105 protein-coding genes (2 of these 105 cut by a window edge) are annotated in these 111,300 nt (G+C 67.3%); 45 read left to right on the top strand and 60 right to left on the bottom strand.

All coding sequences use genetic code 11. From position 1 onward, the window contains the following. The 4 genes from ytfR to ACIIOY_RS08390 form a co-directional block, all read right to left on the bottom strand. Positions 1-100 carry the start of a galactofuranose ABC transporter, ATP-binding protein YtfR gene (gene ytfR / locus ACIIOY_RS08405; protein WP_411034195.1) on the bottom strand. 1,421 nt of this gene lie to the left of the window's left edge, so only the first 100 of its 1,521 coding nucleotides appear in the window; the start codon lies at positions 98-100; its stop codon lies beyond the left edge, outside the window. A 111-nt stretch (positions 101-211) separates the two neighbouring features. Next, positions 212-1,174, bottom strand: a complete 963-nt coding sequence (gene ytfQ / locus ACIIOY_RS08400; protein WP_411034194.1) for a galactofuranose ABC transporter, galactofuranose-binding protein YtfQ — start codon at positions 1,172-1,174, stop codon at positions 212-214. Between the two features lie 114 nt (positions 1,175-1,288). Beyond that, positions 1,289-2,089, bottom strand: a complete 801-nt coding sequence (locus ACIIOY_RS08395) for a M55 family metallopeptidase (protein WP_411034193.1) — start codon at positions 2,087-2,089, stop codon at positions 1,289-1,291. 172 nt (positions 2,090-2,261) lie between these two features. Then, positions 2,262-2,831 (bottom strand): TetR/AcrR family transcriptional regulator, encoded by a 570-nt coding sequence (locus tag ACIIOY_RS08390; protein WP_411034192.1) that lies wholly within the window; start codon positions 2,829-2,831, stop codon positions 2,262-2,264. Positions 2,832-2,918: 87 nt separating this feature from the next. Here ACIIOY_RS08390 and ACIIOY_RS08385 point away from each other — a divergent pair, with 87 nt between their 5' ends. Beyond that, entirely contained in the window at positions 2,919-4,448 is a 1,530-nt protein-coding gene (locus tag ACIIOY_RS08385; RefSeq protein ID WP_411034191.1) for an MFS transporter, read from the top strand. On the opposite strand, the gene ACIIOY_RS08380 is transcribed toward ACIIOY_RS08385, so the two are convergent. The 7 genes from ACIIOY_RS08380 to ACIIOY_RS08350 all read right to left on the bottom strand — a co-directional run bounded on the left by ACIIOY_RS08380 (position 4,417) and on the right by ACIIOY_RS08350 (position 10,793). Then, complete coding sequence (locus ACIIOY_RS08380) at positions 4,417-4,746, bottom strand: cupin domain-containing protein (RefSeq protein ID WP_411034190.1); 330 nt, start codon at positions 4,744-4,746, stop codon at positions 4,417-4,419. The genes ACIIOY_RS08385 and ACIIOY_RS08380 overlap by 32 nt on opposite strands. An 8-nt stretch (positions 4,747-4,754) precedes the next feature. After that, complete coding sequence (kduD, locus tag ACIIOY_RS08375; protein ID WP_411034189.1) at positions 4,755-5,510, bottom strand: 2-dehydro-3-deoxy-D-gluconate 5-dehydrogenase KduD; 756 nt, start codon at positions 5,508-5,510, stop codon at positions 4,755-4,757. Beyond that, entirely contained in the window at positions 5,507-6,349 is an 843-nt protein-coding gene (gene kduI, locus ACIIOY_RS08370) for a 5-dehydro-4-deoxy-D-glucuronate isomerase (protein WP_411034188.1), read from the bottom strand. The genes kduD and kduI overlap by 4 nt, the downstream gene beginning before the upstream one ends. 31 nt (positions 6,350-6,380) lie before the next feature. Beyond that, entirely contained in the window at positions 6,381-7,118 is a 738-nt protein-coding gene (locus ACIIOY_RS08365) for an ATP-binding cassette domain-containing protein (protein WP_411034282.1), read from the bottom strand. Beyond that, positions 7,118-8,137, bottom strand: a complete 1,020-nt coding sequence (locus tag ACIIOY_RS08360; protein ID WP_411034187.1) for an ABC transporter permease — start codon at positions 8,135-8,137, stop codon at positions 7,118-7,120. The genes ACIIOY_RS08365 and ACIIOY_RS08360 overlap by 1 nt, the downstream gene beginning before the upstream one ends. 67 nt (positions 8,138-8,204) lie before the next feature. Beyond that, positions 8,205-9,155: a sugar ABC transporter substrate-binding protein gene (locus ACIIOY_RS08355; RefSeq protein ID WP_411034186.1), complete on the bottom strand. Its 951-nt coding sequence runs from the start codon at positions 9,153-9,155 to the stop codon at positions 8,205-8,207. A 123-nt stretch (positions 9,156-9,278) separates the two neighbouring features. Further along, positions 9,279-10,793: an aldehyde dehydrogenase family protein gene (locus ACIIOY_RS08350; RefSeq protein WP_411034185.1), complete on the bottom strand. Its 1,515-nt coding sequence runs from the start codon at positions 10,791-10,793 to the stop codon at positions 9,279-9,281. 124 nt (positions 10,794-10,917) lie between these two features. Between ACIIOY_RS08350 and ACIIOY_RS08345 the strand changes: the two genes are divergently transcribed. After that, positions 10,918-11,619, top strand: a complete 702-nt coding sequence (locus ACIIOY_RS08345) for a GntR family transcriptional regulator (RefSeq protein WP_411034184.1) — start codon at positions 10,918-10,920, stop codon at positions 11,617-11,619. Positions 11,620-11,638: 19 nt separating this feature from the next. Here ACIIOY_RS08345 and ACIIOY_RS08340 read toward each other — a convergent pair whose 3' ends face one another. Then, positions 11,639-12,718, bottom strand: a complete 1,080-nt coding sequence (locus ACIIOY_RS08340; protein WP_411034183.1) for a LacI family DNA-binding transcriptional regulator — start codon at positions 12,716-12,718, stop codon at positions 11,639-11,641. 177 nt (positions 12,719-12,895) lie between these two features. On the opposite strand from ACIIOY_RS08340, the gene ACIIOY_RS08335 reads away from it, so the two are divergent. From ACIIOY_RS08335 to ACIIOY_RS08300, 8 genes are all read left to right on the top strand, one after another. Next, positions 12,896-13,876, top strand: a complete 981-nt coding sequence (locus tag ACIIOY_RS08335) for an ABC transporter substrate-binding protein (RefSeq protein WP_411034182.1) — start codon at positions 12,896-12,898, stop codon at positions 13,874-13,876. A gap of 133 nt (positions 13,877-14,009) precedes the next feature. Next, positions 14,010-15,500, top strand: coding sequence for a sugar ABC transporter ATP-binding protein (locus tag ACIIOY_RS08330; RefSeq protein ID WP_411034181.1), 1,491 nt, complete (start codon positions 14,010-14,012; stop codon positions 15,498-15,500). Between the two features lies 1 nt (position 15,501). Beyond that, a complete protein-coding gene (locus ACIIOY_RS08325; protein ID WP_411034180.1) occupies positions 15,502-16,515 on the top strand; it encodes an ABC transporter permease in 1,014 nt (337 codons plus the stop codon). 11 nt (positions 16,516-16,526) lie between these two features. Beyond that, the gene (locus tag ACIIOY_RS08320) at positions 16,527-17,510 is read left to right on the top strand and encodes an ABC transporter permease (protein ID WP_411034179.1); all 984 of its coding nucleotides are present in this window, start codon (positions 16,527-16,529) and stop codon (positions 17,508-17,510) included. Positions 17,511-17,704: 194 nt separating this feature from the next. After that, positions 17,705-19,459 carry an alkaline phosphatase gene (locus ACIIOY_RS08315; RefSeq protein WP_411034178.1) on the top strand — a complete coding sequence of 585 codons (1,755 nt, stop codon included), beginning with the start codon at positions 17,705-17,707 and terminating at the stop codon, positions 19,457-19,459. Between the two features lie 65 nt (positions 19,460-19,524). After that, entirely contained in the window at positions 19,525-19,977 is a 453-nt protein-coding gene (locus ACIIOY_RS08310; RefSeq protein WP_411034177.1) for a hypothetical protein, read from the top strand. Between the two features lie 2 nt (positions 19,978-19,979). Further along, on the top strand, positions 19,980-20,666 hold the full coding sequence (locus ACIIOY_RS08305) for an ABC transporter ATP-binding protein (RefSeq protein WP_411034176.1): 687 nt from the start codon (positions 19,980-19,982) through the stop codon (positions 20,664-20,666). Next, entirely contained in the window at positions 20,663-21,940 is a 1,278-nt protein-coding gene (locus ACIIOY_RS08300; RefSeq protein ID WP_411034175.1) for an ABC transporter permease, read from the top strand. Before ACIIOY_RS08305 ends, ACIIOY_RS08300 begins: the two co-directional genes overlap by 4 nt. Positions 21,941-21,982: 42 nt before the next feature. Here ACIIOY_RS08300 and ACIIOY_RS08295 read toward each other — a convergent pair whose 3' ends face one another. The 3 genes from ACIIOY_RS08295 to ACIIOY_RS08285 are packed head-to-tail and all read right to left on the bottom strand — an operon-like array spanning position 21,983 to position 25,247. Then, positions 21,983-23,338 carry an aspartate aminotransferase family protein gene (locus tag ACIIOY_RS08295; protein WP_411034174.1) on the bottom strand — a complete coding sequence of 452 codons (1,356 nt, stop codon included), beginning with the start codon at positions 23,336-23,338 and terminating at the stop codon, positions 21,983-21,985. An 11-nt stretch (positions 23,339-23,349) separates the two neighbouring features. After that, positions 23,350-23,994 (bottom strand): HAD-IA family hydrolase, encoded by a 645-nt coding sequence (locus tag ACIIOY_RS08290; RefSeq protein WP_411034173.1) that lies wholly within the window; start codon positions 23,992-23,994, stop codon positions 23,350-23,352. Further along, positions 23,991-25,247 carry a Tm-1-like ATP-binding domain-containing protein gene (locus tag ACIIOY_RS08285; RefSeq protein WP_411034172.1) on the bottom strand — a complete coding sequence of 419 codons (1,257 nt, stop codon included), beginning with the start codon at positions 25,245-25,247 and terminating at the stop codon, positions 23,991-23,993. The genes ACIIOY_RS08290 and ACIIOY_RS08285 overlap by 4 nt, the downstream gene beginning before the upstream one ends. 261 nt (positions 25,248-25,508) lie before the next feature. Here ACIIOY_RS08285 and ACIIOY_RS08280 point away from each other — a divergent pair, with 261 nt between their 5' ends. The 7 genes from ACIIOY_RS08280 to hpaI all read left to right on the top strand — a co-directional run bounded on the left by ACIIOY_RS08280 (position 25,509) and on the right by hpaI (position 32,444). Then, positions 25,509-25,895 (top strand): 5-carboxymethyl-2-hydroxymuconate Delta-isomerase, encoded by a 387-nt coding sequence (locus ACIIOY_RS08280; protein WP_411034171.1) that lies wholly within the window; start codon positions 25,509-25,511, stop codon positions 25,893-25,895. 11 nt (positions 25,896-25,906) lie between these two features. Further along, complete coding sequence (hpaE, locus tag ACIIOY_RS08275) at positions 25,907-27,424, top strand: 5-carboxymethyl-2-hydroxymuconate semialdehyde dehydrogenase (protein WP_411034170.1); 1,518 nt, start codon at positions 25,907-25,909, stop codon at positions 27,422-27,424. 62 nt (positions 27,425-27,486) lie between these two features. Beyond that, positions 27,487-28,467, top strand: a complete 981-nt coding sequence (gene hpaD / locus ACIIOY_RS08270) for a 3,4-dihydroxyphenylacetate 2,3-dioxygenase (protein ID WP_411034169.1) — start codon at positions 27,487-27,489, stop codon at positions 28,465-28,467. A gap of 63 nt (positions 28,468-28,530) precedes the next feature. After that, entirely contained in the window at positions 28,531-29,937 is a 1,407-nt protein-coding gene (locus ACIIOY_RS08265) for a pyridoxal phosphate-dependent decarboxylase family protein (protein WP_411034168.1), read from the top strand. 10 nt (positions 29,938-29,947) lie between these two features. Next, positions 29,948-30,832: a fumarylacetoacetate hydrolase family protein gene (locus tag ACIIOY_RS08260; protein WP_411034167.1), complete on the top strand. Its 885-nt coding sequence runs from the start codon at positions 29,948-29,950 to the stop codon at positions 30,830-30,832. After that, positions 30,826-31,629, top strand: coding sequence for a 2-oxo-hept-4-ene-1,7-dioate hydratase (gene hpaH, locus ACIIOY_RS08255; protein WP_411034166.1), 804 nt, complete (start codon positions 30,826-30,828; stop codon positions 31,627-31,629). Before ACIIOY_RS08260 ends, hpaH begins: the two co-directional genes overlap by 7 nt. A gap of 8 nt (positions 31,630-31,637) precedes the next feature. Further along, positions 31,638-32,444: a 4-hydroxy-2-oxoheptanedioate aldolase gene (hpaI, locus tag ACIIOY_RS08250; protein WP_411034165.1), complete on the top strand. Its 807-nt coding sequence runs from the start codon at positions 31,638-31,640 to the stop codon at positions 32,442-32,444. Positions 32,445-32,527: 83 nt separating this feature from the next. Here hpaI and ACIIOY_RS08245 read toward each other — a convergent pair whose 3' ends face one another. Next, positions 32,528-34,006: an aldehyde dehydrogenase gene (locus ACIIOY_RS08245; RefSeq protein ID WP_411034164.1), complete on the bottom strand. Its 1,479-nt coding sequence runs from the start codon at positions 34,004-34,006 to the stop codon at positions 32,528-32,530. A gap of 39 nt (positions 34,007-34,045) precedes the next feature. Continuing rightward, a complete protein-coding gene (locus tag ACIIOY_RS08240) occupies positions 34,046-35,497 on the bottom strand; it encodes an APC family permease (RefSeq protein ID WP_411034163.1) in 1,452 nt (483 codons plus the stop codon). 233 nt (positions 35,498-35,730) lie between these two features. Here ACIIOY_RS08240 and ACIIOY_RS08235 point away from each other — a divergent pair, with 233 nt between their 5' ends. After that, positions 35,731-36,480 carry an IclR family transcriptional regulator gene (locus ACIIOY_RS08235; RefSeq protein ID WP_411034162.1) on the top strand — a complete coding sequence of 250 codons (750 nt, stop codon included), beginning with the start codon at positions 35,731-35,733 and terminating at the stop codon, positions 36,478-36,480. Between the two features lie 23 nt (positions 36,481-36,503). Here ACIIOY_RS08235 and ACIIOY_RS08230 read toward each other — a convergent pair whose 3' ends face one another. Next, on the bottom strand, positions 36,504-36,968 hold the full coding sequence (locus ACIIOY_RS08230) for an Lrp/AsnC family transcriptional regulator (protein ID WP_411034161.1): 465 nt from the start codon (positions 36,966-36,968) through the stop codon (positions 36,504-36,506). A gap of 125 nt (positions 36,969-37,093) precedes the next feature. On the opposite strand from ACIIOY_RS08230, the gene ACIIOY_RS08225 reads away from it, so the two are divergent. From ACIIOY_RS08225 to ACIIOY_RS08215, 3 genes are read left to right on the top strand one after another with little or no spacing between them, the layout of a single operon-like run. Next, positions 37,094-37,309 (top strand): alanine racemase, encoded by a 216-nt coding sequence (locus ACIIOY_RS08225; protein WP_411034160.1) that lies wholly within the window; start codon positions 37,094-37,096, stop codon positions 37,307-37,309. A gap of 53 nt (positions 37,310-37,362) precedes the next feature. Next, a complete protein-coding gene (locus ACIIOY_RS08220) occupies positions 37,363-38,613 on the top strand; it encodes a D-amino acid dehydrogenase (RefSeq protein WP_411034159.1) in 1,251 nt (416 codons plus the stop codon). 59 nt (positions 38,614-38,672) lie between these two features. After that, entirely contained in the window at positions 38,673-40,142 is a 1,470-nt protein-coding gene (locus ACIIOY_RS08215; RefSeq protein WP_411034158.1) for a DUF4214 domain-containing protein, read from the top strand. 29 nt (positions 40,143-40,171) lie between these two features. Here ACIIOY_RS08215 and ACIIOY_RS08210 read toward each other — a convergent pair whose 3' ends face one another. Genes ACIIOY_RS08210 through ACIIOY_RS08190 form a run of 5 tightly spaced genes read right to left on the bottom strand, consistent with a single transcriptional unit; the run spans position 40,172 to position 45,397 of the window. Continuing rightward, positions 40,172-40,921, bottom strand: coding sequence for an ABC transporter ATP-binding protein (locus ACIIOY_RS08210; protein WP_411034157.1), 750 nt, complete (start codon positions 40,919-40,921; stop codon positions 40,172-40,174). Continuing rightward, the gene (locus ACIIOY_RS08205) at positions 40,918-41,751 is read right to left on the bottom strand and encodes an ABC transporter ATP-binding protein (protein WP_411034156.1); all 834 of its coding nucleotides are present in this window, start codon (positions 41,749-41,751) and stop codon (positions 40,918-40,920) included. Before ACIIOY_RS08205 ends, ACIIOY_RS08210 begins: the two co-directional genes overlap by 4 nt. Further along, entirely contained in the window at positions 41,748-42,665 is a 918-nt protein-coding gene (gene nikC, locus ACIIOY_RS08200; protein WP_411034155.1) for a nickel transporter permease, read from the bottom strand. The genes ACIIOY_RS08205 and nikC overlap by 4 nt, the downstream gene beginning before the upstream one ends. Further along, on the bottom strand, positions 42,662-43,723 hold the full coding sequence (locus ACIIOY_RS08195) for an ABC transporter permease (RefSeq protein WP_411034154.1): 1,062 nt from the start codon (positions 43,721-43,723) through the stop codon (positions 42,662-42,664). Before ACIIOY_RS08195 ends, nikC begins: the two co-directional genes overlap by 4 nt. Before the next feature lie 24 nt (positions 43,724-43,747). Next, positions 43,748-45,397, bottom strand: coding sequence for an ABC transporter substrate-binding protein (locus ACIIOY_RS08190; protein WP_411034153.1), 1,650 nt, complete (start codon positions 45,395-45,397; stop codon positions 43,748-43,750). A 313-nt stretch (positions 45,398-45,710) separates the two neighbouring features. Between ACIIOY_RS08190 and ACIIOY_RS08185 the strand changes: the two genes are divergently transcribed. Further along, positions 45,711-46,538 carry a LysR family transcriptional regulator gene (locus ACIIOY_RS08185; protein ID WP_411034152.1) on the top strand — a complete coding sequence of 276 codons (828 nt, stop codon included), beginning with the start codon at positions 45,711-45,713 and terminating at the stop codon, positions 46,536-46,538. A gap of 28 nt (positions 46,539-46,566) precedes the next feature. Here ACIIOY_RS08185 and ACIIOY_RS08180 read toward each other — a convergent pair whose 3' ends face one another. The 6 genes from ACIIOY_RS08180 to napE are packed head-to-tail and all read right to left on the bottom strand — an operon-like array spanning position 46,567 to position 51,181. Further along, on the bottom strand, positions 46,567-47,274 hold the full coding sequence (locus tag ACIIOY_RS08180; protein WP_411034151.1) for a cytochrome c3 family protein: 708 nt from the start codon (positions 47,272-47,274) through the stop codon (positions 46,567-46,569). Then, on the bottom strand, positions 47,274-47,765 hold the full coding sequence (locus ACIIOY_RS08175; RefSeq protein ID WP_411034150.1) for a nitrate reductase cytochrome c-type subunit: 492 nt from the start codon (positions 47,763-47,765) through the stop codon (positions 47,274-47,276). The genes ACIIOY_RS08180 and ACIIOY_RS08175 overlap by 1 nt, the downstream gene beginning before the upstream one ends. Continuing rightward, the gene (gene napA / locus ACIIOY_RS08170) at positions 47,735-50,239 is read right to left on the bottom strand and encodes a periplasmic nitrate reductase subunit alpha (RefSeq protein ID WP_411034149.1); all 2,505 of its coding nucleotides are present in this window, start codon (positions 50,237-50,239) and stop codon (positions 47,735-47,737) included. The genes ACIIOY_RS08175 and napA overlap by 31 nt, the downstream gene beginning before the upstream one ends. Further along, the gene (locus ACIIOY_RS08165) at positions 50,214-50,495 is read right to left on the bottom strand and encodes a chaperone NapD (protein WP_411034148.1); all 282 of its coding nucleotides are present in this window, start codon (positions 50,493-50,495) and stop codon (positions 50,214-50,216) included. The genes napA and ACIIOY_RS08165 overlap by 26 nt, the downstream gene beginning before the upstream one ends. Then, positions 50,488-50,988 (bottom strand): ferredoxin-type protein NapF, encoded by a 501-nt coding sequence (napF, locus tag ACIIOY_RS08160; protein WP_411034147.1) that lies wholly within the window; start codon positions 50,986-50,988, stop codon positions 50,488-50,490. The genes ACIIOY_RS08165 and napF overlap by 8 nt, the downstream gene beginning before the upstream one ends. Before the next feature lie 10 nt (positions 50,989-50,998). Beyond that, positions 50,999-51,181 (bottom strand): periplasmic nitrate reductase, NapE protein, encoded by a 183-nt coding sequence (gene napE / locus ACIIOY_RS08155; RefSeq protein ID WP_411034281.1) that lies wholly within the window; start codon positions 51,179-51,181, stop codon positions 50,999-51,001. 382 nt (positions 51,182-51,563) lie between these two features. Here napE and ACIIOY_RS08150 point away from each other — a divergent pair, with 382 nt between their 5' ends. After that, positions 51,564-52,010, top strand: a complete 447-nt coding sequence (locus ACIIOY_RS08150; protein WP_411034146.1) for an Rrf2 family transcriptional regulator — start codon at positions 51,564-51,566, stop codon at positions 52,008-52,010. 90 nt (positions 52,011-52,100) lie between these two features. Then, on the top strand, positions 52,101-52,568 hold the full coding sequence (locus tag ACIIOY_RS08145; RefSeq protein WP_411034145.1) for a group III truncated hemoglobin: 468 nt from the start codon (positions 52,101-52,103) through the stop codon (positions 52,566-52,568). A gap of 18 nt (positions 52,569-52,586) precedes the next feature. Here ACIIOY_RS08145 and ACIIOY_RS08140 read toward each other — a convergent pair whose 3' ends face one another. The 7 genes from ACIIOY_RS08140 to ACIIOY_RS08110 form a co-directional block, all read right to left on the bottom strand. Next, on the bottom strand, positions 52,587-54,206 hold the full coding sequence (locus ACIIOY_RS08140; protein ID WP_411034144.1) for a dihydroxyacetone kinase subunit DhaK: 1,620 nt from the start codon (positions 54,204-54,206) through the stop codon (positions 52,587-52,589). Positions 54,207-54,216: 10 nt separating this feature from the next. After that, positions 54,217-55,212, bottom strand: a complete 996-nt coding sequence (locus tag ACIIOY_RS08135; protein ID WP_411034143.1) for an ABC transporter ATP-binding protein — start codon at positions 55,210-55,212, stop codon at positions 54,217-54,219. Next, a complete protein-coding gene (locus tag ACIIOY_RS08130) occupies positions 55,205-56,302 on the bottom strand; it encodes an ABC transporter ATP-binding protein (protein ID WP_411034142.1) in 1,098 nt (365 codons plus the stop codon). The genes ACIIOY_RS08135 and ACIIOY_RS08130 overlap by 8 nt, the downstream gene beginning before the upstream one ends. A gap of 4 nt (positions 56,303-56,306) precedes the next feature. Further along, positions 56,307-56,495, bottom strand: a complete 189-nt coding sequence (locus tag ACIIOY_RS08125; RefSeq protein WP_411034141.1) for a hypothetical protein — start codon at positions 56,493-56,495, stop codon at positions 56,307-56,309. Further along, positions 56,492-57,433, bottom strand: a complete 942-nt coding sequence (locus ACIIOY_RS08120; protein WP_411034140.1) for a carbohydrate ABC transporter permease — start codon at positions 57,431-57,433, stop codon at positions 56,492-56,494. Before ACIIOY_RS08120 ends, ACIIOY_RS08125 begins: the two co-directional genes overlap by 4 nt. After that, the gene (locus ACIIOY_RS08115; RefSeq protein ID WP_411034139.1) at positions 57,430-58,377 is read right to left on the bottom strand and encodes a carbohydrate ABC transporter permease; all 948 of its coding nucleotides are present in this window, start codon (positions 58,375-58,377) and stop codon (positions 57,430-57,432) included. The genes ACIIOY_RS08120 and ACIIOY_RS08115 overlap by 4 nt, the downstream gene beginning before the upstream one ends. A gap of 198 nt (positions 58,378-58,575) precedes the next feature. Continuing rightward, positions 58,576-59,910, bottom strand: coding sequence for an ABC transporter substrate-binding protein (locus ACIIOY_RS08110; protein ID WP_411034138.1), 1,335 nt, complete (start codon positions 59,908-59,910; stop codon positions 58,576-58,578). 261 nt (positions 59,911-60,171) lie between these two features. On the opposite strand from ACIIOY_RS08110, the gene ACIIOY_RS08105 reads away from it, so the two are divergent. Beyond that, positions 60,172-61,218: a LacI family DNA-binding transcriptional regulator gene (locus ACIIOY_RS08105; RefSeq protein WP_411034137.1), complete on the top strand. Its 1,047-nt coding sequence runs from the start codon at positions 60,172-60,174 to the stop codon at positions 61,216-61,218. Between the two features lie 13 nt (positions 61,219-61,231). On the opposite strand, the gene ACIIOY_RS08100 is transcribed toward ACIIOY_RS08105, so the two are convergent. From ACIIOY_RS08100 to ACIIOY_RS08090, 3 genes are all read right to left on the bottom strand, one after another. Continuing rightward, positions 61,232-62,134: a siderophore ABC transporter substrate-binding protein gene (locus ACIIOY_RS08100; RefSeq protein WP_411034136.1), complete on the bottom strand. Its 903-nt coding sequence runs from the start codon at positions 62,132-62,134 to the stop codon at positions 61,232-61,234. Positions 62,135-62,166: 32 nt separating this feature from the next. Next, the gene (locus ACIIOY_RS08095; protein WP_411034135.1) at positions 62,167-62,466 is read right to left on the bottom strand and encodes a DUF2218 domain-containing protein; all 300 of its coding nucleotides are present in this window, start codon (positions 62,464-62,466) and stop codon (positions 62,167-62,169) included. Positions 62,467-62,536: 70 nt separating this feature from the next. Continuing rightward, positions 62,537-64,495, bottom strand: coding sequence for a TonB-dependent receptor domain-containing protein (locus ACIIOY_RS08090; protein WP_411034134.1), 1,959 nt, complete (start codon positions 64,493-64,495; stop codon positions 62,537-62,539). Positions 64,496-64,889: 394 nt separating this feature from the next. Between ACIIOY_RS08090 and ACIIOY_RS08085 the strand changes: the two genes are divergently transcribed. Next, positions 64,890-65,747, top strand: coding sequence for a helix-turn-helix transcriptional regulator (locus ACIIOY_RS08085; RefSeq protein WP_502226614.1), 858 nt, complete (start codon positions 64,890-64,892; stop codon positions 65,745-65,747). A 44-nt stretch (positions 65,748-65,791) separates the two neighbouring features. Here ACIIOY_RS08085 and ACIIOY_RS08080 read toward each other — a convergent pair whose 3' ends face one another. The 3 genes from ACIIOY_RS08080 to ACIIOY_RS08070 are packed head-to-tail and all read right to left on the bottom strand — an operon-like array spanning position 65,792 to position 70,626. Continuing rightward, positions 65,792-67,333, bottom strand: a complete 1,542-nt coding sequence (locus ACIIOY_RS08080) for a SpoVR family protein (protein WP_411034133.1) — start codon at positions 67,331-67,333, stop codon at positions 65,792-65,794. Positions 67,334-67,341: 8 nt separating this feature from the next. Continuing rightward, complete coding sequence (locus ACIIOY_RS08075) at positions 67,342-68,652, bottom strand: YeaH/YhbH family protein (RefSeq protein WP_411034132.1); 1,311 nt, start codon at positions 68,650-68,652, stop codon at positions 67,342-67,344. Between the two features lie 24 nt (positions 68,653-68,676). Further along, positions 68,677-70,626, bottom strand: coding sequence for a PrkA family serine protein kinase (locus tag ACIIOY_RS08070; protein ID WP_411034131.1), 1,950 nt, complete (start codon positions 70,624-70,626; stop codon positions 68,677-68,679). Between the two features lie 481 nt (positions 70,627-71,107). Here ACIIOY_RS08070 and ACIIOY_RS08065 point away from each other — a divergent pair, with 481 nt between their 5' ends. From ACIIOY_RS08065 to queF, 5 genes are all read left to right on the top strand, one after another. Further along, positions 71,108-71,710, top strand: coding sequence for an HI_0983 family protein (locus ACIIOY_RS08065; RefSeq protein ID WP_411034130.1), 603 nt, complete (start codon positions 71,108-71,110; stop codon positions 71,708-71,710). 164 nt (positions 71,711-71,874) lie between these two features. Continuing rightward, positions 71,875-72,573: a 7-cyano-7-deazaguanine synthase QueC gene (gene queC, locus ACIIOY_RS08060; RefSeq protein WP_411034129.1), complete on the top strand. Its 699-nt coding sequence runs from the start codon at positions 71,875-71,877 to the stop codon at positions 72,571-72,573. Beyond that, positions 72,573-72,941, top strand: coding sequence for a 6-carboxytetrahydropterin synthase QueD (gene queD, locus ACIIOY_RS08055; protein ID WP_411034128.1), 369 nt, complete (start codon positions 72,573-72,575; stop codon positions 72,939-72,941). The genes queC and queD overlap by 1 nt, the downstream gene beginning before the upstream one ends. Beyond that, positions 72,938-73,675 carry a 7-carboxy-7-deazaguanine synthase QueE gene (gene queE / locus ACIIOY_RS08050; protein WP_411034127.1) on the top strand — a complete coding sequence of 246 codons (738 nt, stop codon included), beginning with the start codon at positions 72,938-72,940 and terminating at the stop codon, positions 73,673-73,675. The genes queD and queE overlap by 4 nt, the downstream gene beginning before the upstream one ends. Before the next feature lie 19 nt (positions 73,676-73,694). Beyond that, entirely contained in the window at positions 73,695-74,168 is a 474-nt protein-coding gene (gene queF / locus ACIIOY_RS08045) for a preQ(1) synthase (protein ID WP_411034126.1), read from the top strand. A 28-nt stretch (positions 74,169-74,196) separates the two neighbouring features. On the opposite strand, the gene ACIIOY_RS08040 is transcribed toward queF, so the two are convergent. Then, positions 74,197-75,240, bottom strand: coding sequence for a LacI family DNA-binding transcriptional regulator (locus tag ACIIOY_RS08040; RefSeq protein WP_411034125.1), 1,044 nt, complete (start codon positions 75,238-75,240; stop codon positions 74,197-74,199). Between the two features lie 173 nt (positions 75,241-75,413). Here ACIIOY_RS08040 and ACIIOY_RS08035 point away from each other — a divergent pair, with 173 nt between their 5' ends. The 7 genes from ACIIOY_RS08035 (at position 75,414) to ACIIOY_RS08005 (ending at position 82,347) form a co-directional block, all read left to right on the top strand. Then, positions 75,414-76,412, top strand: coding sequence for a Gfo/Idh/MocA family protein (locus ACIIOY_RS08035; protein WP_411034124.1), 999 nt, complete (start codon positions 75,414-75,416; stop codon positions 76,410-76,412). Between the two features lie 8 nt (positions 76,413-76,420). Continuing rightward, positions 76,421-77,323, top strand: coding sequence for a sugar phosphate isomerase/epimerase family protein (locus tag ACIIOY_RS08030; RefSeq protein ID WP_411034123.1), 903 nt, complete (start codon positions 76,421-76,423; stop codon positions 77,321-77,323). 62 nt (positions 77,324-77,385) lie between these two features. Further along, entirely contained in the window at positions 77,386-78,618 is a 1,233-nt protein-coding gene (locus tag ACIIOY_RS08025) for an ABC transporter substrate-binding protein (RefSeq protein WP_411034122.1), read from the top strand. 103 nt (positions 78,619-78,721) lie between these two features. Then, complete coding sequence (locus ACIIOY_RS08020) at positions 78,722-79,624, top strand: carbohydrate ABC transporter permease (RefSeq protein ID WP_411034121.1); 903 nt, start codon at positions 78,722-78,724, stop codon at positions 79,622-79,624. Beyond that, entirely contained in the window at positions 79,621-80,448 is an 828-nt protein-coding gene (locus ACIIOY_RS08015) for a carbohydrate ABC transporter permease (RefSeq protein ID WP_411034120.1), read from the top strand. Before ACIIOY_RS08020 ends, ACIIOY_RS08015 begins: the two co-directional genes overlap by 4 nt. Further along, positions 80,445-81,512 (top strand): ABC transporter ATP-binding protein, encoded by a 1,068-nt coding sequence (locus tag ACIIOY_RS08010; RefSeq protein ID WP_411034119.1) that lies wholly within the window; start codon positions 80,445-80,447, stop codon positions 81,510-81,512. The genes ACIIOY_RS08015 and ACIIOY_RS08010 overlap by 4 nt, the downstream gene beginning before the upstream one ends. A 136-nt stretch (positions 81,513-81,648) precedes the next feature. Then, a complete protein-coding gene (locus tag ACIIOY_RS08005) occupies positions 81,649-82,347 on the top strand; it encodes a methyltransferase family protein (RefSeq protein ID WP_411034118.1) in 699 nt (232 codons plus the stop codon). Between the two features lie 6 nt (positions 82,348-82,353). Here the strand turns inward: ACIIOY_RS08005 and ACIIOY_RS08000 are convergent, their stop codons facing one another. The 10 genes from ACIIOY_RS08000 to ACIIOY_RS07955 form a co-directional block, all read right to left on the bottom strand. Continuing rightward, positions 82,354-84,117 (bottom strand): ABC transporter ATP-binding protein, encoded by a 1,764-nt coding sequence (locus tag ACIIOY_RS08000; protein ID WP_411034117.1) that lies wholly within the window; start codon positions 84,115-84,117, stop codon positions 82,354-82,356. 385 nt (positions 84,118-84,502) lie between these two features. After that, positions 84,503-85,585 (bottom strand): ABC transporter ATP-binding protein, encoded by a 1,083-nt coding sequence (locus ACIIOY_RS07995; RefSeq protein ID WP_411034116.1) that lies wholly within the window; start codon positions 85,583-85,585, stop codon positions 84,503-84,505. Positions 85,586-85,596: 11 nt separating this feature from the next. Continuing rightward, positions 85,597-87,519 carry a glycoside hydrolase family 127 protein gene (locus ACIIOY_RS07990; protein WP_411034115.1) on the bottom strand — a complete coding sequence of 641 codons (1,923 nt, stop codon included), beginning with the start codon at positions 87,517-87,519 and terminating at the stop codon, positions 85,597-85,599. Between the two features lie 20 nt (positions 87,520-87,539). Continuing rightward, positions 87,540-88,403, bottom strand: coding sequence for a carbohydrate ABC transporter permease (locus ACIIOY_RS07985; RefSeq protein ID WP_411034114.1), 864 nt, complete (start codon positions 88,401-88,403; stop codon positions 87,540-87,542). Next, on the bottom strand, positions 88,400-89,314 hold the full coding sequence (locus tag ACIIOY_RS07980; RefSeq protein ID WP_411034279.1) for a carbohydrate ABC transporter permease: 915 nt from the start codon (positions 89,312-89,314) through the stop codon (positions 88,400-88,402). Before ACIIOY_RS07980 ends, ACIIOY_RS07985 begins: the two co-directional genes overlap by 4 nt. 98 nt (positions 89,315-89,412) lie before the next feature. After that, the gene (locus ACIIOY_RS07975; protein WP_411034113.1) at positions 89,413-90,648 is read right to left on the bottom strand and encodes an ABC transporter substrate-binding protein; all 1,236 of its coding nucleotides are present in this window, start codon (positions 90,646-90,648) and stop codon (positions 89,413-89,415) included. A gap of 56 nt (positions 90,649-90,704) precedes the next feature. Continuing rightward, positions 90,705-91,685 (bottom strand): LacI family DNA-binding transcriptional regulator, encoded by a 981-nt coding sequence (locus ACIIOY_RS07970; RefSeq protein ID WP_411034278.1) that lies wholly within the window; start codon positions 91,683-91,685, stop codon positions 90,705-90,707. A 142-nt stretch (positions 91,686-91,827) separates the two neighbouring features. After that, positions 91,828-92,859, bottom strand: a complete 1,032-nt coding sequence (locus ACIIOY_RS07965; RefSeq protein ID WP_411034112.1) for an ABC transporter ATP-binding protein — start codon at positions 92,857-92,859, stop codon at positions 91,828-91,830. Further along, positions 92,847-94,541, bottom strand: a complete 1,695-nt coding sequence (locus tag ACIIOY_RS07960) for an ABC transporter permease (protein ID WP_411034111.1) — start codon at positions 94,539-94,541, stop codon at positions 92,847-92,849. Before ACIIOY_RS07960 ends, ACIIOY_RS07965 begins: the two co-directional genes overlap by 13 nt. Before the next feature lie 17 nt (positions 94,542-94,558). Beyond that, positions 94,559-95,524, bottom strand: coding sequence for an ABC transporter substrate-binding protein (locus tag ACIIOY_RS07955; RefSeq protein ID WP_411034110.1), 966 nt, complete (start codon positions 95,522-95,524; stop codon positions 94,559-94,561). Positions 95,525-95,778: 254 nt separating this feature from the next. On the opposite strand from ACIIOY_RS07955, the gene ACIIOY_RS07950 reads away from it, so the two are divergent. From ACIIOY_RS07950 to ACIIOY_RS07940, 3 genes are all read left to right on the top strand, one after another. Beyond that, positions 95,779-96,303 (top strand): RNA polymerase sigma factor, encoded by a 525-nt coding sequence (locus ACIIOY_RS07950; protein WP_411034109.1) that lies wholly within the window; start codon positions 95,779-95,781, stop codon positions 96,301-96,303. Further along, on the top strand, positions 96,300-97,250 hold the full coding sequence (locus ACIIOY_RS07945) for a FecR family protein (protein WP_411034108.1): 951 nt from the start codon (positions 96,300-96,302) through the stop codon (positions 97,248-97,250). The genes ACIIOY_RS07950 and ACIIOY_RS07945 overlap by 4 nt, the downstream gene beginning before the upstream one ends. A gap of 92 nt (positions 97,251-97,342) precedes the next feature. Further along, positions 97,343-99,844, top strand: a complete 2,502-nt coding sequence (locus ACIIOY_RS07940) for a TonB-dependent receptor (protein WP_411034107.1) — start codon at positions 97,343-97,345, stop codon at positions 99,842-99,844. Between the two features lie 136 nt (positions 99,845-99,980). Here the strand turns inward: ACIIOY_RS07940 and hutC are convergent, their stop codons facing one another. Continuing rightward, positions 99,981-100,733 (bottom strand): histidine utilization transcriptional repressor HutC, encoded by a 753-nt coding sequence (hutC, locus tag ACIIOY_RS07935; protein WP_411034106.1) that lies wholly within the window; start codon positions 100,731-100,733, stop codon positions 99,981-99,983. Positions 100,734-100,981: 248 nt separating this feature from the next. On the opposite strand from hutC, the gene ACIIOY_RS07930 reads away from it, so the two are divergent. From ACIIOY_RS07930 to ACIIOY_RS07915, 4 genes are all read left to right on the top strand, one after another. Beyond that, positions 100,982-102,010: an ABC transporter substrate-binding protein gene (locus ACIIOY_RS07930; RefSeq protein WP_411034105.1), complete on the top strand. Its 1,029-nt coding sequence runs from the start codon at positions 100,982-100,984 to the stop codon at positions 102,008-102,010. A gap of 109 nt (positions 102,011-102,119) precedes the next feature. Further along, entirely contained in the window at positions 102,120-102,977 is an 858-nt protein-coding gene (locus tag ACIIOY_RS07925; RefSeq protein ID WP_411034104.1) for an ABC transporter permease, read from the top strand. After that, the gene (locus ACIIOY_RS07920; protein ID WP_411034103.1) at positions 102,970-103,797 is read left to right on the top strand and encodes an ATP-binding cassette domain-containing protein; all 828 of its coding nucleotides are present in this window, start codon (positions 102,970-102,972) and stop codon (positions 103,795-103,797) included. The genes ACIIOY_RS07925 and ACIIOY_RS07920 overlap by 8 nt, the downstream gene beginning before the upstream one ends. Further along, complete coding sequence (locus ACIIOY_RS07915) at positions 103,790-105,274, top strand: HAL/PAL/TAL family ammonia-lyase (RefSeq protein ID WP_411034102.1); 1,485 nt, start codon at positions 103,790-103,792, stop codon at positions 105,272-105,274. The genes ACIIOY_RS07920 and ACIIOY_RS07915 overlap by 8 nt, the downstream gene beginning before the upstream one ends. A gap of 15 nt (positions 105,275-105,289) precedes the next feature. On the opposite strand, the gene ACIIOY_RS07910 is transcribed toward ACIIOY_RS07915, so the two are convergent. The 6 genes from ACIIOY_RS07910 to ACIIOY_RS07885 form a co-directional block, all read right to left on the bottom strand. After that, entirely contained in the window at positions 105,290-106,219 is a 930-nt protein-coding gene (locus tag ACIIOY_RS07910; RefSeq protein ID WP_411034101.1) for an XdhC family protein, read from the bottom strand. 1 nt (position 106,220) lies between these two features. Then, a complete protein-coding gene (locus ACIIOY_RS07905) occupies positions 106,221-106,808 on the bottom strand; it encodes a UbiX family flavin prenyltransferase (RefSeq protein ID WP_411034100.1) in 588 nt (195 codons plus the stop codon). 3 nt (positions 106,809-106,811) lie between these two features. Beyond that, complete coding sequence (locus ACIIOY_RS07900) at positions 106,812-108,185, bottom strand: UbiD family decarboxylase (RefSeq protein WP_411034099.1); 1,374 nt, start codon at positions 108,183-108,185, stop codon at positions 106,812-106,814. A gap of 231 nt (positions 108,186-108,416) precedes the next feature. Then, complete coding sequence (locus ACIIOY_RS07895) at positions 108,417-109,361, bottom strand: amidohydrolase family protein (protein ID WP_411034098.1); 945 nt, start codon at positions 109,359-109,361, stop codon at positions 108,417-108,419. Positions 109,362-109,379: 18 nt separating this feature from the next. After that, positions 109,380-110,303 (bottom strand): amidohydrolase family protein, encoded by a 924-nt coding sequence (locus tag ACIIOY_RS07890; RefSeq protein WP_411034097.1) that lies wholly within the window; start codon positions 110,301-110,303, stop codon positions 109,380-109,382. Positions 110,304-110,702: 399 nt separating this feature from the next. Continuing rightward, positions 110,703-111,300 carry the 3' portion of a CobW family GTP-binding protein gene (locus ACIIOY_RS07885; RefSeq protein WP_411034096.1) on the bottom strand. 524 nt of this gene lie beyond the right edge of the window, so 598 of the gene's 1,122 nt are visible here — the last part of the coding sequence; the start codon falls outside the window, past its right edge — the gene reads right to left on this strand; the stop codon is at positions 110,703-110,705.

Below are 111,300 nucleotides of genomic sequence, written 5' to 3'. Positions count from 1 at the left end.
CGCGCCTGAGCGAGAAATCGACGCGGTTCAGCGCCTTGGCGCCCGGGAAGACCTTGTCGATCCCCGTCGCCGAGAGAATATAGGAACTGTCAGGCTGCATGGTCCCCGACCCGTATGACAATGGCCGCCCGCCGCCTCGCGAGGAGGACGGCAGGCGGGCTGAGCGGATGTTCCGCGCCGACCGGGGTCGAGCGCGGGACATCGGGAGAGATCAGTAGCCGAGGCCCTTCTTCTCCTCGTACACCTTCGCCGGATCGTCGGCCTGGGTGTAGAGCTTGGACTCCGTCTGGATCCACTTCGGCGGCGCCTTGCCGTCCTTGAGGAAGGCGTCGAGCGCGTCGAAGGCGGGGCCGGCCATGTTCGGCGTCAGCTCGACGGTGGCATTCGCCTCGCCCGCCGCCATGGCCTGGAAGATGTCCGGAACGGCGTCGATCGAGACGACGAGGATGTCCGTGCCGGGCTTCAGGCCCGCCTCCTTGATCGCCTGGATGGCGCCGACGGCCATGTCGTCGTTGTGGGCGTAGAGCGCGCAGATGTTCTTGCCGCCGTCTTCCGCCTTCAGGAAGCTTTCCATGACCTCCTTGCCCTTGGTGCGGGTGAAGTCGCCGGTCTGGCTGCGGATGATCTTCAGATTGTCCTTGCCGGCAAGCGCCTCCTCGAAGCCCTTCTTGCGGTCGATGGCCGGCGAGGAGCCGGTCGTGCCCTGCAGCTCGACGACGTTGCAGGGCTTGCCGGCGACCGTGTCGACCAGCCACTGGCCGGCCACCTTGCCCTCGTGCACGAGGTCGGAGGTGACGGCGGTCAGGTAGAGGTCCTCCGGCGCGTCGACCGTGCGGTCGAGCAGGATCACCGGGATTTCCGCGTCCTTGGCTTCCTGCAGCACCTCGTCCCAGCCCGTCGCGACGACCGGCGCCAGGAGAATGGCGTCGACGCCCTGCGCGATGAACGAGCGCAGCGCCTTGATCTGGTTCTCCTGCTTCTGCTGCGCGTCGGCGAACTTCAGGTCGATGCCGCGCTGCTCGGCCTGCTGCTTGGTCAGCGTGGTTTCCGCCGCGCGCCAGCCGGATTCGGACCCGATCTGCGAAAAACCGACGGTGAGGTCGGCGGCGGATGCGGCGCTGAACATCGAGGCAGCAAGGATCGTGGCACTCGCGAGTGCGGTTCTCAATTTCATGATGTCCTCCCAAAGAAAGCTGCTCCTCAGCAGCCCGGTTAAAACATCATATTGTATTACTATTGTAAACCCGAAATTTGCGCGCCCGCGCATTTCGCCGAAAGGCCGCGCCGGTCAGACCTTGAGGAAGAGCAGCGCCCGCAGGATCTCGGAGAAATCCTCGTGCTCGAAGGCGACGGCGCGCGGGCCGTGCGCCTTTGCGCCGGGATACCAGCCGGCGCGGTAGGCCTCGGTCGGCGTGCTGAACTCGATCACCACTTCGTAATGCCCGGCCCTTGCGGGCAGCGCCCCTGCGAAATCGCCGGAGAGCGCCGTCGCCACGCCTTCGCGGATCAGGCGGCGCGACCAGGCGGGGGAGATGGACGTCGAGGCGCGGCCCCTGCCGTCCAGCGTCTCCACCGCCGCAAGGCCGGGCACCATCGCCCGCGCCTCCGCGCAGATGCCGGCATCGCCGGCAAGGAAGACGGACGGCACGCCGTAGCCGGCCGCACAGAGCGCGTTGAAGGTGAACTCGGAGGCGACCTCTCCGTTGAGCAGCAGCCGCGAGATGCGCAGGTTCGAGGTATGGGCGAGCGGATTGTCCTCCGTGCCCGCCTTGGAATGGTAGCCGGTGTAGATCGCGGCGGCGAAGGTCTCGTCGATCCCGAACATCATCTCGTCGGGATGGCCGGACCAGCCGCGCACGATCCGCGCATAGTCGGGCAGCCGGTCGAGGATCAGGTTGCGCCCGCTGTCATGGGCGTCCTTGATCACCACCTCCGTCGCGCCGGCGGCGCGCGCGCCCTCGCAGGCGGCGACCACCTCCGCGGTCATCAGGGCGCGGAACTCGGCCCAGTCGGGGTGGGTGCGCTCGGCCTCGTTCCAGTGGGCGATGCCGGCGGTGCCTTCTATATCTGCGGAAATGAAGACTTTCATGGGCGCGGGTTCTCCTTCGGCCAGTCGGCAAGAGAGGGATGGATACGGGCCGGTCCCATTGCCGTGCCGCCCGCATGTCCCTCCAAACATCGGTCGTTCCTAGACCGGAACGCCGGCCGCTTCCAGAGAGGATCCGGCATCCTCGCGCATCGGGCCGGCCTGCCGCCGCCGATCATCCGCCCGCCGATCCGCCGCCTTTCCCCTCCCCGGCGAGAGCCAGCATATCGGCGAAGAGGATCGTCCACTGGGCCTCGGTGAGGTCGATCAGGCCGAAGGCCTTCAGCAGGAACGCCCCCTCGCCGGCAAGGAAGGCCAGCGCCGCCTTCCTGTCGTCCTCGTCGTCCATGTCCAGCCCCGCCAGGCGGTGGGTGTACCACGTGCGGGTGGCCGCCACCTGGTCCGGGCTTTGCAGCAGCGCCGTCATCATCACCGCGGAGCGGGAATATTCCGCCTCGTCGCTGTCGCGGGTCGCCGACAGATGCCCCCGGATGATGGATCGGGGGGAGCGGTCGCTGCCGGAATGGGCGAACACTTCCGTCTCGAACGCATTGCCCCAGCGCTCGATCATCGCGCGGATCAGGTTTTCCTTCGTCCCGAAGCAATATTGCACCCCGCCCTTCGTGATCCCGGCGGCGCGCGCGACGGCCTCGAAGGAGAGGCCGGCCGCGCCGCTTTCGGCCACGATGCTTTCGGCGGCGTCCAGAACCCGGTCGCGATCTATGCTGCGCGGTCGTCCCGCCATGTCGCCCCTTCCATTTCAATACGATTGTATTTATATTGCCGCGCAAACGCAGGCAAGCCTGCGGCCTTCATGCCAAGGATCCTGACAATGTCTCTCGGTAAACGCTGGCTCGTCCTGGCGGTCGTCTCAAGTGCGCTCTTCCTGATCGTCATCGACATGACGGTGCTCTACACGGCCCTGCCCGTGCTCACGCACGCGCTGTCGGCGAGTGCAGCGGAAAAGCTCTGGATCGTCAACGCCTATCCTCTCGTCGTCGCGGGCCTGCTGCCGGGGCTCGGCTCCCTGGGGGACCGGTACGGCCACAAGCGGATGTTCGTGGCGGGCCTCCTCGTGTTCGGCATGGCCTCGGCCGCAGCGGCCTTCGCGCCGTCCGCCGCGACGCTGATCGCCGCCCGCGTGGCGCTCGCCGTCGGCGCGGCCATGATGATGCCGGCCACGCTGTCGATCATCCGGCTGACCTTCACGGACGAGCGGGAGCGCGCCCTTGCGATCGGCATATGGGCGGCCGTGGCATCGGGCGGGGCCGCCCTGGGGCCGGTGATCGGCGGGCTGCTCCTCGAATATTTCTGGTGGGGCTCCGTCTTCCTGATCAACGTTCCGGTGGTGGCCGCCGCCGTGATCTGCAGCGGGATCCTGCTGCCCCGACGCGCCGGCGACAAGAGCCGCCCCTGGGATCTTGCCGGCTCGATCCAGGCGATGGTCGGCCTTATCGGCCTGACCTATGCCGTCAAGGAGGCGGGCCGGCGCGAGCCCTCCTGGGAAACGGCATGCCTTGCCCTCGCGGTCGGCCTTGCGGCCATGGTCCTCTTCGTTCGCCGCCAGCGGCGCAGCGCCGCACCGCTTGTCGACTTCTCCCTGTTTGCCGATCCGCGCTTTTCCGCAGGCGTGGCGACGGCCCTCGTCGCCTCGGCGGCGCTGATCGGCGTGGAGCTGGTCTTCAGCCAGCGCCTGCAACTCGTCCTCGGCCATTCCCCGCTGGAGGCCGGCCTTCTCATCCTGCCGATCCCCGCTGCCGCCTTCGTCGCCGGTCCCCTGACCGGCCTGGCGCTGCCGCGCCTTGGCGCCGGGCGCGTGCTGTGGTCCTCGCTCCTGCTGACGGGCGCGGCGCTGGCCGTGTTTCTGGCCGTCCACGAAGGCCCGGCGGGGCCGTGGATCGCGGCGCTGGCGATGATGGGCTTCGGCGTCGGCGCCGCCATGACGGCCGCCTCGACGGTGATCATGCTCTCCGCTCCCGAGGAACGCGCCGGCATGGCCGCATCGGTGGAGGAAGTGTCCTACGAATTGGGCGGCGCGCTCGGCATCGCCCTGCTTGGAAGCCTGATGTCCGCCCTCTATTCCAGGGCGATGGTCCTGCCGCCGGGAACCGAGTTCGCCGCAAGGGCGCGCGACAGCCTCGACGAGGCCCTGATGCTCGCCGACCGCCTCGCCCCCGGCCAGGCGGAAGAGGTCGCCGCGCTGGCCCGGGCCGCGTTCGACCAGGCGTTCGCCGGTGTCGTCGGGGCCGCGGCCCTGCTCCTGGTCGGCGCCGCTCTCGTCGTGCGCTGGAAGACGGGCGGGCCGGGCCTCGACGGCGGCCACGTGCTCTCTAACCGAGAAAATCGTCGCGGCGGGGCGTGAACGTGTCGATCAGCAGGCCTTCGCTCAACGCGACGACTCCATGGACGAGGTTCGGCGCGACGATGAAGCTGCTTCCGGCGCCGAGGCGGGTGGTGACGCCGTCCACCGTCACGTCGAACGTGCCTTCCGCCACATAGCTCACCTGCGTGTGGGGATGCGAATGAAGGGCGCCGACGGCGCCCTCGTCGAAGCGGAAGGCCACGAGCATCAGTTCCGGGCGGTGGCTCAGCACCGCGCGCCGGTTGCCCGGCGCGACTTCGGTCCAGACGGTGTTTTCAGGCAGGGTATAGGGCTGCATGTGTCCTCTCATCGGGCAAGCCAGCCGCCGTCGACCGGCAGGATGGTGCCGTGCACGTAGTCGGATGCCGGCGCCGCCAGGAAGACGGCGGCGCCGGCCATGTCGTCGGGCCGCGCCCAGCGGCCGGCGGGAATGCGCTTCAGGATGTCGGCGCTCCGCTCCGCGTCCGCCCTGAGCGCGGCGGTGTTGTTGGTCTCCACATAGCCGGGCGCGATGGCATTGACGTTGATGCCCCGCGCCGCCCATTCGTTCGCCATCAGCCTGGTCAGGCCCGCAAGGCCGCTCTTGGCCGCGGTGTAGGACGGCACGCGGATGCCGCCCTGGAAGGAGAGCAGCGAGGCGACGTTGACGATCTTCGCGCGCCGCCCTGCCGCGAGCGCCGCCTTCGCGAAGGCCTGGCAGAGGAAGAAGACGGATTTGAGGTTGGTGTCGAGCACCGCGTCCCAATCCTCCTCCGAGAAATCCAGCGCATCGGCGCGGCGGATGATGCCGGCATTGTTGACGAGGATGTCCGGCGTGGCGCCGGCTGCCAGCGCATCGGCGACGACCTTGCCGGCGATGCCGGGGCCGGAGAGGTCGGCGGCGATGGAGACGAACGCTCTGCCCGCCCGGCGGACGTCCGCCTCGGTCTCCGTCATGGCCGAGCGCCCGACGCCGACGATATCGGCGCCCGCTTCCGCCAGTCCCACGGCGATGGCCCGGCCGATGCCGGTGTTGGCGCCGGTGACGATCGCAAAGCGCCCGGAAAGATCGAAGGGGTTCATCGCAGCGCTTCCATCGGCACCTTGTCCATGTCGGTGAAGCTCATGTTATCGCCCGCCATGGCCCAGATAAAGGCGTAGCGCCCGGTGCCCGCGCCGGAATGGATCGACCAGCCGGGCGAAAGCACCGCCTCGCGGTTCTTCAGGACGACATGCCGCGTCTCGCCAGGTTCGCCCATGAAGTGGAAGATGCGCGTCTGCTCCTCCATGCCGAAATAGAGATAGACCTCCATGCGCCGGTCATGCACATGCGCCGGCATGGTGTTCCACACGGAGCCCGGCTCGAACATCGTCAGGCCGACGAGCAGCTGGCAGCTCTCGCAGACGTCCGGGTGCACATACTGGTTGATGGTGCGGGCGTTGGATTCCTCCGCCGAGCCGAGGCGCACCTTCCTCGCCATTTCGCGGGTGATGCGCACCGTCGGGCAGGCGCGGTGCGCCGGCGCGCTGAGGAGATAGAACAGCGCAGGCTCGGCCGGGTCGTCGCTGGCGAAGGAGAGCGCGCCCGCGTCCATGCCGACATAGAGCGCCTCCTGGAAGCCGAGCGCATGGTCGCTGCCGCCGACGCCGACCCGCCCGGCGCCGCCGATATTGACGATGGCCGCCTCGCGCCGCTCCAGGAAGCGCTCCGTGCCGGTCTCGGCGACGCGGTCGATCACGAGCCTTTCCGCCTCCGGCACCACGCCGCCGACGATCATGCGGTCTAGATGGCTGTAGGTGAGGCTGGCCCTGCCCGGCTGGAACAGCGCCTCGATGACGAAGCCGTCGCGCAGCCCTTGCGTGTTGCGCCTTGCGGCATCCTGCGGCCCGACGACCTGGCGTACTGATACGGAAATAGTCACGGCATCTGCCTCTTGCTTTCACGAATGGGGATCAGGTGAGCACGACGTATTCGGTGAGCTGGCCGATCGTCGTGTCGGCCTTGGCGACGTCGAACACCTTGGTGCCGTGGCTCATGATCACGAACCGGTCGCAGACCTGGTAGGCGTGGTAGATGTTGTGCGTCACCAGCACGCTGGAGACGTTCTCCGCCTTCAGCTTCAGCACCTGGTTCAAAAGCGCCTCCGTCTCGCGCACGGAGAGCGCCGAGGTCGGCTCGTCGAGCAGCAGCACGCGCTTCTTGAAATAGACGGCGCGGGCGATGGCGACGGCCTGCTTCTGCCCGCCGGAGAGGTTGCCGACGAGCGTATCCGGCGAATCGATGCCCGAGATGTGCACGGCGTTCTGCAAGACCTCCATGGCGATGTCGCGCATCTCGCCCTGCCTGAGGAAGCCGAAGCGGTCCGTCAGCTCGCGGCCCATGAAGATGTTGCGGGTGATCGAGAGGCTGTCGACCAGCGCGGTGTGCTGGTAGATCGTCTCGATGCCGGCATCGGCGGAATCCGAGCGGCATGTGAAGAGCGTCTTCCTGCCGTCGACGCTGAGATAGCCCTCGGTCGGCTTGTGGATGCCGGAGATGAGGTTCACGGTCGTCGACTTGCCGGCGCCGTTGTCGCCGAGAAGGCCCACCACTTCGCCTTCGCCGATATGGAAGCTGAGATTCCTGAGCGCGGTGAGCGCACCGAAGCTCTTCGAGATGTTGTGCAGTTCGAGAAGATGGGGGGTCGACATCATGCAAGCCCTCGCCGCTCGATGAGATGGTTGAAGATGGCGGCCAGCACGATCAGCGTCGCGATGAACATGTCGAGATAGAAGCCCGGCGCGCGCAGCAGGAGCAGGACGTCGGTGATGGTGTGGATGAGCAGCACGCCGAGGAAGATGCCGATGATCGAGCCGCGCCCGCCGCGCAGCGACAGGCCGCCGATGACGCAGGCGGCGATCGCCTGGAGTTCGAGCCCGGCGCCCTGCCCCGGCTGCACGCTGCCGACGCGGGCCGTGGCGAGGATGCCCGCCACCGCCGCCATGCCGCCCGCGATCGCGAAGGCGATGAGCTTCACGCGGCCGGTATTGATGCCGATCGCCTCGGCCGCGCCGCGGTTGCCGCCCGTCGCGAAGACGTGGTTGCCGAAGCGGTGGCGATGCAGCAGCAGGTGGAAGCCGACGACGAAGAGGATGATCCAGATGAAGGCGGCATTGATGCCGAGGAAGGTGCCGGCAAAAAGGCTGGTGAAGACCGGCTCCGGATCGAAGCGGACCTGCACCGCGCCGTTGTAGAGCAGCACCGCGCCGCGCCAGAACAGGAGCCCGCCGAGCGTGACGATGAAGGACGGCAGGCCGAAGCGCAGGGTGATATGGCCGTTGAGGAGCCCGATCATGAGGCCGGCGAGGATGCCGAGCGGCGCGGCGACGAAGGCGCTGAGCCCCGCCCCCACGAGGCTTGCCATCAGCACGGCCGTGAACGTGTAGACGGAGCCGATGGACAGGTCGAATTCGCCGGCGATCATCAGCACCCCGGCGCCGAGCGCCAGGCACCCGAGCACGGGGATCGCCTTCATCAGGATCGTGAGGTTCTGCGGCGAGAGGTAGCGGAACTCGTTCGGGTAGAGGAGCGCGCCGGCGATGCAGACGATCTGCAGCGTCATGAAGACGAGGAAGATCGCGCCCGCGGGCATGCCCATGATCCGCTTGAGGATGGATTGTCTCCGGGTCCGCGAGCGGGGCGCGGCGCTTTCGGTCAGGATGGGTGTCACGGTCTTGCACTCGATCGTTGGCGAACGGGGAGCCGGCCGGCGGACGGACGGCTCCCGCCGAACGCGGTTAGCGGTAGGTGCCGATCAGCGGCTTGACCGAACTGATGCGCGACTTGTCGAGGAAGGCGCCCTGCCCCGTGTCGATGTCGGTCGGGGTGAGCCCGTACTTCTTGGCGAGCGCGATCTGGGCGATCGGGTAGTAGCCCTGGAGATAGGGCTGCTGGTCCATGGTCGCGAACATCGCGCCGGATTCCACGGCGTTGACGATCTCGACCGCAAGGTCGAAGCCGCCGAAGGGGATGTTCACGCCGGCATCCTTGATGGCGCCCGCGCCGACCGTGGAGGTGACCGAGCCGGTGCCGAACAGCGCCTTCACGTTCGGATTGGCGATGAGGAACTGGGCGATGATGTTCTGCGCCTCGGCCGGATCGAGGCCGGCGCGCACCGTCTCCACCTTGATGCCGGCTTCCGTCATCGCCTTCTCGATGCCGCCGCCGCGGGCGACCGCGAAGCTCGCCTCGGGGATCTCGCGCGGGTTGAAGACGACGTCGCCGGACTTCAGGCCGAATTCCTTGATCATCCGGTTGCCGAGCTCGTAGCCGGAGGCGAACTCGTCCATGCCGACATAGGCCTGGCGGCAATTGCCCTTGGCGCCGTCGAGGTCGTCGTTGTTGAAGCCGATGACGACGATGCCGGCCTTGACCGCCGCGCAGATGCTCTCGTCGAAGGCGTCCGACGAGGAGATCGAGACGGCGATGCCGTCGACGCCGCTCGCGGTGGCGCTTTCGATGAGGTCGTTCTGGCGCACCGGATCGTTGTTGGCATATTGCACGTCGAGATCGACGCCGAACTGGGCGGCCGCATCTTGCGCGCCCTTCACCACCGGATTAAAGAACTGGACACTCGGATCGAGGTAGATGATCATCGTGGCCTTGACGTCCGCGGCAAGCGCCGTCGACGTCAGCATGGTCGCGAGGCCCGCGGCGAGCGCCGCGGCTTTGACCTTGGTCAATTTCATTTGCGTATCCTCCCTTTGGATGTGCAATGCGGGTCCAAAAGACCCGAGTCTCGGCTGGCGGGCTCCGACCAAAGATCACGCCAGCCGAGATTTTCCTCCTCCTGACCGCCTTGCGGCAGCCGGTTATGCGAACCAGGGCGCAGGGCGCCCGAGCGTGACGTGCACGCCCTTGAACTGGGAATATTCGTCGAAGCCGTAGCGGCCGAGCTCGCGGCCGAGGCCGCTCTTCTTGTAGCCGCCGATCGGCAGCTCCGGCGTGCCGTCGATGACGCTGTTGATCCAGCAGCGGCCCGCGCGGATGCGGCGGATGCTCTGCAGCGCGTTTTCCAGATTGGTCGACCAGACGCAGGCGGAAAGGCCGAACTCGGTCGCGTTGGCGAGCGCCACCGCCTCGTCCGCCGTCCGGAAGGTCAGCGTCGAGAGCACCGGCCCGAAGATCTCCTCCCGGGCGATCGACATGTCCGGCGTCACTCCGGCAAAGACGGTCGGCGCGTAGTAGAGCCCGGCCTGCCGGCCGACCCTCTCGCCGCCGAGCAGCAGCTGCGCGCCGGAGGCGATGCCCGCCTCCACATAGGAATGCACCTTCTCGGCATGCGCCTCCGAGATCATCGCGCCGATCTTCGTGCGCTCGTTCAAGGGGTCGCCGAAGGTGACCTTGCGGGAAATGTCGAGGAGGCGGTCCATCAGCGCATCGCGGATGCCCTCCTCGACCAGCAGGCGGCTGCCGGAAATGCAGCACTGGCCGGCATTGTGGTAGACGCCGTAGGCGATGCCGTCGGCCGCCGCGTCGAGGTCCGCATCGGCGAAGACGATCTGCGGCCCCTTGCCGCCGAGCTCCAGCCCGACGCGCTTGACGCTGCGCGCGGCGATCTCGCCGAGCCTGGTGCCGACGCGCACCGAGCCGGTGAACGCCACCATGTCGACGCCGGGATCCTCCGCCAGCACCTGGCCGGCCGGATCGCCGTAGCCGGTGACGACGTTGAAGACGCCGTCGGGAATGCCCGCCTCGCGCGCCAGCTCCGCCATGCGGATCGAGGTGCCGGAGGTGAATTCGGACGGCTTCAGCACCACCGTGCAGCCGGCGCCGATCGCCCACGGCACGCGCTCGGACGCGATGATGAAGGGGAAGTTCCACGGCGTGATGATGCCGACGACGCCGACCGGCTCGCGCAGCACGAGGCCGAGGCGGTCGTCGCCGATATTGTTGTGGCTCTGGCCTTCGAGCGCCCGGGCCTGCCCGGCCGCATAGGACCAGAGGTCGGCGCAGAAGCCGATCTCGCCGCGCGCCTGGGCGATCGGCTTGCCGACCTCCAGGCTCTCGGCGAGCGCCAGCTCCTCCTGATGGGCAAGGATGAGGTCCGCCACCTTGAACATCAGGCGCGAGCGCTCGGCGCCCGACAGGCGCGGCCAGGGGCCGGTATCGAAGGCGCGGCGCGCGGCGGCGATCGCCAGGCGCACGTCGTCCGCCGAGGCCTCCGGCCAGGTGCCGACCACGACGCCGGCATGGCCGGGGCTCACGCGGTCGATCGTGCGGCCCGAAGCCGCCTCGACGGACTTGCCATCGACAAGCATCCGGTAGCGGGATTTAATGCCGAGGCGGGGATCGCTGGAATCGGGTGCGATGAAATTGGACAGCAATATCGTTCTCAGGCCGGCCGAACGGCTCCAGCCCCTCCCTGTTCATCCGGTTTTCAAGCCGCCGGATTTCTGTTGCGCTTGAATTGTATGGTACTGTATGGTGGTTTAAATTGGATGTCAACGCATGACGGCGGCGAAAGAGATGAACCTTGAATCCCTGAAGATCGACACCGGCGAAACCGCGGCGGCGCAGGTCGAGCGCGACCTGCGGGAATCGATCATCCGCCTGGAGCTCGCCCCCGGCATGCGGCTCTCCGAACAGGAGATCGCCACCCGCATGGGCGTGTCGCGCCAGCCGGTGCGCGAGGCGCTGATCGCGCTCGGCAAGTCGAAGCTGGTGGACATCCGCCCGAACCGCGGCACGGTCGTCGTGCGCATCTCGGCGCGGCAGATGATGGAGGCCCGCTTCGTGCGCGAGGCGATCGAGACCGCCGTCGCCCGGCGCGCCAGCGAAAGCTTCGACGGCTGGACGCGGCGCAGGATCGACACGATCCTTTCCCGCCAGAAGGCGGCGATGGAGGCGCACGACCACAACGCCTTCCGCCGCGAGGACGAGCAGTTCCACATCGCCATCGCCGAGGGGGCGGGCTGCGGCCTTGCCTGGAACGCCATCTCGGACATCAAGGCCCATATGGACCGGGTCTGCAACCTCCAGCTCCGCCACCCCGATTCCATGACGAAGCTGATCGCCGAGCACGAGGCGATCATCGCCGCCATCGACACACGGGACGCAGAGGCCGCAGAGGCCGCCATGCGCAGCCACCTCAACGGCATCCTCGCCGACCTGCCGCAGATCGAGGCCGACAATCCCGACCTCTTCGAGTGAGCCTATCGAAGCCCGGCTTTCACATCTGGCGGCCGCGCCAGGGTGCCGTGGTCTCGCGCACCACCAGCGGGCCGTCGACCTTTATGGTCATGGGGCGCATGTGCTTTCCGTGGATCGCCATGTCGATCAGGATCTCGGCGGCCCGCTGGCCCATCTCGTAGTTGGGCAGGACCAGCGTCGAGAGCGGCGGGTGGGTGTAGCGCGCCAGTTCCTGGTCGTCGTACCCCATCACGGACAGGTCGGCGGGCACGCGCAGCCCCTTTTCCTGCGCCGCCTCCATGACGCCGATCGCCATGAGATCGTTGCCGCAGAAGATGGCAGTCGGCGGGTTGGGCATGGAAAGCAGTTCCAGCCCCGCTTCGTAACCCCGCAGCGGCAGCCAGTCGCCGTCCCGCACGAGGCTTTCGTCGAAGGCGATGTCGGCGGTGGCGAGCGCCTGCTTGTAGCCCTTCAGGCGGTCCATCGCCGCATCCATCCACGGCTCGCCGTTGATGAAGCCGATGCGCTTGTGGCCGAGGGAGGTGAGGTGCGCCGTGGCCGCAAAGCCGCCCGCCACCTCCCCCGGCACGATCGCCACGTGCTGGCGCGGATCGGCGTAGCAGTTGAGGAGCACCGTCGGGATGGACTTCAGCTCCGGCGGCACGCGCACCTTGCGGGTGAAGATGGTGGCGTAGATGACGCCGGCGATGGCGGGATCGCGCAGCACGGAGCGCATCACCGCCTGCTCGAGATCCGGGTTCGACCGGGTGGCATGGGCCGACACCAGCAGCCCCTGCTCGAAGGCATGGTCGCGGATGCCGTCGAGGCTGACGACCGGATGGGGGCTGGTCGAGATCTCGTCGACGATGAAGGCTATCGTGTCCTTCTCGACCGCGGGAGCGGGCGCGACCGCGCTCCGGGTCGCCGGTAATTTATAACCGATTTTATGAGCAGCCTCGCGCACCTTCTGCTGCGTTTCCGGCGAAATGCGCGAGCCGGACATCTCGTTGAGCACGAGCGAGACGCTGGATTGGGAGACGCCCGCGATGCGGGCGATGTCCGTCATGGTAGGCCGGCGCCCGCCCTGCCTGCCCGAATCCCGCCCGTTGCCCTTGGCCATGCCTCGTTCCTCACCCTTCGACGCGCATTGCACTGCACGCAGATTTTTTGCAAGTGCTCATAATTTTGGCTCTTGACTGCTAATATTATTAGCGCAAGATTTAGACATGTGAAGCAGGAAAATGCTCACGTCCGGTAGAGGAGTACCGGCCACAGGACCCGGGAGGAGAAACCACTCATGACCATGATTTCCCGTCGCACCTTCATGCTTGCGGCAACGGCCGTCGGCGCGCTTGCCGTTGCGGGCGTCGCGATCGCCGAAGTGCCGAAGCTGGAGCAGAAGGACACCTACAAGGTCGGCTTCGCGCAGACCGAATCCAACAATCCCTGGCGCATCGCCCAGACGAACAGCATGAAGGCGGAAGCCGAAAAGCTCGGCTTCCAGCTCGTCTACACCGATGCCGCCGGCTCGGCCGCCAAGCAGGTCGCCGACGTCAACTCGATGATCGCGCAGGGCGTCGACCTCATCTTCCTTGCCCCGCGCGAGGAAAAGCCGCTGATCCCGGCCGTCATGGCCGCCAAGAAGGCCGGCATTCCGGTGATCCTGCTCGACCGCTCGGTCGATCCGTCGCTCGCCAAGGCCGGCGAGGACTACCTCACCTTCATCGGTTCCGACTTCGTCCAGGAAGGACAGCGGATCGCCGAATGGCTGATCAAGAACGCCAATGGCAAGTCGAAGATCATCGAGCTGGAAGGCACGACCGGATCCTCGCCGGCCAACGACCGCAAGAAGGGCTTCGACGAGACGATCAAGGCCGCCGGCGGCTTCGAGATCGTCGCCTCGCAGACCGGCGACTTCGCCCGCGACAAGGGCCGCCAGGTGGCCGAGGCGCTGCTTCAGGCCCATCCCGACGCCGACATCATCTACGCCCACAACGACGAAATGGCGATGGGCGCCATCGCCGCGCTCGAAGCGGCCGGCAAGGTGCCGGGCAAGGACGTGCTCGTGCTGTCGATCGACGGCGGCAAGGAAGCCGTGCAGGCGGTCGTCGACGGCAAGATCGCCGCTGTCGTCGAATGCAACCCGCGCTTCGGGCCCAAGGCGTTCGAGACCATGCTGCGCTATGCCAAGGGCGAGACGATCGACCCGGTCATCATCAACGAGGACAAGTTCTACGACGCCTCCAACGCGGCCGCGGAACTCGCCAACGCCTACTGACACAATCTCCCAAGCCTATTCCGGCCGGGGCGGCACAGCCGTCTCGGCCGGTTTTTTGAACGGGCCTGACGTTTGGCCCGTTCGGGTGTAGGCTCACAGGGCCCGTCCCGGAGGGCGGATAGAGGAGGACCCCATGCTTCTGTCCATGCAGGGCATTTCCAAGGCATTCGCCGGCGTCGCGGCGCTCAGATCCGCTTCGCTCGAGGTCGAGCCGGCGCAGGTGATGGCGCTCGTCGGCCAGAACGGCGCGGGCAAGTCGACGCTCATCAAGATCCTGACGGGCGTCTACCGCCGCGACGAGGGCGAGATCGTCTTCGACGGCAAGGCGGTCGATTTCACCATGCCCGCCGAGGCCCAGGCCGCCGGCATCGCCACCATCTACCAGGAGATCAACCTCGCCCCGCAGCGCTCGGTGGCGGAGAACATCTACCTTTCGCGCGAGCCGAAACGCTTCGGCCTGATCGACCACGCCGCCATGCGGCGCGGCGCGGAGGCGGTGCTCGCCACGTTCAACCTCAGCATCGACGTCGACCGGCCCGTCGCCCATTTCGATGCCGCGACGCGGCAGATGGTGGCGATCGCCCGCGCCGTCACGCAGAACGCCCGCCTCGTCATCATGGACGAGCCGACCTCCTCGCTCGACGAGCGCGAGGTCGCCGTGCTCTTCGAGACGATCCGCACGCTGAAGCGCTCCGGCGTCGCCGTCATCTTCATCGGCCACCGGCTGGACGAGCTCTATGCGATCTGCGACCGCGTGACGATCATGCGGGACGGACAGACGGTGGCGAAAAGCCCGATGGCCGACATGCCCAAGATGGCGCTGGTGCGCCACATGCTCGGCAAGGAACTCGCCGCCTTCCAGGCGATCGCGCCGGACCAGGCGACGCCCGACCGCCCGGTCCGCCTCGAAATCGAGAATGCCGGCGCCGGCGTGCGCGTGCGCGACGTGAGCCTTACCGTCCGGGAAGGCCAGATTTCCGGCCTCGCCGGGCTGCTCGGCTCGGGCCGCACCGAGACGGCACGCCTCATCTTCGGCGCCGACAAGATGCAGCGCGGCACGCTGCGCATCGACGGCCGCGAGCGTGCCTACCGCGAGCCGGCGGACGCCATCGCCGACGGCATCGGCCTCGTCTCCGAGGACCGCAAGGTCGACGGTATCGTGCCCGATATGAGCATCCGCGAGAACATGACGCTGGCGCTGCTGCCGAAGCTGAAGAAGGCCGGCATCGTCGACCGCGCCCGGCAGGACGAGATCGTCACGCGCTATATCCGCGCGCTCGGCGTCAAGTGCGCCTCGCCCGACCAGCCGATCAAGGAGCTTTCCGGCGGCAACCAGCAGAAGGTGCTGCTCGCCCGCTGGCTCGCCACCGACCCGCGCGTCCTCATCGTCGACGAGCCGACCCGCGGCATCGACATCGGCGCGAAATCGGAAATCCTCAAGCTGCTGCGCAGCCTCGCCGACGAGGGGCTGAGCGTGCTGATGATCTCCTCCGAGCTGGAGGAGCTTCTCGCCGCCGCCGACCGCGTGACCGTGCTCAGCGACGGCCGGTCGGTCGCGACCCTGCCGCGCAAGGACTTGAGCGAGGCGGCGCTGCTTTCCGCCATGGCCCATCAGGTAGAATGACATGACGACGACCATCGAGACCCCCGCCCCGCAGCAATCCGGCGCGTTCTCCTCGGGCAGCCGGCTGTTCACGCTGGCGAGCCGCTACGGCACCTTCGTCGCCTTCCTGGCGCTCATCCTCTTCAACATCGCCGTGACGCCGAATTTCCTGTCCTGGCAGACGCTCAACGTGAACCTCACGCAGGTCGCGACCATCGTCATCGTCGCGACCGGCATGACGCTCGTCATCGCCACCGGCGGCATCGACCTTTCCGTCGGCTCGCTGATGGCGATTTCGGGCGCGCTGGCGCCGATGATCTTCATGGGCCAGTTCTGGCAGGTGGAGTCCATGGCCTTCGCCGTGGCGCTGGCCTTCCTGCTGCCGGTCGCCGTCGCCGCCCTCTTCGGCCTGTTCAACGGGTTGCTCGTCACGCGCTTTGCCATCCAGCCGATCATCGCAACGCTCGTGCTGTTCATCGCAGGGCGCGGCATCGCGCAGGTCATGACCAACGGCAACCTGCAGGTCTTCAGGAACGAGGGCTTCCAGTTCATCGCCATGGGCCGTATCGCCGGCATCCCGGCGCAGGTCGTGCTGATGATCGTCATCGTCGCGCTCGCCTTCGCGATGATCCGCTATACCGTCATCGGCCGCCAGATCATCGCCGTCGGCGGCAACGAGAAGGCGGCGCGGCTGACGGGCGTTCCCGTGAAGCGCGTCAAGCTGCTCGTCTACATGATCAGCGGCGCGCTCGCCGGCATTGCCGGCCTCGTCGTGGTGGCGCGCAACTCGGCGAGCGACGCCAACCTCGTCGGCCTCGGCATGGAGCTCGACGCCATCGCCGCCGTCGCGGTCGGCGGCACGCTGCTTTCGGGCGGGCGGGCCAACATCGTCGGCACCGTCATCGGCGCCTTCGTCATCCAGCTCGTGCGCTACACGCTGCTCGCCAACGGCGTGCCGGATGCGGCCGCCCTCATCGTCAAGGCCGGGCTCATCGTGCTCGCCGTCTTCATCCAGCAGCGCGCCGACAAGCATTGAGGGGAACCGCCATGCACACGCTCCTCCGCCCCTTCGCCATCAAGTCCTCCGGCGATCTCGCCCGGCTCGGCGTCATCCTGGCGCTTCTCGCCCTCATCCTCTTCGGCGCGCTGCGCTACGACAATTTCCTGTCGCCCTACAACATCCTCTCCTTCCTGCGCTACAACTCCATGTTCGCGCTGATCGCGCTCGGCATGGCCTTCGTCATCATCACCGGCGGCATCGATCTTTCCGTCGGCGGCACGGCGGCGATGGCGAGCGTGGTGGCGGCGCTGCTCTCGCCCCATCACTGGGCGGCCGGGCTTCTCGGCGGCATGGCCGCCGGCTGCGCGGTCGGCGCGCTGAACGGCTTCATCATCACGAAGATGCGCATCCAGCCCTTCATCGCCACGCTCGCGACCATGCTCGCGGCCTACGGCACCGGGCTGCTGCTCGCCGGCAACCAGTCGGTCTCCGTCTCCTACGACACCGGCTTCACGGTGATCGGCCAGGACGATTTCCTCGGCTTTCCCATCCCCGCCTGGATCGCGCTCGCCGCCTATGTCCTCGGCTGGCTGGTGCTCGAGAAGCTGCCCGTCGGCCGCCGGATCCTGGCGATCGGCGACGGCGAGGCGACGGCGGGGCTGATGGGCCTCAAGGTCGAGCGCACGCTCGCCGCCGTCTACCTCGCCTCCGGCACGCTCGCCGGCCTTGCCGGCGTCATCCTCGCCTCGCAGTTCGGCGCGGGCCAGCCCACGGAGGGCGTGGGCTGGGAGCTCTTCGCCATCGCCTCGGTCGTCGTCGGCGGCACGCTGCTCACCGGCGGCTCCGGTTCGGTGGGCGCCACGCTTGCCGGCGCGCTGCTGCTCGCCATGGTGTTCAACATCCTCAACTTCGAGAACGGCCTCGGCTGGATCTCGCTCTCCGCCTACTGGCAATCCGTCATCCGCGGCGCCTTCCTGCTCGTCGTCGTCGTGCTCCAGGCCAAGCTCATGGCACGGCACCGGAGCACATAGCCGGCCATCGCCCGCCGGCAATCTGGCGGATCGGGACAAGGGGCCTCCTTCTTCTTCGCCGTGATGGTCGTCGGCGCCCTTCCGGCCGTCCTGCTCGGCCTGCTCATGGGCCGATGGACGCCGCAGTGTAATACGCTCGTCACAAAGGCTTCTTATGCGCAAGGGGTAACGCACCGCTCAAGAGAGGCCCTCCCATGCGTAAACTCATCCTCGCCCTCGCATCGGCAACGATGCTCGCCGGCACCGCGAATGCTGCGACCGTCTATCCGCTCGACCGCGCGACGATCCTCCTCGGCTCCCCGTTCGACTTCAAGGTCGAGTTCGATAGCGTCGTGAAGCCGGAGGACGTGAAGGTCACCGTCAACGGCCAGGACTACGAGGCGGTCTTCGGCAAGAAGGCCGAGTTCGTGGCGGAAGAAAAGGGCGAGGAGGACAAGGTGCTGGGTTCGGCCCTCGTCCTGCGCGGCCTGACGATCGGCCAGGCCGGCACCTACAAGGTCGAGGTCGCCGCCGGCAGCGAGACGAAGACGGTCGGCTGGGAGGTCTACGAGACCGCCGCCGAGCCGAAGGCGAAGAACATCATCTTCCTCATCGCCGACGGCCTTTCCGTCGCCCACCGCACGGGCGCGCGCATCATGTCCAAGGGCATGACCGAGGGCAAGGCCAACGGCCGCCTCGCCATGGACGACATCCCGCCGGTCGCCTTCATCGGCACGTCCTCGACGCACTCGATCGCCACCGACAGCGCCAACACCATGTCGGCCTACATGACCGGCCACAAGTCGCGCGTCAACGCGCTCGGCGTCTACGCCGACCGCACGCCGGACAGCTTTGACGACCCGAAGGTCGAGACGATCGCGGAGGCGCTGCGCCGCACCACGCAGAAGTCCATCGGCATCGTCACCACCTCGGAACTGCAGGATGCGACCCCCGCCGCGCTCGTCGCCCACACCCGCAAGCGCGCCGACAAGGCGGAGATCGTCGGCATGATGTTCGACGTCAAGCCGGACGTCGTTCTCGGCGGCGGCTCGGCCTACTTCCTCGGCAAGGACGTGCCGGGCTCCAAGCGCAAGGACGACAAGGACTACATCGCCGAATTCAAGAACGCCGGCTACGCCCTTGCCATCGACAGGACGGAGCTGGCCGCCGCGGCGGGCTCGAACCAGGACAAGCTGCTCGGCCTCTTCCACACCGGCAACCTCGACGTGACGCTCGACCGTGAATTCCTCAAGAAGGGCACGGTCGACAAGTTCCCGAACCAGCCGGGCCTCGTCGAGATGACCAGGGCCGCGCTCGACAAGCTCTCGAAGAACCCGGAAGGCTTCTTCCTGATGGTGGAAGCCGCCTCGGTCGACAAGATGAGCCATCCGCTCGACTGGGACCGCGCCCTCCTCGAGACGATCGAGTTCGACAAGGCCGTGGGTGTCGCCCGCGAGTTCGCCGAGCAGAACCCGGACACGCTGATCGTCATAACGGGCGACCACACGCACGGCGTCGCCATCATCGGCACCGTGGACGACGACAAGCCGGGCGAGGAGATGCGCGCGAAGGTCGGCACGTATGACGATGCGGGCTTCCCGAACTACGAGGACAAGGACGGCGACGGCTATCCCGACCGCGTCGACGTCTCGCGCCGCCTGTTCCTGGCCGCCAACAACGGGCCGGACCACTACGAGACCTTCCGCCCGAAGCTGGACGGACCGTTCGTTCCCGCCGTCCAGAACGAGGCGAAGGAATATGTCGCCAACGAAGCCTACAAGGACGTTCCCGGCGCGGTCTTCGTCCAGGGCAACATCCCGAAGGACGGCGACACCGGCGTGCACGCGGTCGACGACGTCGTGCTCCAGGCCGCCGGTCCCGGCGCGGAGGGCTTCCGCGGCTACATGGAGCAGAGCGACGTCTACCGCGTGCTCGCCGACGCCCTCGCCCTCGGCGCGGCGAAGAAGTAGGCTCCGCAATCAAGGAAGGCTCCTCGTCCCCCGGCGGGATGAGGGGCCGGCCGGGAGAGAGGCCCATGCGGCAGGCATTCACACGACGACAGGTTCTGGGCGCCCTCGCCGCCCTGCCCGCCCTTTTTCCTTCCTATAGGGCAGCGGCGGCGGAAACGCTCGGCTTCGGCGAGCTCTACAAGAGCTTCGGCGTGCTCGGGCTGGAGTTCTCCGACAAGGTGAAGAGGCTGAGCGGCAAGGACGTCACCGTGAAGGGCTTCATGGCGCCGCCGCTGAAAGCCGAGGCGAATTTCTTCGTGCTCACCGAAATACCCATGTCGCTTTGCCCGTTCTGCTCCTCGGATGCGGACTGGCCGGACAACATCCTCGTCGTCTACCTCGCCCGCAAGCAGACCTTCGTGCAATACAACGCGCCGATCGAAGCGCGCGGCGTGCTCGAATACGGTTCCTGGACCGACCCGGAAACCGGCTTCGTCAGCCAGCTGCGCCTGCGCGAAGCCGCCTTCAACACGGTCTGACCATGCTGGCGCTCGACGTTTCCAACCTCACGATGCGCTTTCCCGGCCTGGAAGCGCCGGTGCTTGCCATCGACCGGCTCCAGCTTCCCGCCGGCGGCCAGCTCGCGGTCACCGGCGCCTCCGGCTCCGGCAAGAGCACGCTGGTCAACGCCGTGACCGGGCTCGAAAGCGTGACGGCCGGTTCCGTCTCCTGGGGCGGAACGGACATCACGCGCCTTTCCGCCGGCCGGCGCGACGCCTTCCGCGCCGCCCATATCGGCCTCGTCATGCAGGATTTCCACCTCTTCCCGGGTCTTTCGGCCTTCGACAACGTCGTGCTGCCGGTGCGGCTCTCCCGCCGCCTGAAGCCGGACGAGCGGGAACGGGCGCTCCATCTCCTTCAGGCCACCGGCATCGCCCGTCCCGGCCAGCCCGTCGAAACGCTCTCGCGCGGCGAGATGCAGCGCGTCGCCGTGGCGCGGGCGCTGCTCGCAAGGCCCGGCGTGATCGTCGCCGACGAGCCGACCGCCAGCCTTGACCGCCGCACCGGCGACGAGGTGGCCGGCCTCCTCGTGCGGCTCGCGCGCGAGGAGGGCGCGACGCTCGTCGTCGTGACGCACGATCCCGCGCTGATGGAACGGCTCGGCCGGCGCATCGGCCTTGACGGCGGGCGTATCGTCGAGGACAGCGGGGAGGCACGCGCGGCATGACGGGCTTCATCCTCGCCGATCTTCGCCGGTTCAAGGCCGGCGCACTCGCCGTCATCGTCCTGATCGCGCTTTCCGTCGCACTCAGCGTCACCGTCACGCTGCAGGAGCGCGCCGTCCGGCTCGGCAGCGCGCGGGCGGCGGAAAAGTTCGACCTCCTCGTCGGGGCGGCCGGCAGCGAGACCCAGCTCGCCCTTTCGGCGGTCTTCCTCCAGCCCTCGCCCCTGCCGCTGATGTCCGGCGCGGTGCTGGCGAAACTTGCCGAGGATCCGCGCGTCGATTTCGCCGCCCCGGTCGGCTTCGGCGATTCGGCCGACGGCCATCCGGTCGTCGGCACCACGACCGCGCTCGTCGCCGCGCTTTCGCCGGCGCTTGCGGAAGGAACGGCCTTCGCCCGGCTCGGCGACGCGGTGATCGGCTCGGACGTGCAAAAGGCGCTCGGCGCGCAGATCAAGCCGATGCACGGCGCCGCCGACGAGGGCGGCCATACCCATACCGAGATCGTCTACACGGTGAGCGGGCGCATGGCCCCGACCGGCACGGCCTGGGACCGGGCGATCCTCGTGCCGATCCGCGCCGTCTGGCAGCTGCACGGCATGGCCGGGGAAGCCGGGCACGGCCACGATCACGAAGGCGGAGCGCTCGGCGGCATCGTGTCGGACGCGCACGCCCACGATCACGATCACGATCATGCGCATGTCGATGCCGACGCGGCGCTCGACGAGCGTTTCGGCGCGGATACGCCCGGCATCCCCGCCGTCCTGGTCAAGCCGAAGACGGTGGGCGACGCCTATCGCCTGCGCCAGGAATACCGCGGCGAGACGACGCTCGCCGTCTTCCCCGCGGAGGTGCTGACGCGCCTCTATGCCACGCTCGGCGACGCGCGCAGCCTGCTCCTGGCGATCGCCATCGGCACGCAGGTCATCGTCATCGCCGCGATCCTCCTCGTCACCATCATGCATGTCGGCGCCCGCCGGCGGCAGATCGGCGCGCTGAGGGCCTTCGGCGCCCCGCGGCGCGCCGTCGTCACCATCGTCTGGGGCGAGCTCTTCCTGCTCTTCCTCGCCGGCTTCGCGCTCGGCATCGCCATCGGCTACGGCGCGGCGCAGCTTGTCTCGTCCCTCCTTACCGCAACGACCGCCGTGCGCATGCCCGTGGAGTTCGCCCGCGAGGACCTCCGGCTGGCCGCCTGGTTCCTGGTGCTGGCAATGCTGGTCTCCATCGTGCCGGCCCTCTCGGCCCTCAGGCTCAGCCCGGCAAGAGCGCTGAGAGCATGAGCCGCTCCCCGACGCCCTGGCCGCGGCAGGGCGCAGTCCCCGTCACCCCCGAGCCGCCGAAAGCCCTTCATCGAGCGCCGAGACGATCTTCCGCACGTCGGCGGCGGTGACGACGAGCGGGGGCGAGATGATGACGTTCGCGCCGGAAGTGCGGACCATGACGCCCGCCTCGTAGGCCGTGTCGTAGACCTTCTGCACCACGTCCTTGGCTGCCGCGCTCTTCTTGCGGCGGTCGGAGACGAGTTCCAGCGCCGCCATCAGGCCCTTGCCGCGCACGTCGCCGACCAGCTCGTGCCTGGCCTTCAGCCCTTCGAGGCCGGCCGTCAGCTCGCCGCCGCGGGCGGCGGCGTTGGCGGCGGTGTTCGCCCTGGCCGTTTCCTTGAGCGTCGCAAGCGCCGCCGCCGCGCCGACCGGATGGCCGGAATAGGTGTAGCCGTGGCCGATGGCCCCGAGACTGTCCTTGTTCCCCTCGAAGACGCCCGCGACCCTGTCGGAGATCATCACCGCGCCGAAGGGGAAATAGCCATTGGTGATGGCCTTGGCGGTCGTCATCATGTCGGGCCTGACGCCCCAGCCGCGCGAGCCGGTCCAGGCGCCGGTGCGGCCGAAGGCGGTGATCACCTCGTCGGCGATGAGCAGGATGCCGTGCCTGTCGCAGATGGCGCGCATCAGCGGCATGAAGGTCTCGTGCGGCACGATCACGCCGCCCGCGCCCAGCACCGGCTCCATGATGAAGGCGGCGATGGTATCGGCGCCCTGGAAGGCGATCTCGTCCTCGAACTGGCGGGCGATCGCCTCGGCGATTTCCGCCGGATCGGCGGTGTTGAAGGGATTGCGGTAGGGATAGGGCGCGGCGAGATGGAAGACGCCGGGCAGCAGCGGCTCGTAGTTGCGGCGGAAGTTGGCGTTGCCGTTGACCGACGCGCCGCCGAAATGCGTGCCGTGATAGCCCTTCTTCAGCGCCACGAACTTGGTGCGCTCCGGCTGGCCGTTGATCTTGTGGAACTGGCGGGCGAGGCGCAGCGCCGTCTCCACCGAATCCGAACCGCCCGAGGTGAAGAAGGCGCGCGTCAGGCCGTCCTCCCTGAAGAATTCGGCAAGCTCGTAGGAAAGCTCGATCAGCGGCGAATTGGTGGTGCCGCGGAAGGCGGAATAGTAGGGCAGCGCGTCGAGCTGGTCGCGGATCGCCTGCTTCACCGGCTCGCAGGAATAACCGAGGTTGACGTTCCACAGGCCCCCGACGGCATCCAGGACCTTCTTGCCGTGAATATCCACCACCTCGACGCCCTCGCCCGCATTGATGATGCGTGGGGGATTGGCTCGCATCTCGGCGGGATGGGCCATGGGATGCCAGAGATGGCGGGCGTTGTTCTCGATCAGGAAGTTGGAATCGCGCATGGGATGTCCTTTCAAATTCCAAGCATCTTCAGCGCCTGCGCGTAGCTTTCGGCAGGCCGGGTCACGTCGAAATGCACATGGGGCAGGTTCACGGCCGCCGCCCCGTCGATGTTCCTCTTCTGGTCGTCGACGAAGACGCAGTCCGCCCGGTCGAGGCCGAGTTCGGCGAGCACCCGTTCGTAGGCGCGCGGATCGGGCTTGAGGATCTTCGTATAGGTGGCGTCGACGATGACGTCGAAGAGGCCGATCAGCGGAAAGCGCTTTCGGAAGTCCACGCCGTAGAAGAGGTCGAGCTCGTTGGAAAGGATGGCGAGCCTGAGGCCCGCCTCCTTCGCCTTCAGGATGGCATCGCGCGCCTGCGGGCGCAGCACCAGCCCGGCATCCGCCCCGCGCGCCCGCTGCACGAAGGTCTTCATGTCCGTCCATTCCTCGCCGACGAGCGCGCCGACCTCCCGGGTGCGGGCCATCCAGTAGTCGCGCTCGGTGATCTCCCCCGCCTGCATGGAGACCCAGAGCGGATCGGTGGAAGGATCGAAGGGGCCGCGCCAGGCGAGCGTGCCGGCCGGAAGCCCCAGCGCCCGCTCGGTGATGTCGTGCGTCTCGAACAGCGTGCGGGTGACGACCCCGCCGAAATCGAGGATGAGGGCTTTCGTCATTCCGTGCGGCCTCTTTCGACGATGCCCTCGGCGACCCACCGGTCGAAGACTTCCAGGGCCTTGAGGGCGAATTCGGGGGCGTTGATATGCGCGTCCACCTCCGTGAAATCGACCGATGCCGGCACGGCCCTGCGCATCTCGTCGAGGAAGGCGTCGAGCGCCTCCGGCTCGTGCAGCGGCTCGCCCTCCCGGTCCCATTCCTGGATGCCCCGCCTCGGCAGAAGGAAGGCGACGGGGGCGCCCGCCGCCGCCATCCTGGCCGCCACGACACGCGCCACCGCGCGGCGCTGCTGCGGCGAGACGGTGACGGAGGCGATCAGCCGGTTGTGGGCGTGGTAGGGCCGGCCGGAAAAGCGCGCGGGCGTTTCCTGCCAGGCGGGCATGTCCACCATGTCGACCGCACCGGGGGCGATGATCTGCGGGATGCCGGCCCGGCCGGCATTTTCCATGCGGTCCGGACCCGAGGTGACGACCGAGCCGTTTTCCGCATTGGTGACTTCCTGGATGCAGAAGTCGAAGACGGCGGCGAATTCCCCGCGGGCCGCCACGGCCTCGTAGGCGCGCCCGCCCATGCCGGTGGAATGGAAGACGGCGACATCGTAGCCGCGCCTTTCCAGCTCCGGCTTCAGCACCTTCATATATTTGAGGCAGGAGGAGCCGAGCGAGGTCATGCCGATCAGCGGCCGCCCGCGGCCGGGCTTCTCGGCCGCCTTCGCCGCGCCGACGACGGCGCCGCAGGCCTGCGAGAGCACCGCCCGGCAGATCGGGTTCAGCCCGTAGAGCCCGCCGGCCCACAGGATCATCATCAGGTCCGGGGCGATGCGCTCCGGCGGCAGGAGATGGGAATAGGCGATGGTGGAGACGATGAACTTCGGGGTGCCGAGCGGCAGGACGGCGGCGACGTCGAGGGCGAGGTCCGTGCCGAGCGAGCCGCCGAGCGCGATCATGCCGTCCACCTGCCCCGCCTCGGAGAGGCCGCGCACCAGCCTGGCGGCGCCTCTTGCCATCGCCGCCATGGCGGAGTTCTCGTCGCCGCCGCCGAGGATGGCCTGAATGTCCGTGCCGGCGGCGGCCGTGATGTCGTGCCTGGAATGATCGGGCGCATAGGGCGGATCGCCGAGCACGCTGACATCGACCGTCACCGGCACGCCGCCCGCCCTGCCGATGACCTCGGCCATGAAAAGAAGCTCTTCGCTCTTGGTGTCGCCGGTGCCGATCACCAGAATCCGGGGCAGACGGGCACTTGCGCTCATCAACCGTTCCTCCTCGTTATGGTCGGGCCCGCGCCAAAGCGTCCATTCGATGCGCCTCGCGTCAAGCCCGGTCTTCGCCCGCCGCGCCTCTCCGGACGCTTCCGTGGGATACTTAACATGAGAAATAAATTGACAGGAAGCGGGGTGCATTGCAAGTCTATATTTGAAGCTATGGTTCATATAACGAACCAACATCAAGGCCCTCTTGACATGCGTTCATTTCTTTAACATGTTAATCAACATAGTGCGCCGGGAGGAACGATGCCGCATCTGACCGTGGAATATTCGGCCAATCTGGAAGGCCGCACCGACCTTGACGCGCTCTGTGCGGCGCTCCTGGAGACCGTGCTCGAAACCGGCCTCTTCGAGGTCGGCGCGGTCCGGGTGCGGGCGCTCAGGGCCGATCACTATGCAATTGCCGACCGTCTGCCGGAAAACGCCTTCATCGACCTCACCCTGCGCATCGGCAAGGGCCGCAGCGCGGAGGAGAAGAAGCGCGCCGGAGAAGCGCTCTTTTCGACGGCCGGCCGGCTGCTCGCGCCCCTCTTCGAGACGCCGCATTTCGCGCTGTCGCTCGAAATCCGCGAAATCGACGCGGAACTGAGCTGGAAGAAGAACGCCATCCATCCGCGCCTGCGCGGCAAGTAACGGGAAACACCATGTCGAAATTCCAGGAAAACCTCGCCAAGGCGGAGGCCTATCTTGCCCGCTTCAGGCAGAACGGCGTCTTGAACCGCATCGCCGGCGAGGACGTGCCGGCCGCCGGCGGCGCGACCTTCGAGACCGTCTCCCCCGTCGACCTGAAGCCGCTGGCGACCGTCGCCAAGGGCGCGGCCGCCGACATCGACCGCGCCGCCAAGGCCGCCAAGGCCGCCTTCGCGGAATGGGCGGCGATGCCCGGCGAAACGCGCAAAAAACTCCTGCACAGGATCGCCGACGCCATCGTGGCCCGCGCCGAGGAGATCGCCTTCGTCGAATGCATGGATACGGGGCAGTCGCTGCGCTTCATGGCCAAGGCCGCGCTGCGCGGGGCGGAGAACTTCCGCTTCTTCGCCGACCGCGCGCCGGAGGCCCGCGACGGCAGGACGCTGCGCGCTGAGGCGCAGGTCAACATGACGACCCGCGTGCCGATCGGCCCGGTCGGCATCATCACGCCCTGGAACACGCCCTTCATGCTCTCCACGTGGAAGATCGCCCCGGCGCTCGCCGCCGGCTGCACCATCGTCCACAAGCCGGCCGAATTCTCGCCGCTGACCGCGCGCCTGCTGGTCGAGATCGCGGAGGAAGCCGGCCTGCCGAAGGGCGTCTGGAACCTCGTCAACGGCTTCGGCGAGGATGCCGGCAAGGCGCTGACCGAGCACCCGCTGATCAAGGCCATCGGCTTCGTCGGCGAAAGCCGCACCGGCTCGATGATCATGAAGCAGGGCGCCGACACGCTGAAGCGCGTGCATTTCGAGCTCGGCGGCAAGAACCCCGTCGTCGTCTTCGCCGATGCGGACCTCGAACGCGCGGCGGACGCCGCCGTCTTCATGATCTATTCGCTGAACGGCGAGCGCTGCACCTCCTCCTCGCGTCTTCTGGTGGAAGACGGCATCTACGACCGCTTCACCGCCCTCGTCGCGGAAAAGGCCGGGCGCATCAAGGTCGGCCATCCGCTCGATCCCGAAACCGTCGTCGGCCCGCTCATCCATCCGGTGCACGAGAAGAAGGTGCTGGACTATATCGAGATCGGCCGCAAGGAAGGCGCGACGGTGGCCGCCGGCGGCGGGAAGTTCGATGGGCCGGGCGGCGGCTGCTACGTCTTGCCGACGCTCTTCACCGGCGCCAGCAACGCCATGCGCATCGCGCAGGAGGAGATTTTCGGCCCCGTGCTGACCGCGATCCCCTTCAAGGACGAGGCCGAGGCGCTGTCGCTCGCCAACGACGTCCAGTACGGCCTGACCGGCTATCTCTGGACATCGGACGTCACCCGCGCCTTCCGCTTCACCGACCGTCTCGACGCGGGCATGATCTGGGTGAACTCGGAGAACGTGCGCCACCTGCCGACACCCTTCGGCGGCGTCAAGAATTCCGGCATCGGCCGCGACGGCGGCGACTGGTCCTTCGATTTCTACATGGAGACGAAGAACATCGCCTTTTCCACCCGCGCCCACGCCATCCCGAAGCTCGGCGGCTGATCCCGCCAAACCGGCAGACTGCGCCCGTCCTCGCCTGCCGAGGCGGGCTCGAGGAGGACAAGATGCCCGTACCCCAGCCCAATCTCTACCCGCCCTTCAACATCGTGCGCCTCAGCCATGTCGAATTCGGCGTCACGGACCTTGCGAGATCCCGCGCCTTCTATGTCGATACGCTCGGCCTGCAGGTGACCGACGAGACGGCCGACACGATCTACCTGCGCGCCATGGAGGAGCGCGGCCACCACTGCATCGTCCTCAAGAAATGCGACGAGCCGGAAGCGCGCGACCTCGGCTTCAAGGTCTTCGACGAGGAGGATCTTGAGAAGGCGGTTCGCTTCTTCAAGGGCAAGGGCCTGCCGGTGGACTGGGTCGAGCGCCCCTACCAGGGCCGCACCTTCCGCACGCGCGACCCGCATGGCATTCCGCTGGAATTCTACACCAGGATGGACCGCCTGCCGCCGATCCACCAGAAATACGCGCTCTATCGCGGCGTCAAGCCGCTGCGCATCGACCACTTCAACTGCTTCTCGCCCGATGTCGACGCCTCCGTCGCCTTCTACAACGAACTCGGCTTCCGCGTGACCGAGTACACGCAGGACGAGGAGACCGGCAAGCTCTGGGCCGCCTGGACGCACCGCAAGGGCGGCGTGCACGACATCGCCTTCACCAATGGCCGCGGTCCCCGCCTGCACCACACCGCCTTCTGGGTGCCGACGCCGCTCAACATCATCGACCTCCTGGATCTGATGGCGACGACCGGCTGGGTCGCGAACATCGAGCGCGGCCCCGGCCGCCACGGCATCTCCAACGCCTTCTTCCTCTATATCCTCGACCCGGACGGCCACCGCATCGAGATCTACTGCTCGGACTACCAGACGGTCGATCCGGACCTGGAGCCCATCAAGTGGGACCTCAAGGACCCGCAGCGCCAGACGCTCTGGGGCGCGCCGGCGCCGAAATCCTGGTTCGAGCACGGCAGCCTCTTCGCCGGCACCGCCGTCTCGGACTCGCAGCTCAAGGCCCAGCCGATCATCGCCCCCTGACGGGCATTGCAAATCGCCGGCCGAGCGCCGAGAACAGCGCGATGCCATCGAGGGAGCCAGGACATGGACAGCGAAGAATTCCGCCATTGGTCGCGAGCCGCCGCCGACTGGGGCGCCGACTACCGGGCGGGGCTGCGCGCGCGGCCGGTGCGCGCGCGCACGAAGCCGGGCGACATCGCAAGGCAGATCGCCAGCGCCGCCCCGGAAGCGGGCGAGGCCATGGAGACGATCTTCGCCGATTTCGAGCGGATCGTCCCCGACGGGCTCACCCACTGGCAGCATCCGCGCTTCTTCGCCTATTTCCCGGCCAATGCCGCGCCGGTCTCGGTGATCGCGGATTACCTCGTCACCGCCGTCGCCGCCCAGTGCATGCTCTGGCAGACCTCGCCGGCGGCGACGGAGCTCGAGACCCGCACCGTCGACTGGCTGCGGCAGGCGCTCGGCCTGCCGGACGGCTTTTCCGGCGTCATCCAGGATTCCGCCTCCACCGCGACGCTCGCCGCCGTGCTGGTGATGCGCGAAAAGGCGCTTTCCTGGAAGGGCAACAGCGAGGGTCTGGCCGCGCACAGGGCCGTGCGCGTCTATGCTTCCGGGCAGGTGCACACCTCCATCGACCGGGCGATCTGGATCGCCGGCATCGGCGAGGCGAACCTCGTGCGCATCCCCGGCAAGAGGCCGCTCAACGGGATGGACCCGGACGCGCTCCGCGCCGCGATCGAGGCGGACCTCGCGGCCGGCCATATCCCGGCCGGCGTCATCGCCTGCACCGGCGGCACCTCCATCGGCGCCTGCGATCCGATCCGCGACGTGGCGGCGGTGGCGAAGGCCCACGGCCTCTATCTCCATGTCGATGCCGCCTGGGCGGGCTCGGCCATGATCTGCCCGGAATTCCGCACGCTCTGGGACGGCATCGAGGCGGCCGATTCCATCGTCTTCAACCCGCACAAATGGCTGGGGGCGAATTTCGACTGTTCGGTGCAGTTCGTCAGGAGCCCCGAGGACCAGGTGCGCACGCTCGCCATCCAGCCGGAATATCTGAAGACCCACGGCCATGACGGCATCGTCAACTATTCCGAATGGTCCGTGCCGCTCGGCCGCCGCTTCCGCGCGCTGAAGCTGTGGTTCCTGATGCGCTACCACGGCCTTGCAGGCCTGCGCACGATGATCCGCAACCATGTCGCATGGTCGAGAGAACTCGCCGCGCGGCTTGCCGCAGAGCCGGATTTCGAGATCGTCAGCGAGCCGGTGCTCTCGCTCTTCTCCTTCCGCCACAGGACGGAAGGCGATGCCGACCGGCACAACATCGCCCTCGTCAACGCCATCAACGACGACGGCCGCATCTACCTCACGCAGACCCGCGTCGAGGGCCGCATCGCCATCCGTTTCCAGGCGGGCCAGTTCGAGATGACCCGCGACGACGCCGACACCGCCTTCGAGGCGATCACCGGGATCGCCCGCGCATTGACCTAAGGAGACCGCCATGGCCGAACGGCCCCGCCTCGCCGGCTTTTCCCATCAGGGTGCCCTGAAGTACGGCCTCGTCAGGGAGGACGGCGTCGTCGACCTCTCGGCGCGCCATGGCGCGCGCTGGCCGAGCCTGCGCGAGGCGATCGAGGCGGAGGCTCTGGCGAGGCTGGCGGACGAGGCGGCGGCGCTTCCCGCCGACCACGCGCTCTCGGACATCACCTACGAAATCCCGATCCCCGCGCCGGAGAAGATCGTCTGCGTCGGCGTCAACTTCCCGGACCGCAACGAGGAATACAAGGACGGCCAGGCGGCACCCTCCAATCCGTCGCTGTTCGTCCGCTTCCCGCGCTCCTTCACCGGCCACGGCCGGCCGCTGATCCGCCCGCCGGAAAGCCCGCAGCTCGACTACGAGGGCGAGATCGCCATCGTCATCGGCAAGGGCGGCCGGCGCATTTCCGAGGCCGACGCGCTGGACCACATCGCGGCCCTCACCCTCTGCAACGAGGGCACGATCCGCGACTGGGTGCGGCACGCCAAGTTCAACGTCACGCAGGGCAAGAATTTCGACGCCACCGGCTCCATCGGCCCCTGGCTGGTGCCCTATACGGACGAGAGCCAGCTTGCCGACGTGAAGCTCGAAACCCGCGTCAACGGCGAAGTGCGCCAGGGCGACCGCACCGGCCGCATGATCTTCTCCTTCCGCAGGATCGTCGCCTACATCTCCACCTTCACGACGCTGGTTCCGGGCGACGTCATCGTCTGCGGCACGCCGACCGGCGCCGGCGCGCGCTTCGACCCGCCGGTCTGGCTGAAGCCGGGCGACGTGGTGGAAGTCGAGGCCGAGGGCATCGGCCTTCTCAGCAACACCGTCGCCGACGAGGTTATCCGGCCATGCTGACGCCAGACGACATCCGCGCCGCCGCGACAAGCCTCGATACGGCCGAACGGACCCGCGTCCAGACCGGCCTCCTCTCGCTGAAACATCCCGGCATGACCATGGACGACGCCTATGCGGTCCAGGGCGCCTGGGTGAGGAAGAAGATCGCCGGCGGCCGCCGCGTGATCGGCTGGAAGATCGGCCTTACCTCCAAGGCGATGCAATATGCGCTGAACATCGACATCCCCGATTCCGGCGTGCTGTTCGACGACATGGTCTTCGAGGACGGCGCGAGCGTGCCGGCGGACCGCTTCATCCAGCCGCGCGTCGAGGCGGAGATCGCCTTCGTCATGAAGGCGCCGCTGAAAGGCCCCGGCGTCACCGTCTTCGACGTGCTGAACGCCACCGATTACGTGACCCCTGCGCTGGAAATCCTCGACACGCGCATCCTGCGCGTCGATCCCGAAACGAAGAAGGCGCGCACCATCGTCGACACGATCGCCGACAACGCCGCCAATGCCGGCATCGTCACGGGCGGGCGCGCCGTCAGGCCCGACCGGATCGACATGCGCTGGATGGGCGCCATCGTCAGCCGGAATGCGCAGGTGGAGGAAACCGGCCTCGGCGCCGGCGTGCTCAACCAGCCGGCCCGCGGCGTCGCCTGGCTCGCCAACCGCCTCGCCCAATACGGCGACGGCATCGAGGCGGGCCAGGTCGTGCTCGCCGGCTCCTTCATCCGCCCGGTGGAGGCCCGCCACGGCGATACCATCGTCGGCGATTTCGGCCCCTACGGCACCGTCAGCCTGTTCTTCGCATAGGAGTTGCCATGCCCGCCCCGAAAAACCGCTTCAAGCAGGCGCTGAAGGAGGGCCGCGCGCAGATCGGCCTCTGGCAGGCGCTCGCCAGTCCCTACACGGTCGAGATCTGCGCGGAGGCGGGCTACGACTGGCTGCTGCTCGACGCCGAGCACGCGCCGAACGACGTGCCGCTGCTCGTCTCCCAGCTCCAGGCGATGAAGGGTTCGGCAAGCCACGCCGTCATCCGCCCGCCGATCGGCGAGACCTGGATCGTCAAGCAATTGCTCGACATCGGCGCGCAGACGCTGCTGATCCCCATGGTCGACGGCAAGGCGACGGCGGAGGCCATGGTGAAGGCCGTGCGCTACCCGCCGCACGGCGTGCGCGGGGTGGGCGCGGCGCTGGCGCGCGCCTCGGCCTTCAACCGCACGACGGACTATCTCCAGACGGCCAATGACGAGGTCTGCCTGCTGCTGCAGGTGGAAAGCCGCGCCGGCCTTGCAGCGCTCGACGCCATCGCCGGCACCGAGGGTGTCGACGGCGTCTTCATCGGCCCGGCCGACCTTGCCGCCGACATGGGCTTCCTCGGAAAGCCCGGCGCGCCCGAGGTGCAGGCCGAGGTGGAGAAGGCGCTGAAAAAGATCCAGTCGCACGGCAAGGCGGCCGGCATCCTCACCGGCGATCTCGGCCTTGCGAAACGCTACCTCGATCTCGGTGCCACCTTCGTCGCCATCGGCAACGACGTGACGCTGCTCGCCAATGCCACGACGAAGCTTTTGGCCGACTTCAAGGCTGCCGATCCGGCGAAGGCCCCCGCAACCGCCAAGGTCTACTGACGCCGCCCGTTGGGGGCGGCCGCCCTAGCGCACGCCGTCGCCGTCCAGCCCCGTGAGCAAACGCCCTTCGGGAATGCGCGCTCCTAGAGCTGGATCCAGGCCGTCTTCAGGTCGACATACTTGTCCAGCGCATGCAGCGACTTGTCGTGGCCGTTGCCGGACTGGCGCACGCCGCCGAGCGGCACGGTATTGTCCGCCCCGCCATAGGTGTTGACATGCACCACGCCCGCGCGGATGCCGCGCACCATGCGGTGCGCCCGCGAGAGGTCGGCAGTCCAGACGGCGGAGGCGAGGCCGTATTCGGTGCCGTTGGCGATGGCGAGCGCGTCCTCCTCGCCGTCGAAGGGGATGATCGAGAGGATGGGGCCGAACACCTCCTCGCGGGCGAGCGTCATGCCCGGCGTCACGTCGAAGACGGTGGGCTCCATGTAGAAGCCGCCCGTCTCGGCGAGGATGCGCCTGCCGCCAGTGCGCAGCCGCGCGCCCTCGGCGAGCGCCTGTTCGGCGAAGGCGAGGTCCTTGCCGAGCTGCGCCTCGCTGGAAACGGCGCCGGCCTCGGTGGTGAGCAGCAGCGGGTCGCCGACCTTCATGGCGGCGGCGATGGCCGCCACCTTCGCGGAGAATTCCTCGGCGATGGAGCGCTCGACGAGGAGGCGCGAGCCCGCCACGCACACCTGGCCCGAATTGCGGAAGATGCCGTAGGCCGAGACCTTCGCCGCCCTGTCGAGGTCCGGCGCATCGGCGAAGACGACGTTCGGCGACTTGCCGCCGAGCTCCAGGTAGACGCGCTTCAAATTGGAGCGGGCGGAATATTCGAGAAGCCGCCGGCCGACCGGGCCGGACCCCGTGAAGACCAGCACGTCGATGTCGGGGTGCAGGCCCATGGCCTCGCCGGCGACGGCCCCGCGGCCGGTGACGACGTTGAGCACGCCTTCCGGCAGGCCGGCCTCCGCGCAGAGCTCGGCAAGGCGCAGCAGCGACAGCGAGGCGGTCTCCGCCGGCTTCAGCACGACGCAATTGCCGGCCGCGAGCGCCGGGGCGATCTTCCAGGCGCCGATCATCAGCGGGAAGTTCCACGGCACGATGGCGCCGACGACGCCGACCGGCTCGCGGTGGACGAGGCCGAGAATGTCGTCGGCCGTCGGCGCGATCTCGCCATAGACCTTGTCGATCGCCTCGGCATAGTAGCGGAAGCTGCCGGCGGCGCTGCCGGGCTCGGCCTTCAGCGCCATGGCGATTTCCGTGCCGTTGTCGCGCACGCCGATGACGGCAAGCTCGAAGGCGTGCCTGTCGATCAGATCGGCGATCCTCAGCAGCACCTTCTTGCGCTCGGCCGGGGCCGCCCTGGCCCAGCGGCCCCTTTCGAAGGCGGCGCGGGCGGCCTTGACGGCGCGGTCGACGTCGAGCGCGCCGGCATCGGCGATCGTCGTCAGCGCCCGCCCGTCGATCGGCGAGACGACGTCCAGCACCGCGCCGTCGGCGGCCTCGCGCCAGGCGCCGTCGATGAAGAGCGACTGGGGAGCGACGGTGAGGTTGCGGAGCGCTTCGATCTTTTCCTGCATGGTCTTTCCTGTCCGGTGCGGCTGTCCCTGACGCTGTCCTCAGACTTCCCGCCCGACGCCGAGCCGCGCGAAGGCGCCGGCATCGCCCGCCTTGAGACGCAGCGCGCAGACGAGGCCGATGGCCGCGGCGATCGGCACGAGGCCGGGCAGGAGCACGGCGAGCGCCCCTTGCGCCCCGGCGAGCGCGCCGAAGTTGGTGGCAATATAGAACACCAGCGCCGAGAGGATCAGCCCCGTTGCCACCGGCAGGACCGCGGTGACGAGCCTGTTGCCTTCGAGGCCCGGATTGCGGCTGAAGAAGACGACTATGGAGAAGGCCGTCAGCGCCATCAGGAGGATGACCGCGAGCGTGCCGACATTGGTGAGCCAGGAGAAGAGCCCCAGCACCGGGTCCTGCCCGGTGACGGCGAAGAGGCCGACGACGAGCACGGCGATGACCGTCTGCACGGCCGAGCCGACATGCGGGCTCTGGAACACCGGATGGGTGACGCCGAGCGCCCGCGGCAGAAGCCCCTCGCGGCCGGCGACGTAGAGATAACGCGCGACGCCGTTGTGGAAGGCGACGACGCCGGCAAACAGGCTGGTGATGAAAAGAAGGCCCATCACCACGCCGATGCTGCCGCCGACATAGCGGTCCGCGAGGCCGAAAAGGAAGGTGGTGGGGTCGGCAAGGCCCTGGAGTTCCGGCACCAGCTTGTCGACGCCCGCGCCGTTGACCATCAGCCATGAGGTCAGCATGTAGAAGAGGCCGATGATCAGCACGGAGATGTAGGTGGCGCGCGGCACGGTCTTTTCCGGCTCGCGGGCCTCCTCGCTGTAGATGGTGGTCGCCTCGAAGCCGATGAAGGCGGCGAAGCAGAACAGGATGCCGATGGCCGGCGTGCCGCTGAAGAAGGCGGCCGGCGTGAAGGGCGCGGCGGAAAGGCCGCTGTCGCCACCCTGGAACAGGATGGCGGCGTCGATGACCAGCACGACGAGATATTCGAGCACCACCAGCACGGCGAGCACGCGGGCGGAAAAATCCACCCGGCGATAGCCGAAGACCGCGACGAGGGCGATGCCGGCATAGGTCCAGACCCACCAGGGCAGGTCGAGGCCGTAGCCGGCGAAGAAACCGGCCGTCGCCGCGCCGAACAGGCCGAAGATGCCGATCTGCATGGCATTGTAGGCGAGGATGGCGACGAGCGCCGCGGCCCCGCCGGCAAGCCCGCCGAGCCCCTGCGCCGTATAGGCGTAGAAAGCGCCGGCATTGCTGATATGGCGGGCCATGGCGACATAGCCGACGGCGAAGAGAAGGAGAACCGTCGTCACGAAGGCGAAGGTCAGCGGAATGCCCGGCCCGTTGCCGAGCAGCATCGACAGCGGGACGCCGCCGGCAACCGCCGTCAGCGGCGCGGCGGCCGAGACGACGAGGAAGGTGATGGCCCCGACGCCGAGGCTGTTCTTGCGCAACTGGTTCGCGCCGCCCGGCGGCACGGTCGTATCCGTCATGATCCTGCTCCCATCCCGGCGGCGCGCCGGGATGCGGCTGCCGCCTTGCTGATGCCGTGCGCGGCGCGCGCGGCGGTTCCCATTGCGAGTTTCGCTTGCGGTTCATTATTTGAACCTTTATTTTGATTATAGACTTGCAAAAGCCCGCCCCGCCGTCAAGTTATTTCTCATGTTAAGTATCATGGGGAATGCCGGAGCAGGAGGGCGCGAAACCAACGGTCCGGAAGAGACGAATGAGCACCATCGGAAAGGCCCTCTTTCTCCTCGACGTCATCGCTGATCTCGGCAGGGACATCGGCCTGTCCGATCTTGCCCGCCTTTCCGCGCTCGACAAGGCGACGGCGCGGCGGTTCCTGGTGGAGCTGGAGAAGCACGGCTTCGTGGAGCAGGACGGCGAGACGCGCAAATACCGGCTCGGCGCGGCGCCCGTGCGCCTTGCCCGCATCCGCCAGGCGCGCTTTCCCTTCGTCGCCGTCGCCGCTCCCTTCGTCAAGGCGCTGGCGGACGAAGCGGGCGAGACCGTCCACCTCTCGGAATTCTCCGGCGGGCGGCTTGCCACCATCCATGTCGAGGATTCCTCGCAGGCGCACCGCGTGATCGTCGATGTCGGCGCGGCCCTGCCCTTCCACGCCACCGCCTCGGGCCTCGCCTTCCTCGCCTTCCTGTCCCCCGCCGAGATCGACAGGGCGCTGGCGGGGCCGCTGGACCGCTTCTGCCCGCAGACCGTCACCGATGCGGGCGCGGTGCGCGAGCTCCTGCGGGAAACGGCGGAACGCGGCTTCTCGATCAGCCGGCAGGGCTTCGAGATGGGCGTCATCAGCGCCGCCGCACCGATCATCGCGCCGAACGGCCGGCCGGTCGGCGCGCTCGCCGTCGCCGCGCCCACGGCCCGCGCGGATACGGCGAGGATGCTGGACATCGGCCCGAAGATCGCCGCCGCCACCCGCGGCATCGCGGAAAAATACTACGGGACGAAGCGCTGACCCGTTCGAGGGGCGTGCAGGCCCTAACGCCGTCCCCTGGGCCGCGTCGCCAGCACGTTGCGGATCGCAAAGCTCGAATGGATCCGCGATACCCCCGGCATGGCCGAGAGGATTTCCTTGTGGATGCGCTCGAACTCGCCGGCACTGGCGACCTCGACGCGCAGGAGGTAGTCCGAACCGCCCGTCATCAGGAAACATTCGCGGATTTCCGGGTGCTTGCGCACCGCCGCCTCGAAGCGGTCGAGGTGTTCCTCCGTCTGCCGCTCCAGCGTGATGTTGATGATGACGGCGATGGAGGACTCGGCGTTTCCGGCATCCACCAGCGCCGTATAGCCGCGGATCACGCCGGCCTGCTCCATCAGCTTGATCCGCCTGAGGCAGGCGGAAGGAGAAAGGCCGACCTCGCCGGCCAGGCGCGCATTGCTCATGCGCGCATCGAGCCGAAGGAGCCGCAGGATGTTGCGGTCGATCGCGTCCAGTGCCGTCATTGCAGATCATTCCATTTTCTCGTCGTTTCTTTCAAAAATCATGACTTTGCGCAAGAATAAAGCGCTGTTTCGTCGGCAATTTCACGATCCTTTCAATAACCTCCACGGGAAACGGGAGGCGGGAGATGGACGGCGCGGCACAGTCGGCAATTCGGGGCGGAACGACCGGTACGGGCGGCGCGTCGGGCCACCTGACCGTCGATCTTGCGGCCCTTGCCCGCAACTATGGAAAGCTTGCGGCAAAGGCCGCGCCGGCGCGCGCGCCGGCGGCGGTCAAGACGGACGCCTATGGCATCGGCGCCGACCGGGTCGCCCCGGCACCATTTCCTGCGAGGCCCTGACCGGCCTCGGCCGCCGCTACCGCTGAGCCCGCCTCCTTCCCGATGAGGACACCATGAAAGTCATCGTTCTCGGCGCCGGCATCGTCGGCGTCACCTCGGCCTACCAGCTTGCGAAGGCCGGCCACGAGGTCACGGTCGTCGACCGCCAGCCTGGCCCGGCGCTGGAAACGAGCTTCGCCAATGCCGGCGAGGTGTCCTTCGGCTACTGCTCGCCCTGGGCCGCTCCCGGCATCCCGATGAAGGCGGTGAAGTGGCTGTTCATGCGGCATGCGCCGCTGATCCTGCGCCCGAAGGTCGACGCCGCCATGCTCCTCTGGATGGCGCGGATGCTGCGCAACTGCACGTCCGCCCGCTACGCGCTCAACAAGAGCCGCATGCTGCGCCTTGCCGATTACAGCCGCATCTCGCTTACGGCGCTGCGCGAAGAAACCGGCATTTCCTATGACGAGCGCATGCAGGGCACGCTGCAACTCTTCCGCACCGAGGCCCAGCTCGACGCCTCGGCCAAGGACGTCAAGGCGCTCGCCGCCGACGGCATTCCCTATGAAGTGCTCGACCCGGAGGGCTGCATCCGCGTCGAGCCGGCGCTGGGGCATGTGCGCGAAAGGATCGCCGGCGGCCTGCTGACGCCGAAGGACGAGACCGGCGACTGCTTCAAGTTCGCCAACGCGCTCGCCGGAAAGGCCGGGGCGCTCGGCGTGCGCTTCGCCTGGAACACCGAGGTCAAGGGCCTCGACGTCGAGGCAGGCCGGGTGCGCGGCGTGCGCACCGGCACGGGACGGCTTCCCGCCGATGTCGTCGTCGTCGCGCTCGGCAGCTATTCGCCGCTTCTCGTGCGGCCCTTCGGCATCCGCCTGCCGGTCTATCCGGTCAAGGGCTACTCGCTGACCATCCCGATCACCGACGCCGCCCGCGCGCCGGAATCGACCGTGATGGACGAAACCTACAAGATCGCCATCACGCGCCTCGGCAGCCGCATCCGCGTCGGCGGCATGGCGGAGATCTCCGGCTACACCAACGACCTCGGCAAGGCGCGCCGGCACACGCTGGAGCACTCGGTCATGGACCTCTTCCCCGGCGGCGACGCGAGCGCGGGCACCTTCTGGTCGGGCCTGCGGCCGATGACGCCGGACGGCACGCCGGTGATCGGCCCGACGAAGGTCGCCGGCCTCTTCCTCAACACCGGCCACGGCACGCTCGGCTGGACGATGAGTTGCGGTTCCGCCCGCCTCGTCGCCGACCTCGTGTCCGGACGGGCGCCGGAGATCGACGCCACCGACCTTGCGATCGCACGGTACGGCTGAGCGGCCGCCCGGTCTTGCCAGCGGCTGCCGGCGTGCTAGCTTCCGGCAGGGACGATCGCATGACGGCAAGCGGAGGTTTCGAGGCTGTGCACGGATATCCGTCAAGAGACCGGGCGAAGGCCGCATCGCGGACATTCCTGCACGCCTTCGCGGCGGCGGCATTCCTCTTCCTGGCGGCCGGCAGCCGGCCGGTTTCGGCCGAGATCGTCTGGGGCGTGAACGGCCACCCGATCAATTCCTATCCGGGGGTCTCCTTCGCGCAGCAGCTGGACCTCGTGCAGGATCTCGGCGCGCGGTCCTATCGCGTCGACATTTCCCGGCTGGCATCGGCGGACAAGCTGGCAGCGCTCGTCGCCGAGGCGCTGCCACGCGGCATAAAGATCGTTCCGGTGCTCACCCCCGACGTCGACCTCAAGGCGATGAGCGAGGACGAGCTCTACGAACGGTCCCATACGCTGGCAAGGACGCTGGGGACGCGGTTCCGGGACGAGATCCGCGTGTGGGAGCTCGGCAACGAGCTGGAGAACTTCGCCATCATCCAGCCCTGCGAGACGCGGGACGACGGCACGGTCTATCCGTGCGAATGGGGGCCGGCCGGGGGCGTCGGCGCGCTCGACTACTACGGCCCGCGGTGGGCGAAGGTCCGCGCGGTCCTGCGCGGGCTTTCGGAGGGAATGACCGAGGCCGACCCCACCATCCGCAAGGCGATGGGCACGGCGGGATGGGGACATACCGGCGCGTTCGAGCGCATGCGCGCCGACGGGATCGGCTGGGACATCTCCGTCTGGCACATGTACGGCGGCGACTACGAATGGGCCTTCAAGCTGCTTGCCCAATATGACCGGCCGATCTGGGTGACGGAATTCAACCATCCGTTCGGCAGCAGGGACGGCGCGAAGGCCCAGGCCGAAGGGCTGGTGCAGCAGATGGAGCGGCTGCGGGAGCTCGAAGCCCTCTACCGCATCGAGGAGGCCCATATCTACGAGCTTCTCGACGAAACCTACTGGGCGCCCGATTTCGAGGCCTTCATGGGTCTGGTGGAGCTCGAAGGCAGCGCGCAGGACGGCTGGAAGATCGGCGCGCGCAAGCCGGCTTACGAAGCCGTGCGCCAGGCGATCCGCACGCCGCGGACCGGGCCCGGGCCTGCCTGCGACATCGCGGAGATACGCAAGCTTCCCGACGACGCCTTCCGCAAGGCGAGCCTCGGCTACTGCCTGGTGCTGGACCGGGCGGCGGACAGAAGCGAGGCCGAGGGCTGGGTCCGGTCGCTGCAGGACGGCATGAGCGAGGCCGACATGCTTGCCGGAATGCTCGCCTCGGACGAGTTCAGCCAGAAACATGCCGTGCCGGGCATGAGCGACGGCGCCTATATCGACCTCCTGTACCGGGTCCTGCTGGGCCGCCCGGCAGACGGCGCCGGCCGCGACGCCTATCTCGCGCAGTTGCGCGCGGGAACGGCGACGCGCGAGACGATCGCCAGGGCAATCGTGCAGTCGGGCGAATTCGCCGACAGGTATGCCGGCCGGTGAAGGGCCTTTCCGGACCGGCGGCCGCCTGATCAGCCGTCGCGCCGGAAGCCCTCACTGGCGGCGAGCAGGCCCCGGGTATAGTCCTGCGTCACCCTGCGCGCGGCAAGGTCGGCGGCGGTGAGCTGCTCGACCGCACGGCCGTTCCGCATCACCATCAGCCGGTCGCACATGTGGGTGACGACGGCAAGGTCGTGGCTGACCATGACGAAGGTGAGGTTGCGGGCGGCGCGCAGCTGCTCGAGCAGGTTCAGCACCTCCGCCTGCACCGAGGCGTCGAGCGCCGAGGTCGGCTCGTCGAGCAGCAGGATGGAGGGCTCCAGGATCAGCGCGCGGGCGATCGCCACACGCTGGCGCTGGCCGCCGGAGAGCTGGTGCGAATAGCGGAAGCGGAAGCCGGAGCCGAGCCCCACCTCGTCGAGCGCCCGCACGATGCGGGCCTCTGTATCGCCGAAGCCGTGGATGGCGAGCGGTTCCAGAAGCAGCCGGTCGACCGTCTGGCGCGGGTGCAGCGAGCCGTAGGGGTCCTGGAAGACCATCTGGACCTTGCGGTAGAACGCTTTGTCGCGCCGCTCGCCGAGCGCCTTGCCGTCGACCGTGATGGTGCCGGCGGAAACGGGCGCGAGGCCCGCGACGGCGCGCAGCAGCGTCGACTTGCCGGAGCCGGATTCGCCGACCAGGCCGAAGGATTCGCCGGGCGCGACCGACAGGCTGACCTCGTCGAGCGCCACGAAGTCGTCGTAGACGACGCGAAGGCCGTTCATGGCGAGGGCCGGCGTCATGTCCTCCACTCCGGCTTGCGGTCGAGGACGGGCAGCGGGTGCCGGTCGGCGCCGATCCCGGGCATGCAGTTGAGGAGGCCGCGCGTATAGGGATGCTGCGCTTCGGAAAGCCTGGAGGCCGGCAGCTCCTCGACGATGCGGCCGGCATACATGACGATGACGCGGTCGCAGAAGGAGGAGACGAGGCGAAGGTCGTGCGAGATGAAGATCAGGCCCATGCCGCGCTCGGCGACCAGCCGGTCGAGGATGGCGAGCACGTCGAGCTGCACCGTCACGTCGAGCGCCGAGGTCGGCTCGTCGGCGATGAGGAGCTCCGGGCCGGCGATCAGCATCATGGCGATCATCGCCCGCTGGCCCATGCCGCCGGAGACCTCGTGCGGATAGAGGCCGAAGACGCGCTCGGGGTCGCGGATCTGCACGGCGGCGAGCATGTCGAGCGCGCGCCTTTTCGCCTCCGTCCTGCCGACCGGCTCGTGCGCGCGCAGCGTCTCGACGATCTGGCGGCCGATGGTCATGACCGGGTTCAGCGAATATTTCGGGTCCTGCAGGATCATAGCGATGCGCTTGCCGCGCAGCGCCCGCCGCTCGGCCTTCGAGGCCGTGAGGAGGTCGATGCCGTTGAACTCCAGCCGCCTGGCGTCGATGACGGCGTGCTCGGCGGTCAGGCCCATGATGGCGCGGCCGGTCTGCGACTTGCCGGAGCCGCTCTCGCCGACGATGCCGAGGCGTTCGCGGCCGAGCGTGAAGGAGACGCCCCGCACCGCCTCGATGACGCCCGTGCGCGTCGGGAAGGAGACGCGAAGGTCCTCGACGCGAAGGAGCGCGCTCACTGGCCGCTCCCGCGCGGGTCGAGCGCATCGCGAAGGCCGTCGCCGAGCAGGTTGAAGCCGAGGCTGACGATGAGGATGGCGAAGCCCGGCATGGCGGCGACCCACCATTGATCGAGGATGAAGCGGCGGCCGGAGGCGATCATCGCGCCCCATTCGGGAAGCGGCGGCTGCGCGCCGAGGCCGAGGAAGCCGAGGCCGGCCGCCGTGAGGATGATGCCGGCCATGTCGAGCGTCACGCGCACGATGAGCGAGGAGATGCAGAGCGGCATGATGTGGCGCAGCACGATGCGCCAGGGCGAGGCGCCCATCAGCTCGACGGCGAGGATGTAGTCGGAATTGCGCACGGTCAGCGTCTCGGCCCGCGCGATGCGCGCATAGGGCGGCCAGGAGGTGATGGCGATGGCGATGATGGCGTTGCCGATGCCCGGCCCCAGCGCCGCGACGAAGGCGAGCGCCAGGACGAGCTTCGGGAAGGCGAGGAAGATGTCGGTGATGCGCATCAGCACCGCATCCACCCAGCCGCCGGCATAGCCGGCGACGGTGCCGACCAGAAGGCCGATGGGCGCGGCGATGACCGCCACCAGGAGCACCACCTGCAAGGTGAGGCGCGAGCCGTAGACGAGGCGCGAGAGGATGTCGCGGCCCTGGTCGTCCGTGCCGAGCCAGTGCCCCGGCCCCGGCGCCATGAGGCGGGCCTTCGCAAGGTCGCCGACATAGGGCGAATGGGGGGCGAGGAGCGGCGCGAAGACGGCGAGGAAGACGAGGCCGAGGATGATCAGGAGGCCGACGACGGCGAGCCGGTTGGCGGAAAAGCGGCGCCAGGCGACATAGGCGCGGCCGAGCCGGGCTTGCAGGCGCGATTGCGGGCGGTCGGTCAGAAGCCACTCGCGGCGGGTCATCGTGGCCTCGCTCATCGGGTCCTCGTTCGGGGATCGAGCATGCGGTAGAGCACGTCGGACAGAAGGTTGATGGCGATGAAGACGGAACCGATGACGATGGTGCCGCCGAGCACCGCGTTCATGTCGGCGTTTTGCAGCGAATTGGTGATGTAGAGGCCGAGGCCCGGCCAGGCGAAGACGGTCTCCGTCAGCACCGAGCCTTCGAGCAGGCCCGCATAGGAGAGCGCGATCACCGTGACGAGCGGCACCGCCGCGTTGCGCAGCGCATGGCGCCAGATGATGCGCGTCTCCGACAGGCCCTTCGCACGCGCCGCGACGATGTACTCCTGGCCGAGCTCGTTGAGCATGAAGGAGCGCGTCATGCGGCTGATATAGGCCATGGAGAAATAGCCGAGCAGCGAGGCGGGCAGGATGATGTGCGAGACGATGTCGCGAAAGGCCGCCCAGTCGCGGTTGATGACGGCGTCGATAAGGAAGAAGCCGGTGACGGGCATGAAGGTGTATTCGAACACCACGTCGATGCGGCCGGGGCCGGAGGTCCAGCCGAGGCGGGCATAGAAGACGAGGAGCGCGAGAAGCCCGAGCCAGAAGATCGGCACCGAATAGCCGATGAGGCCGACGATGCGCACCACCTGGTCGGCGATGCTGCCGCGCCTGACGGCCGCGAGCACGCCGAGTGGAATGCCGAGCGCGGCGCCGATGACGGTGCCGACGGTGGCAAGCTCCATGGTGGCGGGGAAGACGCGGCGGATGTCGGCCATCACGGGATTGGTCGTCAGGACCGATGTGCCGAAATCGCCCTGGAGAACGCCCTTCATGTAGAGCCAGAACTGCTGGTAATAGGGCAGGTCGAGGCCCATTTCCTGCCGCACGCGCGCGACGACATGCGCAGGCGCGCGGTCGCCGACGATCGCCAGCACCGGGTCGATCGGCACGACGCGGCCGATGAAGAAGGTGACGGCGATGAGGCCGAGATAGGTGGTCGCGACGACCACCAGGAAGCCGGCGGCCGACTTCAGCCGCGCATGGGCGCGCCGGTTGGCGCGCCTTGCCGGCCCTGGCGTTTCAGTCATAGTCAAGGACGCGGTCCTTCCGGCCTATTCCTTGGAAACGGGCGCGAGCGGGTTGGAATCGAAGCTCGGCCCCAGCCTGTAGCCCTTCACGTTGCCGCGCACGCCCGCGACCTCGATCTGCTGGAAGATCATGACGAAGGGGCTGGTGTCCAGCGCCTCCTGCTGGAGCTTCCTGTACATCTCGGCGCGCTTGTCCGCGTCGCGTTCCAGGAGGGCGGCCTTCACCTGCTCCGTCAGCGTCGGGATCTCCCAGGCATTGCGCCAGGCGAGCGTCTTGACCGACGCGTCGTCGCCGTTGTCCGGGTTCGAGGTGAAGGCTTCCGCATTCGAGTTCGGATCCCAGTAGTCCATGCCCCACTGGCCGATATACATGTCGTGGTTGCGGGCGCGGTACTTGGTCAGCGTCTGCTTGCCGTCGCCGGGGATGATCTCGACCTTCACGCCGGCCTGGCCGGCGGTCTGCTGGAAGGATTCGGCAATACCGGTCACCGGCTGCGTGTTGCGCACGTCGAAGGTGACGGAGAAGCCGTCCTTGAGGCCCGCCTTCTCCAGGAGTTCCTTGGCCTTGGCGACGTCGAACGTGTAGGGGTTCGCATCCAGCGCGCCGAGCACGCCCTTGGCCTGGTAGGTCTGGCGGATCTCGCCGATGCCCTTGATGAGCGTCGAGCCGATGGCGTCGTAGTCGACGAGATACTTGAAGGCCTCGCGGACCTCTGGCTTGGCGAGGTTCTCGTTCTTCTGGTTGAGGCTGATGTAGTAGACCGTGCCCTTGGGGGCGCTGGTCGTCGCAAGGTCCGCGTTCTTGGAAACGGCCTCGAGATCGCCCGGCTCCAGGTTGCGGGCGACGTCCACGTCGCCGGCCTCCAGCATCAGGCGCTGGGTCGCGCTTTCCTTGACGTGGCGGTAGATGACGCGGTTGAGCGCCGGCTTCTCGCCGTAGTAATTGTCGTTGCGCTCCAGAACGAGGATTTCGTTGGCGCGCCAGTCGCGGATCTTGAAGGGGCCGGAGCCGGCATAGTTGGTCTTCATCCACGCATAGCCGAAATCGGTGTCGTACTTGTATTCCTCGCTCGGCGTGGTGGGCTCGGCATGCTCCATCACCAGCTTCTTGTCGAGCACGGCGCCGACGGTGGCGGTGAGGCAGTTGAGGACGAAGCTCGGCGCATAGGCCTTGTCGACGGTGAAGACGAAGGTGGTCTCGTCCACGGCCTTGGCCTTTTCGGTCACGTTGTCGCCGTTGAGGCCGAACTGGGTGAGGATGAAGGCGGGGCTCTTGTCGAGCTTGACGGCCCGCTCGAAGGACCAGGCGACATCCTCGGCGGTGATCGGATTGCCGGAGGCGAACTTGATGCCCGGCTTCAGCTTGAACGTATAGGTGAGGCCGTCGTCGGAGACGGTCCAGCTGTCGGCGATGCCGCCCTTGACCTTGGTCGTGTCGTCGATGTCGAGGCGCACCAGCATGTCATAGGCGTTGCCGATGAACTCGGCCGGGCTCAGCTCGAAGGATTCGGCCGGGTCGAGGGTGATCGTGTCGTCGATCGCCCAGGCCTGGACGAGCGTATCGGCCGGCGTCTCGGCGAAGGCCGGCGCAGCGCCGCCGGCAACGAGCAGCAGCGAGAAGGCGGCGCCGGCGAGCAACGGACGAATGCGCGTGTTGATCTTTTCCCTGTTCATTCCAGTTCCCCGTTTCCAATGGTTTGTCCTTCAGGCCCCGGCGCGGATCGATGCGCCGGGGCCGTTTTCAAAATTCAATCACGATATCACGGCCAAAAACAATCCCCTTTCGGAACCATTTCCTTTTCGTTCCGCCTGCCGATGGAATTGCTAATTGACTGATGAATCATATTGATCCGGCATGCATGGCGGCGCCTGCCCGCGGCGAGCCTCCCCGCGGGCGAGGAGGTCGGCAACGGCGGCGGGAAAGACAGAGGCAAACGGGATCGAATAGGTTATGAAAGCAAAAGAATTGCACTGAACGGGGAAAGCCATGGATATCGACCGGGCCCGCACCTTCCTTGAGATCGTCCATACCGGCAGTTTCCTCAAGGCCTCCGAACGGCTGCACATCACCCAGACGACGGTCAGCGCGCGCATCCGCACGCTGGAGGAGGCGCTCGGGCGCAAGCTCTTCGTGCGCACGCGCAACGGCGCGGCGCTGACGGCGGCCGGCCGGGAGTTCGAGCGTTTCGCGCAGGCCTTCGTCCAGGTGTGGGAGCGGGCGCGCCAGCGGCTCACCGTGCCGCCGGGCCGCACCAGCCTCGTGGCGGTCGGCGGGGAAATGAGCCTGTGGAACCCGCTCATGCTCGACTGGCTGGTGTGGATGAAGCGGCAATGCCCGCAAATCGCCATCCACGCGCAGGTCGGCCTTCCCGACCAGTTGCTCGAACAGCTGCGCACGGGCGTGCTGGACGTCGCGGTGCTCTACGCGCCCAAGCTGATGCCCGGCTTCAGGATCGAACTGCTGGAGGAGGAGCATCTGGTGCTGGTGCGCAAGGCGCCCGGTCCCGGAGAGAGCGGCGAGTCGGACTATGTCCACGTCGATTGGGGCGCGCCGTTCGCCGGGCAGCACGGCTTTGCCGAGCCGGCGCTCCAGGTGGGCTTCGGACCCCTTGCCCTCCACTATATCCTGCGCGCCGGCGGCATGGGCTATTTCCGCAAGGGAACGGTCGCGCCCTATCTCGACGGCGGAGAGCTCGAACGGGTGGAAGGCGCGCCGGAATTCCCCTACCCGGCCTATGCCGTCTACCCGGAATCGGCCGGGGAACGCCGCGACGTGCAGGACGCCCTGCACGGCCTCAGAGAGGTTGCCGGCTGACGGCCGGTCCACGGCGGCATCCTTTCCTTCAGAACGTGACCGCGCCGTGCGCGCTGGCGACGGCCCTGCGAAGATCGCCGATGGCGTCGTTCGAGGCGGCGGGCAACTGCTCGCCTTCGAGCTCCTTCGGCATCTTCCAGCCGGGATCGATCCCTTCCATGCTGGGAAGCTCGTGCGCGATGCCCTTGTGGCAATCGATGCAGGTCGCCCTGCCGGTCAGGAGGTACCTGGAGTGGATGTCGGCGGCGCGCCGGGTCTGCTTGCTGAAGTCCATCGCTACGGAAGAGTGGCAGTTGCGGCATTCCAGGCTGTCGTTCGCCTTCAGCCGCGCCCATTCGTGCTGGGCGAGCTCGAGCCGCTTGTCGAGGAACTTCTCGCGCGTGCTGATCGTGCCGAAGATCTTGCCCCAGACCTCCTTCGAGGCCTGCATCTTGCGGGCGATCTTGTCGGTCCATTCATGCGGCACGTGGCAATCCGGACAGGAGGCGCGCACGCCGGAGCGGTTGGTGAAATGCACCGTGTTGGTCAGTTCCTGGTAGACGTTGTCCTTCATCTCATGGCACGAGGTGCAGAATGTCTCGGTGTTCGTCAGCTCCAGCGCCGTGTTGAAGGCGCCCCAGAACATCACGCCGCCGATGAAGCCGCCGAGCGTCAGGAAGGCGAGGCTCAGCGTTGCCGCCGGCATGGTCAGCACGGTCCAGACCCAGGCGAGGATTGCCTTGATGCGCCCCGTCATCACTCGCTTCCCGCCTTCGTGACGCCCATCTCGCTCATGTCCTTGAAGGTGTTCTCGACGAGCGGCTTGTGGTCGGCCTGCGGCACGTGGCAGGCCGTGCAGAAGTAGCGGCGCGGCGAGACGTCGGCGAGCATCTGCCCCTCGCGGGTCATGTAGTGCGTGATGCTGATCATCGGCGCGCCGGCATCCTGCGAGAATTCGCGCTTGTGGCAGGAAAGACAGCGGTTGGCGTTGACCGAAAGCTGGTAGCCGTCGATCGAATGGGGGATGACCGGCGGCTGCTCGGGATAGGCGCGCATGCGGCGGATGTCGTCGATGACCCATTTCGGCAGCGGATCGGCCGGCAGGGTCTGCATCCTGTCGCCGTCCGGGCCGGAGAGCTCGGGCACCATCTGCGCCATGGCGCCGGTGGCGATGACGGCTGCGCCGACGGCAGCCAGGATCCACTTCGGGGAAGGGGTCAGGCGACGGGCTCGATCTTGACTGCGCATTTCTTGAAATCCGTCTGTTTCGAGATGGGGTCGGTGGCGTCGAGCGTGACCTTGTTGATGAGCTGGCTGGCATCGAACCAGGGCACGAAGATCACGCCGGGCGGCATGCGGTTGCGCCCGCGCGTCTCGACGCGCGAGCGGATCTCGCCGCGCCGCGAGATGATGCGGATCTCCGATCCCTGGTTGAGGCCGCGCTTGCGGGCGTCGTCCGCGTTCATGAAGCAGCGCGCGCCGGGGAACGCCTTGTAGAGCTCGGGAACGCGCATGGTCATCGAGCCGGAATGCCAGTGCTCCAGCACGCGGCCGGTGACCAGCCAGACGTCGTATTCGTCGTCCGGGGATTCGGCCGGCGGCTCGTAGGGCACGGCGATGATCGCCGCCTTGCCGTCCGTGTTGCCGTAGAACTTCACTCCTTCGCCGGGCTTCACATAGGGATCGTATCCCTCGCGGTAGCGCCAGAGCGTCTCCTTGCCGTCGACGACCGGCCAGCGAAGGCCGCGCACCTCGTGATAGGTGTCGTAGGGCGCAAGGTCGTGGCCGTGGCCGCGGCCGAAGGCCGCATATTCCTCGAAGAGGCCCTTCTGGATATAGAAGCCGAAATGCTGCGCCTCGTTGTTGGCGTAGTCGGGCTTGACCTCGTCGATCGGGAATTTCGCCACGTCGCTTTCGGCAAACAGCACCTGGTAGAGCGTCTTGCCCTTGTAGTCGGGGTTGGCGGCCAGGATCTCCGCCGGCCAGACCTCGTCCGTGGTGAAGCGCTTGGAGAACTCGACCATCTGCCAGAGATCGGAGCGCGCCTCGCCCGGCGCCTGCACGAGCTGGTGCCAGACATGGGTGCGCCGCTCGGCATTGCCGTAGGCCCCCTCCTTCTCCACCCACATGGCGGCCGGCAGGATGAGGTCGGCGCTCATCGCGGTGATCGTCGGGTAGGCATCCGAGACGACGATGAAGTTCTCCGGGTTGCGATAGCCCCGGTAGGTCTCGTTCGCGGTGTTGGGGCCGGCCTGGACGTTGTTGTTGACCTGCACCCAGTAGAAGCTGAGCTTGCCGTCCCTCAGCATGCGGTCCTGCTGGACCGCATGGTAGCCGGGCTTTTCCGGGATGATGCCGTGGGGGATGCGCCAGATCTCCTCGGCATGCCTGCGGTGCTCGGGGTTCGTCACCACCATGTCGGCCGGCAGGCGGTGGGCGAAGGTGCCGACCTCGCGCGCCGTGCCGCAGGCCGACGGCTGGCCGGTCAGCGAGAACGGGCTGTTGCCGGGCTCGGAGATCTTGCCCGTCAGGAGATGCAGGTTGTAGACCATCTGGTTCGCCCAGACGCCGCGCACATGCTGGTTGAAGCCCATGGTCCACAGCGACATGACCTTGCGGTCCGGATCGGCGTAGAGCTCGGCGAGCTGCTTGAGGAAGCCGGCTTCCACCCCGGTCATCTCGACCGTCTTTTCCAGCGTGTACTCGGCGACGAAGGCCTTGAAGGCCTCGAAATCGATCGGCTCCGTCTTGCCGGGATCCGCCGAGTTGGCCGCGTTGACCTCGACAGGATCGTCGGGCCTCAGGCCATAGCCGATGTCGGTGACGCCGCGCACGAACTTCGTGTGGTTCTTGACGAAATCCTCGTTCACCCGGCCGGACTGGATGATGTGGTTGGCGATGTAGTTGAGGATGACGAGGTCCGTGCCCGGCTTGAAGACCATCGGGATGTCGGCGAGATCCATGCTGCGGTGGGTGAAGGTGGAGAGTACCGCCACGCGCACATCTTCGTTGCCGAGCCGCCGGTCGGCGATGCGCGTCCACAGGATCGGGTGCATCTCCGCCATGTTCGAGCCCCACAGCACGAAGGCGTCGGCATGCTCGAAGTCGTCGTAGCAGCCCATCGGCTCGTCCATGCCGAAGGTGCGCATGAAGGCGACGGCGGCCGAGGCCATGCAGTGGCGGGCGTTCGGATCGAGATTGTTCGAGCGGAAGCCGGCGCGCATCAGCTTGGTCGCGGCATAGCCCTCGAAGACCGTCCACTGGCCGGAGCCGAACATGCCGACGGCGGTCGGGCCCTTCTCCTTCAGCACCTTCTTGGCCTGCTCGGCCATCACGTCGAAGGCCTCTTCCCAGGTGACGGGCTCGAACTCGCCGTCCTTGGCGTAGACGCCGCCGCGCTTGCGCAGGAGCGGCGTCGTCAGGCGGTCGGCGCCGTACATGATCTTCGACAGGAAGTAGCCCTTGATGCAGTTGAGGCCGCGGTTGACCTCCGCCTGCATGTCGCCGTGGGTGGCGACGACCTTGCCCTCCTTGACGCCCACCATGACGCCGCAGCCGGTGCCGCAGAAGCGGCAGGGCGCCTTGTCCCACTTGATCTCCAGCGCGCTCACCCCGCCCGGCACGGGCTGGGCGGCGGCGGGAAGCGCAATGCCGGCCGCCGCCGCCGCGACGCCCGCCGCCTGCGCCTTCAGGATGTCACGCCGCGTCAGTTCGCTGCCCATCAGCCTCGTCCTCTTCCGTATACACCTGTTCGAAAACCATGTTCGCGGCGATCACGCCGTCGAGGGCGGAGATGCGCATCAGCGTATCCCCGAGCACGCCGGTACTCGGCCCCTCGATGACGACGACGATCTTGCCCTTGTCGGCGCCGTGCACCTCGACATTGCCGAAGTCCGCAAGGGCCGCGATCACGCCGTCAAGGCCGCCGGGCCTGACGGCGACCACCGCGCTCGAAATATGATGCCGCCCGTCAGGCATGGGCGGCCTCCGCGCTGACGGGCGCGGTCGCGACCGCGCCGACGGGACAGACGGAGATGCAGGCGCCGCAGCCCGTGCAGGCCTGCGCGTCGAGGTCCGGCACAAAAGGACCCCCGCGCACCGGGCGGAAGCGGATCGCGCCCGCGGGGCAGGCGTCCCGGCAGGCCTGACAGTCGACATGCCGGAACGGCAGGCAGGATGCGGCGATGGTGACGATATGGTCGAAACGGCCGGCGGCGCCATCGGCGAACACCGGCTCCGGACAGTGCTCCGCGCAGGCGCCGCAGAACGTGCATTTACCGGGCGCGAAGTCGAGCGCCGGAAGGCCGTCCATGAGGCCGACGATGCCGGACGGACAGCTTGCGACGCATTCGCCGCAGCCGGTGCAGGAGGCGAGCGAGGCCTCCATGACGCCGGGCGGCCGGATGCGGACGGGCCTGCTCCGCCTGCTTCCCCTCAGGAAGTCCCGTCTGGACAATGCCTGCTGCCGCATCGCGCCGCCCTCAATGACCGGGCGGGCCCGGCGGCCCGTAGAGGATCTGGAACATCCAAACGAGGAAGCCGTAGCCGCCGACGACCCCGACGGCGACGATGGGCCAGATGCCGAAGGCGAGCACCAGAAACTTGATCAGCTCCCGGCGTCGGCGCGAGCCCGGCGAAGGGGAATCCGCCTGTTCCGTCAACAGTTCCGACAAGGCACAATTCCTCGCTACGACGCAAATATCGCAGGGATACTAACATGATGGTCTCGAAAATAAAGCAGAATAAACTATACTTTTACTGTCATGAATATACTTGCGTAATGTCAATCTTGATTATATTCAGAAATATATAACGATATATTCAGAATTAACGATAATGCAGCGCAATATTTTTTATATTCTAAATTAAAGCTTGAGTAATATTGTCAATAATCGCCGCTCCGGCAGAACTATTCTGACGCGGAACCGGCATCCCCGCCTGCGACGCTATTGCACTTTCGCGACGGGAACCCATACGGTAAAAGTGGCATCCGGGATACCTCTTATCACACGATCGCGCGGCCTGCGAGGCCCTGGGGAGCTGCGGATGCGGATGACGCTTCACACCGACTACGCCCTGCGCATGCTGATCTACGCCGCGGCGCGGCCGGACGGGGCATGCACGGTCAACGACGTGGCGGAGGCCTACGGGCTTTCGCGCAACCACCTCCTCAAGGTGGCGCAGACGCTGCGCGACCTCGGCCTCGTCGAGACGACCCGCGGCCGCACCGGGGGCATCCGCCTGGCAAAGGCGCCGGGAGAGATCGCCATCGGCGCGCTGATCAGGGCGACGGAGGAGGAATTCTCCCTGGCCGAGTGCATGCAGGCGCAGGGGCGGCCCTGCGCGATCTCGCCGGCCTGCCGGCTCAAGGGCATGCTGCACGAGGCGCTCGGCGCCTTCCTGGCGGTTCTCGACAAGTACACGCTCGCCGACATCGTGCGGAACAGGGCCACGCTGGGCCCGCTGCTCGGCATCGGCGCCGCGGCGGCGTAAGGCGCGAAGGGAAAGCATGATGGCACCGGCATCGACCGTTTCGAAACGCCATGTGGCAGGCCTCACCCTGCCCGGCAGGGAGGCGTCCCGATGAGAGGCCGCCCCGCCCCCAGGCGCACCGTCGTCATCGACGGCAAGCCGCTGCCGGACGTGCTCGACGAGGCGATGGTCCGTGCCGTCGTGCACGGCTTCTACGACGAGATCCGCAAGGACGACCTGCTCGGCCCCATCTTCAACGGCGTCATCGCGCCGGAGAAGTGGCCGGCGCACCTTGCCAGGATGTGCGACTTCTGGTCCGCGACGCTGCTGCGCACCGATCGCTACGAGGGCCGTCCGCTGCCGCCGCACCTTGCCATGCCGCAGCTCGGCGAGGCCCACTTCCGGCGCTGGCTTTCCCTCTTCCGCACGACCGTCGAGCGGCTCTGCCCGCCGGAGGTGGCCGACCTCTTCCTCGACCGGGCGCTGCGCATCGCCCATTCCTTCCGCCTCGCCATCGCCTTCCACCGCGGCGAGGACTCCATGCAGGTCGAACCGATCTCACGCGACACCCTGGACTGACGCGGCCGGAAGGGCCGGTCAGGCCGCCAGATGCTCGAAGAGCCGTGCGACCGCCTCGGCGCCGGGATCGACATGGCCCTCGAGCTGCCGGGCATTGATATAAGCGGCGCGGCCGGCCTTGGCGCGGGTCAGGGTCGAGGTGAAGTCCGCTCCCTTGCGCGCCGCCGCCGCGGCCGCGGCCATGCTTTCGCCGAGCGCGTCGAGGGCCGGCGAAAGCGCGTCGACCATCGTCCGGTCGCCGACCCGCGCGCCGCCGATCTCCTGCATGCGGGCAAGCCCCGCCCGGAGCGCCTCGCGCATCGGCAGCCCGCTCGACGCCCCGTCGCCGGCGGCGGCGAAGAAGATGGCGAGCAGCACGCCCGACGATCCGCCCATCGTCTGGCTCAGTTCCTGGCCGATGGCGCGCAGGAGCTGGGTGTGGTCCGACAGCGGCAGGCGGTCCATCGCGCTGATCAGCGCGCGGGCGGCGCCGGCCAGCGTCGAGCCCGTGTCGCCGTCGCCCGATTTCGCGTCGAGGGCGTTGAGATCCTGCTCGGCGGCGATCAGCACGTTGCAGCAATCGCTCAGGAACGCGCGGGTTCCCGCATGGTCGGAGGGCATCGGGGTGATCGGCGTCAGGCCGTCCGGCAGCGCCGAGACGGCGATCGGCCGGACCTCCGAGACCCCCGGCCAGGCGGCGATCGCGACCGGCGCCTTCAGCAGCTCGAGCTCGCGCGCGTCCGCCGGAAAGACCGAGACGGAGAAGCCCTGCATGTCGAGCGAGGTCATCAGCGGCGCCGGGCCGATCGCATGGGTGATCCTGCCCTTGAAGGACGAGTTGAGCAGGTCGTGGGCGAGCACCGACATTTCCAGCACGGACGCGCCGCCGAGATTGTTGATGAGCGCGACATGAGGCCCCTCGCCCATGACGGCGGCCAGCCGCTCCACCATGGTCGCGACGGCCGTGCGCGCGCCGGCAAAGTCGACCTGCTCGACGCCCGCCTCGCCGTGGATGCCGAGGCCGAGCTCCGCCTTGCCGTCCGGTATGCGGTCTTCCTTCGGCGAGCCCGGCACCTGGCAGGTGTCGAGCGACATGCCGATGGAGCGCGTGCCGGCGATGACGCGCCTTGCCGCCGCCGTCACCGTTTCGAGGTCGGCGCCCTGCTCGGCGAGCGCGCCGGCGATCTTGTGCACGAACAGCGTGCCGGCGACGCCGCGCGCCTGCGGCAGGTCCGGCAGCGCGATGTCGTCGCCGACGATCACCATGCCGACGTTCAGCCCGTAGGCGCGCGCCCGCTCGGCCGCAAGGCCGAAATTGAGCCGGTCGCCGGTATAGTTCTTGACGATGAGGAGACATCCGGCCGGCCCCGTCACCGCGAGGATTCCGGCGAGCACGGCGTCCACGCTCGGCGAGGCGAAGACGTCGCCGCACACCGCCGCCGTCAGCATGCCTTTTCCGACGAAGCCGACATGGGCGGGCTCGTGGCCGGAGCCGCCGCCGGAGACGATCGCCACCTTCGACTTGTCCCAGTCGCTGCGCTTAACGACGCGGATATGCGGATAGCCGTCGAGGCGGGTGAGCGCGCCGCCGGACAAGGCCAGCACGCCGTCGATCGCCTCTGTGACGACGTCTTCGCGCTTGTTGATGAATTGCGCCATGGAATGCTCCTTAAGCTAAACGCATGCCCGCCGCGTCGAAATAGAGCGGCCTTGACGGTTGGATCCGGATGGCTTCGCCGCCCCTCAGCGGCGTGTGCGCATCCGTGACGGTGACGAGGTCGTGCTTCTTGAAGGTCAGGTGCAGGCGCGTCTGGTCGCCGAGGTGCTCGACGCGCTTGACCAGCGCCTCCTCCCCCTCGCCCTGCACGATATGCTCCGGCCTGAGGCCGATGCTCTTGGCGCCCGCCGGCGCGCCGGCGAAGAGATCGGCCGGAAGCACGTTGATGCGCGGCTGGCCGAGGCGGGTCGCGGCATAGACGCTGACCGGCCGCTCATAGACCTCGCGCGGCGAGCCGAACTGCACGAGGCGGCCCTCGTTCAGCACGCCGACATGGGTCGCCATGGTCATCGCCTCGATCTGGTCGTGGGTGACATAGAGCAGGGTCGCGCCGGATTTCGCCTGGATGCGCTTCAATTCGATGCGCAGGTCCGCCCTGAGCTTCGCGTCGAGCGAGCTCAGCGGCTCGTCCATGAGGAAGATCCGCGGGTTGCGCACGAGGGCGCGGCCGATGGAAACGCGCTGCATTTCGCCGCCGGACAGCGCCGTCGCCCTGTTGTCCAGCTTGTGGGCGATCTGCAGGACCTCGGCAACCTCCCGAACCTTCCGGTCGATCGCCTCCTGCGGCGTCCTCAGGAGCGGGGATTTCAGCGGGAACTCCAGGTTCTGGCGGACGGTGAGGTGCGGGTAGAGCGAATATTGCTGGAAGACCATCGCGACATTGCGCCCGGCCGGCGGCAGCCCCTTCATCGCCCGCCCGCCGATATGGACCTCCCCGCTGTCCGGCGTGTCGAGGCCGGAGACCATGCGCAGCGCCGTCGTCTTGCCCGCGCCCGTCGGCCCGAGCAAGACGACGAAGGAGCCGTCCGGAACCGTAAGCGAGACATTGTCGAGCGCGACCGTGCCGCCGAAGCTCTTCGTCACGTTTTCGAGAACGACGTCAGCCATGTCCCAGCACTCCCTCGTTGGCCTCGGAGACGAGCGCCTTGCCGGTCTCAGCATCGAAAAGCGAAAGCGTGCGCGCATCGAAGTCAAGGCCGATCAGCTCGTCCTCGCGCACGCCGTGGCCGGAAGGGATGCGCGCCTTCAACTCGCCATGCCCGGTCGCCAGCGTCACGATCTGCGTGGTGCCGAGATATTCGACGGCGATCACCCGTCCCCTGTATGCGGCCTCGCTGCTGAACCGCACGTGCTCCGGGCGCACGCCGAGCGTCAGGCGTCCGGCGCGCCCTTCCCGCGCGGCCGGCACCTTCACCGGCACGCCGCCGAGATCGACGCGGTCGCCGCCGATGCCGATCATGCCCTCGAACTCCAGGAAGTTCATCGGCGGCGAGCCGATGAACTGGGCCACGAACTTCGTCGCCGGCCAGTCGTAGATCTGCTGCGGCCGGCCGAACTGCTCGACGACGCCGTGGTTCATGACGACGATCTTGTCGCCCATCTGCATGGCTTCGAGCTGGTCGTGCGTCACATAGACGGTGGTCGCGCCCATGCGGTCGTGCAAGGCCCGCAGTTCCTCGGCCATGTGTTCGCGGAACTCGGCGTCGAGCGCGCCGAGCGGCTCGTCCATGAAGAAGGCCTTCGGCCGGCGCACGATGGCCCGGCCGAGCGCGACGCGCTGGCGGTCGCCGCCGGAAAGCCCGCCGACGGGCCTGTCGAGGATATGCCCGATCCTGAGGATGCGGGCGACCTCGGCCACGCGCGCCCTGACGTCCTCGCGCTTCATGCCCTGGCTCACCAGCGGATAGGAGATGTTCCTGCGCACGTTCATGTGCGGGTAGAGCGCGAACATCTGGAAGACGAAGGCGATGTCGCGCCGGCTCGCCGGCTTCATGCCGACCTCCTCGCCGTCGATGAAGATCTCGCCGGAGGTCGGCAGCTCCAGGCCCGCCATCATGCGCAGCGTCGTCGTCTTGCCGCAGCCGGAGGGCCCGAGCAGCATGAAGAACTCGCCGTCCTCGATGGTGAAGGTGGAGGAGCGCACCGCCGTGAAGGCGCCGAACTCCTTGCGGACGTTCTCGATCCTGATCTGCGCCATCGGCCTACTCCGGGAAATGGCTGACCACGATGAACATCACCGTGCCCAGCAGGGTTATGGGGAAGGACCAGGAATAGAGCACGAGGGCGAAGGGCTGCATGAGCATGACGACGCCGGCGGCGATGAGCACGGAGGCCAGCATCTCCCATGCGCCGCGCCGCAGATGCAGCAATCCGTTGAAGAACCTGTTCATTTGCGGACAGCTCCGAAGGTGATGCCGCGCAGGAGATGCTTGCGCAGGAGGATGGTGAAGACCATGACCGGCACGAGGAAGAGGGTCGCGCCCGCCGCGACGGCCGGCCAGTCCTGGCCGCTCACGCCGATGATGGTGGGGATGAAGGGCGGGGCCGTCTGCGCGTTGCCAGATGTCAACAGCACGGCGAAGGCGTATTCGTTCCAGGCGAAGATCAGGCAGAAGATCGCGGTGGAGGCGATGCCCGTCGCCGCCTGCGGCAGCACGACCTTGTAGAAGGCCTGGAAGCGCGTGTAGCCGTCGATGAGCGCCGCCTCCTCGTACTCGACCGGGATCTCGTCGATGAAGCCCTTGAGCAGCCAGACCGAGAGCGAGAGGTTCACGGCCGTATAGAGCAGGATCATGCCGGCATGCGTGTCGCTGAGCCCGAGCGAGCGGAACATCAGGAAGATGGGGATGGCGACGGCGATCGGCGGCATCATGCGCGTGGAAAGGATGAAGAACAGGAGATCGTCCTTCAGCGGCACCTTGAAGCGCGAGAAGGCGTAGGCCGCCGCCGTCCCGAGCACGATGCACAGCACCGTCGAGCCGAAGCCGATGATCACCGAATTGGTGAAGCGCTCGGCAAAGCGCGAGGGACCGGAAATGACGAGCCCGTCCTTACGCACCAGCTTGTCGTACCAGGTCGTGGGCTCGCCGAGCGCCTGCAGCTGCTCCTGCGAAAGGCGGGTGCGCGTCGTGAAGACGTTGACGTAGCCTTCCACCGTCGGCGTGAAGAGGGTCTTGGGCGGATAGGCGATCGCGTCCGACGGCGTCTTGAAGCTCGTCGCGATGATCCAGGCGAGCGGCAGGATCGTGATCAGGGCATAGAGGACGACGAGGATCCCGGCGAACCATTTCTGCCGCGGGGACGGCTCGGTGACGGAATAGCTGCTCATCGCTGTTTCACCTTGTTGAGGGCCTTGACGTAGATCGAGGCGAGGCCGAAGACCGTGACGAAGAGGATGACGGCATAGGCGGAGGCATAGCCCGTGCGCCACTTCTCGAAGGCCTCGCGCTTCAGGTTGATCGAGGTGAGCTCGGTGATCGAGCCCGGCCCGCCGCCGGTGAGCTGCACGACGAGGTCGAACATCTTGAAGTTCTCGATGCCGCGGAAGAGCACGGCGAGCATCAGGAAGGGCAGGACGAGCGGGATGGTGATCGTCCAGAACTGCCGCCACCTGCTGGCGCGGTCGCACTCGGCCGCCTCGTAGATGCTCGCCGGAATGGAGCGCAGGCCCGCAAGGCAGATCAGCATGACGAAGGGCGTCCACATCCAGGTATCGACGATGATGATGGCCCAGGGCGCGAGCGACACGTCGCCGATCATCGAGAAGCCCGACGGGTCGGTGCCCGTGAGGAAGCCGACGGCATAGTTGAAGAGGCCGATCTGCGGCTGGTAGAGGAAGGTCCAGAAATTGCCGACCACCGCCGGGCTCAGCATCATCGGCAGGACGATGATCGTCGTCCACAGGTCGTTGCCGCGGAACTTCTTGTTGATGAGGTAGGCGAGCGTGAAGCCGATGAGGACCTGGAGGACGATCGTCCAGATCAGGAAATGCGCGGTCGCCTGCATGGTCAGCCAGATGTCCCGGTCCGACAGGATGTTCAGGTAGTTCCTGAGGCCGATGAACTCGACCTCGGCATTGGGGCGGTTGACGCGGAAGTTGGTGAAGCTCAGCCGGACCGTCCAGATGAGCGGAAAGATGTTGATCGCCAGCAGCAGCACGATCGACGGGGCGACGAACAGCCAGGCGAGCGTGCGGTCGGAAAGCCCCCGCATGCGGCCGGCGATGGCGGGCGGCGTCGCTTCGGCGACCCGCTCCACGGATGATTTGAGCATTGCTGTTCCCTCAATATCTCACCGAGCGGCGGCAGAGCCGGGCAGATCCCCGGCTCCGGCCGCGCCATGGCCCGCTGGGAGGCGGCGGGACACGGCAGAGTATGAAGACGGTCGGCCATGGCGCAATACGGGAGCCGTTCTGCCCCTTCTCCCCGTGGGGGAGAAGGAGAGCCGCGGCGACGTGCATCCCCGATGGCGTCAGTACTTGCCCTCGTCCTCGAAGACCTGCATCCAGTCCTTGACGAGGCCGTCGAGCGCATCCTGCGCCGTTCCCTGGCCGGCCACCACATAGTCGTGGAAGCGCTTCTGCGCCGCCTGCAGCAGCGAGGCATAGGAGGGCTCGGCCCAGAAGTCCTTCACGATGGCCATGGAGTCGAGGAAGGTCTGCGCATAGGGCTGGCTGGTCGCAAAGCCCGGGTCCTCGACCACCTTGCGCAGCGCCGAATAGCCGCCCATCTGCCACCATTTCTGCTGGATGTCCGGCTGGGCGAACCATTTGATGTAGGCGAGCGCATCCTCCTGCTTCTGCGAGGCGGCGACCACGGAGATGCCCTGCCCGCCGAGCTGCGCGAAGGCGGCGCCGTCCGGTCCCGCCGGGTTCGGGAAGTAGCCCGATTTCTCGCCGCCGACATTGGCGTCGGCATGGATGCCGGGCCAGGTGAAGGCGAAGTTCATGTGCAGGGCGACCTGGCCGGACTTGTAGGCGTCGATGTCCTCCGACATGTAGGCGTCGGAGTGGCCGGGCGGCGTGCAGCAATCGTAGAGCGCCTTGTAGAACTCCAGGCCCTTCACGGCATCGGCCGAGTTGACGTAGCCTTCCAGCTCATAGGGCTTGTCCGGGTTCTCGTACTGGAAGCCGAAGCTGTAGAGCACGTCCATGACGCCCATGGTGATGCCCTCCGAACCGCGCTCCGTATAGATCGCCGCGCCGTAGACGGTCTTGCCGTCGATCTCCCGCTTCTGGAAGAATTCGGCGATGTCCTTCAGCTCGGCGAAGGTCTTCGGCACGGCAAGGTCGCGGCCGTACTTCTCCTTGAACTGCGCCTGCAGCTCGGGACGGGCGAACCAGTCCTTGCGGTAGCTCCAGCCGACCACGTCGCCGAAGGCGGGCAGCGCCCAGTAGTTCGGCGAATTCTTCGGCCATTCGGCATAGCCGACGACGGTCGCGGGGATGAAGTCGCTCATCTTGATCCCTTCCCTGTCGAAGAAATCGTTGAGCTTGACGTACTGGCCGTTTTCCGCCGCGCCGCCGATCCACTGGCTGTCGCCGATCATGAGATCGCACAGCCTGCCGCCGGAATTGAGCTCGTTGAGCATGCGGTCGGCGAAGTTCGGCCACGGCACGAACTCGAACTTCATCTTGATGCCGCTCTCCGCCTCGAAGTCCTTGCTGAGCTCGACGAGCGCGTTTGCCGGGTCCCAGGCGGCCCAGCACAAGGTCAGTTCGTTTGCATGGGCCTTTCCGGCGCCTGCGGCGCCGGCGGCCAGAAGCGCGCCGAAAGCGGCCAGTGATCTGAAACGACGAAATTCCATGGCGGGACCTCCTCCCCCTCCTTCCGACCCCATCGGAAGGTTGAAACGCCCGTGGCGGGCACCTGACGCGGAATGACTTCCCGGCGGGCCTGTTCTCCTCCGCGCCGCCTCGTGGCGCGCGTCGATCCTCCTGGCGGCCACGTCCAGAGTCATATTGAGGTGCGCACCTCAATGCAAGCAAATTTTGAGGTGCGCACTTCAATTCTTGCTTTTCGCCTGCTTTTGTTGGAGGAATCCGGTTCGGACCTTGGAGAGCGGAAGATGCGGCCAACCGCAAAAGACCTGGCAGAAGCGGCGGGCGTCAGCCTGGCGACCGTCGACCGCGTGCTGAACGAGCGCCCGAATGTCAGCAAGAAGGCCGCGCGCAAGGTCGCCGAGGCCATCGAGCGCATCGGCTTCGTCCGGAACCCGGCCGCCGTCGCGCTCGCCCGCAACAAGACGTACCGCTTCCGCTTCGTCCTTCCGACCTCCGGCGACCAGTACCTGAAGGAGCTCATCGGCCGCGTCGGCGAGGCGAAGGAGGCGCTTCGCGCCGATTCCACCGACGTGGAGGCCGTGCAGGTCCCGATGGCCGACCCGCACCACGTCGCCAAGTACCTCACCGCCGTCGACGCCGACACGGTCGACGGCGTCGCCGTGATGGCGCCGGAATCGCCGCAGGTGCGCGACGCGCTGGTGCGGCTCGTCGAACGAGGCGTCAAGGTCGTGCAGTTCCTGTCGGGCCAGGAAAGGCTGGAAAGCGCCGATTACGTCGGCGTCGACAACTTCGCCGCCGGCGCGACGGCCGGCAGGATCGCCGGCCGCTTCATCGGCGAAAGGCGCGGCAAGATCATGGTGGTGGCGGAAACCATGATGGCGCTCGACAGCATCCAGCGGCGCCTCGGCTTCGACAGCATCATCAACGCCCAGTTCCCGCACCTGGAGAGCCTGCCGTCCCTCGAAACCTACGCCGACGAAAAGCGCGCCGAGCTGATCATCCGGCGGACCCTCCAGCACAACCCGGACACCGTCGGCGTCTACGTGCTGAGCTCGGAGGCGCGGGTGCCGCTGGCCGCCGTCTGGAACGCGCAGGGCGCACGCCGCCTCACCGTCGTCGCCCACGAGCGCACCCCCTTCAGCGAGCAGGCCCTGATGGACGGGCGCATCGACGCCGTGATCGCGCAGGACCCCGGCCACGCCGTCCGGAGCGCGCTGCGCATCATGCGGGCGCGCGCCGACCACCGCGAGCTCCTCGCCTCGCAGGAGCGGATCCGCATCGAGATCCTGCTCAAGGAGAACCTGCAGCTCCAGGGGGCCGGCTGTCCGTAAGGAACCGGGCCGGTCATTTCGCGGCGGAGAAGGCCTTCGCGATCGCCGCGAGCACACGCTCCATCGACTGCACGCCGCCGCCGGCGATGTAGAAGTCCGGTGCCGGCAGGTAGACGACCTGGCCCTTCTTCCATGCCGTCGTTTCCGCGACGAGCTCGTTGTCGAGCGTCACCCTGGCGGACTGTTCGTTGGAGCCGATGGCGGCGGCACGGTCGAGCACCAGCAGCCAGTCCGGATTCGCCTCGCGGATGAACTCGAAGGACACCGCCTCGCCATGGGTCGCCGATTCGATCCCGGCATGCGCCGGCGGCAGGTCCAGGGCCGCATGCACCCAGCCGAAGCGGGAGCCCGGCCCGTAGGCCGACACCTTGGGCCCGTTGGTCATGACGATCAGCGCCGTGCCCTTGCCGGCGACCGCGGCCTTGGCGGCCGCGAGCCTGGCGTCGAGCCCGCCGGCGACGGCCTCTGCCTCCGCCGCCTTGCCGAACAGCGCGCCATAGGCCGCAAGGCGCTGCTTGGCCTGGGCGAAGAGGTCGTCCCCGTCGATGGTCATGTCGAGCGTCGGGGCGACCTTTGCGACCATGTCCGCCTTGGCGGCCGAGCGGCTGCCGACGATGACGAGGTCGGGCGCAAGCGCGCTCAGCGCTTCCAGGTCCGGCTCGAACAGCGTGCCGATCACGGCCGCGCCGTCCTTCACCGGCTCCAGCTCCGGCACGTAGAGCCTGTCCGGCACGCCGGCCGGACGGATGCCGAGGCGGGAAAGCGTGTCGATCGCCGCGACGTCATAGACGGCGACGGTCTTCGGCGTGCCGTCGACCGCGACCGTCCCGCGCGCCGTCACGACGTCCATGGCGGCGGCGGGAAAAGCCGAGAGGAAGAGGGCGGCAAGGGCCGGGAAAAGGCGGGATGGCTTCATGGTTCACCTGTCATGCTGATGGATGCGGGGGCTCAGGCGGCCTTGTCCTGCCGCCGCCAGTCGAGCGCCTCCAGCTTCTCGCGGAAGGCGAAGCGCACGAGGTGCGTTTCGATGATCGACTGGGTCCGGGCAAGACCGTCCTCGTCGCCCGCGGTCACGGCCATGCGCAGGCCGTCCGCGTCCGCCTCCAGAACGGCCGCACCGCAAGGAAAGCGACAGTCCCCATGGCTTTGCGAATAGGACACCTCGATCTTGTGGGCGAAGTGCTTGCACAGCTGCACCAAATATTTCCGGCCGTTCGCAGTCTGAAGATAGGCGGTGGATTCATGCATGGCCGCTCCTTTCGCGACAGGACCCCGGGGACCGCCTGCCGCCCGTCTCGGAGCGGCAGGCGGGATCGCATCAGAACTTGACGCCCGCGTGGAGCGTGATCGTGCGGCCCGGCGCATAGACCGGGTCGATGCCGCCGCGGTTCGAGCTGGCGGCATAGCTCGAGCGCTCGAAGTATTTCTTGTCGAACAGATTGTCGACGCCGACGCGCAGCGTGACGTTCTCGTAGGAGGGCGGCGTCCATTCCGCATAGGCATTGACCACGGCATAGGCCGGCTGGTCGTAGAAGCCGCCGGCGCGCGCCACCTCGTCCGAGATCTTGCCGGCCCACGCGAGCGTCGTGCCGACCTTCACGTTGTAGTCGGGGATTTCATGGTCGATGTAGAAGGTCGCCATGTCGCCGACCGGCATGAAGGATCCGCTGTTCGGCAGCACCGATTGCCCGTCGGCCGTCACCTTGGCGTGGGTGTAGGTGGCGCCGAAGGTCGTGTCGTTCCAGGTGTAGCTTGCGTTCAGCGTCACGCCGCGGCTGCGGAACTCGTTCGGATTGTTGGCGAGCGAGGCGGTGCCGTATTCCGGCAGGCCGTCGATGCGCGTGTCGAAGAGCGTGATGCCGGCATTCCAGTTCTCGCCGCCGAAGTTCGCGCCGACCTTGAAGTTCTTCGCCGATCCCGTGTCGAAGGCCGGATCGGTGTAGAAGGCGTTGTTGCGGGCGTGCACGTAGCCGTAATCGCCGATGACGTAGCCGAGCCAGGTGCGCGAGGCGCCCGCGAACACCTCGAAACCGTCGGTGAACCTGTAGGCGACCGTTGCGTTCACGCTCGCGCCGCTGTCGGAGAAGCGCTTGTCGTCCCAGTCCTCGAAGCGATGCGCATCGTAGCGCGCGCCGGTCGACACGTTGAAGCCGTTGTCGAACTCGAACCGGCCCTGGGTGAACACGCCGAACTGCGTGGTGGAGAAATCGCGGTAGCGGCGGTTGTTGTTGCCGTAGTTGTCGGTGTGGTAGTCGTGCCGGCCGAAGTCGACGCCGGCGGTGACCTTGCCGGGATCGATCGTGAAGGTGTTCTGGATCTTGCCGCCGTAAAGATCCTCGTTGAGGATCATGTTGCCGTTCGTGCGGGCCTGGTAGTTGTTCCGCCAGTAGTCGTTCTCGCTGTAGTACAGCATGAACTCGGGATCCCACATGTCCGTGGGGCTCGTCGAGGTATAGGACAGCTTGACGGCGTCGCGGCTCACCTTCAGCGGATGGATCTCGTCGCCGGCAAGCCCCATGTTCATCTTGATCAGGCGGTCGGCATTGTCGCGGCTGCGCTCGTAGCCGAGCTCGAAGCGATTGTCCTCGAACTCGTAGCCGAACTTGGCGAGGATGTTGCGGGCGGCGGGCTCGGTACCCTTCACCACCCGGCCGTCGCCGTCCTTGTAGTCCTTGCCGCCCGCCGCATGGGTCATGATGAACCAGTCGAAGGCGTCGTAGCGGCCATAGGCCGCGGCGCTGCCGGAAAGGCCCCGGCCGTTGGTGCCGGCCGTGGTGCTGAAGCGCGCGCCGAAATCCTTGCCCTCTTCCAGAAGGTCGTTGGCGCCGACCGTCTCGTAGCGCACCGCGCCCGCCGCGGCGGCGAAGCCCGCATCGGCCGAGGCCGCGCCGGCCTCCACCTCGACCCGCTTCAGGAAGGCGGGATCGATGACGTTCGAGCCGGTATGGTGCCAGCTCGTCGCCGTCTGCGGCACGCCGTCGACGGTGACGGCGAGATGCGACTGCTCCATGCCGAGCACGTGGATGCGCTTCGACGGGCCGCCGCCACCCGACACGGTGACGGACGAATCGCGCGAGAAGAGCTGGGAGACGTCGGCCGGCTTCAGCTTCTCCAGCTCTTCCTGCGTGATGACGGTGCCGCCGGTCGCCTCGGCGTTCTCACGGCCCTTGTTGAGGATCGTGATCGTGTCCAGCGTCGTTACCTCCTGCGCCTGCAGCGCGGCGGCCGTCGCCAGCAGGGAGACACCGGCAAGCGGCAATATCCGTGTGAATGTCATGGGTCTACTCCAACCAGTCCGCAGATGAGAAAGGACGGCTCGGCTTTCGGCCAAGCTTTGCAATGTCAGGATGTCGTGGGGTGCCCTTACGGGCGGGCGCGCCCTGGAATGGCGCTCAATGCCGCTGCGGGCGGATGGGGAACTGAGAGCGTACCGATTTCTTGGTGTTCATGTCGACCTGGCCCCGCAAGATTCGCCTCCCCGCTGCGTCCGCATGCCGCCGCGGTGGTGTCCGGCGGCAGGCTTGTCACCCGCGGGAGAAACGCATAAAGATGATTAGTGCAGTCATGTATTAGGTCGCAGAGGCCGCCCTGTCGATACGAAAGAATTTGTCGAAAATGGCAAAGTCTTTTGTGCAAACGGCACGGCCGGACCGGGGCGGCAAGGTCGTCGCATGCAATATACGTCACAGGATCTTTTCGTCGGCGCGGTCGAGAATGCGCCGAATTGCACGCCCAACACGCACGAGCAGAGCATCTGGTCGAAATTCATGCTGATGGTGCTGCTGCAGGGCTCCCAGCATTTCGTGATAGACGGCGTTCGCTTTCGCCTCGACGCGGGCAACGGCGATGCACCCTCGCCCCTCGTCTTCATGCTGAACATCGCCCAGCCGAGCCGGCTGCGCTTCATCAACGACAGCAGCGTGCCCCTGCACAAGGTGATGATCTCCGCCCCCCTGCCCTGGCTGAACCGCCTGACCGAGAGGCAGGACGGCATGCCCGCGCTCCGGAACTTCTTCGCCGAGCACCTTGCGCATTTCTCCTTCGAGCCCGGCCAGCACATCCTCCAGCTCGCCGAGAAGATCATGCATCCGCCGGCGCTGCTTTCCGGCGAGCTGATCTCGCTCTACCTCAAGGCGCAGGCGCTCGACATCATGTGGCAGTCTTGCCTCGCGCTCGTCGCCGACGAGGCCGGCGGCTGGCAGGCGCCGAGCCTGATGAGCCTGCGCCATTGCGAGCGCGTGCGCGACTACATCATCGCCAACCTGGAGAAGGAGCTGTCGATCGACCTCATCGCCGCCGAAGCGGGCGCCAGCTCCTCGACGATCCAGCGCCATTTCAAGGAGCACTTCGGCATCACGATCTTCGGCTTCATCCGCCAGAAGCGCCTCGAAGCCGCGCGCACGGCGCTGGCGACCGACGGCATCCCCGTGTCCCGGGCCGCCCATCTTGCCGGCTACAACAACATTTCGAGCTTCACCACCGCGTTCCGCAAGGCATTCGGCGTGACGCCGAAGCAGGCGCGGGTTTAGACGCGTTTCCGGCAAAAACGGCGCCGCATCGCCGCGTTCCGCCGTCATGCCCCGCGCGAGGCGCACTCGTAAAGGACCTCGCCGGTCGCCGCATCGACGCCCGCAAGGCTCACGCCGTATCCCCAGAGCCGGCCTATATGCGCGAGCGTGGCGTCGCGGTTGGCTTCCTCCAGCAGGATGCCGTTCTTGACCGTATGCTTCAAGCGAAGCTGCCGGTCCCCCAGAAGGTCGACGTCGACCACCTGGATGTCCGGCCGGTTGACGCCCGGATCGTAGATGCGGGCAAGCGCCGCACGCACGGCGGAATAGCCGCGCTCGTCGTGGATGGAGGCGACCTCGCAAAACCTGTCGGTGGCGCAGTCGGTCAGGTGGAACAGGCGGAACCTGCGGATCAGCGCGGGGCACAGGTATTGCAGGATGAAGGACTCGTCGCGATGGTTCTCCCAGGCGTCGATGAGCGTGCCCCGCCAGTCGCCGTTGCCGGCGATCAGGGGGAACCAGTCCCTGTCCTCGCTCGTCGGCGCGGTGCAGATCCGCTCGATGTCCTGCATCATGGCAAAGCCGAGGGCATAGGGGTTGATGCCCGAGAAGCGGGGATCGTCGAAACCCGGCTGGAAAACCACGTTGGCATGGCTCGAAAGCAGCTCCAGCATGGCGCCCTCGCTGATCCTGCCCTGGTCGAACAGCCTGTTGATGATGGTGTAGTGGACGAAGGTCGCGCATCCTTCGTTCATCACCTTCGTCTGGCCCTGCGGATAGAAATATTGCGCGATGACGCGGACGATCCGCAATATCTCCCGCTGCCACGGCTCCAGGATCAGGCTGTTCTTCTCGAGGAAGTAGAGAAGGTTCTCCTCGGGAAGGTTCAAGGCCTTCTTGCGTTCCAGGGCCTCGCGCTCCGCCTCCTCGATGCCGGAGCTTCCGCCCGACGCCGGCAGCGTCCGCCACAGGTCGCTATAGGTCTGCTCTTCGTATTCCAGCCGCTCGCGCGCCCGCTCCCTCACCTTTTCGGAGGACAGCCGGGGAGGCCGGCGGTAGTGGAAGACCCCCTGGTCCATCAGGGCATGCGCCGCGTCGAGGATCTCCTCCACCGCGGCGACGCCATGCCGTTCCTCGCACTTGGCGACGTATTTCTTGGCGAAGTCCATGTAGCCGAGGATGGCGCCGGCATCGGTCCACTGGCGGAACAGGTAGTTGTTCTTGAAGAAATGGTTGTGGCCGAAGGCGGCGTGCGCGGTGACGAGCGCCTGCATCGGCATCGTGTTCTCCTCCATCAGATAGGTGATGCAGGGATTGGAGTTGATGACCAGCTCATAGGCGAGCCCCCGCCAGCCCTTGCGATAGAGGTGGCTCTCGAACACGAAACGCTTGCCGAACGACCAGTGCTGGTACATCAGCGGCATGCCGATGGACGAATAGGCATCGAGCATCTGCTCGGAGGAGATGATCTCTATCTGGTTCGGGTAGACGTCGAGCCCCATTTCCTCGACGGCGATCGCCTCGATCGCGTCATAGGTGCGCGAAAGCGTCGAGAAGTTCCACTCGGAACCGTCGAACAGGAGGGTGGAAGGCGGCCGCTTTGCCATGCGTTCCCCTATCTGCGCGCCGGAACGGGTTGACGGGCAAAGAGCCTGCGGAAGACGGGATAGATGTCCGACGGCCTGGCGATGCGGGTCATCTGGAAATTCGGCACCACGCCGGCAACGGTGCCGTATGCCCGCCAGAGCGACGTGCCGTTGTCCGTCGTGCCGAAGATCTCGCTCTCGCGCTCGTCGATGATCTCGACATAGGCATAGTACTGGCAAAGCTTCATGAACTCCTCGCGCAGGAGCACGGCGCAGCGCTCCGAATCGCCGGGGGCATTGTCGCCGTCCGAGGCCTGGGCGGCGTAGATGTTCCAGACGTTCGAGGGATAGCGGTCCCTGATGATCCGCAGCATCTCCTCGAGCGCCGTGGAGACGATCGTGCCGCCGCTCTGCTTGCTGAAGAAGAAGGTTTCCTCGTCCACCTCCCGCGCCTCGTCCGTGTGGCGGATGAACACGATGTCGATGCGCTCGTAGCGGCGCTTGAGGAACAGGTGCAGGAGAACGAAGAAGCGCTTGGCGAGGTCCTTCTCGCGTTCGCCCATCGAGGCCGAGACGTCCATCAGGCAGAACATCACCGCGCTCGCGTTCGGCACCGGCTGGCGCTCGAAGCGGTTGAAGCGCACGTCGACCGGATCGACATAGGCGATGCGCTTGCGCCGCCGTTCGAGCACCTCCAGTTCGCCGCGCAGGTGCAAGAGATGGCGCCGCCCGGCCGGCGAAAGGTCCGCCTCCGCCTCAAGCGCGGCGATCTCGCCGGCGATCGCCTGGAACTCCTTCTCGCTCGGCCGCCGCAGGGCGATGCGCCGGCCGAAGCTGTTGCGCATCGTGCGGCCGACATTGATGTTGCTCGGCGTGCCGGCCGTGGTGAAGCCGACGCGGTGGGGCTTGTAGGCCACGGTCTCCTTGAGGTTGAGCTTGACCATGTCGGGAAGCTCCAGGTCCTCGAAGAAAAGATCGAGGACCTCCTCGCGCGACAGGACGAACAGGAAGTCGTCGTCCCCCTCGCCCCGCCCGGGGCCGCGTCCCGTCCCGCCGCCCGTTTCCGGCTTTCCCACCCGGTCCCCGGGCGAAAAACTCTCGTTGCCGGGCAGCACATGCTCCCGCTCGCCGCTGGCGGTGGAATGGCGGAAACTCGGCTCGTCCGCGCCGCGCTTGGGCACGGGGACCCGGTGGTCGGCGTCCACGTCGGCGATCCTGTCCGACTTGACCCGGTCCCGGATCGCCCGCTTCAGCTCGTCATGCACCCTCTTGAGGAAGCGCTGCCGGTTGCCGAGGCTGCGGTCCTTGGGATTCAGCCTGCGGTCGATGAAATTCGGCATGGGCCATTCCCCGCTCCAGCATCGTCAGCCGGCCTTGTTCACGCGCATGTACCAGTCGACAAGCCGCCGGACCTGGCGGGCGGTATAGCCGCGCTCGGTCATGCGCTGCACGAATTCGGCATGCTGCTTCTCGGTGGCGCTGTCCTTCTTCGAGCCGAAGCTGATGACCGGCAGCAGGTCCTCGACCTGGCCGAACATGCGCTTTTCAATCACCTCGCGCAGCTTCTCGTAGCTCGTCCAGGCCGGGTTGCGCCCGCCGTTCCTGGCGCGCGCGCGCAGGGTGAACTTGACCACCTCGTTGCGGAAGTCCTTGGGATTGGCGATGCCGGCGGGTTTCTCGATCTGCGACAGCTCGCTGTCGAGAATCTCGCGGTTCAGGATCTGTCCCGTATCGGGGTCCTTGAAGTCCTGGTCCTCGAGCCAGGCGTCCGCATAGGAGATGTAGCGGTCGAACAGGTTCTGGCCGTATTCGCTGTAGGATTCCAGATAGGCCTTCTGGATTTCATGGCCGATGAACTCGGCATAGCGCGTCGCCAGCTCCGAGCGGATGAAATCGAGGTAGTTCGCCTCGATCTCCTTGGGGAACTGCTCGCGCCGGATCGCCTGTTCGAGGATATACATCAGGTGAACCGGATCGGCCGCGACCTCCTTGGTGTCGTAGTTGAAGGTTTCCGACAGGACCTTGAAGGCGAACCGCGTGCTGATGCCGGTCATGCCCTCGTCGACGCCGGCGGCGTCGCGGTATTCCTGCAGCGACTTGGCCTTCGGGTCGGTGTCCTTCAGGTTCTCGCCGTCGTAGACGCGCATCTTCGTATAGGTCGGAGAGTTCTCGTGCGGCGTCAGGCGGGTGGCGACGGTGAAGCGGCTGAGGTTCTCCAGCACTTCCGGCGCGCAGGGGCTGTCGGACAGCTCGCTCTCGCGCAGCAGCTTCTCGTAGATCTGCCGCTCCTCGGTCACCCGCAGGCAATAGGGCACCTTGACCACCAGGATGCGGTCGAGGAAGGCCTCGTTGTTCTTGTTGTGCTTGAACTGCCGCCATTCCGATTCGTTGGAATGGGCGAGCACGATGCCCTGGTAGGGGAAGGCGCCGAAGTTTTCCGTGCCGTTGTAGCTGCCTTCCTGCGTGGCGGTCAGCAGCGGATGCAGCACCTTGATCGGCGCCTTGAACATCTCGACGAATTCGAGAAGGCCCTGCGTCGTCCGGTTGAGGCCGCCGCTGTAGGAATAGGCGTCGGGATCGGCCTGGCTGAAATTCTCCAGCTGTCGGATATCGACCTTGCCGACCAGCGCCGAGACGTCCTGGTTGTTCTCGTCGCCGGGTTCGGTCTTGGCGATGGCGATCTGGCGCAGCCGCGAGGGCATGAGCTTGACGACCGAGAACTTGGAGATGTCTCCGCCGATCTCGTCGAGCCGCTTCGTCGCCCAGGGCGAGATGAGGCCGGTGAGGCGCCGCTTGGCGATGCCGTACTTGTCCTCAAGCAGGTCGCCCATGCGCTCGCGGCTGAAGAGGCCGAGCGGCGATTCAAAGACCGGGCTGATCTTGCCGTCGATGGCGAGCGTGTAGATCGGCTGCTCCTCCATCAGCTTCTTCAGCCGTTCGGCGAGCGACGACTTGCCCCCGCCGACCGGGCCGAGAAGATAGAGGATCTGCTTTCGCTCCTCGAGGCCCTGCGCGGCGTAGCGGAAATAGCCGACGATGCGCTCGATCGTGTCCTCCATGCCGTAGAAGTCGGAGAAGGAGGGATAGACCTTGATCGTGCGGTTGGAGAAGATCCGCCCGAGGCGCTCGTCCGCGCTCGTGTCGATGAGCTGCGGCTCGCCGATGGCCGCGACCATCCGCTCGGCGGCGGTGGCGTACATGCTCTTGTCTTCCCGGCAGGCCAGGAGGTATTCCTGCAGGCTCAGCTCCTCTCTCGCGCTGCTTGCGTAGGTTCTCGAAAACAGATCGAAGATATCGCTGCCCGTGGTTCCCATGGAACTCTCCCGCGCTCGCCCGGCGAGGTGGTTGATTCACGCGCCAAGCATATCCCCTTTAACTGGACGGGGCCACCATTTGTTCCCCGTCCGGGGGTAAACTTGAAGTGTTCACCTATACTTATTCCGGTCGGAGGCGGATCGGGCCGCGCATTCATGCGCCGGGGGCACCGCCCGTCGAACCGCGCCGACGGGGACTTTGCCGAGGTGCGGCTGATGACTTCGGCCTCTACAGCCTCGGCCTCGTCGTCTACTTTGCGCTGACGGACGACCGGCTCGCGCGGGACGGCGAGCCCTTCCACCGAGGCGGGGGCCGGCTTCCCGCCGGGGCAAGGATGTGCGAACGGCTTTGCGCGTCCCTTCTCGACCCCGATCCGCGAAAACGGCGCGGCGTCTGTCTGGAAGATGCCGGCGGGCCGCTGCATACTGCCGCAGCAGCCTCTTTCAAGAAGGGCGCCGGATGCAGAGGAGAAGACACGCGATGGCAGCCAACCTTTCATTTTCCCGCCTTGGCCTTGCGCTCCTGGCGTTCGGGCTCACGGCGGCCTCCGCCTTTGCGCAGGCGACCGACCGGCTCGGCGTGCCCGGACCGATCGATTTCGAGGGAGAGGCCTATGTGCTGGCCTGGAGCTCGCAGCCCTCCGCAAACTACATCAAGCAGGAATACCTGCCCGCCGGACAAAGCGCCGAGCGATACGAGCAGATGATCCTGGTGGAGACGGCGACCGGCGGCGTCGCCGTCATGGACGCCGTCCGCGCGCAGGTGAACATGCTGAACCAGCGCAAGGCCACCGACCCGCTCGTCAACATGGAGGTGATCCAGAACGAGGCTGCCGGCGAGGCGCTCCTCGATTTCATCGTCAGCAGCAAGGACAAGGACGGGCAATACATCGTCGAATGGAATGCCTACCGCTACGCCCGCTACAGCGATGCGGGCGGCAACAAGGGCGTCATGCTCTTCGGCATCAGCCGGCGGGCCTACGGGAACGACGCCGCCAAGGCCCTCCTCACGCAATTGAAGGGGCTCCGGCCCGGCCGGATCAAGGCGCTGACGCAGGTAAGCCTCCCCCGCCCCGCTCCCTGAAGGCCCGGCGTGCACAGGGAAAGGGCGGCGGCGCGGAGCTCCGAAAACATCGGGCCTCCGCCGTCATGACGGCATTTGCCTATTCACAAAGCCGGTCCCCTGGGGTAAGCGGGGCGCAGAGAAATCTCCGGTCGCAGCCTACCCGGTAAAAACAAGGACCCATCATGAAATGCCTCGTCATCTGCTCCGGCGGATTGGATTCGGTTTCGCTCGCCCATAGGGTGGCGGCCGAGCACGACCTCGCCGGCCTCATCTCCTTCGACTACGGCCAGCGCCACAAGAAGGAACTCGCCTTCGCCGCCGCCTGCGCCGAACGCCTGGACGTTCCCCACGACATCGTCGACATCCGGCCCGTCGGCCGCAGCCTTTCCGGGTCGGCGCTGACGGACGACATCGACGTGCCCGACGGCCACTACGCCGAAGAGACCATGAAGATCACCGTGGTCCCGAACCGCAACGCCATCATGCTGGCCATCGCCTTCGGCATCGCCGCGGCCCGCAAGGCCGACGCCGTGGCGACCGCCGTCCACGGCGGCGACCACTTCATCTATCCCGACTGCCGGCCCGGCTTCATCGACGCGTTCCAGGCGATGCAGGACCGCGCTCTCGAAGGCTATGCGGACATCCGCCTCTACGCTCCCTACGTCACCGTGCCGAAGGCGGAGATCGTGCGCGACGGCGCGCGCCACGGCACGCCGTTCGCCCTCACATGGTCGTGCTACAAGGGCGGGGAGCACCATTGCGGCCGGTGCGGCACCTGCATCGAGCGCCGGGAAGCCTTCCACCTCGCCGGCCAGCACGATCCCACGACCTACCAGGACCCGGACTACTGGCGCGCGGCCGTCGCGAAGGGGGCGGGCTGATGTTCCGCATCACCAAGGAATTCCACTTCTCCGCCTCGCACCAGCTCAAGGGCCTGCCGGACGGACATCCCTGCGCGCGCCTGCACGGGCACAACTATGTCGTCGAGGTCGAGCTTGCCGCCGAGGCGCTCGACGAAAACGGCTTCGTGCGCGACTACCACGAGCTTTCGGTCTTCAAGCGGTATCTCGACGAGACCTTCGACCATCGCCACCTGAACGACGTGCTCGGCCACGATACCGTCACGGCGGAATGGCTCGCCCGGCATCTCTTCGACTGGTGCCGGGAGCGCCTGCCGGAGACCTCGGCCGTGCGCGTGAGCGAAACCCCGAAGACCTGGGCCGAGTACCGGCCCGGCTACCGGCCATGACGGGCGGCACGGACACGCGCATCCGCGTCGCGGAGATCTTCGGGCCGACGATCCAGGGCGAAGGGATGCTGATCGGCCAGCCGACGGTCTTCGTGCGGACGGGCGGCTGCGACTATCGCTGCGCTTGGTGCGACAGCCTGCATGCGGTGGACCCGCGCCATCGCGGCGACTGGGCGGCCATGCCGACGGACGCCGTGTGGGAGAAGGTCAGGGCGCTTTCGGGCGGCGAGCCGGTGATGGTCTCGCTTTCCGGCGGCAATCCGGCGATCCAGGATTTCTCCGCGCTGATCCGCATCGGCCATCAGGCCGGCTATCGCTTCGCGCTGGAGACGCAGGGCTCCGTCGCCCGCGACTGGTTCGCCGCGCTGGACGTGCTGGTGCTCAGCCCCAAGCCGCCCTCGAGCGGCATGGAGACGGACTGGACGGCGTTCGAGGACTGTCTCCGGGCGGCCGGCGGCCGGCCGCAGACGGCGCTGAAGATCGTCGTCTTCGACGAGGCGGACTACGCCTATGCGCGGAAGGCCGCGGCGCGCTATCCGCAGCTTCCGCTCTATCTCCAGCCCGGCAACCACACCCCGCCACCCGCCGAGGCCGAGGACGCGCCGATCGACATCGACGGCGTGATGGAGCGGATGCACTGGCTGGTGGAGAAGGTGACCGGGGACAGGTGGTTTTCGGCGCGCGTCCTGCCGCAGCTCCACGTCCTCATCTGGGGAAACCGGCGGGGCGTATGAATTCGAACGAGGAACGGAAATGACCGACAGAACAGAAATCTATGCCGGCCTGACGCAGCTCGGTGGCGGCGCCGCCACCCTGCCGGAAAGCCCGGAGGCCGCGGTGCTGGAGAAGGTGCGCAACCCGCAGGCGGGCACGCCCTATTGCGTGCGCTTCACCGCGCCGGAATTCACCTCGCTCTGCCCGATCACCGGCCAGCCGGACTTCGCCCACCTGGTCATCGACTACGTCCCCGGCGAATGGTTGGTCGAGAGCAAGTCGCTGAAGCTCTATCTCGGCGCCTTCCGCAACCACGGCGCCTTCCACGAGGACTGCACCGTCTCCATCGGCAAGCGGCTCGTGGACCTGCTCGAACCGGAATGGCTTCGCATCGGCGGCTACTGGTATCCGCGCGGCGGCATGCCCATCGACGTGTTCTACCAGACCGGGCCGGCGCCGCAGGCCGTCTGGATACCGGACCAGGGCGTGGCGCCGTATCGCGGCCGCGGCTAGGGGAATCCCGGAAACGGCGTCCGGAGTCTTACGGAATCGGACGGGGCGGCGCTTCGCCGTCGCTTTCGCCGTCGACGAGCGTCATGGGCCAGAGCAGGTTGTGCGGGCGCTCCGCATAGAGGCCGGCATAGGCGGGCATCGTGCCGAGCAGGGTCTCGGCAAGCGCGATGCCGAGATCCCTCAGCGACAGGGTATAGCTCGTCAGCCGGGGCGACAGGAAATGGGAATGCGGGCTCTGGCGGCCGATGACGGCGATGTCGCGGCCGGGAACGAGGCCGGCCTCGTGGAGGCCGCGGTAGAGGCCCGTCGCGATCGCCTCGTTGACGAGCAGGATCGCCGTCGGCCGCGGCGCAGAGGCGATCAGCTGGCGGGCGATCTGGTAGCCGCCGGCCTCGTTGGGGGTGGACCGGAAGATGTGCTCGCCGGCAAGTTCGAGGCCGTGCCGGGCGAGGGCCCGCCTGCATGCGTCCACGAAGACGTAGCCGAGATTCATGTCGTCGTGCGGCCTGGTGACGGCGATGCGCCGGTGGCCTCGGGCGACGAGCCGTTCGACCGACATTTCCGCCATGCCCTCGAAATCGAGGTCGATCCACGGCTGGCCGACATCCGTGAGGCTCCGCCCCAGCGTGATGAAGGGGATCTTGCGCTTGGCAAGAAGCTCCAGGCGCGGATCGTGCCGGCGCGTCGCCGAGAGGATCAGGCCGTCGGCGAAGCCGCGCGCCACGATGCGCTTGAGATAGTCGTCGGGGTCCTCCTCGGAGGAGCAGAGCAAGGCGACCAGATCGAGCTTGTGGCGGGCGAACACCGCCTGCACCCCGTCGAAGACGCTCATGAAGAACGTGTCGCCCTGTCCGGTGATCTCCCGCCCGGTCTGCATCATGAAGCCGATGACGCCGGTCGAGCCCTTGCGCAGGGCCCTGCCCGACTGGTTCGCCACATAGCCCAGCGCCTCGGCCGCTTCGAGCACGCGCCTGCGGGTTTCCTTGTTGACGTCGGGCTTGCCGTTGAGGGCGCGCGAGACGGTGCCGATCGAGATGTCGAGATGCTCCGCAAGCTGGCGAATTCCCTTCATTTTCCCGTCGTTCCTCCAAAGCCGGCATGAGGGCCATCCGGCCCCTATTGACACAAAATGGCTTTCGCGCATAGGATCGTAAACGTTTACGGAGCCCAGTCGAGGAGTTTCTGGCCTTCGTTTCCGGGAGGGAAAAAGTGACGTACAAGGTCGTTTTGTGCGGGTGCGGAGCTATGGCCAAAGGCTGGCTGAAAGCGCTCCGGAACACCCCCAGCCTCAGGGAGGGCATCGCCGTCGTCGGCCTCGTCGATCTCGACCGGGCGACCGCCGAGGCGCTTGCCGCCGAGTTCGGCCTTTCTGGCGCCATGATCGGGACCGACCTTGCCGCGGTGCTTGCCAAGACACGGCCGGACATCCTCTTCGACATCGTCGTTCCCGCCGCCCGCCGCTCGGTCGTCGCGGCCGGCCTTGCCCACGGCTGCCATGTGCTCAGCGAGAAGCCGATGGCCGCCTCCCTCGACGAGGCCCGCGAGCTGCGGTCGCTTGCCGACCATGCCGGCCGGCTGCACGCCGTGGTGCAGAACCGCCGCTACATCGCCGGCGTGCGCCGCATCCGCCGCTTGCTCGAGGACGGCACGCTGGGGCGCCTCACCGGCCTTCACTGCGACTTCTTCCTCGGCCCGCATTTCGGCGGCTTCCGGGAAGAGATGGACAACGTCCTCCTTCTCGACATGGCGATCCACACCTTCGATGCCGCGCGCTTCATGTCCGGCAAGGACCCCCTCGCCGTCTATTGCCACGAGCACAATCCGCCGGGCTCCTGGTACCGGCACGGCGCGGCCGCCAGCGCCATCTTCGAGTTCTCCGACGAGGTCGTCTTCACCTACCGCGGCTCCTGGTGCGCGGAAGGCGGGCCGACGAGCTGGGAGAGCGCCTGGCGCGTCACCGGCACGAAGGGCACGCTGCTGTGGGACGGCGCCGAGACGTTCGAGGCGAACATCGTCGCGGGAACGGACGGCTTCTTCCGCCCCCTCGCGCCGGTCAGCGTGCCGGCGCCGGAGAACGAGGCCGACACCCACGGCCACGCCAGCGTCATCGAAAGCTTCGTCGCGGCGATCCGCGCGGGCCGCCGGCCGGAAACGGACGGCAGCGACAACATCAAGAGCCTCGCCATGGTCTTCGGCGCCATCGACAGCGCCCGCGGACGCAGGCGCGTCACCATCGCAGCATAGGACATTCCATGACGAACCCGGCAAAATCCATCCGCATCGGCACCATGGTCCGCGCCTCAGACGGCAGCGCGGCAAGGCGCATCGGCCAGATCGCCGACCTGGGCTTCGAGAGTTTCGAGCCCTTCTTCTGGCAGACGACGAACGGCCAGGACCTCGCCGAGCTCGGCAAGCGCTGCGTCGAGGCGATCGGCGGGCGGGACATCACCATCTCGACGCTCGGCATGTTCGGCAACCCGCTGGAGGACACCGACATCGACCGCCAGACGCTGCAGGGCTGGAAGGACTGCATCGACAACGCGCACCATTTCGGCGCCACCTGCGTCGCCGGCTTTACCGGGCGCGTCCGCGGCAGGCCCCTTCCCGAAAGCCTTCCGCGCTACAGGGCGGTCTGGAGCGAGCTTGCCCGGCGCGCCGCCGACAAGGGCGTGAGGATCGCCTTCGAGAACTGCGCCATGGACGGCAACTGGCAGACCGGCGACTGGAACATCGCGCACAACCCGGACGCCTGGGAGCTGATGTTCAACGAGACGCCGGACGACCATATCGGCCTCGAATGGGAGCCCTGCCACCAGATGGTCTACCTCATCGAGCCGATCCCGCAGATCCGCAAATGGGCGCCGAAGATCTTCCACGTGCACGGCAAGGACGCCACGATCCGCTGGGACGTGATCCGCGAGCACGGCATCTTCGGCAAGGAAAAGTTCGTGTTCATGCGCACGCCGGGCTTCGGCGACACCAACTGGACGGACGTCATTTCCGAGCTGCGGCTCGCCGGCTGGTCGGGCTCCATCGACATCGAGGGCTGGCACGATCCGGTCTACCGCGATGCGCTCGAGATGACCGGCCAGGTCCACGCGCTCAACTACCTCAAGACCTGCCGGGGCGGCGATTTCGTGAACGATCCGGCATGAGGAAGGCATGCCGCCCGGCATGGAGGATGCGGGGCGGAACGGGATAACCGAAGGAGGAGATCATGGGTATCCGCACATATGCAATGCTTGGCGCGATCGCATTCGCGTCCGTCTCCCTGCCGGGCCTTTCGGCCAGGGCCGAGGACGTCACCATCAGCGTGTGGTCTCTCGACCGCGACATCCAGCCTGCGCCCAACCTCATCAAGGACTACAACGCGCTGAACACCGGCATCAAGGTGGAGTACCGCCAGATCCAGTTCGACGACGTGGTCAGCGAGGCGATGCGGGCCTATTCCACCGGCCAGGCGCCGGACATCATCGCCGTCGACAATCCGGAACACGCCCTCTTCGCCTCGCGCGGCGCCTTCCTCGACCTCACCGACATGATCGCGAAGTCGGAGGTGGTGAAGACGGAGAACTACTTCCCAGGCCCCCTCGCCTCCACCGTGTGGGACGGCAGGAACTACGGCATTCCGAAGGCGACCAACACGATCGCGCTCTACTACAACAAGGACATGTTCAAGGCGAAGGGCCTCGATCCGGAAAAGCCGCCGCAGACCTGGGACGAGCTGGTCGAGGCGGCGCGCAAGCTGACCGACCCCGCCGCGAACGTCTACGGCCTCACCTTCTCGGCGAAGGCGAACGAGGAAGGCACCTTCCAGTTCCTGCCCTGGGCGCAGATGGCGGGCGCGAGCTACGACAACATCAACACGGAAGGCGCGGTAAGGGCGCTCGACACCTGGAAGACGATCATCGACGAGAAGCTCGCCTCTCCCGACACGCTGACGCGCAGCCAGTGGGATTCGACCGGCACGTTCAATTCCGGCAATGCCGCGATGGCGATTTCCGGCCCCTGGGAGCTCGACCGCATGGTGGCGGAGGCGAAGTTCGACTGGGGCGTGGCGCTGCTGCCGGTGCCGGAGGCCGGCGCCGAGCGCTCCTCGGCCATGGGCGACTTCAACTGGGCGATCTTCGCCAACACGCAGCATCCGCAAGAGGCCTTCAAGGTGCTCGAATATTTCGTCTCGCAGGACGAGCGCATGTTCAAGGACTTCGGCCAGTTGCCGGCCCGTTCCGACATCGCCATTCCGGAAACGGGCGAGGCCAGGAAGGATGCCGCCCTGAAGGTTTTCGTCGAGCAGCTGAAATATGCAAAGCCGCGCGGCCCCCATCCGGAATGGCCGAAGATCTCCAAGGCGATCCAGGATGCCATCCAGGCGGCGCTGACCGGCCAGATGTCCTCCAAGGAGGCGCTCGACCAGGCGGCCGAGAAGATCAAGGCCGTGCTCGGCTGACGGCCCGGCAGGCGGACCGCGCCGCCGGCCGTCGCAACCATTCCTCCCGGCGGGGCCTGTCTCGCGCGAATGCGGGGCGGCCCCAACGGAGGCGGAGGAGCCCATGAAGCGACTTTTCTCCAGCATCATCGACGGCAGAGGCTTCGACATCGCGCTCGTCGCGCTGCCGCTCGCCTTTCTCATCGTCCTGTCCGGCCTTGCGCTGCTCTACAACGTGGTGATGAGCTTCCAGGAGGTCGACATGTTCAGCCTGGGCACGCTCTGGCGTCCCTTCGTCGGCATGAAGAACTATACCGACCTCTTCGCCCAGCCCGAGACGCTGCCGATCCTTGCCAATACCGCGATCTTCGTCGCCGCCTCCATAGCGGGCCAGTTCGTCATCGGCTTCGGCCTTGCGCTTTTCTTCTGGACGAACTTTCCGGGCGCCTCGTGGCTGCGCGGCCTCTTCCTCGTCTCCTGGGTCATGCCCGGCCTCGTCGTCGGCGCGATCTGGAACTGGATCCTCTCCGGCGATTTCGGCGTGCTCAACTTCGTCCTGCGCGAAAGCGGGATCATCTCCGGCAACATCTTCTGGCGCTCCGACCCCAGCTATTCGCTCTGGGCCGTCGTCATCGCCAACATCTGGCTCGGCACCTCCTTCAACATGATCCTGCTTTCCGTCGGCCTCTCGGCCATTCCGGGCGACCTCTACGAGGCGGCGGAGCTCGACGGGGCGAACGCCTGGCAGCGCTTCCGGACGATCACGCTGCCGATGATGCGCTCGTCCATCGGCGCCATCATCGCGCTCGGCCTCATCTTCACGCTCCAGCAGTTCGACCTCTTCGCGGCGATCACCTCCGGCGGGCCGAACAACTCGTCGAACGTCACGCAATACTGGGCCTGGGACATGTCCTTCCGCCAATACGATTTCGCCAAGGGGGCCACCATCTCGGTCATCATGATCGTCTTCGTCATGGTCGCCTCCGTCGTCTATGTCCGTTCGACGCGCCATGAGGTGCGGGGATGAGCGATACCTTCCGCGAAAGGCTGATGCTCGCCGTGGCGGTCGTGCTCGCCGCCATATACCTCTTTCCCCTCTACTGGATGTACATCACCGCGCTCAAATCCGGCTCGGCGATGTTCGCCAACCCGCCGGATTTCTGGCCGCGCGACCCGCAATGGCAGATCTACGGCCAGGTCTGGGAAAGCCGGAACATGGGCCGCTACATCTGGAACTCGCTGGTGATCGCCTGCGGCGCGGTGTCGGTCATAGCGGTGCTCGGCACGGGCTGCGCCTACGTGCTCGCCCGCTACCGCAATGTCTGGATCGACATCGGCCTCTTCCTGATCCTGATGCTGCAGGTGCTTCCCGCCTCGCTGATGATCACGCCGATCTTCGTCGGCTTCTCGCAGATCGGGCTTCTGAGCTACCCGCGCCTCGCCGTCGTCCTGGCGATCGCCGCCAAAAGCATGCCCTTCTTCATCGTGCTGGTGCGCGCCACCTTCATGAGCGTGCCGCAGGAGCTGGAGGAGGCCGCCCTCGTCGACGGCAATTCCCGCGTCGGCGCCTTCTTCCGCATCGTGCTGCCGCTCGCCCGCAACGGCATCCTGGTCAGCGCCATCCTCATCTTCATGCAGGCCTTCGGGGAGTTCGTCTATTCCAAGTCGATGATCCAGGCCGTGGAGCTGCAGCCCGCGAGCGTCGGCCTCAACACCTTCATGGGGCCGAACACCAACGAGTGGAACAACATCATGGCCTACGCGACCATCTATGTGACGCCGATCCTCGCCGCCTTCGTCCTGCTTCAGCGCCGCATCGTCTCCGGCCTTACCTCGGGAGCCCTGAAATGACCGCCCAGATCGAACTTTCCGGCGTCAACAAGCACTACGGCGCCTATCACGCGCTGAAGGACATCGACCTTTCGATCCGCAAGGGCAGCTTCACGGCGCTCGTCGGCCCGTCCGGCTGCGGCAAGTCCACGCTGCTGCGCTCGCTGGCGGGGCTGGAGAGCATCTCGACGGGGACGCTGAAGATCGCCGGCGAGGTGATGAACAAGGTGCCGCCGCGCAAGCGCGACGTCGCCATGGTCTTCCAGTCCTACGCGCTCTACCCGCACATGACGGTGGAGGAAAACCTCACCTACAGCCTGCGCATCCGCGGCACGCCGAAGGCAGAGGCCAGGAAGGCGGCCGAGGAGGTCGCGGCGACCACGGGGCTCTCGCACCTGCTCGGGCGCTATCCGCGCGAGCTCTCCGGCGGCCAGCGCCAGCGCGTCGCGATGAGCCGCGCCATCATCCGCCATCCCAAGGCCTTCCTCTTCGACGAGCCGCTCTCGAACCTCGATGCGGCGCTGCGTGTCCACATGCGCAAGGAGATCCGCGCGCTGCACGACCGGCTCGGCGCGACCTCGGTCTATGTCACGCACGACCAGATCGAGGCCATGACCATGGCCGACCACGTCGTCGTCATGCGGGCCGGCGTCATCGAGCAGCAGGGCCGGCCGCTCGACCTCTACGACAAGCCGGTCAACAGGTTCGTCGCCGGCTTCATCGGCTCGCCCGCGATGAACTTCATCCCGGCGGCCGGCGGGGAGGACGGCCACTCGATCGTGCTCGATCTCGGCCTGCGCCAGACGGTCGACCTCGGCTATGCGGTCGCGCCCGGGCGCAAGCTGGTCGCGGGCCTGCGCCCCGAGCACGTGACGCTCGCGCCGGACGGCGGCGGCAGGCTGAAGGCGCCGGTCGCCGTCGTCGAATCCACCGGCTCGGCCACCTATATCACCACCGCGACGACGCCGGAGCTCGCCATCGTCGTCAACGGCAGGACGGAGATATCTGTCGGCGAGACGATCGGCCTCGACTTCTCGCCCGCCCAGCTGCATCTCTTCGACGCGGAGACGGAGCAGCGCCTCTGACGGCGGGGTCGTCAGAAGCCGGCGCGGGCCTTCGGCGTCCGGCCGAACCGTGCGCGGCGTGCAAAAGGACGATCGCCGCCGCCTGCCCGATGGGATAGGATAGCCGCCGGCCTTCATGCGGCATGGGAGAACGCGAATGACCGGCACCGAACCCGAACCGATGTCCTGGCCCGCCGCGATCTCCTATGCGGTCGGCCTGCCGCTGGCCCTGCTGGCGCTGGTCTTCCTGCCCGCCGGCCGCCTCGACTGGCTGCCCGGCTGGTTCTTCGTCGCGTTCGTCGCCGCCGCCTATGCCGCGTCGGCCCTTTTTCTGTGGCGCGTGAACCCCGACATCTTCCGGGCGCGCAGCCGTGTGCAGGCCGGCACGGAGCGCTGGGACCGGATATTGCTCTGGCTGATGCTTCCCGCCGTGGCCGCCGAGGTCCCGCTCGCCGCTTTCGACGCCGGAAGGATGGCGTGGTCTGACGTTCCGCCCGCTTTCGTGATCCTGGGCTACGCGCTGCTGGCGGCCGGCACTGCGCTTACCGCCTGGGCGCAGGCGGTCAACCGCTTCTTCGAGCCCGGCGTGCGCCTCCAGCGCGAGCGCGGCCAGCACGTCATCCGTTCCGGGCCGTACCGGATCGTCCGCCATCCCGGCTATGTCGGCGCCCTCATGATCTTCGCCGGCCTTGCGCTCGCACTCGCCTCGTGGTGGGCGCTGGTCCCGGCGGCCTTGGCGGGCGCGATCCTGATCCTGCGGACGAGCTGGGAGGACGCGCTGCTCCGGGCCGGGCTCGACGGCTATGCGGACTATGCCCGGCACACCCGCTACCGGCTCGTGCCGGGCATCTGGTGAACCGTCTTACCCCTTGAGCTGGAATGGGTGGACGGAGCCGCCGTCCGTCTGGGCCTGCGCGGCCTGAAGGTTCCGGTACCGACCGTTCTTGCGGGCGATGAGGTCCGCGTGGCTGCCGCTTTCGACGATGCGGCCGTCGTCGACGACGAGGATGCGGTCGGCATTGGCGATCGTGGCGAGCCGGTGGGCGATGACCAGCGTGGTGCGGCCGGCCGAAAGCTCGGCCAGCGACTGCTGGATCGCCCGCTCCGTCTCCGTGTCGAGCGCCGAGGTCGCCTCGTCGAGGATGAGGATCGGCGGGTTCTTCAGGAAGATGCGGGCAATGGCAAGGCGCTGCTTCTGCCCGCCGGAAAGTTTTACGCCGCGCTCGCCGATCATGGTGTCGAGCCCCTCCGGCAGGCCGGCGATCACGTCGTCCAGCCGTGCCCGTCTCGCCGCGTCGGCGATCTCGGCCTCCGTCGCGCCGAGGCGGCCATAGGCGATGTTCTCGCGGATCGTGCCGGCGAACAGGAACACGTCCTGCTGCACGATGCCGATGTTCGAGCGCAGCGACTTCAGCGTCATGTCGCGGATGTCGATGCCGTCGATCAGGATCGCGCCCGCCGCGATCTCGTAAAAGCGCGGCAGGAGCGAGCAGATCGTCGTCTTGCCGGCGCCCGACGGGCCGACGAAGGCGATCGTCTCGCCCGCCTTGATGTCGAGGTCGAGCCCCTCGAAGACCGGCTTGTCGGAACGGTAGCCGAAGCGGACGTTGCGGTATTCGATGTCGCCCCTGAGGCGGCCGGCCTCCTTCGCCCCGTCGCGGTCCTTGATGTCCGGCTCGGTGTCGAGGAACTGGGTATAGCGCGTGAAACCGGCAATGCCCTTGGGATAGGTCTCGATGATCGAGTTGATCTTGTCGATCGGTCGGAAGAAGACGTTGACCAGGAGCAGGAAGCCGACGAAGCCGCCGGCGGACAGGTCACCGTGCACGACGAACCAGGCGCCCGCCAGCATCACCACCACCTGCACGAAGCGCATGGAGAGGTAGGAGAGCGACAGGGAGGCCGCCATCACCTTGTAGGCTTCGAGCTTGGTGGTGAGATAGTTGCGGTTGCTCTCGGCGAAGAGCTTGCGCTCGTGGTCCTCGTTGGCGAAGGCCTGCACGACGCGGATGCCCCCGACATTCTCCTCGATGCGGGCGTTGAAGTCGGCGACGCGGCCGTAGAGCGCATGCCAGGTGGAGGTCATGCGCGAGCCGTAGTGGGTGGTCACCCACGCCGTCAGCGGCACGATGACGGCGGTGATCAGCGCCAGCGGCACATGCACCCAGAGCATGAGGACGAAGGCGCCGATCAGCGTCATGATGGCGATGAACAGGTCCTCCGGCCCGTGGTGGGCGACCTCGCCGATCTCCTCCAGGTCCTTCGTCAGCCGGGCGACGAGATGGCCGGTCTTCTGGTTGTCGAAGAAGCCGAAGGAGAGCTTCTGCAGGTGGTCGAAGGCCTTGCGCCGCATCTCCGCCTCGATGCGCACGCCGAGCATGTGGCCCCAGTAGGTGACGATCACCTGCAGGCCGGCGTTCAGCAGGTAGATCAGGAACAGGCCGACGGCGGCGAGCGTGATGAGGTCGAGCCGGCCGGTCGGCAGAAGCCGGTCGATGAACAGCGTCACCGCGATCGGAAAGGCGAGCTCCAGGAGGCCCGCGGCAACCGCCGAACCGAAGTCCAGCGCGAAGAGGCCGCGGTGCGGGCGATAATAGGCAAAAAATCGTTTCAGGAGAGCAGACATGGACGGTAAGAAGCCGAAAGTGACGATGTAGGACTGACCTTTAACTACACGGACGATCCCGAAACCAGTGGCTGATGGCGGTGACTGCGTCCCTGTCGAAGCAGAGCATGGCGCAATAGATAGCCTGTGCCACGCCCGCGATCCAGATGTATCCTGGGCGGCCGGAAAAAGTGATCGATGGAAATCGTTCTTATCGATCACGATTGCCGGATAACATGGGTTATAGAAAGGATGCCGCAGAATCTCGGGCAGCCGAGCCTGATCGCGCTCGCCTATACGATCGAGCTGGCGCGCGTCGCCTTCCATACACGCTATGCGCTGGCCCTGGCGGAGCCCCGGACGCCGGAACGCCTCCAGGAAGGGACGGCGTCCGGTTCCGTCCGGCCTATCGCAGGCGCAGGCCGCCGGCTTCGAACACGAAGCTGCGCGCCGCGGGAAAGACGAGCCTGACGGCCTCGCCGTTTTCAGGCTGCGCCTCGCCCCTGTTCTCGATGGTGACGCTCTGGCCTTCCGCCAGCCGGCAATAGAGAAAGCAGGTGCCGCCCAGATATTCGCTGAACTCCACGACGGCCGGCACGCCGTCCTGGCCCGCTCCCGCGATCCGGATATGTTCGGGCCGGATGCCGAATTTCACCGAGGCGCCCTCGGAGGGCGGGGCGTGCAGCGCGGGCGCGGGCAGCAGGGTCTCACCGAGCAGGACGCCGCCCGCCGTCCAGCGCCCCTCCAGAAGGTTCATGCGCGGCGAGCCGATGAACCCCGCCACGAAGGTATTGGCCGGGTCCTCGTAGACCTGCCGCGGCGTGCCGACCTGCTCGATCCGGCCGTCGCGCAGGATGACGATGCGGTCGGCCAGCGTCATCGCCTCCGTCTGGTCGTGGGTCACGTAGACCATGGTGTTGCCGAGGTCGCGGTGCAGCCGCGCGATCTCGATGCGCATCGACACGCGCAGCTCCGCATCGAGGTTCGAGAGCGGCTCGTCGAACAGGAAGACGTCGGGCTTCCGCACGATCGCGCGCCCGATGGCCACCCGCTGCCGCTGGCCGCCGGAAAGCTGGCCGGGGCGCCGGTCGAGCAGGTGATCGATCTTCAGGATCGACGAGGCCTGGGCGACGCGCCGCTCGATTTCCGCCGCGTCCGTCCGCGACATCTTCAGGCCGAAGGCCAGATTGTCGCGAACGCTCATATGCGGATAGAGCGCGTAGGACTGGAAGACCATGGCGATGCCGCGGTCCGAGGGATCGAGGTCGGTGACGTCGCGCCCCTTGATGGCGATCTCGCCCTCGGTGACCTCCTCCAGCCCGGCGATCATGCGCAGCAGCGTCGATTTCCCGCAGCCGGACGGGCCGACGAAGACGACGAACTCGCCCTCGCCGATCGAAAGGTCCACGCCGTGGATGACGGCGAGGCTGCCGAAGCTCTTGCGCACGTCGGTCAGGGTCAGGCTTGCGGGCCTCGGTTCGGTAGCCATCGGTTCCGGTCCTATCTGCCGGCCTGCAGCCAGACGAGCATGCTGCCCGGCGCGCGGTTGTCCCACAGATGATAGGGCACCAGCCGCACCGTCGCCGGCTTGCGGTCCGCCGGCGCGGGGCGGTAGAGCGCTTCGCCCCAGCCTGCCGTATCCTCCCGTTCGGCGGCAAGGTCGACGGCGACGGCGCCGTTGAGGTCGGCAAGCACCGCGGATGTCGCCGGCGGCAGCTCCCGCGGGATGACGATCGCGTTGAGGTCGCCGCCATTGTCGACCTCCTCGGCGCAATAGACCAGCGGCCCGCGCATCAGCGCCACCCGGCCGACGTCCTGGCGCACCTTCGGGCTGGCATATTGCGGCCGCAGCGAAAGCGGCAGGAACAGCGCCACGCGGTCGCCGTCCGCCCATTCGCGCTCGATCCGGGCATAGCCGTCGCCGGTCAGCGCCGGAAGGTCCAGCATCTGGCCGTTGACGCTGAGCGTCGCGCCCTCCGCCCATTCGGGAATGCGCAGGGACAGCGCGAACCGGGCAGGCGCGGCGAGCGCCGCCGTCAAAGCGATGGCGCCGTCCCAGGGATAGCTGGTCTCCTGCCTCAGCGTGACCTTCACGCCGCCGGCAAGCTCGGCCCTGAGGGTGCTTTCGCCGTAGAGATGCACCGCGACCTCGTCGTCGGCCACCGCATACATGTAGGAGCCGATCGACGTGACGAGGCGCGCGATGTTCGGCGGGCAGCAGGGGCAATGGTGCCATTTCCAGCGATGGTGCCTGCCCGTCGATTCCAGCGGGTTGTCGTAGAAGAAGGTCTTGCCGTCGATCGACAGGCCCGGCAGGGCACCGTTGTAGAGCGCCTGTTCCATGATGTCGGCATAGCGCCGGTCCGGCCCGCGGCCGAGCATCCGGTTCGCCCAGAAGACGAGGCCGACCGACGCGCAGGTCTCGGCATAGGCCGTGTCGTTCGGCAGGTCGTAGTAGTCCGTGAACCCTTCGTTGGACGCCGAGGGGCCGATGCCGCCGGTGATGTACATCTGCTTCGTCACGACGTCGTCCCACAGCACGTCCAGCGCGTCCGTCAGGCTGTCGTCCCTGTATTCGGTGGCGATGTCCGCCATGCCCGAATAGAGGTACATGGCGCGCACGGCATGGCCCACCACCTTCTTCTGCTCGCGCACCGGCTGATGGGCCTGGCCGTATTCGTAGGTCTTCTGGATGAAGTCCTTCGGGTCGCGGCCGTCGCGCCTCGCCTCCTCTGTGAAGAAGTGCGGCTCGGTTCCCCGTTCGTCGATGAAGAACTTGGAGAGGTCGAGATATTTCGTCTCGCCGGTCACGCGGGCGAGCTTGACGAGCGCCAGCTCGATCTCCTCGTGGCCGCAATAGCCGGGGATCTGGCCCGGGCCGTGGCCGAACACCTTGATCATGTAGTCGGCGTAGCGGCACATGATGTCGAGCAGCTTGCGCTTTCCCGTCGCCTGGTAATAGGCGACGGCGGCCTCGATCAGGTGGCCGGCGCAGTAGAGCTCGTGATGGTCGCGCAGATTCGTCCAGCGCCGGTCCGGCTGCACGCGCTGGAACCAGGCGTTCAGGTAACCGTCCTTGTCCTGGAGCTTCCCGTACATGTCGATGATCGCGTCCGCCCGCGCCTCCAGCTTCGGATTCGGCTTGCGGTAGAGCGAATAGGCGATGGTCTCGATCGACTTGCCGAGGTCGGAATCCCAGAACATCTGCGTCGTGCCGCCCCATTCCTGGATCGGAATGACGATGCCGGGGCTCGGCTGGTCGACGTCGATGGCCTTGACCATGCCGGCCTCCACGCAGCGGTCGAGCAGCGTCTCGGCGGTGGAGTCGCAAACGGCGTCCTGCCACTTGCCCCAGAATCCCCCGACCTCGACGTCGGGAACGGCGACGGGGCGGAACTGGCGGTCTTTACGGGTCTTGCTCATGGGCTCGCTTTCACTTTCTGTCATTTCACCGCGCCGGCCATGAGCCCGCGCATGTAGTAGCGTTGCAGGAGAAGGAAGACGAAGAGGCAGGGCACGACCATCACGGTCACGCCCGCCTGCACGGCGCCCCAGTTGATGGCGCCGAGCCTTCCTGCGCGCACCGCGGTCATCAGCACCGGCAGCGTGTAGTTCTCGTTGCTGGAGAGCAGCACGAGCGCGGCCAGGAACTCGTTCCAGGCGTTGAGGAAGGCGAAGATCGAGACCGTCGCGACGCCCGGCATGACGAGCGGCATGAGGACGCGGAACAGCAGCCTGAGATCGCGCGCGCCGTCGATGCGCGCCGCCTCCTCGATCTCCTTCGGCACCGCGTCGAAGGCGTTGCGCATCATGAAGACGGAGAACGGCAATTGCAGCGTCACGTAGATCAGCATCAGCCCGAACAGCGAATTGTTGAGGCCGAGCCTGGCCAGGATGATGAAGAGCGGCGTCAGGATCGACTGGAACGGGATCATCAGCGTGGCGATGATCAGCACGAACAGCGCGTTCTTGAGCGGGAAGCGGTAGCGCGAGAAGCCGTAGCCGGCGAGCACGCTGACCGCGACGGTCAGCACGACGGTGCCCAGCGACACCACGAGCGAGTTCACCGTGTGCTGCCACACGCCCGCGCCGAACCCGTCCAGCGCGCGATAGGCGTCTATGCTGAAGCCGGATGCCGGCCATGGCGGCAGCGGCGGCTGCCCGCTTTCGCTGTTCGGCCGGAACGAGGCGAGGAGGCCGACGAGGAACGGCGCGAGGAAGAAGAAGGCCGTGCCGATGCCCACGCCATGGTAGGCGATGCGGTTGCGGAGCGCCTTGCGGGCGCGGGTCTCCCGGCGGGTCGTCATGGGCGCTCGTCTCCCACCCTGAGCAGCCAGAGCTGCACGATGCTGATGGCGAGGAGGATGGCGAGGAGCGCGATGGACAGGGCCGCGCCGTAGCCGAGGTTGAACGACACGAAGGACTGGTTGAAGATGTAGTAGACCACGGAGATCATCCGGTTCTGCGGCCCGCCGGAGGTCATGATGTAGAACTGGTCGAAGGCGAGGATCGAGCCGGTGATGGACAGGATCAGCGCCAGCGCCAGCGTGCGGCGCATCAGCGGCAGCGTCAGGTGCCGGAAGCGCTGCCAGCGGCGCGCGCCGTCGATCCGCGCCGCCTCCGTCAGCTCGGCCGGTATCGCCTGCAGGCCGGTCAGGAGGATGATCATGGTGAAGCCGGCGATCTTCCAGACCACCATGACGATGATGGTGAGGAAGGCGGTGTCGAAGGTCGCAAGCAGGTTCACCCGCCCCCGGGTCAGGCCGAGCGCCTCCAGCAGCGGCGCGAACAGCCCGCTGTCGACATTGGCCAGCCACACCCAGAGCAGCGAGGCGGAGGCGAGGCCGACGACCACGGGCAGGAAGATGATCGTGCGGTAGGCGGAGACCAGCGGCCTCTGCTTCTCCACGAAGACGGCGAGCGGGAAGGCGACGGCGAAGATCGCGATGGTGACCACCACCGTATAGTGCGCGGTGAAGCCGAGGGCGGTGAAGAAGCGCGCGTCCGTGACCATGCGGGTGTAGTTGCCGAGCCCGATCCAGCTCGGCGCGCCGAGCAGCGGCCAGCGGTGAAGGCTCATCCAGAGCGTGAACAGCACGGGGATCACGAAGAACACCGTGACCAGGGCCATGGCGGGCGCGATGTAGAGGAGGCCGGCCCAGCCTGTCCTCTTTCGCCGGCGCCGCGCATGGGGCGGCCTGGATGCGGTGATGGGCATCGTCATGTTGGTCGCTCTCGGTCTTGGGGTCTGGGGAGGAGCCCTGCGGCTCCTCCCCGCGGCTCGGGCGGGAGAGAGGCCCGACCCTCGTCGGCGCCTTACTGCGCCGCGTCGATGATCGACTGCATCTCGGCCTGCGCGTTCGCGAAGGCGCCGTCGACGTCGTCGCCGTAGATGGCGGCGTTGATGAACGTCGCCCACGGCCCGTTCGACGAGTTGATCAGGTCGTTGAACTGCAGCGTATAGGGCGTCTTGGCGACCGAGACCGCCTTCATGGCGACGCCGAGGCGCGGATCGAGGCCGGCCAGCACCTCGTCGGCGATGTCCGAGCGCGTCGGCAGGCTGCCGTACTTGGCCATGATCTTCTGGCCTTCGAGCGAATAGGTGTATTCCAGGAAGGCCTTGACCTTGTCGAGCCGCGGCGTGCCCTTGGTCACGACGAAATTGTCGCCGCCGGCGAAGGAGGACGGGTTGCCGTCGACGCCCGGGATCAGCGTCACGCCGAAGTCGATCTCCGGATGCTGCGTCACCAGCGTGCCGATGGCGAAGGCGCCGAGGCTCTGCTGGCCGATCCTGCCGTTGGTGATCGACAGGAAGTTGACGCCGTTGTCGCTGGCCGCGCCGGCCGGGACCGTGTCCTTGGCGACGAGGTTGCGGTAGATGTCGACCGCCTTGCGCATCTGCGGCGTATCGAGCGTCGCCGTCTTGCCGTCCTCCGACAGGATATCAGCGCCGGCGCCCCAGACGAGCGGCGTGAAGGTGAAGATCATGCAGCCGCCGCAGCCGCCGCCGGAGAAGTAGAAGCCGTAGGTGTCGCCGCCGAGCGCGCGGATCTTTTCCGCGTTGGCGGTGATCTCCTCCCAGGTCGCCGGCGCCTTTTCCGGATCGAGGCCGGCCTTGCGGTAGAGATCCTTGTTCCAGGCGAAGATCGAGGTCTCGATGGACAGCGGCAGGCCGTAGTTCCTGCCCTCGTAGGTGCCGAGCTTCACATGGGCCGGCGCCAGGGCATCGAAGTAGGACAGCGACTTCGCCCAGTCGGTCAGGTCCTCCAGCTGGCCCGCGGCCGCGAAGGCGGGCGTATAGATCAGGTCGAGGGACAGGGCGTCGGGCGCCTGGCCGCCGGCGATCGCGGTCGCGTATTTCTGGACCAGCTCGGCGAAGGGCACTTCGGTCAGTTCGACCGTATCGCCGCCCTTCGCGTTGTAGGCCTTGACGACCTCCTTGAAGGAGTCGCCGATACCCGAGCGCACCCACATGGAGATGGTCTCCGCGGACGCGGTCGACAGCATGGCGGCCGAGAACAGGCACGTCGCGGCCAATAGTTTCCTGAGCATGACTTTTTCCTCCATATCGCGGAGCGTCGCCCGACGCGTCCGCCTCCTCTCTTCAATCAGGCCTGCCCGCCTCCACAGGACTGCCTCACGACGAGCCGGCACGGCAGTTTGCGCAGGCCCGGCTCGATATGCTTGCCTTCGGCGAGCGCCAGCACGGTCCGGCCCGCCTCCTTGCCGAGCTCCTTCAGGTTCATGTCCACCGAGGTCAGCGGCGGGCGCGCCTGGGCGGCCATGATCTCCCAATTGTCGAAGCCGATGACGGAAACGTCCTCCGGCACGCGGACCCCCCGCTCGCGCAGCGCGTCGATCACCCCGCGCGCGATCTGGTCGTTGCCGCAGAAGATGCCGTCCGGCTTCTCCCCGTCCCCCGACCACAGGCGGCCGACGGCCTCGTGCCCCCAGCTTTCCGCCCAGATGCCGGAAAGCACCTCGGCGCCCTCCCCCGCATGGGCGCGGAAGGCGCGGGCGCGCTCGCGCACCGAGGCGAAGCTTTCCGGCCCCGTGACGTGCACCAGCCGCCGCCGGCCGAGGCCAAGCAGCCAGTCGGTCGCAAGGCCCGCCCCGTGCGCATCGTCCGAGGTCAGCGTGACGCTGTCCGGCGCGCCGTCGGTGAAGGCGTAGACGACCGGAACCGGAAGCCCCGAAAGGTCGACCGGAAGCGAGCGGTCGACGCGTTTTCCCGTGGCGATGATGCCGTCCACCTGCTTGTCCAGCATGGCGTCGACATGGATCTTCCCCAGGGCCGGATCGTCCTCAATCGCGCAGAGGAAGACCGAAACGCCCTGATCCACCAGCGCTTCGGACACCCCCGCCATCACAGGCAGGGTGAAGCGGCCGTAGGTGTCGTTCGTCAGGAGGCCGATGGTGAAGGAACGGCTGAAGAGCAGTCCCCGCGCGAGCGCATTGGGCCGGAAGCCGATGCCCTCGGCCACCTGCTTTATCCTCGCCCGCGTCTCGGCCGCCATCCGGCCATTGCCGTTCAATGCCTTCGACACGGTCGACACGCTGACGCCCGCCGCCCGGGCGACATCGTGAATGGTTGCGCGGACTGTCCTGTTGCGCTGGGTACTCAGTCTGGCCTCCCTCCAAATCTGCTTTGAGAAAACCTTTGCGCATGGGAAAAGTCAAGATGGGAAAACCTTTTCTCATGATTATTTGATCGCGGCTTTCCGGCGCCCGCTAGAGCCGCCAGGCGGAGGCGACCGTCACATGCACCGTGTCTCCGGCCCCCGGCCGGTGGCGGCTGAAGGCGCGAAGGATCTGGCCGTCCTCCAGCTCCAGCGTCAGGCTGTAGCGTTCCCCCTCATAGAGCGAGGAGCGGACCCGCGCCGCGGCACCCTCGCCGGAAAGATGGACATCCTCCGGGCGCACGAGGATGTCGGCCTTCGGCCCGTGGCCGGAAAGCAGCGCCGCGAACAGACCGCGCAGCATGTCCCGGCCGAGCTTTCGCGGCGCGCCCTCCGGCAGGGCGAGGGAAAGGACGGCGCCGCGTCCGATGAGGCTGCCGACGAGGCGGCCCTCGGGCCGGGCGTAGATCTCCTCCGGCGGGGCCACCTGCAGGAGCTTTCCCTGCGACATGACCGCCACGTCCGTCGCAAGCGCCATCGCCTCGCTCTGGTCGTGGGTGACGTAGATCATGGTCGCGCCGGAGCGCTGGTGGAACTCGCGGAAGGTCTCCTCCATCTCCTGCCGCAGATGCCGGTCGAGATTGGCGAGCGGCTCGTCGAGCAGCACGACGTCCGGATGGGTGACGAGGCAGCGCGCCAGCGCCACCCGCTGCCGCTGGCCGCCGGAAAGCTCCGCCGGCCGGCGATCGGCGTGGTCGGCGAGCCGCACCGTCTCCAGCGCCTCGCCTATCCGGCTGCGGTAGGCCTCCCTTGAAACGCCGCGCACCTTCAGCGGATAGCCGACATTGTCGGCGACGCTCATGTGCGGCCAGAGCGCGTAGGACTGGAACACCATTGCCATGTTGCGCCGCTCGGGCGGCAGCGACTGCGCGGCATTGGCAAGCAGCCTCTCGCCGAGGAAGATCGCCCCGTCGCTCGGCGCCTCGAAGCCGGCGATCATGCGCAGCACCGTGGTCTTGCCGCAGCCGGACGGGCCGAGCAGCGCAAGAAAGCCGCCCTCGCGCACCTCGAGCGAAAGGCCGCTCACCGCCGGCCGGCCGCTGCCGAAGTCCTTGCCGACATTGTTGAGGATCAGCTTCGCCACGGCACCACCCCCTTCGGCAGGTGCCTTGCCATGAGCTCCAGCAGCAGCATCATGGCAACGACCATGAGGACGACGAGCACGGAGAGCGCCGAGGCGAGGTCGGAGCCGCCGCTGTCGTCGAGATTGTAGATGACGACGCCGAGGGTCTGGGTGCCTGCCGACCACAGCAGCGCCGACACCGTCAGCTCGTTGCAGGCGATGAGGAAGACCAGGATGACGGAGGCGCCGGCCGCGGGCGCAACGAGCGGCACGAGGATATCCTTCAGGCGCCTGAAGAAGCCGGCGCCGGCCAGCCGCGCGGCCTCCTCCAGCGCCGGGTCGAGCTGGCGGTAGGCGCTGACGACGGGCTTGAGGCTGACGGCGAAGAAGCTCGCGAAATAGGCAAGGAGGATGATCCAGATCGTACCGTAGAGCGTGACGCCGAAGACCGGCAGCGGCGCGGCGAAGACGAGGATGAAGGCGACGGCGATGATGATGCCCGGCAGCGCATAGGGAATCTCGATGAGGCCGGCGACGAGGCGGGAGGCGGCGTCCCGCCGGCGCGTCAGCACATAGCCGGCGGCCACCGACAGGAAGAGCAGGCCGGCCGCCGTGACCGCCGCGAGGAACAGCGAATTGGCGAAGGCCGTGCGTGTGACCGCCTGGCGCAGCAGCACTTCCTCGAAGGCGTGGAACGAGAGGGTTTCGAAGGTCAGCGGCACGCCGAAGGCCGGCACCAGGGCGCCGGCGAGCAGCGCAAGGAAGGGGGCGACCAGCATGAAGAAAAGCGCGGCCAGGAGGAGGGGCAGGAAGACGGTCTTCCACGCGCCGATCCGGAACGTCGCCGCCGCGCCCGCCTGGCCGAGGATGCGATAGTCGCGGCCGCCGAGCGCCCGTTCCTGCACGGCAAGCCCGGCCACCGAGATGAGCGCGATGACGGCCGAAAGCACCGCGACCTCGCCGAAGGTGCGGTCGGTGAAGGCCGCGAACTTGGTGAAGATCAGCGTCGCGAGCGTATAGATCGAGGCGGGGATGCCGAGGATCGCCGGAATGCCGAAATTGCCGATGCAGGAGACGAAGGAGATGGCCGCCCCTGCGATCAGGCCGGGCATGGCGAGCGGCACGACGATCTGGCGGAAGGCGCGAAAGGCGCCGGCGCCGGAAAGGCGCGCAGCCTCGATGCCGTCGCGCGGCACGGCCGTCAGCCCCGCCCGCAGCGCGAGATAGACGAGCGGCGCGTGCTGCACGCCGTAGAGCAGGGCGATGCCGCCGACCGAATAGAGCGGCTGCGGCGCGCCGAGCGGCGGGGCGATGTGCAGCGCCTTGAGCAGAGGACTGGAGGGGCCGGACATCTGCACCCAGGCGAGCGCCGTCACCTGCGGCGGGATCATCATCGGCAGCACGAAGAGGAAGCCGATCGGCCCCCGCGCCGGAATATCGGTGAGCGTCAGCAGGAAGGCGAAGAGCGAGCCGATGGCCAGCGAAATGGCGGTCCCGAGAACCGCGGTGACGAGCGTGTGGTAGGCCGCCATCCAGAGCGCGCGGTCGGTGAACACGGCGACGGCGCCGCCGTCCGCAAGGGCGGCGATGCCCACCATGGCGAGCCGCGCGAGCGGCAGCACGCTGAGAACGGCGACCACACCGGCGACAAACGGAAACAGCCAGGCCGGCTGGCTGCTTCCCGGGCGGACGTAACCGTACATGGAGGCGGAAGCGGGCCTCAGTTGGAGCCGAAGTGGCCGGAGAACGTCTTCAGGTCCGCGTCGGTGTTCCCGAGCGCCGTCGCGGCATCGAGCGGCAGGACGCGGATCGCCTCGCGCGCCGGAAAGCCTTCCGGCATGGCCACGCCGCTGCGGGCCGGGATATAACCGAGCTTGACGAAGCCTTCCTGGCCCGGAACCGAGAGGACGTAATCGACGAACTTCCTGGCCGCCTCGGCATTCTTGGACGAGGCGAGGATGCCGACCGGCTCGGTCACGGCGGAAACGCCCTCGGCCGGGAAGACGAACTCGACCGGCGCGCCCTTCGCCTTCTCGCGGATCGGCATGTAGTCGACCACCATGCCATAGGCCTTTTCACCCGAGGCGACGGCCTTCAGCACGGCGCCGTTGCCGCCGGCAGCGGTCGCGCCGTTCTCGGCAAGCGCCTTGTAATAGTCCCAGCCGAGGCTGTCGACGGCCGTCAGCGTCTGGGCGTGGATGAGGGCGGCGCCCGAGGTGAGCGGGCTCGGCATCGTCACGAGCCCCTTGGCTTCCGGCTTCGCCAGATCCTGCCAGCTTGCCGGCTTCATCGCGGCACCGGTGTTGTAGACGATGCCGGTGGTGATCAGCTTGGTCGAATAGTAGTAGCCGTCCTTGTCGTAGAGGCTGGCGTCGTAGCTGGCCGCCTCCGGCGACTTGTAGGCAAGCAGCCTGCCCTCCTGCTTGAGGCGCTCGAGCGTGACGGTGTCGGCGATCAGCAGCACGTCGGCAACCGGGTTGCCGGCCGCGATCTCGGCCTGGAGCTTGGCCATGATCTTCGGCGTGCCGTCACGCACCCAGTCCACCTTGATGTCCGGATTGGCTGCCATGAAGCCGTCCACGGTCGCCTGCGCGTCCTCGTTCGGCTGGCTGGTATAGAGCACGAGGTTCGCGGCGGAGGCGGGGGCGGCGGCAAGCAGGGCGACGAGGCAGACAAGCGTTTTCATGAGGACATCCTTCCGAAAAGGTCACCGCTCCCTACCCCTCTTGCTTGACAGCCATGTGACACTTTCGAAAGGCGGGTGACCGGCACCGCGCGGTGGAAACCGGGTATTTTCGGCCTCCGCCATCCCTCGACCGGCCTTGAGGCGCCTCGGCCCGGGGCAATACATGATTAATTAAGTCATGTTTATTGCCACCCGGTGTTTTTTGACTTATTGCAGCGGGATCGCTCAATCCGTGCCGACCGGAAATCCGTCCTATGTGGAGCAAGCCCACGTCACGCGCGTTCGTCGATGACGCCGTCCAACTCTATTACGAGGATCTGTGCCGCGCCATGAGCCGGCGCGGCCACAGCGCGGCGGCCTCCCAGGAAATCGTGCACGACCTTTACCTGCGCCTGACGGGAAAGCCGCGGCTTCCGGAAAACCGCTCGCTCGTGCGCGCCTTCCTCATACGCGCCTGCGCCAATCTCGGCATCGACCGCCTGCGCCGCGCCCAGTTCGAGCGCAGGCTCTTTTCCGGAAGCGCCGAGGAGGCGCTCGGCGTGCCCCAGGCGTTTCCCGATGCGGATGCGCTGGCGGACAGGGACCACCGGCTGAGGCTCCTGCGCCGGGCGATCATGGACATGTCCCTCCAGCGCCGGCAGGTCTTCTTGGCAAGCTGCATCGGCCAGTTGACCTCGGAACAGATCGCCGCCCGCAGCGGCATCAGCCGGAACATGGTGGACCGCCATTTGCGCAAGGCCTACCTGCATTGCCTGGAATGCCTGGAGGAAACGCTGTGACGGAGGCGGCGAGAACGGAAAGGGCCGTGCGCGAGGAGGCGGTGGACTGGCTGCTGAGGCGCCGCGACCGGCCCGACGACACGGCCCTGGATGCGGGCTTCCGGCGATGGCTTGCGGCCGACGAACGGCATGCCCGGGCCTATGAGCGCGTGCGATGTCTCATGGGCGATGCCAGCGCGCTCGTCGCGAGCGACGGGACCTTCCTTGCCGAGGCCGGCGGCAAGCGCTCCTCCGGCCGGACCGGAAGGACGGTCGCGGCACTGGCCGGGATCGCCCTGGTCGGCGGCCTCTATCTCGCCGACGTTCCCCTGCGCCTTCGCGCGGACCACATGTCCGGCACGGCTGAACGCAAGGTCGTCACGACGCCGGACGGCTCGACGGTGACGTTGAACGCGGATTCGGCGATCGCGCTGCGCTTCACGCAGGCGGAACGGCGCCTGGTGCTGCTGCGCGGCGAGATCTTCGTGGATGTGGCGCCGGATGCGGCCCGCCCCTTCTCGGTGGAGGCCGCCGGCGGCACGGCGACGGCGCTCGGCACCGCCTTCGACGTCAACCGGCGCGAGGACGGAACCAGCGTGACAGTGCTGGAGCACAGCGTCCTGGTCAGGACGGACGCGGCGGGCGCCGGCAGCCGGCTCGAGGAGAACCAGCAGGTCGACTATACGCCGGACGGAAGGCTCGGCAGCGTGGAAACGGTCGATCCCGTGTCGGTCGCCGCCTGGCGCTCGGGGCGCTTCATCTTCGAGGACAGGCCCCTGGCGGAGGTGGTGGAAACCTTCGAGCGCTACCTGCCCGGCCGGATCGTCGTGACGCGCGACGCGCTGCGCAGGAAGCGCCTTTCGGGCAATTTCGATCTTTCCGATCCCGCCGCCGCGCTCGGCGATCTTGCCGCCGCGTTCGCAATCCGCGTCGCCCGCGTCGGCCCCTATGTGACCATCCTCTACTGAGCGGAAATTTTTCGCGGCGGGGTGTCCCGGAACGACAGGCTCATTCGTTCGCACGGCAGAAACGGATTTTGCTGCCCGGAGATAGGCCCATCATGACATCGAGAAACCGGATTTTTCGCCGCAAGGCGCGCGCCTCGCTGCTTGCCCTCCTGCTTTCGGGCGCGGCCACCGCAGTCCTGCCCGTCCGCGCCGAAGCGCAGCAGCCGAGGATCGCCGTCGACCTTCCGGCCGGCAACCTGGCGGGCGCGCTCAACCGCCTCGCCAGCCAGTCCGGCCTCCAGATGGTGTTCGACGCATCGGTCGCCGGCGGCCTCACAAGCGCGCGGGTCTCGGGGAACATGACGGCGACGGAGGCGCTGGAGCGGCTGCTTGCCGGAACGGGCATCCGCTACCGGTTCATCGGCGAGCGGACGGTGAAGGTGGAGGTGGCGGCGGATGCCGCGTCCGGTTCGTCCGCCGCCGCCGCCGATGACGGCACGGCCCTCCAGGCCATCGTCGTCAAGGGCGGGCGCGTCTTCAACGGCGACGCGCCGAGTGTCGCCGAAATCGATTCGGAAGAGATCGAGGCGGCGCAGGCGAACTCCCTGCCGCAGCTCCTGCGCCGGACACCCGGCGTCAACGCCGGCGGCGGCGTGCGCCTGCAGGGCCAGACGCTTGCCATCCGCGGCTTCGCGCGCGCCTCGGACGTGCGCATCCTGCTCGATGGCGCGCCCAAGAATTTCGAGCGCTACGACCAGGGCACGGTCTTCGTCGACCCCGAACTCCTCAAGCGGGTGGAAATCCTGAAGGGGGCGACCTCCGTGCGCTACGGCAACGGCGGCTTCGGCGGCACGGTGCTGATGGAAAGCAAGACGGCGGCGGACATGCTGAAGGAGGGCCAGACGCTCGGCGCCTGGACCAAGACGAGCTACCAGAGCGCCAACAAGCAGCGCCTGGGCTCGGCGGCGGTCTACGGCAAGTCGGATTTCGGCGGCCCCGTCACCTATGACGGGCTCGCCTCCGTCATCTGGCGCAAGAGCGACAACATGCGCGTCGGCGGCGGAAAGGTCTACGACGCGTCCAACGACAGGCTCCTCTCCTTCTCCGCCAATGCGGGCGCCGAACTTGACGGGCACGAACTGCGCGCATCGGTGGTCTACGGCAAATCCGAGGACTGGGGCCCGCCGGCGGGCGTGCGCGGCGATCTCGGGCTCACCGCATACACCATCGACAGGTACGGCTACGAGCTCGCGCGGCTGCGGGCGCTCGCCCTGCGCGACATGGAGGATTTCTCCTCGACGCTGAAATATTCCTATCTCGGCGACAGCGACCTGGTGAACTTCAAGGCCATGGCGAGCCTGTCCTCGACCGGCCTGAACATGACGCGCCCCACCGTCGCGGGCTTCACGCCGAGCGCAACGATCGGCGGTCAGGAAGACGACGTGCAATATACCGACATCAAGCTGGAGGCGGAGAACACGTCGAGCTTCGAGCTCGGCGGCCTGTCGCACGTGGCGAACTACGGCGTGCAGTTCGTCCGCCACGAGCGCGATTCCTGGATGTACGACATCGCCAACCGCAACAGCGCGCAACACAATTACGGGTACTACGCCTCCTGGATCGTGCCGGAGGGGACGCAGCAGACCATATCCGCCTTCTTGCGCGACGAGATCGGCCTGACGGACACGTTCAAGGTGACGCCCGGCCTGCGGTTCGATCACGTGCGCTCCAAGGGCGTGCCGAACGCCGCGCCGCGCTACAACGACCCGGCCGCGGGCCACGACTACTCGGCGGTCTCCCATACCGGCCTCACTCCGGCGCTGAGCCTGCGCTGGGAGGCGACGCCCGCCACCACGCTCTTCGCCGACTGGGCCTATGCGATGCGCGCGCCGGTCATCGACGAGATCTATTCGAGCCAGAGCGCGCTGACGTCGGCTTCGGCCACCTCGCGCGGCCTCAAGGCGGAGCGGAACAACAATATCAGCCTCGGCGTCTCGCAGCAGTTCGACGACGTCTTGCGCAACGGCGACACGCTGGTTGCCTCGCTCAGTGCCTTCCACAACCATGTCACCAATCCCGTCACGCGCCGTTTCGGCGCGGCCAACCTCGCCGGCGTGAAAGGCGTGCCGTTCTACTGGAACACGCCCTCCTACAGGGTCTACGGCCTCGAGCTCACGGCGCGTTACGATTCCGACACCCTCTTCGGCGACCTCGGGGTTTCCTGGATGAACGGCAGGCGCCACGGCGCGATCAACAACATCTACGGCCCGGACACCTATACGCAGGACCTCGCGCCGCTCACCGCCAACGTCCAGATCGGCTACAGGGTTGCGGACCACGACCTGTCGTTCAGCTGGAACGGGCTTTTCGTCGCCCGCCAGCATCGCACGCCGGCAAGGCAGGGCGGCGAGACCTATGCCCGCCGCGAAAGCAGCGGCTATGCGGTGCACGGCCTTTCCATCGACTGGACGCCGCAGGAGGGTCCGCTGGCGGGCCTCGAGGTGCACGCCGCCGTCGACAACCTGTTCGACAAGTATTACTTCCCCTACCTGTCGGACGGAATATCGGCCATGCCGGGCCGCAGCTTCAAGCTCTCCGTCAGCCGGAAATTCTGAACGAGGACAGGCTGCGCTCGAATGCGCGTGCGCCGCCCGGCGGGCTCCCGACGGCAGCCGTGGCGCACCGCAGCCAAGAGGGCCGGCGAAGCGCCAGTTGTATGTACAACCATATATAACTTGGCGCCCTCTTGGCTCAGGCCGAAGACCCGGAGCTGGCCTCCAGGCGATACCGGGAACCGGGATAGAACAGCCTCACGAACGTGGCGCTCTGGCCGCCCGACCAGGTGCGGCGCTGGATGGCGAGGCATGGCTCCGCCTTCGGGATCGCCAGCAGCTTTGCCTGCCAGGCCTGGGGCAGCAGCGCCTCGACGACCTGCTCCGTGCGGCTGATCGGAGCGACCTCCGTCAGGTAGGCATTCGGCGTGATCGCGTGGAAATCCTGGTCGAGATAATGCGGGGCGAAGACCGGGTTGACGAAGCGGTCCTCGATCTGGATCGGCACATCGTTCTCGCTGTGCAGGAGGATGGAGTGGAAGATGCGCGAGCCGACCGCAAGGTCGAGCGCATCCGCCAGGTCCGGGCTGACGGCCTCCTCCTGGAGAAGCAGCACCTGCGCGGCGTGCTCGTGCCCGCGCTCGCGAATCTCGTCGGCGATGTTGCGCACGTCGAAGAGGGCCGAACTCGCCTTGTGGGTCGCCACGAAGGAGCCGACGCCCTGCACGCGCACGATCGCCCCCTCGCTCGCCAGTTCGCGCAGCGCCCGGTTCGCGGTCATGCGGCTGATGCCGAGCTCCGACACGAGCTCGTTTTCCGAGGGTATGCGATGGTTGGCGGGCCAGGCGCCGCTGTCGATCCGCTCGCGGATATAGTGCTTGACGGCCGCATAGAGCGGCGCCGCATTGCATGCCCATTCGTAAGGGCCTGATTTTTCAGCAGCCTGCGTCACATTCACTCCCGTTCCCATCCTCGCGATCGATTGTTGCGCCCGACCGCCGACCCACTTCTCGATTATTTTTCTCTTGCATGCCAGCCAAAAATATTCTTTCTTACATATACAACCAAATACAGGAAAGCCAAGCCATTCCTCGGCAGCCGGCTGGGGAGGGACAAGATCCGGAACGGACGCGGCGGGAAGAGTGGATCGTGCGCCATGGGCGCGCAGGATCGGTTTACGTTCAACAAGGGGAACGAGAAATGTCCAACATCCTTTTGAAAGCCATGGCGACCGCGCTCCTGCTGGGCGCCTCCACCGCCGCGGCCAACGCCTCCTATTGCGGCGACGGCAAGACGGTCACCTTCGCCGGCATCGACTGGGAAAGCGGCGCCTTCATCACCGAGGTCATGAAGACGATCCTTGCCGAGGGCTACGGCTGCGCGGTGGATTCCATCCCCGGCAACTCGGTCACGCTGGAACAGGCGACGGCCAACAACGACGTGCAGGTCTTCGCCGAGGAGTGGATCGGCCGCAGCGACGCCTGGAACAAGGCCGCCGCCGAGGGCAAGGTCCTGTCGGTCGGCAAGACCTTCGTCGGCGCAAGCGAAGGCTGGTTCGTGCCGGAATATCTGGTCAAGGGCGACAAGGAGCGCGGCATCGAGCCGGCGGCGGCCGACCTCAAGAGCGTCTCGCAGCTCTCCGACCCGAAATATGTCGCGCTTTTCGCCGACCCCGAGGAGCCCTCGAAGGGCCGCTTCCTGAACTGCCCGTCCGGCTGGACTTGCGAGGGCATCAGCACCGCCAAGCTCGAAGCCTACAAGCTCGACGAGCATTTCGTGAACTTCCGCCCCGGCACGGGCACGGCGCTCGATGCGGCCATCACCTCCGCCTACCTGCAGGGCGAGCCGATCCTCTTCTACTACTGGTCGCCGACCGCGGTCATGGGCAAGTTCAAGCTCGTCCAGCTCGAGGAGCCGCCCTATTCCGAGGCGTGCTGGAAGGAGCTGAGCAGCGCAAACGGCAAGCGCGAGGAAGGCTGCGCCTTCCCGTCGGTGGAGGTCGCCTACGGCGTCAACAGCACCTTCGCCAAGGAAGCCCCGGAAATCATAGAGATCCTGGAAAAGGCCACCTTCCCGCTCGAAGAGGTCAACGCGAGCCTTGCCTACATGGTCGACAACAAGGCGGACGCCGCCGCCGCGGCCGCGCAGTTCCTGAAGACCAAGGCGGATGTCTGGGGTGCCTGGGTATCGCCGGAAGCGCGCACGAAGATCGAGGCAAGCCTCCAGTAGGTCCATCGCCGCGGCGTGAGGCAGGCCCGGCGCACCACCGCCGGGACTGCCTGCCCGTTTCGCGATCCTTCGCACGGCCCTTGCGGCCGCAAGGCACGAAAGGCATCCGATGTTTCCGGACGAACTCAAGCTATCCATCCGAGGCCCCGTCAACCAGTTCGTCGAGACGCTCGTCATGAACTACGGCGGCGTGTTCAAGGCGATCTCGAACGTCATCCTTCAGGCGGTGCTAGCCATCGAGTGGGTCCTGCGCGGCCTGCCGTGGTGGAGCATCGTGCTCCTGTTCATGGCGCTCGCCTGGTGGAGCTCGCGGCGCTGGACGCTGACCGTCGCCGTCGGCCTTCTTCTCGTCGTCGTCGGCGTGCTGGGCCTGTGGGACCTCACCATGCAAAGCCTTGCGCTCATGCTGATGGCGACGATCGTCTCCGTGGTCGTCGGCGTGCCGATCGGCATCCTGGTGGCCAAGAGCCGCACGGTGCGCGCGGTGACGCTTCCCGTGCTGGACGTCATGCAGACCATGCCGAGCTTCGTCTACCTCATCCCGGCACTGATGCTGTTCGGCCTCGGCAAGGTGCCGGCCATCCTCGCGACGATCATCTACGCCGTGCCGCCCCTCATCCGCCTGACCGATCTCGGCATCCGGCAGGTGGACGCCGAGGTGGTGGAGGCGGCGACCGCCTTCGGCGGCAGCCCGGGCCAGATCCTCTTCGGCGTCGAGCTGCCGCTGGCGACGCCCACGATCATGGCCGGCCTCAACCAGACGATCATGATGGCCCTGTCGATGGTCGTCGTCGCCTCGATGATCGGCGCGCGCGGCCTCGGCGAGCAGGTGCTGAACGGCATCCAGACGCTCGACGTCGGCAAGGGGCTGGAGGCGGGCATCGGCATCGTCATCCTCGCCATCGTGCTCGACCGCATCACCCAGGGCTTCGGCAAACCGCGCGCAGAGGATCCGCGTCATGGCTGACATAGAAATCCGCAACGTCTACAAGATCTTCGGCAACAAGACCGATGCGGCCCTGGCGCTGGCGCGCGCGGGAAGGCCGAAGTCGGAAATCCTGGCGGAAACCGGCTGCAGCGTCGCGCTGCGCGACGTCAGCCTGACGATCGGCGCCGGGCGCATCTTCGTCATCATGGGCCTGTCCGGCTCGGGCAAGTCGACCCTGGTGCGCCATATCAACAAGCTCATCACGCCGACGAGCGGCGAGATCCGCTTCGACGGCGTCGACATCCTCGGCTTTGACGCCAAGGCGCTGCGCAGCTTCCGCATGCAGCGCGTCAGCATGGTGTTCCAGAGCTTCGCCCTCATGCCCCACCGCACGGTGTTGCAGAACGTCGTCTACGGCCAGCGCGTGCGCGGCGTCTCGAAGGCCGATGCCCGCGCGATCGGCATGAAATGGATCGAGGCGGTGGGACTGCTGGGCTATGAGAACAAGTATCCGTCCGCGCTGTCGGGCGGCATGAAGCAGCGTGTCGGCCTGGCCCGGGCGCTTGCCGCCGACACGGACGTCATCCTGATGGACGAGGCCTTCAGCGCGCTCGATCCGCTGATCCGCGCGGACATGCAGGACCAGCTCCTGCAACTCCAGCAGACCCTTTCCAAGACCATCGTCTTCATCACGCACGACCTCGACGAGGCCGTCCGCATCGGCTCCGAGATCGCCATCCTCAAGGACGGGGGGCTCGTTCAGGTCGGCCGGCCGGACGACATCCTCGACAGGCCGGCGACCGACTATGTCGCGCGCTTCGTGCAGCGCCGCCAACCTGCCGGGCATGCCCATGGCTGAGACCATCCTTCTCGACGGGCCGCTCCGCTGGCGCGACATCGCCGCGATCGCGGACGGCGCCGCGCCCGTCCTCTCCGGGAATGCCAGGGCCCGCATCCTGAAGGCGCGGGCGGTGGTGGATTCACTCGTGGAACGGGGCATCCGCGGCTACGGCATAAATACCGGCGTCGGCGCGCTCTGCGATGTCGTGATCAGCCGCGAGCACCAGGAAGCGCTTTCGCGCAACATCGTCCTGAGCCATGCCTGCGGCGTCGGCGAGCCGCTCGGCAGGGCCGAGACGCGCGCCATCGTCGCCGCGCAGGTCAACAACTTCGCGCACGGCTTTTCCGGCGTGCGCGCCGAGGTCGTCGACCTGCTGCTCGCCCTCCTCGCCAAGGACTGCATCCCGGTCGTGCCCGCGCGCGGCTCGGTCGGCTACCTCACCCATGCCGCCGCGATCGGCCAGGTCCTGATCGGCAGCGGCCATGCCGTCCACCGCGGCGAGCGCATCGCCGGCGGCGAGGCCCTGGCCCGCATCGGCGAAAGACCGCTCGTCCTCCAGGCGAAGGAAGGCCTCAGCCTCGTCAACGGCACGCCCTGCGCGACGGGGCTCGCCAGCCTCGCCCTTGCGCATGTCGAGCGGCTGCTCGACTGGGCGGACGCCGCAGCCGCCATGACCTACGAGAACCTCGGCAGCCAGGCGGGAACTTTCCGCGAAGGCCCGCTGGCGCTGCGCACGTCGCCCGGGCTTCACCTCGTCGGCGGCCGTCTCAGGGACTATCTCGACGGCAGCGCGCTGCTTTCGCAAAGCGCGGGCAGCAGGACGCAGGACCCGCTCAGCCTGCGCGGCATCCCGCATGTGCACGGCGCGGCGCGCGATGCCTTCGCGCAGGCCTGCGAGGTCGTGGACCGCGAGCTCGCCAGCATGACCGACAACCCGGCCGTCGCCGGCACGCCGGAACGGCCGGAAGTCCATTCGCAGGCCCATGCGATCGGCGCCTCGCTGGCGCTTGCGATGGACAGCCTCGCCGTCGCCGCCGCCTCCGTCGCGGCGATCTCGGAGCGGCGGATAGACCGGCTCGTCAATCCGCTCGTCAGCCGCCTTCCCGCCTTCCTCGCCGATGACAGCGGCATCCGCTCGGGCTTCATGATCGCGCAATACACCGCGGCCGCGCTCGTCGGCGAGAACCGGCGGCTGGCCGCGCCGGCGAGCCTCGACGGCGGCATCACCTCGGCGCTTCAGGAAGACATTCTCACCCATGCCACGCCCGCCGCCGGCAAGGCGCTCGCGGTCGCCGACAACCTGGAACGCATCCTCGCCATCGAGCTCCTGGCCGCGGCCGAGGCCTACGATTGCCAGCCTTCCGCCGCTGCCCGCGCCGCGGGAACGCAGGCGCTCTACGAACGCGTCAGGGCCCTGGTGCCGCCCTACCGCGACGACCGGCCGATGAACGAGGACTTCGAGAGGGTCCGTGCCCTGCTGCGGCGCCCTGCTTGAAGCGCGCCGGGTGCGTCACTCAAGAGACAGGCGGGCCTGCGCGATGTCGGCGACGATCGAGAGGGAAAGGGAACGGGAGTCCCGCGCCTTGTCGAAGATGCCGATCGGCGCCTTGATGCGGGCGAGCGCGGCCTCGCCGTGGCCGCGCCGGCGCAGGGCCTCGCAGCGCGCCGCATGGGTGCGGCGGCTGCCGAGCGCGCCGATGTAGAAGGCGGGTGAGGAAAGCGCGCGCTCGAGCAGCGGCATCTCCCGCTCGACATCGTGGAAGAGGAGCGCGACGGCCGTATCCCGGTCGAGATCGCCGGGTGAAGGCACGCCGCCGCGTTCGACGGCCAGCACCTCGTAGCCGGCGGCGGCCGCGACACGCGCCACCGCGCCGGTTTCGGCGGGGGTGCCGGCAAGGACGAGCCGTTCCTTCGGGCGGTATTGCCGGACGAAGCAATCGTCTTCCCAGCCGCCCCGCCCCTCGCCCGCCTCGAAGGCCAGGCTTCCGCCGGACGGATGATAGCGCAGGCGCACGGGCATGCGCCGCCGCAAGGCCGCAAGCGCCCGGTGCAGCACGGCCGCGTCGCGCAGGACGTGGATCGCGAGCGTGATGCCGCCGCCGCACGGCAGCACGATGTCGAAGAACGGCGAGCCCTCGCCAAGGCGAAGGCTCCTGTCCATGCCTTTCGCGAGGGCGATCACGGCCTCGGCGGCGACGGCCGCTTCGGTACAGCCGCCGGAGACGAAGCCGCAGTAGAGGCCGTCCCCGCGCACCGCCATCTGCGCGCCGATGGCGCGCGCGGCGCCGCCCCGGATCCCGACGAGGGTGACGAGAGCCGTGGCGTGGCCCCCGTCGAGCGACTGCGCGGCGAAGGCGAGGATTTCGATCGCGTCGTCCGACAGGAAGGCGGCACGGGGTTCGGGCGCGGTTTCCGGATCGGGGGCGATGCGGGCGGCCATGCTATTCCGCTCCTCCCTGCGTTCCCTGCCAGCGGTGCACGATGCCGGGGTCGAGATCGAAGAGGTCGAGCACCCGGCCGACCGTGTGGTCGACCATCTCCTCAAGGCTTTGGGGCCTCGCATAGAAGGCCGGGACGGGCGGGTAGATGATGCCGCCCATCTCCGTCACCTGCGCCATGTTGCGGATATGGCCGAGATGGAGCGGCGTCTCGCGCAGCATGAGCACGAGCCGGCGGCGCTCCTTCAGCACCACGTCGGCGGCGCGCGACAGGAGGTTGTCGGTCGTGCCCGTGGCGATCTCGGCCATGGTCTTCACCGAGCAGGGCGCGACGATCATGCCGAGCGTCCTGTAGGAGCCGGAGGAACAGACCGCGCCGATGTCCTTGTTGGAATGGGTGGTCGTCGCCAGCGCCTCGAGGTCCTGCTTCGTGAAATCGGCCTCGGCCGCGAGCGTGATGCAGGCCGCGCGCGACATGATCAGGTGCGTCTCGATGCCGAGGTCGCGCAGCACTTCGAGGATGCGCTTGCCGTAGACGACCCCGGACGCCCCCGAAATGCCGACGATCATGCGTCTTGGCCGCTCGCTCATCGCCTATCCCACGCTTTCGAGGAGCGCCGCCGCCCGGGCCGCGGCCTCGTCGCTGATGCGGGCGCGCACGCCGTGGAAGTTCGGCCCGCGCGTGGCGTCGAGGCCCATGCGCGAGGTCGTGCCGATGCCGCTCGCCGAGGGGTCGAGCGCATTGCCCGGCAGGCCCTCGATGATGACGACGTCCTTGTGCGGCTGGAAATGGGTGGCGAGCGCCCAGAGGACTTCGCCGTCCCTGGTGATGTCCACGTCGGCATCCACCACCACGACGGTCTTGAGGTACTGGTCCCAGCCGAGAAGGCCGAGCATGACCTGCCGCGCTTCGCCCTCGCGGGTCTGGTTCATCGCGATATAGGCGTGGAAATGGGTGCCGGAGGAGGGATAGTGCACGGCGGTGATCGAGGGGAAGCGGGCCTTCAGCTTCTCCACCACCTCCGCCTCGCGCGGCACGCGGCCGAGATTGAGGTGTTCGGCCGAATTGCCGCCCGCGACCGAGACGAGCATGGCGTCGCGCCGGCGCATGACGGTCTCGACGGTGAAGAGGTTGTTGGTCGAGCGGTCGGAGGAATAGCCGGTGAACTCGCCGAACGGCCCCTCCTCCACATGCGCCTCGGGATCGAGCACGCCTTCCAGCACGATCTCGGCATGGGCGGGGACGCGGATGCCGTATCTCGGCGTGCGCACGACCTGCAGCGGCTCGCCCATCAGGCCGCCGGCGACGTCGCGCTCGTCCTCGCCGAAGGCAAGGCGGGCGGAGGCGGCGATCATGAACAGCGGATGGCCGCCGATCACCATGGCGACCGGCATCGGCCTGCCCTTCTCCTTCGCCATGTTCATCAGCCGCCAGAGATGGCCGCGCGAATGGAGCGAGGTGGCGAGCGAGTTCTTGGAATGGATCATCGCGCGGTGATAGCTGAGATTGCCGGCGCCCGTTTCCGGGTGCTCGCCGATGATGATGCCGCTGGTGATGTACTTCGCGCGGTCCGTGTCGAAGTGCTTCAGCATCGGCAGCGCATGGAGGTCGACGGCCTCGCCGGAGACGATCTCCTCGGTGATCGGGCCGCTTTCCAGCACCTCCGGCGGGAAGGGCCGGTTGGCGCGGGCCTGGTAGGCCTCGTGAAGCCTGTCCGCCGTCGAGCCCAGCAGGCGGGCGATGCGCTCGCGCGAGGCGAAGATGTTGCAGAGGACTTCCGCGCCGATGCCGCTTACATTTTTCAGGTGCAGCATCGGATGGCGGCCCTTTTCGGCAAGGGCCCAGATCAGCGCCGTCGCGTCCTGGTCGTCCGAGACCGGCCGGTCGATGGTGACGACGTCCTCGGGATGCTGTTCCCGGTAGTCGGCCAGGAAGCGGCGGACGTCCTGCCTGTGGTGCTCTCTCATGTCTCGGCCTCGGGTGCTGCGGGTGTATCACGTGCCTGAAGGCACAATCGGCTTGCTGACGGACCTCGCCTCACACTCCACGTCATCCTCGGCCTCGTGCCGAGGATCTGCCGACGGATCGTAGGATCAATCCGTTGCAGATGCTCGGGACAAGCCCGAGCATCCGGAGGAGAGGCTTTCGGCCCTTGTCAGCATCCTGACGGCGCCCCGGAGGGCGCCGCCGTCGTCAAATCACGCGAATTCCAGATGCCTGCCGGTGGCGCGGTCGACGCCGGCGTAGCTGTCCTTGAGGCGCGCCTCGGCGTCCTTCAGGTCGCGCGGCGGCGGCGTCGGGTCGATGCCGACGAGCTTGGCGATGTTGTTGCCGAGATAGCCTTCCAGATCGTCCTCGGAGAGGTTGATGCCGTGCGGCGGGTCCTTGCAGAGCACTTCCAGTTCGCGCAGCCACATGCCCGGATCGTTCGGCGGGCTGTCCGTGCCGAAGACGATCTTGTCCTTCGGCAGCTGCTGGGCGAACTCGACGATGCGCGACTGGAAGCACCAGCCGGACTCGCAGTAGACGTTCGGCGTGTCCATCGCCATCCAGAAGGATTCGAACGAGTAGTTGCCGCCCGTCTGGATGCCGAAATGGCCGATGATGAAGTTGACCATCGGGAACTCGCGGATGATCGGGTAGAACATCGTCGGGATGGTGTAGGGGCCGTCGCCGGTGTGGATGAGGACGACCACGCCGAGCTCGGCGCATTTCTTCATCGCCGGACGCAGCCAGTCGAGCGCCCGGTCGGGACGGTAGCCGTGCATGTTGGCATGCAGCTTCAGCATCTTGAAGCCGTATTCCTTGACGTGGAATTCCAGCTCCGCCGCGCCGTTCTCAGGCCCCCAGCGCGGGTTGTAGTTGAAGTTGCCGATGAAGCGGTCCGGGTACTTCTGGCAAAGCTCGGCGCAATAGGCCATGTAGTCGCGGATGCCCTCGCGGCCCTTGCGGTTACCGTCGCGGTAGCCGGTATTGCCCGGCGGCGGCTGGATGAAGCCCATGTCGATCCGGCGCGGCTTGCCGTTGATCATGTAGGGGCCGTCCATCAGCTTGAGCATGCGCTCGCCGGTAAAGGGCGTGCCCGTATGGCGCCACGCCTCGTCGACGAGGTTGGTCGGGTGAAGATGGGTATCGATGATCATTGTTCACTCCGTTCAGGTTTACGCGGCGAGCGCGACGCCGTGCTGGCGCAGATACGCCTCGGCTTCCTCGACGGTGGCCGGCGGCGCGGTCGGCTCCAGGCCGATCATGCGGGCGACGTTGTTGCCGAGGTAGTCCTCCAGCGTCTCCTCGTCGAGGTTGAGCCCCTGCGGCGGCTCGTGGCAGAGGACTTCGAGAAGGTTGATCCACATGCCCGGCTCGTTCGGCGGCGTGTCGGAGCCGAAGAGGATCTTGTGCCTGGGCAGTTCCTTGGCGAACTCGACGATGCGCGACTGGAGGCACCAGCCGGATTCGGCGTAGACGTTCGGTGCGTCGAGCGCCATCTGGAACGGCTCGAACACGTAGACGCCGCCGGTCTGCACGCCGAAATGCGCGAGGATGAAGTTCACTTCCGGGAACTCGCGGATGATCGGGTAGAATTCCGTCGGGATCGAGTACGGGCCGTCGCCGGTGTGCACCTTCACCATCAGGCCGAGATCGGCGCATTTCCGCATGGCCGGGCGCAGCCAGTCGAGGGCGCGGTCGGGGCGGTAGGCGTGCATGTTCGCCTGCAGCTGCACCATCTTGAAATCGAACTCCTTGGCGTAGCGTTCGATCTCCTCGGCGCCGTTCTGCGTGCCGTAGCGCGGGTTGTAGACGAAGCAGCCGAGGAAGCGGTCCGGATGCTCGGTCACCATCTTTTCCGTATAGGCCATATACTGGCGGATGGCGGCCTTGCCCTCCAGGTCCAGGACATCGTGGGTGTAGATGGTGTTGCCCTGCGGCGGCTGGATGAAGGCCTTGTCGACGCGGCGCGGCTTGCCGTTCACGTAATACGGCCCGTCCATCATTTTCAGCAGTTTGTCGCCGGTGAACGGCGGCCCGTCGTGGCGCCAAGCCAGGTCCACCAGGTCGGTGGGATAGCAGCTTAGGTCAATTATCATTGGTTTCTCCTGTCGTAGAGGGTCCGGTCGATGCGGGGCCGCGCGATGAACGCCATGCCGGGACAAGCCGGGCGTGGATCCGCGATCTCAGGAAATGCCGGTGACGGAGGAAAACGGCCGGCACACCGCCCCCGAGACGGGGGCAACCGGGCGTTCCTTTCGCAGTCAGCATCGACATCGCGGCCTCATCTTCCAACAGACGGTGAGCAATTGTCGGTGCTTCTACTCGCCTTCGAAGGAACCACGGCAAAGGCTTTATGTCAATAAAATAATCAATCTAAGTCATTATTTTTAAAGGGTTTTCTTTGAAAAAACGGCAGCGACCGCCCGCGCGCTGGAGGGTGCGCGGGCGGTTCAGACAGAGGGACTTGAGCAGGCGGCTTTCGGCGGGAGAAGCGCCTAGGCCGCCAGGCATGCGCGCAAGTTTCTGTCTATGCCGTCTCGGTCGAGGTTGCGGCCGATGAAGACGAATTTCGATTTCCGCCTGTCCTCGCCCCAGGCATGATCGGCGCGGAAATCGACCAGCTTGTGCACCGCCTGGAGCACGAAGAAGCGGTCGTCGCCCGCCACCGAGACGATGCCCTTGGTGCGGAAGATGCCGTCGCCGTGCTCGCCGAGATAATCCTTCAGGAAAGAAGCCAGCTTCTCGCCGTCGAAGGGCTCGGGATAGACGAAGGAATGGGACGCAACCGTCGCGTCGTGGCTGTGCGGACGCAGGGCGGAGGCATGCCTGTGCCCGTGCCCGTGATCGTGGTGATGGTCCGGGTGCTCGCAGGCCGAATCCCGGCAATCATGGTGGTGATGGCCGTGCGCGTCGCCGTCGTCGTCCATGTCGATGTCGAGGATTTCCGCCCGCTCGCGCACGTAGGACGGCCGGAAGCCGTTGACGCCGAGGATGTTGGAAAGGTCGACCCTGCCATAGCTGGAGCGCAGGATCGGCGCGGTCTGGTTGAGCTTGCGCAGCGAGCCCTCCAGCGCGCCGAGGGCCTCTTCCGAC

This window comes from Shinella agrisoli (assembly GCF_046557955.1).
Lineage (GTDB): Bacteria > Pseudomonadota > Alphaproteobacteria > Rhizobiales > Rhizobiaceae > Shinella.
The sequence above is the reverse complement of the archived record's forward strand: the minus strand, read 5'-3'. Positions and strand labels throughout refer to the sequence as shown.

Bases quoted from the DNA above. Each gene is read 5' to 3' on its own strand.
- ytfQ (WP_411034194.1), bottom strand. From the start codon at position 1,174: ATGAAATTGAGAACCGCACTCGCGAGTGCCACGATCCTTGCTGCCTCG.
- ACIIOY_RS08395 (WP_411034193.1), bottom strand. From the start codon at position 2,089: ATGAAAGTCTTCATTTCCGCAGATATAGAAGGCACCGCCGGCATCGCC.
- ACIIOY_RS08390 (WP_411034192.1), bottom strand. From the start codon at position 2,831: ATGGCGGGACGACCGCGCAGCATAGATCGCGACCGGGTTCTGGACGCC.
- ACIIOY_RS08385 (WP_411034191.1), top strand. From the start codon at position 2,919: ATGTCTCTCGGTAAACGCTGGCTCGTCCTGGCGGTCGTCTCAAGTGCG.
- ACIIOY_RS08380 (WP_411034190.1), bottom strand. From the start codon at position 4,746: ATGCAGCCCTATACCCTGCCTGAAAACACCGTCTGGACCGAAGTCGCG.
- kduD (WP_411034189.1), bottom strand. From the start codon at position 5,510: ATGAACCCCTTCGATCTTTCCGGGCGCTTTGCGATCGTCACCGGCGCC.
- ACIIOY_RS08365 (WP_411034282.1), bottom strand. From the start codon at position 7,118: ATGTCGACCCCCCATCTTCTCGAACTGCACAACATCTCGAAGAGCTTC.
- ACIIOY_RS08355 (WP_411034186.1), bottom strand. From the start codon at position 9,155: ATGAAATTGACCAAGGTCAAAGCCGCGGCGCTCGCCGCGGGCCTCGCG.
- ACIIOY_RS08345 (WP_411034184.1), top strand. From the start codon at position 10,918: ATGACGGCGGCGAAAGAGATGAACCTTGAATCCCTGAAGATCGACACC.
- ACIIOY_RS08340 (WP_411034183.1), bottom strand. From the start codon at position 12,718: ATGGCCAAGGGCAACGGGCGGGATTCGGGCAGGCAGGGCGGGCGCCGG.
- ACIIOY_RS08335 (WP_411034182.1), top strand. From the start codon at position 12,896: ATGACCATGATTTCCCGTCGCACCTTCATGCTTGCGGCAACGGCCGTC.
- ACIIOY_RS08330 (WP_411034181.1), top strand. From the start codon at position 14,010: ATGCTTCTGTCCATGCAGGGCATTTCCAAGGCATTCGCCGGCGTCGCG.
- ACIIOY_RS08325 (WP_411034180.1), top strand. From the start codon at position 15,502: ATGACGACGACCATCGAGACCCCCGCCCCGCAGCAATCCGGCGCGTTC.
- ACIIOY_RS08320 (WP_411034179.1), top strand. From the start codon at position 16,527: ATGCACACGCTCCTCCGCCCCTTCGCCATCAAGTCCTCCGGCGATCTC.
- ACIIOY_RS08315 (WP_411034178.1), top strand. From the start codon at position 17,705: ATGCGTAAACTCATCCTCGCCCTCGCATCGGCAACGATGCTCGCCGGC.
- ACIIOY_RS08310 (WP_411034177.1), top strand. From the start codon at position 19,525: ATGCGGCAGGCATTCACACGACGACAGGTTCTGGGCGCCCTCGCCGCC.
- ACIIOY_RS08305 (WP_411034176.1), top strand. From the start codon at position 19,980: ATGCTGGCGCTCGACGTTTCCAACCTCACGATGCGCTTTCCCGGCCTG.
- ACIIOY_RS08300 (WP_411034175.1), top strand. From the start codon at position 20,663: ATGACGGGCTTCATCCTCGCCGATCTTCGCCGGTTCAAGGCCGGCGCA.
- ACIIOY_RS08295 (WP_411034174.1), bottom strand. From the start codon at position 23,338: ATGCGCGATTCCAACTTCCTGATCGAGAACAACGCCCGCCATCTCTGG.
- ACIIOY_RS08290 (WP_411034173.1), bottom strand. From the start codon at position 23,994: ATGACGAAAGCCCTCATCCTCGATTTCGGCGGGGTCGTCACCCGCACG.
- ACIIOY_RS08285 (WP_411034172.1), bottom strand. From the start codon at position 25,247: ATGAGCGCAAGTGCCCGTCTGCCCCGGATTCTGGTGATCGGCACCGGC.
- ACIIOY_RS08280 (WP_411034171.1), top strand. From the start codon at position 25,509: ATGCCGCATCTGACCGTGGAATATTCGGCCAATCTGGAAGGCCGCACC.
- hpaE (WP_411034170.1), top strand. From the start codon at position 25,907: ATGTCGAAATTCCAGGAAAACCTCGCCAAGGCGGAGGCCTATCTTGCC.
- hpaD (WP_411034169.1), top strand. From the start codon at position 27,487: ATGCCCGTACCCCAGCCCAATCTCTACCCGCCCTTCAACATCGTGCGC.
- ACIIOY_RS08265 (WP_411034168.1), top strand. From the start codon at position 28,531: ATGGACAGCGAAGAATTCCGCCATTGGTCGCGAGCCGCCGCCGACTGG.
- ACIIOY_RS08260 (WP_411034167.1), top strand. From the start codon at position 29,948: ATGGCCGAACGGCCCCGCCTCGCCGGCTTTTCCCATCAGGGTGCCCTG.
- hpaH (WP_411034166.1), top strand. From the start codon at position 30,826: ATGCTGACGCCAGACGACATCCGCGCCGCCGCGACAAGCCTCGATACG.
- hpaI (WP_411034165.1), top strand. From the start codon at position 31,638: ATGCCCGCCCCGAAAAACCGCTTCAAGCAGGCGCTGAAGGAGGGCCGC.
- ACIIOY_RS08245 (WP_411034164.1), bottom strand. From the start codon at position 34,006: ATGCAGGAAAAGATCGAAGCGCTCCGCAACCTCACCGTCGCTCCCCAG.
- ACIIOY_RS08240 (WP_411034163.1), bottom strand. From the start codon at position 35,497: ATGACGGATACGACCGTGCCGCCGGGCGGCGCGAACCAGTTGCGCAAG.
- ACIIOY_RS08235 (WP_411034162.1), top strand. From the start codon at position 35,731: ATGAGCACCATCGGAAAGGCCCTCTTTCTCCTCGACGTCATCGCTGAT.
- ACIIOY_RS08230 (WP_411034161.1), bottom strand. From the start codon at position 36,968: ATGACGGCACTGGACGCGATCGACCGCAACATCCTGCGGCTCCTTCGG.
- ACIIOY_RS08225 (WP_411034160.1), top strand. From the start codon at position 37,094: ATGGACGGCGCGGCACAGTCGGCAATTCGGGGCGGAACGACCGGTACG.
- ACIIOY_RS08220 (WP_411034159.1), top strand. From the start codon at position 37,363: ATGAAAGTCATCGTTCTCGGCGCCGGCATCGTCGGCGTCACCTCGGCC.
- ACIIOY_RS08215 (WP_411034158.1), top strand. From the start codon at position 38,673: ATGACGGCAAGCGGAGGTTTCGAGGCTGTGCACGGATATCCGTCAAGA.
- ACIIOY_RS08210 (WP_411034157.1), bottom strand. From the start codon at position 40,921: ATGACGCCGGCCCTCGCCATGAACGGCCTTCGCGTCGTCTACGACGAC.
- nikC (WP_411034155.1), bottom strand. From the start codon at position 42,665: ATGAGCGAGGCCACGATGACCCGCCGCGAGTGGCTTCTGACCGACCGC.
- ACIIOY_RS08195 (WP_411034154.1), bottom strand. From the start codon at position 43,723: ATGACTGAAACGCCAGGGCCGGCAAGGCGCGCCAACCGGCGCGCCCAT.
- ACIIOY_RS08190 (WP_411034153.1), bottom strand. From the start codon at position 45,397: ATGAACAGGGAAAAGATCAACACGCGCATTCGTCCGTTGCTCGCCGGC.
- ACIIOY_RS08185 (WP_411034152.1), top strand. From the start codon at position 45,711: ATGGATATCGACCGGGCCCGCACCTTCCTTGAGATCGTCCATACCGGC.
- ACIIOY_RS08180 (WP_411034151.1), bottom strand. From the start codon at position 47,274: ATGACGGGGCGCATCAAGGCAATCCTCGCCTGGGTCTGGACCGTGCTG.
- ACIIOY_RS08175 (WP_411034150.1), bottom strand. From the start codon at position 47,765: ATGCGCAGTCAAGATCGAGCCCGTCGCCTGACCCCTTCCCCGAAGTGG.
- napA (WP_411034149.1), bottom strand. From the start codon at position 50,239: ATGGGCAGCGAACTGACGCGGCGTGACATCCTGAAGGCGCAGGCGGCG.
- ACIIOY_RS08165 (WP_411034148.1), bottom strand. From the start codon at position 50,495: ATGCCTGACGGGCGGCATCATATTTCGAGCGCGGTGGTCGCCGTCAGG.
- napF (WP_411034147.1), bottom strand. From the start codon at position 50,988: ATGCGGCAGCAGGCATTGTCCAGACGGGACTTCCTGAGGGGAAGCAGG.
- ACIIOY_RS08150 (WP_411034146.1), top strand. From the start codon at position 51,564: ATGCGGATGACGCTTCACACCGACTACGCCCTGCGCATGCTGATCTAC.
- ACIIOY_RS08145 (WP_411034145.1), top strand. From the start codon at position 52,101: ATGAGAGGCCGCCCCGCCCCCAGGCGCACCGTCGTCATCGACGGCAAG.
- ACIIOY_RS08140 (WP_411034144.1), bottom strand. From the start codon at position 54,206: ATGGCGCAATTCATCAACAAGCGCGAAGACGTCGTCACAGAGGCGATC.
- ACIIOY_RS08135 (WP_411034143.1), bottom strand. From the start codon at position 55,212: ATGGCTGACGTCGTTCTCGAAAACGTGACGAAGAGCTTCGGCGGCACG.
- ACIIOY_RS08130 (WP_411034142.1), bottom strand. From the start codon at position 56,302: ATGGCGCAGATCAGGATCGAGAACGTCCGCAAGGAGTTCGGCGCCTTC.
- ACIIOY_RS08125 (WP_411034141.1), bottom strand. From the start codon at position 56,495: ATGAACAGGTTCTTCAACGGATTGCTGCATCTGCGGCGCGGCGCATGG.
- ACIIOY_RS08120 (WP_411034140.1), bottom strand. From the start codon at position 57,433: ATGAGCAGCTATTCCGTCACCGAGCCGTCCCCGCGGCAGAAATGGTTC.
- ACIIOY_RS08115 (WP_411034139.1), bottom strand. From the start codon at position 58,377: ATGCTCAAATCATCCGTGGAGCGGGTCGCCGAAGCGACGCCGCCCGCC.
- ACIIOY_RS08110 (WP_411034138.1), bottom strand. From the start codon at position 59,910: ATGGAATTTCGTCGTTTCAGATCACTGGCCGCTTTCGGCGCGCTTCTG.
- ACIIOY_RS08105 (WP_411034137.1), top strand. From the start codon at position 60,172: ATGCGGCCAACCGCAAAAGACCTGGCAGAAGCGGCGGGCGTCAGCCTG.
- ACIIOY_RS08100 (WP_411034136.1), bottom strand. From the start codon at position 62,134: ATGAAGCCATCCCGCCTTTTCCCGGCCCTTGCCGCCCTCTTCCTCTCG.
- ACIIOY_RS08095 (WP_411034135.1), bottom strand. From the start codon at position 62,466: ATGCATGAATCCACCGCCTATCTTCAGACTGCGAACGGCCGGAAATAT.
- ACIIOY_RS08090 (WP_411034134.1), bottom strand. From the start codon at position 64,495: ATGACATTCACACGGATATTGCCGCTTGCCGGTGTCTCCCTGCTGGCG.
- ACIIOY_RS08085 (WP_502226614.1), top strand. From the start codon at position 64,890: ATGCAATATACGTCACAGGATCTTTTCGTCGGCGCGGTCGAGAATGCG.
- ACIIOY_RS08080 (WP_411034133.1), bottom strand. From the start codon at position 67,333: ATGGCAAAGCGGCCGCCTTCCACCCTCCTGTTCGACGGTTCCGAGTGG.
- ACIIOY_RS08075 (WP_411034132.1), bottom strand. From the start codon at position 68,652: ATGCCGAATTTCATCGACCGCAGGCTGAATCCCAAGGACCGCAGCCTC.
- ACIIOY_RS08070 (WP_411034131.1), bottom strand. From the start codon at position 70,626: ATGGGAACCACGGGCAGCGATATCTTCGATCTGTTTTCGAGAACCTAC.
- ACIIOY_RS08065 (WP_411034130.1), top strand. From the start codon at position 71,108: ATGGCAGCCAACCTTTCATTTTCCCGCCTTGGCCTTGCGCTCCTGGCG.
- queC (WP_411034129.1), top strand. From the start codon at position 71,875: ATGAAATGCCTCGTCATCTGCTCCGGCGGATTGGATTCGGTTTCGCTC.
- queD (WP_411034128.1), top strand. From the start codon at position 72,573: ATGTTCCGCATCACCAAGGAATTCCACTTCTCCGCCTCGCACCAGCTC.
- queE (WP_411034127.1), top strand. From the start codon at position 72,938: ATGACGGGCGGCACGGACACGCGCATCCGCGTCGCGGAGATCTTCGGG.
- queF (WP_411034126.1), top strand. From the start codon at position 73,695: ATGACCGACAGAACAGAAATCTATGCCGGCCTGACGCAGCTCGGTGGC.
- ACIIOY_RS08040 (WP_411034125.1), bottom strand. From the start codon at position 75,240: ATGAAGGGAATTCGCCAGCTTGCGGAGCATCTCGACATCTCGATCGGC.
- ACIIOY_RS08035 (WP_411034124.1), top strand. From the start codon at position 75,414: ATGGCCAAAGGCTGGCTGAAAGCGCTCCGGAACACCCCCAGCCTCAGG.
- ACIIOY_RS08030 (WP_411034123.1), top strand. From the start codon at position 76,421: ATGACGAACCCGGCAAAATCCATCCGCATCGGCACCATGGTCCGCGCC.
- ACIIOY_RS08025 (WP_411034122.1), top strand. From the start codon at position 77,386: ATGGGTATCCGCACATATGCAATGCTTGGCGCGATCGCATTCGCGTCC.
- ACIIOY_RS08020 (WP_411034121.1), top strand. From the start codon at position 78,722: ATGAAGCGACTTTTCTCCAGCATCATCGACGGCAGAGGCTTCGACATC.
- ACIIOY_RS08015 (WP_411034120.1), top strand. From the start codon at position 79,621: ATGAGCGATACCTTCCGCGAAAGGCTGATGCTCGCCGTGGCGGTCGTG.
- ACIIOY_RS08010 (WP_411034119.1), top strand. From the start codon at position 80,445: ATGACCGCCCAGATCGAACTTTCCGGCGTCAACAAGCACTACGGCGCC.
- ACIIOY_RS08005 (WP_411034118.1), top strand. From the start codon at position 81,649: ATGACCGGCACCGAACCCGAACCGATGTCCTGGCCCGCCGCGATCTCC.
- ACIIOY_RS08000 (WP_411034117.1), bottom strand. From the start codon at position 84,117: ATGTCTGCTCTCCTGAAACGATTTTTTGCCTATTATCGCCCGCACCGC.
- ACIIOY_RS07995 (WP_411034116.1), bottom strand. From the start codon at position 85,585: ATGGCTACCGAACCGAGGCCCGCAAGCCTGACCCTGACCGACGTGCGC.
- ACIIOY_RS07990 (WP_411034115.1), bottom strand. From the start codon at position 87,519: ATGAGCAAGACCCGTAAAGACCGCCAGTTCCGCCCCGTCGCCGTTCCC.
- ACIIOY_RS07985 (WP_411034114.1), bottom strand. From the start codon at position 88,403: ATGACGACCCGCCGGGAGACCCGCGCCCGCAAGGCGCTCCGCAACCGC.
- ACIIOY_RS07980 (WP_411034279.1), bottom strand. From the start codon at position 89,314: ATGCCCATCACCGCATCCAGGCCGCCCCATGCGCGGCGCCGGCGAAAG.
- ACIIOY_RS07975 (WP_411034113.1), bottom strand. From the start codon at position 90,648: ATGCTCAGGAAACTATTGGCCGCGACGTGCCTGTTCTCGGCCGCCATG.
- ACIIOY_RS07960 (WP_411034111.1), bottom strand. From the start codon at position 94,541: ATGTACGGTTACGTCCGCCCGGGAAGCAGCCAGCCGGCCTGGCTGTTT.
- ACIIOY_RS07955 (WP_411034110.1), bottom strand. From the start codon at position 95,524: ATGAAAACGCTTGTCTGCCTCGTCGCCCTGCTTGCCGCCGCCCCCGCC.
- ACIIOY_RS07950 (WP_411034109.1), top strand. From the start codon at position 95,779: ATGTGGAGCAAGCCCACGTCACGCGCGTTCGTCGATGACGCCGTCCAA.
- ACIIOY_RS07940 (WP_411034107.1), top strand. From the start codon at position 97,343: ATGACATCGAGAAACCGGATTTTTCGCCGCAAGGCGCGCGCCTCGCTG.
- ACIIOY_RS07930 (WP_411034105.1), top strand. From the start codon at position 100,982: ATGTCCAACATCCTTTTGAAAGCCATGGCGACCGCGCTCCTGCTGGGC.
- ACIIOY_RS07925 (WP_411034104.1), top strand. From the start codon at position 102,120: ATGTTTCCGGACGAACTCAAGCTATCCATCCGAGGCCCCGTCAACCAG.
- ACIIOY_RS07920 (WP_411034103.1), top strand. From the start codon at position 102,970: ATGGCTGACATAGAAATCCGCAACGTCTACAAGATCTTCGGCAACAAG.
- ACIIOY_RS07915 (WP_411034102.1), top strand. From the start codon at position 103,790: ATGGCTGAGACCATCCTTCTCGACGGGCCGCTCCGCTGGCGCGACATC.
- ACIIOY_RS07910 (WP_411034101.1), bottom strand. From the start codon at position 106,219: ATGGCCGCCCGCATCGCCCCCGATCCGGAAACCGCGCCCGAACCCCGT.
- ACIIOY_RS07905 (WP_411034100.1), bottom strand. From the start codon at position 106,808: ATGAGCGAGCGGCCAAGACGCATGATCGTCGGCATTTCGGGGGCGTCC.
- ACIIOY_RS07900 (WP_411034099.1), bottom strand. From the start codon at position 108,185: ATGAGAGAGCACCACAGGCAGGACGTCCGCCGCTTCCTGGCCGACTAC.
- ACIIOY_RS07895 (WP_411034098.1), bottom strand. From the start codon at position 109,361: ATGATCATCGATACCCATCTTCACCCGACCAACCTCGTCGACGAGGCG.
- ACIIOY_RS07890 (WP_411034097.1), bottom strand. From the start codon at position 110,303: ATGATAATTGACCTAAGCTGCTATCCCACCGACCTGGTGGACCTGGCT.